This is a genomic window from Micromonospora sp. WMMD558, assembly GCF_049315255.1.
In the GTDB taxonomy this organism is placed as follows: domain Bacteria; phylum Actinomycetota; class Actinomycetes; order Mycobacteriales; family Micromonosporaceae; genus Micromonospora.
The window spans coordinates 2426409-2539366 of sequence record NZ_CP186061.1 but is presented as its reverse complement, the minus strand read 5'-3'; the positions used below and the strand labels follow the sequence as shown (position 1 = coordinate 2539366).

The following is a 112958-nucleotide window of genomic DNA, read 5'->3' as shown; positions in this document are numbered from 1 at the left end:
CCGGCGAGCCACTCCGGCGGCGGCGCAGCGAGCAGGCCCTCCGGCTGCGCGCTCGGCGCCAGCCAGGCGCCCCACCGCTCGCGCGGCAGCAGCAGCGGCATCCGGTCGTGCACCTCGGCCAGCTCGCCGAGGGCGGCCGTGGTCAGCACGCTGCACGTCAGCAGCGGACCGCCGGGCCCCTCCCACACCGACCAGATGCCCGCGAAGGCGAGCACCGAGCCGTCCCGGGGCGTCATGTAGAACGCCTGCTTCCCGCCCGGATGGCGGACCCACTCGTACCAGCCGTCGGCCGGGACGAGGCACCGCCGACGGGCGAAGGAGGCCGCGTACGCCCGGCTCGTGGCCACCGTCTCGGCCCGGGCGTTGATCATGCGGGCGGCGCCGGCGGGCGACCGGGACCAGGCCGGGACCAGGCCCCAGCGGCCGAGCGACAGCGCGCGGTCACCCTCTGGGGCGACCCGGACCAGCGGCACGGGATCGGTGGGAGCGACGTTGTGGTCCGGGCCGAGCCGGCCGTCCGTGTCGTCGTACGACTCGAACAGCGCGCTCAGGTCGCCCGCGGACCGGGTCGTCGCGTACCTCCCGCACATGTCGCACACGCTAACCCGCCGGACACCGCTCGGCTGTCCCGCTGACCGGGAGTACGGCCGGGCGGACGGCGTGGCCCGGCAGCGGAGACGGCAGAATGTAACCGTGGGGAATCTGACGGCGACCCGGCCGCTGCGACCGTGGACCGCTCCGACCGCGTCGGATCCGGTCTCGGCGACGCTGCGCCTGCCGGGCTCCAAGTCACTGACCGCGCGCGCCCTGGTCCTCAGCGGCCTGGCCAGCGGTCCGTCGACGCTGGCCGGCCCGCTGCGGGCGCGGGACACCGAGCTCATGGCCGGCGGGCTGCGGGCGATGGGCGCACACATGTCGATCAGCGACGACGCGCGCTGGCTGGTCCGCCCGCACCCGCTCGTCGGGCCGGCGCACGTCGACGTCGGTCTCGCCGGCACGGTGATGCGGTTCCTGCCCCCGGTCGCCGGTCTGGCCGACGGGCGGATCACGTTCGACGGCGACCCGGAGGCCCGGGTGCGTCCGCTCGGGCCGCTCATCGGCGCCCTGCGCGGCCTCGGGGTCCGGGTCGACACCCCGCCCACCGGGAGCCTGCCGCTGACCGTGCTCGGCACCGGCCGGGTCACCGGCGGGGAGGTCGTCATCGACGCCTCCGCGTCCAGCCAGCTCGTCTCCGGGCTGCTGCTCGCCGCGCCGCGCTTCGACCGGGGCGTCGTGGTCCGGCACGTCGGGCCGCCGGTACCGTCCGCGCCGCACCTGCGCATGACCGTGCAGATGCTGCGGGCCGCCGGCGCCGCCGTCGACGACACCACCCCCGACGTGTGGGCCGTCGAGCCCGGCCCGCTGGCCGGCCGGGGCTGGGAGATCGAGCCGGACCTGTCGGGAGCGGTGCCGTTCTTCGCCGCCGCCCTGGTCACCGGCGGCGAGGTCACCGTCCAGGGTTGGCCGCGCGGCAGCGCCCAGCCGGTCGAGCGGCTGCGTGCGCTGTTGCAGGCGATGGGCGGCGAGGTGACCCTGTCCACGGCCGGGCTGACCGTCCGTGGCACCGGCGCCGTGCACGGCCTGACCGCCGACCTCTCCGACGTCAGCGAACTCACCCCGGTACTCACCGCGCTGGCCATGCTCGCCGACTCACCGTCGCGGTTCACCGGCGTCGCCCACATCCGGGGCCACGAGACCGACCGGATCGCGGCGCTCGCCCGCGAGTTCGGCGCGTTGGGCGCCGACCTCACCGAGTCCCACGACGGGCTGGAGATCCGGCCCCGGCCGCTGCGCGGCGGGGTGTTCGAGACGTACCACGACCACCGCATGGCACACGCGGCGGCGGTCGCCGGGCTGGCCGTGCCGGGCATCGACCTGAGCGACGTGGCCTGCACCTCCAAGACGATGCCGGAATTTCCGGCACTATGGTCAGCGATGGTGACCGGCAAGAGCTGACGCGACGGGGGGCGGTCCTGGCGACCAGACGACGCGAGTACGACGAGGACGACGTCCGGGTCCGGCCCGGGAAGTCCTCGCGCCCGCGTACGCGGATGCGCCCCCGCCACGCCGACGCGGTGGACGGGTTCGTCACCGCCGTCGACCGGGGCCGGTACACGTGCGTGCTGCCCGGCGCCGGCCCCGACGCGCCGCCGGTGACCGCGATGCGCGCCCGCGAGCTGGGGCGCAAGTCCGTGGTGGTCGGCGACCGGGTGGGGCTGGTCGGTGACACGTCGGGGGCGGCCGGGGCGCTGGCCCGGATCGTCCGGATCGCCGAGCGCAGCTCGGTGCTGCGCCGCACCGCCGAGGACGACGCGACCACCGCCGAGGGCCGGCTGGAGCGGGTGGTGGTCGCCAACGCCGACCAGCTCGTCATCGTCAGCGCGCTCGCCGACCCGCCGCCCCGGACCGGGTTCATCGACCGGTGCCTCGTGGCGGCGTACGACGCCGACGTCGAGCCGCTGCTCTGCCTCACCAAGGCCGACCTCGCCGGCCCGGAGGCGGTGCTCGGGTACTACGCCGAGCTGGAGCTCCCGTACGTGCTGATCCGCCCGGGCTCGGAGCTGGACGCGCTGCGCAGCCTCCTCGCCGGGCGGATCTCCGTGCTGGTCGGGCACTCCGGGGTGGGCAAGTCGACGCTGGTCAACCGCCTCGTCCCGGACGCCGCCCGCGCGGTCGGCCAGGTCAGCGCGATCGGCCGGGGCCGGCACACGTCGACCAGCGCGGTGGCCCTGCGGCTGCCGCGGCTGACCGGCCGCGACGACGATCCCGGTTGGATCATCGACACCCCGGGCGTGCGCAGCTTCGGGCTCGCCCACGTCTCCGCCGACAGCCTGCTGCACGGGTTCCCCGACCTGGTGGAGGGCACCGTCGACTGCCCGGCGAACTGCCCGCACACCGCCGACGAGGAGGCCTGCGGCCTGGACGCCTGGGTGGCCGCCGGCAAGGCCGACCCGCGTCGGCTGGCGTCGTACCGTCGGCTCCTCGCCTCGCGCGCCGGGGAGAGCGACCCGCGCGGCGAGCCCGACCAGCGAAATCCCGGCGCCCCGCCGGCCGGTGCCTGACCCGGCCGCCGCTACCGTCTGCGACATGACCGGGTACGCCGACGACCTCGCCCTCGCCCACCGCCTCGCCGACGCCGCCGACGCGATCGCCACCGCGCGGTTCCGTGCGCTCGACCTGCGCGTCGACGCGAAGCCCGACCTCACCCCGGTCTCCGACGCGGACACCGCCGTGGAGCGGGCGATCCGTGCGCTGCTCGCCACCCACCGGCCCGGCGACGGCCTGCTGGGCGAGGAGTACGGCGAGCAGCCCGCGACCGGTCCGGACGGGCGGCGCTGGGTGGTCGACCCGATCGACGGCACCAAGAACTTCATCCGGGGCGTACCGGTGTGGGCCACGCTCATCGCGCTGCTCGAGGGGGACCGCCCGGTCGCCGGGCTGGTCTCCGCGCCGGCGCTGGGCCGCCGCTGGTGGGCGGCGCTCGGCGAGGGCGCGTACGCCGGCCGCGACCTGGCCGGCGGCACGCCGATCCGGGTGTCCGGCGTGACCGACCTCGCCGACGCGAGCTTCTGCTACTCCTCGCTGACCGGCTGGGAGGAGACCGGCCGGCTGCCGGCGGTCCTGCAGATCATGCGGGACTCGTGGCGCAGCCGGGCGTACGGAGACTTCTACGGTTACATGCTGCTCGCCGAGGGCGCACTGGACGTGATGGTGGAGCCGGAACTGTCGCTGTGGGACATCGCGGCGCTGGTGCCCATCGTCACCGAGGCGGGCGGCACGTTCACCGACCTGGCCGGCCGTCCCGCACCTGGTGACGCCGCGTCCGGCGAGATCAGCGCGATCGCCACGAACGGCCCGCTGCACGCCGACATCCTCGCCCGCCTCGGTCGGGCAACCGCGCGCTGACTTCCGTCAACCTCTATCCTCGCCAGGTGGTCTCCTCCGGCTGGTGTTTCCTCGCGTCGATGATCGTCGCGTACGGCATCGCCAACCTGCTCCAGTCGGTCGCGGCGGCCCGCACCACCGTGCACCACAGTTTCGATCCGGGCCTGCTGCTGCGGCTCGCCGGCCACCGCACGTACCTGGTGGGTCTGGGATGCCAGGTGGCCGGGTTCGTGCTGGCCTTCCTGGCCCGGCGGGACCTGCCCCTCTTCCTCGTCCAGGCGAGCGTCGCCGCCGGGCTCGGCGTGACCGCCGTACTCGGGGTGCTCCTGCTCAAGTGGCGGCTGCCCGCCGCCGAGGTCGCCCTGCTGGTGCTGCTCTTCGGCGGGATCGCCGCGCTGGTGCTGTCGGCCCGGCCCGCGCCGTCGCGGCAGCTCGGCACCGCCGGCCTGGTCGCCCTGGTGGCGGCCCTCGGTGTGATCGCCGTGCTCGGTTTCTTCGCGGTACGCCTGCACGGCTCGCCCGGCTCGGTGGCGCTCGGTTCGCTGGCCGGGTTGGCCTTCTCCGCCGCCGCCGTGGCGGCCCGGCCGTTGGCCTCCGCGGCCTCCGCGGAGGCGTTCCTCCGCGACCCGCTGCTCTACCTGCTCATCGTGCACTCGGTCGTCGGTCAGCTGCTGCTCGGGCTGGCCATGCAGCGCGGCTCGACCACGGCTGCCGTGGCGGCGATGGACGCCGCCGGGGCGGTGCCCGCGGCGATCGTCGGGCTGCTGCTGCTGAACGACAAGATCTGGCCGGGGCGGGAGTGGCTGGCCGCCGTCGGGTTCCTGGTCACCCTCGCCGCGGTGATCGGGCTGACCCGGTACGCGGAGCCGCAGCACCACCACCGGGTCGCCGGGGAACGGGAACCGGCGATGGTGGGGGCCGGCCGCGTGGGCTGAGCACCCGGCCGGTGGGCACGGCCCGTGGCGGGCGTCCCGGCCGCCCGGCGGCGTCAGGCCGCCTCGACCGGTTTCCGGCGGCCGATCACCCGCTCGTAGAGCCGTTCCAGCGCGCCGGCGGTCCGGTCCCAGGTGTAGCTGCACCGCACCCGGTCCACCGCCGCGTGGCCGTACGCGAACCGCCCGGCGTTGTCGGCGAGCAACCGGCGCAGCGTCACCCCGAGGGTCCGGACGTCGCCCGCCGGCACCAGCCGCCCGGTCACCTCGTCCACGACCGCGTCGGCGATCCCGCCCATCGCGTAGCCGACGACCGGTACGCCGCAGGCCATCGCCTCCAGCGACACCCGCCCGGCGGTCGAGTAGCGCGGGGTGCAGGCAACCACGTCGGCCGAGCGGTACCAGGTGGCCATCTGCTCGTGCGGCACCGCCCCCACCAGGGTCACCTGGTCGGCCACCCCGCTGCGCTCGGCCACCTCCCGAAGGTGGCGCGCCTCGGCGTGCCCGGCGAGCTGCTCGGCGGGCGGGCCGCCGGCGATCACCAGCTCGGCGTCCCCGACCAGCCGCATGGCGCGGATCAGGTCCTCCTGGCCGTGGCCGGGGTCCAGGGCGCCCACGGAGAGGATCCGGGCTCGCGCCTCGCGCGGCGCCGCCTCGCCGTCGGGATGGAACTGCCCGGTGTCGACGCCGGGGGGCACCAGCGCCACCGACGTGCGTTGCAGGCCCATCCGGGTCAGCTCGTCGACCTCGTCGTTGGACTGGGCCACGGCGATGTCGACCGCCCGGATGAGCGCGCGCTCCAACGGGATCCGCTCCTCCGGTGCGTCGTAGCGGGGACCGAGGTGGCGGAGCTGTTCCACGCCGAGCGAGTGGAAGGTCTGCACGACCGGGATGTCGGTCTCGCGGACCGCGTGCGCCGCGGCCAGCCCGCCCACCCAGTAGTGGCCGTGCACCACCTCGGGTGCCCACTCCCCCGCCCAGCGGTCGGCCAGCCAGCGGCCGAACTCGGCGACGTGCGGGACCAGCTCGGCGGTGGGCAGGCCCGCGGCGGGACCGACCGGGACGCGCTCGACGAGGTAACCGTCGACCGTCTCGGTCGCCGCCTGGTCGGGGGCGTCGCGGCGCTCGTACACCCGGACGTCGTGGCCCCGGACGGCCAGCTCGGCGGCCACCCGCGCGATGTGGTGGTGGGTCCCGACGGCCGGGCCGCCGGCACGCCGCGACGGGTCGGCGTGCGCGCAGACGAGGCCGACGCGCATGGGTCACCTCCAGGCGATCTTCTCCGCGTTGCTCCTCCCGGTCAGAGGGTCCCATTAACCCCGGGTCCGGGAGCCGAAACCTGGCAGATCGGAAAGAGGCTGACGGGTGCCGCGCATAATTGTCCCGCGGCAATGATCAAGGGCCTTGGATCCCGGCAAGGTTCTCCGCATGACCCCCACCCGGTGGGGTACGGGCGGAGAATGCCTCTCACCCGAAGACTCGCCGACGCCGTCGTGGTGATAACCGGGGCCTCCAGCGGGATCGGCACGGCCACCGCGTACGCGCTCGCCCGCCGGGGCGCCGCCGTCGTGCTGGCCGCCCGCAGCGACCCCGCCCTGCACCAGGTCGCGCAGCGCTGCCTCGAACTCGGCGGGCGCGCCGCCGCCGTCCCGACCGACGTGACCGACCCGGCGGCCGTGGAACAGCTCGCGGAGCGGGCGGTGGCGGAGTTCGGCCGGATCGACGGCTGGGTCAACAACGCCGCGGTCAGCGCCGTCGGGCTGTTCGACGAGATACCCGTCGAGGAGTTCCGCCGGGTGCTGGAGGTCAACCTGCTCGGCACCGCGTACGGCATCCGCGCCGCGCTGCCCCACCTCGGTGCGGGGGGCGGAGGCGTGATCGTGAACAACGCCTCGGTGCTCGCCGAGGTCGCCATGCCGTACCAGTCGGCGTACAACGCGACGAAACACGGGATCCGCGGGCTGGCCGACACGGTCCGTCAGGAACTGCGTGTCACGGGCCGGGGCGACATCTCGATCTGCACGGTGCTGCCCGCCACGATCGACACACCGTTCTTCCGGCACGCTGCCAACCACAGCGGCCGGGAGCTGGTGCCACCGCCACCCGTGTACCCGCCCGAGATGGTGGCGCAGACGATCGTCCGGATGCTGCGGCGGCCCCGCCGGGAGGCGTACGCGGGGGGCGCCGCCCGCCTCATCGGCCTCCAGTGGCGGGTCGCCCCGGCGCTCGCCGAACGGGCGCTCGGCTGGTACGCCCACCGCACCCAGTTCGGGCCGGCCGCCCGCCTCGACAGCACCGGGAACGTCTTCTCGCCCGACGCCGCCGCCGAGCGCCGCGGCGGCTGGCACGGCCGGCGCCGGCACCTGGTCCGGATGGGCGCCGCCTTCGGGCTCGCCGCCGCCGGCACGGCCGTCGGAACGGTCGCCGCGATGACCCGACGCGGCCGGGCGGATCGCTGATGGACCGCGTCGAACAGCCGGATGCGCGGCTCGGGACGGGCGGGCACAATAAGACGATCATGCCGACCGACGTGCGCTGCCTGGTGGAGACGGACGAGTCCTCCGGAGTGGTCCGGGTCAGCGGCGTGCTCGACGCGTCGAGCACCGGCACGGTCCGGGACGCGCTGCTCGGGCGGCTCAGCGACCGGCCCGGCCCGCTCGTGGTCGACGTGACCGGGCTGCGGGCGACCGATCCGGCGACGTGGGACGTCTTCGGCGAGATCCGTCGGGCGGTCCTCGACTGGCCCGCCGCCGACCTGTTGCTCTGCGACCCGTCCGGTGCGGCACGGAACGTGCCGGCCTGGCCGACGCTCGACGGCGCGTTGGCGTCCCTCGCGGCCACACCGCTCGCCGCCGTGCTCACCGCCGACCTCGAGCCGGTGGTGGCGGCCGCCCGGCAGGCCCGTCAACTGCTCGGCGAGGGCTGCGACCGCTGGGGCGTGCCCGAGCTGACCGAGCCGGGCACCATCGCCGTCACCGAGATGGTCAACAACGTGGTCGCCCACGCCCGGACCCCGATGACCGTCCGGCTGGCCCCCCGCGACAGCGCGCTGCACGTGGCGGTCCGCGACCACTCGTCCCGGCTGCCCGCCTTCACCGGGTTCGCGCCGCCGCACACCGCCGGCGGGCGGGGGCTGCTGCTGATCGACACGGTGTCCGAGCGGTGGGGCGCCACGCCCGTACCGGACGGCAAGGTCGTCTGGTGCGTTCTGCACCCCGAGCACCACCCCTGACCACCTCGGCGGGCGGTTACGGGGTGGTGGGCAGTGGGTAGAGCACTGGCATGCGCGACGACGAGTACCCGACCCCCGTGTCCGATCCCGAGGCGGAGGGCCTGCCCGACACCGCCGACGACGACTCGACCGCCAACGACGACGTCCTGACCGGGCGTGAGGCGGACGGCCCGGAGCCGGCCCAGCTGCCCGGCGACCGGACGCCGGTGGCGGTCGACCGGTTCGGGACCACCGCCGACGAGCAGCTCGACGGCGAGTCGCTGGACTACAAGCTCGGCCGGGAACAGTACGAGCGTCCCGCCGACGACCCGCTGGCCGGCCCGGTCGACCCGGACATCGCCGCCGAGGCGGACAGCGAGGAGCAGGCCGCCCAGGCCCAGCTCGACGCCGACGTGATCGATCCGGGGCCGACGTCCGACCCGAGGTCCCCGGTGTCGCTCTACGACCACGGCCAGCTCGGCAGCACCGCCGACGCGCAGGTGGGCCGGTTGGTGGAACCGGACGAGGGCGCCCACACCGACCAGGAGACCGACTCGATCGCGTACGACGCCGGGGCGGCCGGTGGCGGCGCGACCGCCGAGGAGCTGGCGATCCACGAGACGCGCCCGCCACACTCGGTCTGAACCAGACGCGCCTGCGGCGTCGTCTGGGGGAGGCGCGCGAGAGGCTGTCGGGACACCACGCTGTGGCGTTTCCCGACCGCCGCTCAGTCGTCGAGCCCCCGCTCGATCGCGTACCGGGTGAGCTCGACCCGGTTGTGCAGGTGGAGCTTGCCCAGCGTGTTCTGCACGTGGTTCTGCACGGTCCGGTGCGAGATCGCGAGCCGCTCGGCGATCTGCTTGTACGACATCCCCTTGGCCACCAGGCGCAGCACCTCGGTCTCCCGTTCGGTGAGCCGGGGTGTGCCCGCCGATTCCCGGTCGGGAGCGGACGGGCCGGCCGCCAGTCGGCGGTACTCGCCGAGCACCAGACCGGCCAGCCCGGGTGTGAACACCGGCTCCCCCGCCGCCGTCCGCCGCACCGCCTCCAGGAACTCCGCCGGGGCCGCGGACTTCACCAGGTAGCCGGTGGCGCCCGCCTTCACCGCGTCCAGCACGTCCTGCTGTTCGCCGCTGGCGGACAGCATCAGGACCCGGACCTCGGGCAGCGCGGCGCGCAGCCCGCGGATCACCTCCACTCCGGAGACGTCCGGCAGTTGCAGGTCGAGGACGACCACGTCGGGTCGCGCGGCGGGCGCCACCCGGACCGCCTGACGTCCCTCGCCCGCGGTCGCCACCACCTCGTGACCGGCCTCGGTCAGGTCGCGGGCCACACCTTCCCGCCACATCGGGTGGTCGTCGACCACCATCACCCGTGCCACGCCGCCTCCTTCCACCGTGCTGCGGCCCGGAGCGCTCCCCGGCTCGTCCTCGGGCCGCTCCCCGGGGTCGGCGCCCGGCCGTGGCGGGACGTCGAGCCGCGGCCCATGTGCCGCCTCACGTCCGCTGCCGGGGAACGGTCAACTCGACCTCGGTGCCCGCGCCCGGGGTGGAGGTGATCCGGACCGACCCGCCCAGCTCCTCGATGCGCCCCCGGATGGACCGGGCCACCCCCAGCCGCCCCTGCGCCGCCGCCTCGGCCAGCCGGCCGTCGGCGAAGCCCGGGCCGTCGTCGCGGACCGACACCGTGACCGTGTCCTCCTCGTCCTCGACGAGCACCCACGCCCGGCCGTCGGCGTGCCGGGCCACGTTGTCGAGGGCGGCGGCCGTCGCCGCGGCCAGTTCCCGGGCCACCGGGGCGGGCAGCGGTACCGGGCCCGCCGGCGCCGACAGCGAGACCGACGGCGACGCGTACCGCCCGAGCAGCCCGCGCACGTCCGCCGGCCCGTCGTCGGCCGGTGGTGCTGCGGCGCCGGCGATCAGGGCGCGCAGCGCCGCCTCCTGCTCGCCAGCGAGCCGGGCCAGCTCGGCGGCCTCACCGTCGAGGTGGGCGCCGCGGCGCTGCACGAGCGCGAGGACCTGGAGCACGGAGTCGTGGATGTCGCGGGCGAGCCGCTCCCGCTCCCGGGTGGCGGCCTCCAGCTCGACGGCCCGTTGCAGCCGCTCCTCGGCGGTCACCGCGAGCCGGGCCACGTGCCCGACCACCACGCCGGCGAGGAGCAGCAGGATCACGCCGGTGAGCGAGGACTCGCCGATCCGCTCCCGGGTGGCGAGGTCCCCCGCACCGACCACCAGCGCGGCCGCCGTGCCCCGGCGCCGGCCGCCGGACACCGCCCAGGCCAGCACCGGGCCGGCGAGCCAGGCCACGCCCAGGGTGGGGACACCGGCGGCGAGCGCCGCCCGTCCGACCACCCACGGGGTGGCCAGGACGACGCCGAGGACGACACCGAGGTCGGCCACGAGCAGCGGCCAGCCACGCCGGGACGGGCGCGCGTACGCGGCCGCGGTCAGCACCGTCCAGGCCGCCATCACCAGGACCACGGCGGCGGCGGCGAGGGGGTGGGCGTACCGGTCCGCGTGGCGTACGGCCACCACGCACACGTACGCCAGGGACGCCACCCGGAACACGGCGATGGCCCGCCAGAGCGGGACCTCGAAACCACCCGGGGACGTCGGCACGGTCGACACGATGCCACAGCGCGACGAGCAATCGGCGGGCCCGGCTGGTGCGCGTCGAGAAACGCTGACGTACGGTGGAAATGCCGCGAAAGACAACGAGATCCGCTGCGGGGACGGGGCCATGACAAACGCAGAACCGCACGCACCGCGTACGGTTGTGCCCATCGACTCTCCCCTCCTGATCGCCGAAGCCTTCGACCAGGCTCAGGTGACCGAGCTACGGCACTCGGTCACCTCCTGCGCGCACGCCTCCGGTCTGCGGGGGCAGCGGCTGGACGACTTCGTGCTGGCAGTCAACGAACTGATCACCAATGCGGTCCGGCACGGCGGCGGCCACGGCTGGCTGCGGCTGTGGCGGCAGCGGGGCGCCCTGCTCTGCGAGGTCGCCGACCACGGGCACGGGATCAGCACGCAGCAGCTCCACGACCGCAGCCGGCCGGCGGCGGACACGGCGGGCGGCTGGGGCCTGTGGCTGGCCCGCGAGCTGAGCGACTCGATGGAGATCGAGACCGGCGAGGCCGGCACGATCGTCCGCATCACCACGGCCCTGGCCCCGGCACCCCAACCCACCCGCGACTGACCTTCGGGTCGCCGTCACGTCACGCCGGTCCGGTGTGCCGGGGCCGGGAAGCGCGAGATCGCGGAGTGCGGGGCGGGTCAGCCGAACAGGGCGCTCACCGACTCGCCGTTGTGGATGCGGCGCATGGCCTCGGCCAGGGCCGGCGCGACCGAGAGGACCTGCAGCTTCGGCACCCGCTTGTCGGCCGGGATCGGGACCGTGTTCGTACAGACGATCTCCAGCACCCCCTCCTGGTCGCTGAGCCGTTGCAGCGCCCCGCTGGAGAAGAGACCGTGGGTGCAGGCCAGCCGGATCGAGCGGACGTTCAGCTTGCGCAGGTGCTCCATCAGCTCGACCACCGTGCTGCCCTTGGCGATCTCGTCGTCCAGCACGATCACGTCCCGGTCGGCGACGTCGCCGATGACCGCGCTGATCTGGACCCGGTCGTCGCTGAAGCGCTGCTTCGCACCGGCGGCGACCGGCGTGCCGAGCCGGCGGGCGAACGCGGCGGCCTCCTTGGCGTTGCCCAGGTCCGGGGAGACCACGACGGTGTTGCTCAGGTCGTGACCCTTGAAGTGCAGCGCCAGCTCGCGCAGCGCGTGCAGGTGGTCGACCGGGACGCTGAAGAAGCCGTGGACCTGCGGCGAGTGCAGGGTCATCGCGAGCACGCGGTCCGCGCCGGCCGAGGTGAGCAGATCCGCGACCAGCCGGCCGCCGATCGAGATGCGCGGCGCGTCCTTCTTGTCCGACCGGGCGTACGCGTAGTGCGGCAGCACCACGGTGATCCGGCCGGCCGACGCGCCCCGCGCCGCGTCGATCATGAGCAGCAGCTCGACCAGGTGCTCCTGCACCGGTGGCACCAGCGGCTGGATCAGGAAGACGTCCCGCCCCCGGCAGTTGGCCTGCAACTGCACTTCCAGGCAGTCGTTGGCGAACCGGGAGACCCGGACCGGGTACAGCGGGACGCCGAGGTGGGTGCAGATCTCGGCGGCGAGTTCGGGGTGGGCGGTTCCGCTGAAGACGGCGATGTCACGCACGTCCACACATCGTACGGGCGGCGGGCCGGGAGCGGACCGACGGCCGCCGCGCGCCGTCCCCGCAGCAGGGTGGTGCCGACAGCTCAGCCCGCGGACTTGACCAGCTCGACGAAGGAGTGCCACGCCGACGGCGCGAAGGTCAGGACGGCGCCGCCGCGGTCCGTGGAGTCGCGGACCAGCACCCGGTCGGGCAGGTTGTCGGCCACCTCGACGCAGGTATTGCCACCGTTGCCGGACCGGCTCGACACCCGCCACCGAGGGGTGGGGGCAGTGTTCACAGCTCGCTCACCAGCTTCCCGATCAGCTCGACGGACACGCTCGCGGGGAGAGCCTCGCTGAGCAGCGTGTCCCACATGACCCTGATGGTATCGACGGCGTCCGGCCGGTCGACAACCTGACCGTAGACTCCGTCCACGTAGGCCACCTCGTCCCCGTCCGGGAGCGTGGCCAGCACGAAGCCGCCGGCCAGCCCGGGGTGCGCGCCGGCTGCCGCCGGGACGACGTAGAGCCGGATGTGCGGCAACGCCGCCAGCTCGACCAGCCGCTCCAGCTGCGCCCGCTGGACCTCCCGGTCACCGACCACCCGGCGCAGGGCGCCCTCGTCCACGACCGCGGTGAACCGCTTCGGGTCCTCGCCGGTCAGCAGCGCCTGGCGGGCCATCCGGCCGGCGACGAGCTGGTTTACCTCGTCAGGAGTGTGCGTGCCCTGAGCGCTGAGCACCGCGTGGGCGTACGCCTCGGTCTGCGTCAGACCGGGCACCAGCGACGGCTCGGAGGTGCGGAGGGCGACCGCGTCGGCCTCGATCCCCCGCCACGGCGCGAACCAGGCCGGTGACTGCTGCCGGGCCGCCGCCGCCAGCAGCTCGGCGAGCAGGCCGCCGGTGCCCAGCGCCTCGTCTGCGCCGTGGCGAACTGGGGCGTCGGCCGACGCCGGCCCGTCTCGATCGCCGCGATGGTGGACGGACTCCACCTGATCAGTTCCGCGAGGGCCTCCTGGGAGACGCCCGCGCTGGCGCGGGCGGCCTTGAGCGCCCTGATCCACATGTCGCCGTTCATCCGACCGTCCCGAGAGCCGCACGAGCACCGAAGGTGACGAGAGCATCCTCGACGGTCACCGGCCGGTGGGTCCAGCCCGACCCGAAGAATCGGGGTATCGGGTCAGTCCCAGCGCTCTCCGGTGAGCTTCTCGTACACGTCGACGTAGCGGGCCCGGGTGGCCTCGACGACCTCCGCCGGCACCTCCGGCGCCGGGGCCCGCCGGTCCCAGCCGCTGTCGGTGGCCCAGTCCCGGACGTACTGCTTGTCGTACGAGAACTGGGCGCGCCCCGGCTGGTACGACTCCGCCGGCCAGAACCGGGACGAGTCCGAGGTCAGCAGCTCGTCGCCGACCATCAGCGTGCCGTCGGCCGCCCAGCCCAGCTCGATCTTGGTGTCGGCGACGAGGATCCCCCGGTCGGCGGCCAGCTCGGCGCCCCGCCGGTACAGGTCCAGGGTGATCCCGCGCAGCCGCTCGGCGGTCTCCGCACCGACCTTGTCCACCACCTCGGCGAAGGTCATCGGCTCGTCGTGCTCCCCCACCGGCGCCTTCGTGGAGGGGGTGAAGATCGGTTCCGGCAGGATCGACGCCTCGACCAGGCCGCGCGGCAGCTCGACGCCGGAGACCGCGCCCGTGCGCTGGTACTCGGCGAACCCACCGCCGGTGAGGAACCCCCGGGCGACGCACTCCACCGGCACCATGTCCAGCCGCCGGCACCGGATCGCGCGGCCGGCGAACTCGGCCGGTACGTCGGTCGCGGAGATCACGTGGTTCGGCACCAGGTCGGCGAGCTGCTCGAACCACCACAGCGAGAGCGCGGTCAGCAGCTTGCCCTTGTCCGGGATGGGCGTCGGCAGCACCACGTCGTAGATCGAGATGCGGTCGGAGGCGACCAGGATCAGGTCCTCGCCGTCGGCGTAGACGTCCCGGACCTTGCCCGAGTGCAGAAGTTCCACGCGGCCTAGTACACCACGTGGCCTGCGTACGGCCCGCGCCGGTGGCCCGGGGTGAGCGGGCTCGCCGGCCGGGCCGGCACCCGGCGGCCGCCTGGGTCAGCGGGGGCCGCCGCCGCGGCGGTTGCGCATCATGCGGAGGATCAGGAACACGATCACGGCCACCACGGCCAGGCAGCAGAGCAGCCCGAGGAACCCGAAGCCGCCACCACGGCGCCGCCGGACGGCCTCGACCGCCATCTCGCCCGGGCCGGTGGACGCCCAGGCGGCCACGGGGACGAACACCGACAGGACCACCGCACCGAGGACCGCGCCCAGCCGGCCCCACCACTTGCCGAAAGCAGACATGGCCCCATCCTCGCCGAGAAGCGCAACCGCGGCACGGCAGACGGCCCGGATGAGCGTGTCGACCCCCGGTCCGGCCCAGCGTGGACACGACGAAGGCCCCGGAGGAATCTCCGGGGCCTTCGGACGAGTAGCGGGGACAGGATTTGAACCTGCGACCTCTGGGTTATGAGCCCAGCGAGCTACCGAGCTGCTCCACCCCGCGTCGGCTTCACCACTGTACCCCATGGCGCTCCGCCATGATCCGCCACCCCCGGACGGGGTGGAAGCACCCGTGGCGGCGACCGGAATGACCGGACCGGCGCCCGGACACGACGAAGGCCCCGGAGGAATCTCCGGGGCCTTCGGACGAGTAGCGGGGACAGGATTTGAACCTGCGACCTCTGGGTTATGAGCCCAGCGAGCTACCGAGCTGCTCCACCCCGCGTCGGTCCGTCAACCGTATCGCACCACCCCGGCCCGCCGCAAAACGACCGGCCAGACGCCGGAAACGTGGAGGATTCCGGCGGGCCGGAATCCTCCACGTGTCGTCAGCGCCGGCCGAGCCAGGACTCGATCGCGGTCACCGCGCGGCGGCTGTCGGCGTCGACCTGCGCACGCTCGGCGGAGGTGCCCTCCCAGCCCTGCTCCCACAGGATCGTCACCACGTCGTCGACCTGGACCGCGCGGATCAGCCGCACCTCCTCGCCGCCGACCGGGTTGCCCTCGAGGTCGCGGGCGTCCGACCGGATCTCGAAGAGCACCGAGGCGTCGCCGTAGCCATGGTCGTCGAGCAGCCGCAGCCGGTACGTCGCCGGGTTGTCCCCGCCCGTACCCTGCTGCTCCGGGCAGGCCCGGACCGCCTCGCGCAGCTCGCGCAGCGCGTCGTCGGCCCCACCGGGCTTGTAGATCGTGATGCTGTGCACGTAACTGCCGTCGGGGACGTAGTCCGACGGTGTCTCGGCCATCTTGTAGGCGAGGTGCCGGCTCCGACGCTGCACGATCGCGTCGTCGCTGGGGAAGCGCGCCTTGCACAGCGACGGCAGCACCTCGGCGTCGACGAAACTCTCGACCCCCTTGTCGTTCGCCGCCGCGAGCCGGAAGAAGGCCCGATCCGGGATCGAGGTCGGGCCCGGCCGAGCCGGGGGCATCGAGTTCGACGCCGACGTCTGCGGCGTACCGCTGGGGCGCGCCGACGGAGTCGGGGACGACGAGGGCGCGGACGGCGGGGTCGACGCCGGGGCCGTCGGCCCGCCCGGCGGCGCCACCGGGGCCGGCTCGGCGGAGAACCCGATCCGGGTGCCGGTCGCCACTCCGGCGACCAGGACCGCCGCCGCGACAGCGGTGCCGGTCATCCGGATCCGGGCACGCCGGTCGGCGGCACGCCGCAGGGTCTCCGGAACGGGCAGGGCACGGGTGTCCGCCTCGTCGGCGAGCGACCGGTAGAAGTCGGACAGGTCACGCGACATCGTTCGCCTCCAGTCGCTCGTCGGTGAGGTCGGGCAGGAGAGCCGCCAGCCGGGCACGTCCCCGGGACAGCCAGGACTTCACGGTGCCGGTGGGCACGTCCGTCTCGCGGGCGATGTCCTCCACCGACATGTCGTAGAGGTAGTGCAGGGCGAGCGCCTGCCGCTGCGCGGCCGGGAGCTGCCGGAGCGCACCGACCAGCAGCACGCTGTCCTCGTTCGGGGGTGGAACCGGGTCGGGTGGGCCGGTGCGGCGGACCAGGGCGCGCCAGCCGGTCAGCCGACGCCAGCGGTCGGTGGCCAGCCGGGACACCACCAGCCGCAGCCACGCCTCGGGCGCCGGATGCGTTGTGAGCCGGCCCCACTGCCGCCAGGCCCGGGCGTACGCCTCCTGCACCAGGTCCTGCGCCTCGCTGTGGTCGCCGGTGACCGCGTAGCCGTAGCGGAGCATCCGGTGCGCGGTGCTCCGGTAGAACTCGTCGAAACGCTCCGCGTCCCTCATGTCGCCATCACGTGTCCCCAAGGTCCGTCACTGTCGTTGTCCTGAGAACGGGACGGCCGTCCCGCGGGTTGCACCTGCGGGTGTCGAAAAGACGACGGCGCCCCCGGATCCACTCGCGGGATCCGGGGGCGCCGCCGGTCGCGGTGCGCGTCAGCCGCCGGCCCTCGGCGAGGCGCTGCCGGTCGGCGCCGGTGTACCGCCCGGTGCCGGCGTCGGCCCGGCCGCCCCCTGTGCCTGCTGGAAGGCGGTGATCGCCTCGTCGAGCGCCTTCAGCGCCCGCCCGTACCGTTCGAAGTCGCCCGAGGCCTGCGCGGCGCGGACCTCCGTGATGGCGGTCTGGACGCGGTTCGCGGCCTCGGCCAGCTCACCGGTGAGCGGGGGCGGCGTGGCGCCCGGACTCGGCGTGGGCGGCGGGGTCTCGCCGGTCGGCGGCGGCGGGGTGGGCGTGGCGCCGGCCCGCTTGCCCTGCTCGACGAGCTGCTTGATGCCGTCGGTGAGGTTGTCGGCCAGGACGACGTACGAGCCGCCGTCGCCGTACGACAGGAGCACCTTCTGGAGCAGCGGGTACGCGTCCTGCTGGTTGCTCTTCACGTAGACCGGCTCGACGTAGAGCATGCCGTTGCCGAACGGCAGGGACAGCAGGTTGCCGTACTGGACCTGCGCCTGGTTCGACGAGAGCAGGTTGAGCTGCTGCCGGATCTGGGCGTTGTTGGTCATCTGCTGGTGCACCTGCACCGGACCGGAGATGCGGGTCTGGTCCGGCAGCTCCAGGACCTCCAGCCGTGGCTGCCCGTCCACGTACGAGCCGGAGATCAGCGCGGCCAGGTTCTGCCGGCCGTTCGGGGTGACCGCGGCGGTGAGCTGGAACCGCGGGGACTCCTGCCCCGGGAACTGGGTGAAGAGGTAGTACGGGGGCTGCTTCTGCCCGCTGTCCGGCGCGTCCGGCACGTTCGGCACCTGCCAGAAGTCCTGGCCGGAGTAGAAGTCGCCGGGGTTGGTCACGTGGAACCGGGTGAGCAGGTTGCGCTGCACCTTGAACAGGTCGGCCGGGTAGCGGAAGTGCGCGCTCAGGTCGGCCGGGATCTCCGCCTTCGGCTTGACCAGGTCACCGCCGAAGGCCTTGTTCCAGGCCTTGAGCACCGGGTCGCTGTCGTCGAACTCGTACAGCGTGACGGTGCCGTCGTACGCGTCGACGGTCGCCTTCACCGAGTTGCGGATGTAGTTGACGTTCTCCCGGGCCAGCTGGAAGGTGCCCCGGTTGGTCAGCTCGTCGGTGGTCTCGGTCTGGAGGTTGATCCGCTCGGCGTACGGGTAGGTGGCGGCGGTGGTGTAGCCGTCGATGATCCACTGAACCCGGCCACCGACGACCGCCGGGTACGGGTCGCCGTCCACGGTGAGGAACGGGGCGACCTTCTCCACCCGCTCGCGGGGGTTACGGACGTAGAGGAGCTTCGAGTTCTCGTTGACCGCCTCGGAGAGCAGGAAGTTCGACTCCTGCTCCTTGATGGCGTAGAGCAGCCGGCGGGGGAACGAGCCGATCTCGACGCCACCGGAGCCGGTGTACGTGTAGTACGACTCGGGCCCGTTGTCGCCGCCCTCGCCCACCGGCCGGTCGAACTCGGCCGGGTTCGCCTCGGGGTCGGACTTGCCGACGATGGCGTAGTCGCCCTCCTCCATCCGCTCCCCGTAGTAGATGCGCGGCTGGCTGGCCGGGATCTGCTCGGTCTGCGAGGCGCACGCCTCCTGCGACTTCTCACCGAGGAAACCGCTGACGAAGAACGGCTGGCCGCCGCAGACGACCTGGTTGGCCGGGGCGGCCACCAGGCCGTACCCGTGGGTGTAGACGGTGTGGCGGTTGATCCAGTTGCTCTGCTGAGCGGTCAGCTCGCTGTAGTTGATCTCGCGGACACCGACCACGTAGTCCTGGGTCTTGCCGCTGACCGTGTAGCGGTCGATGTCGAGCTTGGGACCGAAGTCGTAGAAGCCGCGAACCTGCTGGAGCTGCGTGTACGTCTCGCTGACCAGCTGCGGATCCAGCAGGCGGGCGTTCGGCACGACCGCGGTGTCCGTGGCCAGCGTCGCCGGCGGCGTCAGGTTGCTCGCCGCGTACGGCGTGGTCTCCGCGCCGGTCAGGCCGAACGCCGCCCGGGTCGCGTCGATGCTGCGCTGGATGTACGGCGCCTCCTTGTCCCGGGCGCTCGGCTTCACCTCGAACGTCTGCACCGCCCACGGGTAGATGCCGCCGATCGCGACCGCGGAGACGCCGAGCAGGGCCAGGGAAATGCCCGGCCAGACCAGGTTCCGCATCCAGGCGTTCGAGAAGATGATGATCGCGATCGCCACGACGACCGAGATGTAGGCCAGGATCTCCTTCGCCGGGAGCAGCGCGTTGACGTCGGCGTACCCGGCGCCGTACACGTTGGCGCCGTCGTTGTACTCCAGCAGCATGGCCCGCCGGTCCAGCACGTACGCGATGGCCTTGAGCAGCACGAAGACCGCGACCAGCGTGCTCAGGTGGGCGCGCGCGGCGTTGCTCATCCGGTCGCCGACGCCTTGGAGCCGGACGCCGCCGAAGATGTAGTGGACGGCGAGCGCGCCGATCAGCGCCAGCACCACGGCGGTGAAGCCGACCCCCAGCAGGTAGCGCCAGAACGGCAGGTCGAAGACGTAGAAGCCGATGTCGACCCCGAACTCCGGGTCCTTGACACCGAAGTTGCCACCGTTGCGGAAGAGCAGCCACTGGTTCCACCGGCTCTGCGCCGACAGCCCGGCGAAGAGGCCGACCACGGCGGCGACCAGCGCGATCCAGATGCCGAGCCGCGGGCTCAGCAGCATCCGGTAGCGCTCCAGGGTGGCCTGCTCCGGGGACTGCGGACGCAGCCGGGGCCGCAGCCGGTGGGCCAGCCAGAGGTTGCCGCCCACGACGACCGCCATGCCGAGCCCGACCGCGAGGAAGAGCAGCAGCCGGGTGGCGAGCACGCCCGTGAAGACCTGCTTGTAGTCGACCTCGCCGAACCACAGCCAGTCGGTCCACGCCTGTACACCCCAGCCGAGCAGGGTGAAGAGCACGAACACCCCGACCAGGACACCGATCGTGACGCGTCCGCGTCGGCTCATCCTCGGCAGGGGGGCGCTGCTACGCATGACCACTGTTGGCTCCGCACGCTCGATGTGATCGGCTCCGACCAGGCAACCAGAGTACGGGGTCTTCCTGAACGTGTCGGTCCACGGTCACGTCGGGTGGCGCGCCGTGGTCAGCAACGGGGTGCGTCACCGCCCGTACGCAGTGCCTCCAGGGCCGTCAGCGCGTCGTCGAGCGTGGCGACTCTGATCAGCGGCAGGTCGGGCTGCGGGTTGCGGACGGCCTCGGCGCAGTTGTCGGCCGGGACCAGGAACGCGGTGGCCCCCGCGTCCTTCGCGCCGACCAGCTTCTGCGCGATGCCGCCGATCGGGCCGACCCGTCCCTCGTCGTCGATCGTGCCGGTACCGGCGATGATCCGGCCGCCGGTCAGGTCCTCCGGACGCAGCTTGTCGATGATGCCGAGGGCGAACATGAGGCCGGCGCTCGGGCCGCCGATGTCCTCCAGGTCGATGGTCAGCGTGAACGGGTGCGGCTGCTGCTGGTCGATCTCGACCCCGATGCGGGGCCGGCCGTCCTGCTCCCGGCTGGTGATCCGGGCGGTCGCGGCGGCGCCGTTCCGGGTGTAGCCGATCTCCAGGGCGGTCCCCGCCGGCTTGGCGCGGATCAGCTCGGTGAGCCGGGCCGCCACCGTGACGGGCTGCCCGTCGACCGAGGTCACCACGTCGCCGGGCTTGAGGACGCCGTTCGACGGGCCGTCCGCGGCGACCGTCTTGACCACCACCTGCACCGGGTACCCCAGCTCGCGCAGCGCCGCCGTCTCGGCGCTGGTCTGGGAGACCTTGAAGTCCTCCGCGTTGCGTTCCTCGACCTCCTCCTGGCTCTCCCCCGGCGGGTACACCAGCTCGCGGGGCACCACCGCCTCGTCGTCGGAGAACCAGCCCTGGATGGCCGAGCGCAGCTTGACCGAGGGCTGCACCCCCACCGTGGTCAGCCGCAACTGCCCCGCCGACGTGGAGGTCTCCCGGCCGGTGATCTGGATGACCTCCTTGCCGTTCTCGGCGCCCAGCGTGTTGACGGTCGGGCCGGGGCCGAGCACCACGTACGGGATGGGCGCGGCCAGCACGCCGATGCTGAGCAGGGTGGTGAGCAGGGCACCGAGCAGGACGGTCACGCCGCGACGTCTCATGCGGCAGAGCGTACCGACCGGTCCGGTTCACCCCGCCGGACGAGCCGGGACTTCGCCCTGAGCGCAACGCCAGCAGGCGCGACCTGGGGCGCGGCGCGCGTACCGTAGACCTCGTGCCTGATATTCCGTTCGGTTTCGCGCTCCCGGGTGGGCAACCGCCAGACCCCAACGACCCTGCACAGATGCAGCAGTTCATGTCGCAGTTGCAGCACCTGCTGTCGGCGCCCGGCAGCGGCCCGGTGAACTGGGACCTGGCCCGCCAGGTGGCCGCGAGCCAGCTCGCCGCGTCGGGCGACCCGGCGGTCTCGCCGTACGAGCGCAACGCGGTGGAGGAGGCGCTCCGCCTGGCCGACCTGTGGCTGGAGCCGGCGTCGGCGCTGCCCTCGGGCATCCACAGCTCGGTGGCGTGGAACCGGAACGAGTGGATCTACAAGACGCTCGACGTCTGGCGCAAGCTGTGCGACCCGGTGGCCAGCCGGATGGTCGGCGCGATGGGCGACCTGGTGCCGCCGGAGGCGCGCGCCCAGCTCGGCCCGATGCAGTCGATGGTGGCCACCCTCGGTGGCGCGCTCTTCGGCGGCCAGCTCGGCCAGGCCCTCGGCTCGCTCGCCGCGGAGGTGCTCTCCGCCGGCGACATCGGGCTGCCGCTCGGCCCGGCCGGCACGGCCGCGCTGATCCCGGCCAACATCCGGGAGTACGGCGCCGGCCTGGAGCTGCCCGAGGACGAGGTCCGCCTCTACGTGGCGCTGCGCGAGGCCGCCCACCAGCGGCTCTTCGAGCACGTGCCGTGGCTGCGTGGGCACGTGCTGAGCGCGGTGGAGATGTACGCCTCGGGCATCCGGGTCAACCGGGAGGCGATCGAGGAGGCGATGGGCCGGGTCGACCCGACCGACCCGGAGTCGATGCAGGCGATCGCCCTGGAGGGCATCTTCACGCCGGAGGACAGCCCGGCGCAGAAGGCGTCGCTGGCCCGGCTGGAGACCGCGCTCGCCCTGGTCGAGGGCTGGGTGTGCCACGTGGTGGACAGCGCGGCCGGCGGCCGGCTGCCCAACGTCGTCCGGCTCGGCGAGGCGTTCCGGCGGCGCCGGGCCGCGGGCGGGCCGGCCGAGCAGACCTTCGCCGCCCTGGTCGGCCTGGAGCTGCGCCCGCGCCGGCTGCGGGAGGCGGCGGCGCTGTGGGCGGCGCTCACCGAGCACCGGGGCATCGCCGGCCGGGACGCCCTGTGGGGCCACCCCGACCTGCTGCCGTCCGACGACGACTTCGCCGACCCGGTGGCCTTCGCCCGGTCCCAGCTGGACCTCGGGGAGCTGGAGAGCTTCGACTTCAGCGCGCCGGGCGGGCCGGAGGAGAAGGCCCCGGGCGAGTCGGACGAGGGGCCCGGAGCGTCACCGGAGCGCTGACGAGCCTGATCGTCGCCGGTTGCGGCAGGTCGGGGTGTCCGGCCGCTGACCTGCCGCAACCGGGGACTGTGCGGCGCGGGGCGGTCAGCCTGGGCGGCCGGCGCCGGAGAGCAGGGCTCGGGTGGTGTCCCAGCCCTCCAGGGCCGGGTTCAGCCGGGCCAGGTCGCCCGGGCCGCGCAGGCGGTGCCACGCGGGCGTCACCGCGAGGTCGCCGGGGCGGGGCGCCGCCGCCCGCACGGCCGCGGGCCGCGCGCTGTCCAGGTCCAGCGTCGGCAACCACTTTGGTACGGGCAGCCGCGCCGCCACACCGAGCAGGCCCGGACCGTCGCCCTCGGTCGGCGCGACCGCGACCGGCCTGGTGGTGAGGGGCCGGAGCAGCTTGCCGATAATCAGCCCGGGTAGGTCCGGTGCGTCACCGGCGATCACGGCCACCTGGTCGTAGCGCCCGGAGGGCACCTCGCTGTCGGCGCCGGCCGGACGACCGGCCTCGGCCCACGCCGCCTGCTCGGGCGAAGCGGTGACCGGCCCGTCCCCGGCCTCCGGACCGGGCCCCGCCGTCGCGGGCCCGCCGGTCGGCCCCGGGTCACCGCCCGGCATCCGGGCCGACGGATCCCGGGCGAGGCCGGGTCCGGCAGGGCGGCCGGTCCCGCACACGTCGAGCACGGCGTTGACGGTGGGCTCCGGGATTTCGTACACCCTCGTGCCGGGCCAGACCACGGCGTCGGCCAACCACCGGTCGGCCGGGGTCACCGCGACCGCGGTCTCGACCTCGTTCAGGGTGGCGAGCAGGTCGACGACGTCCTCGGCGAGCGCGGTCCGCCACGCGACCGGGTCGACACCCGGCGGCGACCACGCGACCGGGCCGAGCAACGCCACCACCAACCGTCGGGCCACGGAACGACCCTACGCCGGGTCCCGTTCGAGATCGACTCCATGCCGCCGGCAGCGCTCGATCAGCCGGCCCCGGACACCGCCGTGCCGCCGTCATGATGTGGATCATCAGCAGGGGCCGGCGGCGCGGCGGGTGGCCCCGTCGTGGTGGATCGGCGGTCAGGAGGCGGAGACGGCGGCGACGCCCTCCAGGTAGCCGCGGGCGCGCTCGGTCTTCGGGTACCGACCGACCAGCTCCCAGAACCGGGCGTTGTGACTCGGGACGATGAGGTGGGCCAGCTCGTGGAGCAGGACGTAGTCGATGACCCAGTCCGGCATGTCCTGGACCCGGTGCGAGATACGGATCGTCCGGTCCGCCGGGGTGCAGGAGCCCCACCGGCCATTCTGGTTGGTCACCCAGCGGACGCTGCTGGGAACCGCCTCCGGGCCGTGGTCGGCCAGGTAGAGCGTGATCAGTCGGGTGGCCCGGGCGAGCAGCTCGGCGTCGGACCGGGCCAGCCGGCCCTCCCGGGCGGCGAGCCGGGCGAGCATCCGGTCGACCCACTCGCTCTCCTCGGCGCGGGAGAACTGGTCGGGAATCAGGACGACGACGCGCTCACCGTCCCGGTACGCGGACACCGTCCGTCGCCGGCGCTGGCTGCGCCGTACCTCGACGACCGGCTTACGCACCCCTGCCATCAGCGGGCCGCGCAGCCTCGGATTCCTGCCACGAGGGAAAGCTACTGCGTGGTGACCAGGGGTCCGCAAGAGTCAACACGACGACACGCGCCCGGAAAATGGGGATTGGTCGCCAGGAGTCCCGAAAATTTCTGTGACAGAGCGTCTCCGGCCACGGTCCGTAGCGGCCGGCGGCGTCCCTCGACCGCGCCCTCTCACCGTAAGTGATCATCCAGGCGTACGGCACGCGGGGGTGCCCTACGGGCTATTTGCGGGGCTCCGGTCGGCGTGTCCCCGCCAAACTCACTTATCAGACCTAATTCGCCATGCACACTCTCGACGTCAACTTGCTCACAGTGTCGATGCAGAGCTGACATGGAACTGCCCAGACCTGGGTAGGGTCCGCGGACCAGCGGTCACGACAGTGGCCGCGACGAAAGGCCCAGCGCCGGAGCCATCCCGTGGCCCGCCGCCGGGAACACCGCCGGATGAGGGTTCGCCGGCGGACGAGACGAGGAGGGCACCGTGGCCGACCAGGCCCAGACCTACAACGGTTACTGCGTCAAGTGCAAGGAGAAGCGGGACTTCGAGGGGCACGTCGAGGTCTCGAAGACCGGGATGAACATGGCCAAGGGCAAGTGTCCGGTGTGCGGCACAACAGTGAACCGCATCCTGGGCAAGGCGAAGGTCTGAACCGTCCGGGTCGCGCGGAAGGGGTGGCCGCCGGCCACCCCTTCCGCCGTTTCCGGCAACTGTCAGTTGCCGGACAGACACCCGGTGCGCCTGTGGAAAACCCGCCAGACCCTGTGGACAACGCTGGACAGGGTCGTGGGCACCTGTGGACAACGATCGACGGACAGCAGGGACTCGGTCACGATTCGTGGTCATGACCCGTGCCACGCTGCCCCGCCCCACCCTCCTGCCCGGCCTCACCCGCCTCTGGCGGGACCGACACACCCTGCAGCTCGGTGTCGACCCCGGCCGGGCCGTCCTGCTGGAGATCGCCAACCCCCGGGCGGCCCGGCTGCTCGACCTGCTGGACGGCACCCGCAGCGAGCGGCGCGTCCTGCAGCACGCGGCCACCATCGACGTCGGCCGGGACGAGGCCCGTACGCTGCTCGACACGCTGCGCGGCGCCGGTCTGGTGGTCGCCGCGCACACGCTGGTGCCACGCGACCTGGCCGGCCCGGCACGGGCCCGGTTGGCCACCGAGGCCGGGGCCCTCGCCCTGACCGCCGAGCGCCTACCCGGCACACCGGCCCAGGTGCTGCGCCGCCGACTGGCCGCGCGCGTGGTGCTCGCGGGCGCCGGTCGCCTCGGCGCCCCCGTCGCGCTCGCCCTGGCTCAGGCCGGGATCGGCCACGTCCGGCCGCAGCTGAGCGGCCCGGTCGGTCCGGCCGACCTGGTCGGCAGCGGGATCCCGGCCGCCGATCTCGGTCGCCCGCTCGACGACGCGGTCCGCGACGCGCTCGCCCGCACCGCTCCCGGGACCGCCACCGGTCCGCTCCGCCCCGGCCGGGCCGACCTCGTGGTCCAGTTCGGTACGGACCGGCCGGCCGCCCTGGTCGCCGCGGCCCACGCCCAGCGCCGCCAGGTGCACCTGCCGGTCGACCTCCGCGAGGGCGTGCCGGTGGTCGGTCCCCTGGTCCGGCCACCCGTCGGGCCCTGCCTGAACTGCCTCGACCTGCACCGCACCGACCGGGATGCCGACTGGCCGGCGCTCGCCGCCCAGCTCGCCGCCGGAGGGCCCGAAGCGATGTGCGCGACGCCGACCCTGCTGGCCGCGGCGGCGTACGCGACCGCGGAGGCACTGGCCCACCTCGACGGCAGCACGCCGGAGACCCTCGGTTGCGCCGTCGAGGTGACCGCCGCGGGTCGGCTGCGCCGCCGGCTCTGGGCTCCCCATCCGTCCTGCGCCTGCTCCCGGCGACGGCACACCGCGCGACCGGAGCGGCCCGCCGCCGGCACCGTGGCGGTGGACGGGAACGCCGGAAGGGCACCCCGGCCCACCGCCGCGGCGGACGCGTTCGCCGGACGGGCACCCCAGCCCCGCCGCACGGCAGCCGCGGGCCCGTCGAGTCGGTAACAATGACCGGGTGACCGACATCCCGCGCCGGGCCGTGTCCCGGACCGCCAAGCTCGCCGCTCTGCCGCTCGGCTTCGCCGGCCGGACCGTCCTCGGCATGGGTAAGCGCGTCACCGGGCTCGCCTCCGACGTGATCTCCGCGGAGATCCAGCAGCGCACCGCCGAGCAGCTCTTCAGCGTCCTCGGCCAGCTCAAGGGCGGCGCGATGAAGTTCGGCCAGGCGTTGTCGGTCTTCGAGGCGGCGCTGCCGGAGGAGATCGCCGCTCCCTACCGGCAGGCGCTGACGAAGCTCCAGGAGGCCGCGCCGCCGCTGCCGGCGGCGAGCGTGCACAAGGTGCTCGCCGAGCAGCTCGGCCCCGACTGGCGGGACCGGTTCGTCGAGTTCAACGACACCCCGGCGGCGGCCGCCAGCATCGGCCAGGTGCACCGTGCGCTCTGGCGGGACCCGGGCTACGGGCCGGCGGGCGCGCCGGCCACCCGCGACGTCGCCGTCAAGATCCAGTATCCGGGCGCGGGCGACGCTCTCCTCGCCGACCTCAAGCAGCTCTCCCGGCTGGGCGGGATGTTCCGTGCGATCCAGCCGGGGCTGGACGTCAAACCGCTCCTGGTCGAGCTGCGGGAACGGATCACCGAGGAGCTCGACTACGAGCTGGAGGCGGAGTCGCAACGCGCCTTCGCCGCCGCGTACGCGGACGACCCGGAGATCTACATCCCGGGGGTGGTCTCGGCGTCGCCCCGGGTCCTGGTCACGGAGTGGGTCGAGGGCACGCCGCTGGCCGACATCATCCGCGACGGCACCGAGGAGCAGCGGGACGAGGCAGGCCGGCTGATGGCCACCCTGCACCTCTCCGCGCCGCAGCGCGCCGGGCTGCTGCACGCCGACCCGCACCCGGGCAACTTCCGGCTGATGTCCGACGGACGGCTCGGCGTGATCGACTTCGGGGCGGTGGCCCGGATGCCCGAGGGCACGCCGGAACCGATCGGCCGGATCGCCGCGCTCGCCCTGCGTGACGACGCGGACGAGGTGGTGGCGGGCCTGCGGGCCGAGGGGTTCATCAGCGCCTCCGAGCCGATCGACGCCCAGGCGGTGCTCGACTTCCTCCGTCCGATGCTGGCCCCGATCGCCGGCGAGGAGTTCCGGTTCACCCGGGCCTGGCTGCGCGCCGAGGCGGCCCGGCTGGCCAACCCCCGCTCCCCCGCGCACCAGCTCGGCCGGCAGCTCAACCTGCCCCCGTCGTACCTGCTGATCCACCGGGTGACGCTCGGGTCGATCGGGGTGCTCTGCCAGTTGGAGGCCAAGGCGCCGTACCGGGGCATCCTGGAACGGTGGCTGCCCGGCTTCGCGCCGGTCGCCTGACGACAGGGCGGGCGCGCCCGGAAGGACCGGACGCGCCCGACGTGACGGGTACGAAAGAAGGGCCCCTCCGCCGGGAGGGGCCCTTCGTCCTTACAGAGCGCCCAGCTCGCGGGCCGACCGGCTGCGGGCGGCCATGGCGACGGTACGGGCGGAACGGGTTGCCTCAGTGCTCGTGGTGGTGCGACCGGCCTGAGGCCGGAGCATTCGAGCCCGGGACAACGCTTCGTTGAGTAGTTGCGTCTCGGTGGTGTTGAACAGATTCAGCATTCTCGTCAGCTTTCTCGCGGCCGGTGGATCACCGGCGGTGGGGTGGAACGGATCGGGTAGTTGTCAGGCCGCCAGCCGGACCGCGTCACGCGTGGACAGCCCACTGGCCGCCAGGCGCGCCTCGGCCTCGACCCGGAGCGCGGCGTCCCGGGCGACGTCCTCCTTGCGCGGACGGCCACGGGGCCGCTTGCGCGGAACGACCGCGCCACGCTCGAAGATCTCGCCACCCCAGACGCCCCAGGGCTCGGCCCGCTCCACCGCACCGGCCAGGCACTCGACGCGCAGCGGGCAGTCCCCGCAGAGCGACTTGGCCAGCTCGAGCTCGGTGGGCGAGTCGGAGAACCACAGGTCGGGGTCGAACTTCCGGCAGGGCAGGTTCGCCTCCAGCTCGACGCTGATGTCGAGCGGGGCCAACGCCAGACTCATCTCCCGGTCACCTCTCTCTCACTTCGATCTCGTGGATCGCACTTCCGACGTACGTACTTCGGCGGGGCAAAAAAACTGAGGCCGCGGATCCCGGTGTGCGGGTTCCGCGGCCTCGAGGTGAGCCGGTGGTCTGGTTCAGACCGGTCTACCTCGAGGTGGAACTCCGCGGACGTCCATGCGCCGCTTGGCGACATCGACACCCTTGCCCGTGAAGCCACTGGTCCCCTGGACCGCGTGCGGTGCCGGCGCGAGAATCAGCTCGGCCTGAGTCTCGACCTGGTGCACCTGCGGAACCGACGGTCGCGCAGCGGCGAGGGCCACCTGGACAGCCGACAGCGGAGCGACGGCAGCGGGCAGCGCCGCCAGACGCTCGTTCATGTAGAAGATCTCCATCGGTGCCACCTCCTCTGACGTTCCTCGTGCCGACTGGACCCACGCTCGTGAGCAGCCCGAATGCCGCCGCTCGCGAGGTGTGCCATGAGGCTATGACGCCTCCGGGGGCGAGGGCAAACGAATTTACGACGAGATTTCGAAAGTTTTCTCCGGGCAGATCTCGTCCACCGCCGCGCCGGCCACCAACGCCAGCACCGCCTCCCCGTAGAGCCCCAGCTTCCGGGGCCCGATGCCGGCGATCGCCGTCAGGTCCTGCGGCCGGCCCGGCCGCCGCTCGGCCAGCGCGACCAGGGTCGCGTCGGTGAAGACCACGTACGCCGGAACCCGCTGGCCCCCGGCCACCCGGCGCCGCCACTCGCGCAGCCGCTCGTGCAGCTCCTCGTCGATGTCCGACGGGCAGGTGGCGCAGCGGCCCACCTTGCGGTCCGGACCGGCGAGCAGCGTCGCGCCGCAGACACGGCAGGAGACGATCTGGGTACGCCGCCGGTCGGCGGCGCGCCGAACCCCGCCCGTCCCGGCCCGCTCGGCCCCGCCGGAGCGGTCCAGCTGGGGCAGGAAGCGGCAGGGCCGCCGGGGCCGCCCGCCCGGCGAGCGGGCCGACGCGTACGACAGCCAGAGCCACTCGCGGGCCCGGGTGATGCCCACGTACAGCAGCCGCCGCTCCTCCTCCACCTGCTCGGGGGTCTTCGCGTACGTGGTGGGGAGGGTGCCCTCGGAGAGCCCGACCAGGAACACGGCGTCCCACTCCAGGCCCTTCGCCGAGTGCAGGGAGGCCAGGGTCACGCCCTCGACGGTGGGCGCGTGCTGGGCGGCCGCGCGCCGGGCCAGCTCGTCGGTGAAGTCGGCCAGGGTGACCGGGCGCTCCACCGAGGCGGCCGGCCCGATCGGCAGGACCGGCGGGGTGGCGGCGTACTCCTCGGCGAGCTGGACCAGCGCGGCGAGCGCCTCCCACCGCTCGCGCGCCGCACCACCGGCCGGTGGGCGGTCGGGCGCCCAGCCCACCGCGCCGAGCGCCTCGACCACGGCGGCCGGCAGCGGGGTCTCCCCGGGGATCGAGCGGGTCGCGGCCCGCAGCGCGACCATCGCCTGCCGCACCTCGGCGCGCTCGAAGAACCGCTCCGCCCCCTGCACCTGGTACGGCACCTCGGCCTCGGTCAGCGCCTTCTCGTACGCCTCGGACTGCGCGTTGGTGCGGAACAGCACGGCGATCTCGCGGGCCGGTGTGCCGGCGTCGACCAGCGCGCGGCAGCGGGCGGCGACCGCGGCGGCCTCGGCCGGCTCGTCGGTGAAGATCCGCAGATCCGGCTCCGGGCCGGGTGGCCGCTGGCCGACCAGCTCCAGGCGCAGCCGGGCCTCGGTCCCCCGGGCCTGCGAGATCACCGCGTTGGCGAGGCCGACGACCTGGGGGGTGGAGCGGTAGTCGCGGACCAGCCGGACCACCGTCGCGGCGCGGTGGCGGCGCGGGAAGTCGACCAGGTACGACGAGGTGGCGCCGGTGAACGAGTAGATGGTCTGGCTGGCGTCGCCGACCACGGTCAGGTCGTCCCGCCCACCCAGCCACGCCTCCAGCAGCCGCTGCTGGAGGGGGTTGACGTCCTGGTACTCGTCGACGACGAAGTGCCGGTACTGGGCGCGGACCTGCTCGGCCACGTCCCGGTGCTCCTCGATGCCCCAGACCGCGGCGCGCAGCATGTCCTCGAAGTCGATCACGCCGCCGGACCGCTTGAGCTTCTCGTACGCGGCGAAGACGTCGGCGACCTTCGCCGGCTCGTACGGGGTGTCGCGCAGCGCCTTGGCCGCCGCGACCACGTACTCCCCGGGCTCGACCAGGGACGACTTGGCCCACTCGATCTCACCGGCGAGGTCCCGGGCGCCCGCCCGGTCAGCCCTGATCCCGACCTTCGCCGCCGCGAGGGTGACCAGCCGGACCTTGCTGTCCAGCAGCTCGGGCATCGCCCGCCCGTCGAGCAGCCGGGCCGCGAAGTACCGCACCTGGCGCAGGGCCGCCGCGTGGAACGTCCGCGCCTGCACGCCGGGGACGCCGAGGGCGGTGAGCCGGCTGCGCATCTCGGCGGCGGCGCGGGCGGTGAACGTGACGGCGAGCACGTGTCGCGGTGAGATCTCCCCGGTCAACGCCCGGTGGGCGATCCGCGAGGTGACCGCCCGGGTCTTCCCGGTGCCGGCGCCGGCCAGGATGCAGACGGGGCCGGCCGGGGCGGTCACCGCCGACCGCTGCTCCGGATCGAGCCCGGCGAGCACGCGCTCGGACGCTGAGTGAACCACCACAGCGAGGAATTGTCTCAGCTCCGCCCGGCGTTGCTCTGGTTAGCCTCAGCTTGATTCACGACTGCGACCCTGGAGGACCCGACGATGCTGACGATGTATTCCACTTCCTGGTGCGGCTACTGCCACCGTCTGAAGTCGCAGCTGGACCGGGAGGGCATCGGGTACGAGGTGGTCGACATCGAGCGGGACCCGCAGGCCGCGGAGTTCGTGATGAGCGTCAACGGGGGCAACCAGACGGTGCCGACGCTGCGCTTCGCCGACGGCAGCGCGCTCACCAACCCGTCGGTCAAGCAGGTCAAGGAGCACCTGGCCAAGCTGGCCGCCTGACCCGGTTCGGTACGACGAGCGGCCGACCCCGCCGGGGGTCGGCCGCTCGTCGCGTCCGGGGCCGGGTCAGGATGTGCGGCGTGGACGCGCCGCGCCGACCACCTCCTTCTCGACCGGACGGCGCGGGAGCGGAACCGGCGGTCGCGAGCGGGCCGGCGGTGGGGTCAGCGCCCGGCCGTGCCAGAGGTACCCGCCGGCCACCAGGGTCGCCAGCCCGACCGTCGCGAAGAGCAGGCGGTAGTCGAAGACGCCGACGAGCAGCGCGCCGGCGCCGATGGAGAACGCCTGGGGGCCGCTGACCACCGCCTCGGAGGCGGCGGCGACGCGGCCGATGAGCCCGGGCGGCGTACGCCGCTGGATCAGCGTGTGCAGCCCGACCATGGTCAGCGGCAGTGACACCCCGGCCAGCAGCACCGCGCCGAAGCCCAGCCACAGGCTCGGGTACGCCAGCGCCAGCGCGGCCGGCCCGAACAGCGCCACCCCGGCGGCGAGCGCGCCCACCTCGCCCACCCGCCGGACCACCCCCGGTGACAGGAGCCCGCCGACCAGTCCCCCGATCCCCTGCACGGTGACCAGCACGCCGACGAACGCGGCGTCACGGCGGAGCCCCTGGTCGACGTACGCGAAGATCAACGACTCGCTGAAGCCCATCACCAGCGAGCCCAGGCCGTAGCCGAGCAGCGCGCGGCGCAGCGCCGGCTCGCCGGCCAGGTGCCGGAGCCCGTCGCCCAGCCCGGCCGGCCAGCGTGGCTCGCGCGGCTCCCGGGGCGTCTCGGTGACCCGGAGCAGGCCGACCACCGCGCCGGCGGTCAGGAAACCCGCCATCGCGGCGCCGGTCAGCAGCCAGCCCCCGGCGGCGGCGTAGAGACCGGCCCCGGCCAGCGGGCCGACGAGGCGCAGCCCCTGGCGTACGGTCTGGAGCACGCCGTTCGCGTCGGCGAGCAGCTCGGCCGGCACCAGCTGCCTGATCAGACCGCTGAGCAGGGCGCTGAGCGTGACGTACGACAGCCCGTACAGCGCCGCGACCAGGTAGATGATCCACACGTCACCGCTGTCCCGGACCGCGAGCAGCGGGGTGAGCAGGATCGCGGTGACGAGGTTCGCGCCGACGAAGAAGGGCCGGCGGGGCACCCGGTCGACGAACCAGCCGACCAGCGGCGCCAGCGTCATCGGCGCGATGATCGCGAAGATGGTGGCCCCGGCCCGCCCGTCCGAGCCGGTCAGTTCCTTCACCCAGACGGCGAGTGCCAGCAGCAGGATCGACTCGGCCGCCATGCTGGCCAGCAGGCCGGCGAAGAGCAGCCGGAAGTCCGGGCGGCGCAGGACGGTGCGCATGTGTCCTCCGTCGAGGTGGTGCGCGGCGTGCCCGGTTTCCGACGAGACACGCCCTTCGCCGGAACCTCCGGCGCCGGTCACGCCGTCCATACTGACGGTGGGGGGCGAATTTCATACAGTTACCGTCGCGTCCGCGGCGGTCTACGGGAAAGAGGACATCGTGCCTCCAGCCTCACCCAGTCCCATCCTGCGACGGCGCAGGCTGGGCGTTGAGCTGCGCCGGCTGCGCGAGGCCGCTGGTCTCACCGGGGACCAGGTCATCGAGCGCGTCGGGTGGGCCTCCGCGTCCAAACTCTCGCGGCTGGAGAACGGCCGCAGCCGGCCGGACCCGCAGGACGTCCACGACCTGCTCGACCTCTACCGGGCCGACGGGCCGTTACGCGAGGAGTTGCTGGCCATCACCCGGGAGGCCGGCGACATCCGCGGGTGGCTGCGGAACTACCCCGTGATGACCCAGCAGCAGCGCGGCTTCGCCGAACTGGAGGCCGGCTGCGTCGAGATCTCCGAGTACAACCCGGCCCTGGTGCCGGGACTGCTCCAGACCCCCGGGTACGCGCGGTTCCGGATCGCCTCGGCGCGCGAGGTCGACGAGGCGGCCGGGGAGCCGGAGGTCGCCGAGGACATCGACACCGAGGTGCGGGCCCGCCTGGCCCGCCAGTCACTGCTCACCCGGGCGTCGGACGCTCCCCGCTACACCGCCGTGCTGGAGGAGGCCGCGCTCGGCGGCCGGGCCGGCCCGCCGGACGTCCTCCGGGAGCAGTTGATGCAGCTGTGCGAGCTGGCCATGCTGCCGAACGTCGCGCTCCACGTGCTGCCCAAGGAGACCCAGGTCGGCGACTGGTACCTGCCGCCGACCGCGTTCTCGCTCTACCGCTTCGCCGACCCCCAGGACCCGGAGACCGTGGCGATCGAGGGTGGATTTCTCAATGTCATGTCGACAGAGGTAAAAGCCCTAAATCGCTATAAAGTAGCGTTCGAGTGGTTGTGCACGGCGGCGCTCTCCGCATCGGACACTCTCTCCTGGCTGATCCAGGCCACGGGGCGGCTGCCCGACGCGGCGGCCCCGTCCACTGTGGCGTACGGGCCGGCAACGGCGCCGACCCAACGCCGCCGGCACCACGGGCGCCTGACGGAACGGTGAATCAGGGGCTCGCCTTCCGGATCTCGCCTGCCCCGAGACGAGGCCGGGCGGCGATCCGGGACCATGCCCTGAGGCCGGCACCCCACCGTCGGGTCGTGCGGCACCACTCGTTCCATCGGTCGGTTCACCACAGGAGTGAGACCATGCACGAGATCCGCAACACGCCGTCCGTCCTTCCCGAGCTTCCCGACGTGCCATGGCGCAAGAGCACGCGAAGCCAGACCTCCAACTGCGTCGAGGTCGCGCCGCTGCCGACCGGCCCGGCCGCGGTCGCCCTGCGGGACAGCAAGGACCGCGGTGGCCCGGTGCTGCTGTTCGACCGGGCCGGCTGGGTGGGCTTCCTGGCCGGGACGAAGAACGGCCAGTTCGACCGGGCCTGATCCCCGTACGCCTCGGGGCCGCCGGCATCGTGCCGGCGGCCCCGTCGCGTGTCCGGATCGGACCGACCTGCCTCGCCCGATCGGACGAGCCGCCCGGCCGATGGTCGCGTTTCACTTGCTGGGACCGCTACCCGGCGTAACATGACGCGTGAATGACGTGGAACTTCCACCCCGTTCCTCGATCGTCGCGGCACATCCGGAGACCGACATGCGGTTCCTGATCGTACGCACCGACGTCCGCGCGGCAGCCGACGTCGACATCGCCGCCGCCTGGGCCGACGGTGGCCGCCTGCGCGACGAGCCCACCTCCCCCGAGCCACGCCGCCAGGTCGTGCACGCCGACGACCGGGACGCCGCCCTGGTGCTGGCCCGGGCCCTCGCCTCGGTCGGCGCGGTACGCGCCGGCAGGCAGCGGGTGAAGGTGCTCCCGCTCGACGAGCCGACGGCAACCTGGCCGTGCTGGACGGACGACCGGGGCACCTGACCACGAGACGTCCGTCGTGACCGGACCGGCTCCCCCGCCGTGTTCCCTGCCCCAGCCGGCCACGACGGCCCGTGTTCCCGGCCCGTGACCGTCGCGGCAACGGCGGCCACGGGCCGGGACCGCGTCCACGCCCGCCGCCCCGGTGTCTCGCGGCGACGCGCAGCGAGGCCGGCCCGGCGGCCGGTCAGCAGTGGTCGCCGAGCCAGCGGCGGACCAGGAAGAGGGCGATCGACGACGGCGGCGGCAGGACCAGCCGGTCGCCGTCCACGTCGACCGTCCGCCCGGCCAGCGCCGCGCCGATCTCGCCGCGGGTGAACCAGCGGGCGTACGCGATCTCCGCCGGGTCGACGCGGACCGGGTGCGCCGGATCGGCCGTGGCCAGGAAGCCCAGCATCAGCGAGCCGGGAAACGGCCAGGACTGGCTGCCCGCGTACGCGATGTCGGCGACCGGGACGCCGACCTCCTCGCGGACCTCGCGGAGCACGGCCGCCTCGGCCGACTCGCCCGGCTCCACGTACCCGGCGAGGCAGGAGAACCGGCGCTCCCCCGGGACCCGAGGCCAGGTGGCGTTGTTGCCGAGCAGGCAGCGCCCGTCCGAGCCGGGCACCCCGTCGTGGACCAGCACGATCATCGCGGGGTCGGTACGCGGCCACATCCGCTCGCCGGCCGGGGCGACCCGGGACCAGCCGGCCTCGTCCATGGCCGTGGACTCCCCGGTCACCGGCGAGAAGAGGTGCCGCCGGTGCCAGTTCAGCAGGGCCAGACCGGCGGTGAACAGACCGGCGTCGCGGTCGGCCAGCAGGTGACCGATCTCGCGCAGGTGCGCCGGACGGGTGCCGGGCAGCTCCGGCAGCGGCGCGTCGACGAGGAACACCGGGACGCCGTCGGGCTCGACGCCGAGGAACATCGCTCGCGCGACGGCCCCCTCCGGCACGTCCTTCGGCCCGACGAGCACCAGCGCCGGCGGCGCCGCGTCGGCGCGCACCAGCGCACGCCCCTCGGAGCCGCCGTCGAGCACCAGCACCCGGGCCCCGGCCCACGCCTGGGCCAACCAGTCCGGGTCGGTCCGCCGGTGCGCCGCCCGATCCAGGGTGGAACGGGCCAGCGGTGGCGCCTCCTCGCCGCCGCTCACTGCCCGGCCGGTCCGGTGACGACCGGGGTGAGCGCCTCGAGCTGCGGGCCGACCCGCTCGGCGTCGCCCAGGACGACCGTGACCGCCCGGGCCGGCGCGAGGTACCGGGCCGCCGCCTCGGCGACGTCGGACACGGTCGCCTTCGCCAGCCGCGCCGCGTGCTCCGCCAGGAAGTCCAGGCGGAGGCCGTTCCCGGCGTACGCGCTGGTCAGCGACGCCAGCCCGGCCTGGGTGGACATGCCGAGCTGGAGGGTGCCGAGGGCGTACTGGCGGGCCTGCTCCAGCTCCTCCTCCTTGGGTGGGACGGAGGCCAGCCGGCCCAGCTCGTACGTGGTCTCCAGCAGCGCCGGGCCGGTCACCTCGGTGGCCACCTCGGCGGCGGCGACCAGCACCGACCCGGCCACCGAGTGCTCGACCAGCGAGTGCGGCCCGTACGTGTAGCCCTTGTCCTCGCGGATGTTCTCCACCCAGCGGGAGGAGAAGTAGCCGCCGAAGATCAGGTTGGCCAGCTGCAGGGCGGCGTGGTCCGGGTGGGTGCGCGGCACCGCCGGCAGCGCCACCCGCAGGGACGACTGCACCGACAGGGGACGGTCGACGAGCAGCAACGGCCCCGGCTCCAGCGGCGGCGTGGGCGGCAGCTCGGCGACGTGCCCGGCGCCGTTCCAGCCGGCGAGCGCCTTCTCGGCCGCGTCGAGCGCCCGGTCCGGCTGCACGTCCCCGACGAGCACGAGGACCGCGTCGGCCGGGTGCACCCGCTGGGCGTGCAGGGTCCGCAGCACGCCCGGCCGCACCGCCCGGACCTGCTCCGGATCGGGGGTCTGCACCGCGTACGGGTGCTTGCCGTAGATCCGCTTGAGCAGGGCGGTCCGGGCGAGGTGCGCCGGCTGGCTCTGCGCCACCTGGATCCGGTCGATCAGCCGGTCCCGCTCGGTGGCGACGTCGCCGGCCGGGTACGTCGCCCCGGTCAGCACGTCCGCCAGGATCTCCAACGTCCGGTCCAGGCCGGTGACCAGCCCCGCGCCGGAGAGCATCAACCGGTCCGGGTCGATCCCGGCGGACAGCCCGCCGCCGACCTTCTGCAACTCGGCGGCGATCTGCACGGCGCTCATCGTCTCCGTGCCGGAGAGCAGGGTCTGCGCGAGCATCGCGCCGCGGGCGAGCTGCACCCGCCCGAAAGGCATCCAGAGCCGCAGCTCGACCAGGGGCACGGCCGGGCGGCGTACGGCGATCACCGTGAGCCCGTTGCCCAGCGTGCGCTCGGCCTGCTTCGGCAGCTTGAGCCGGCGGGTGGGGCCGAGCGGCGGCAGCGTGCGCGGCGCGGCGGGGGCGGTCGCGCTCACCCGGCCCTTCTTCGTTCGCGATTGCGGGGCTCGCAGACCCGGCTCACTCCTCGCGCTCACCGGGCACCTCCGGCGACGACGTCGATGGCGGCGCGGCGCTCCGGACGCAGCGTCGCGGCGGCGGCGCGGACCGCCTCCTCGGTGACCTCGCCGACCAGGCGGGGCAACTCGTTGAGCAGCCCCGGTTCACCGCGCTGCTGCTCCAGGACGGCCATCCGCAGCGCCCGGCCGAGCACCGCATCGGTGTCGCGCAGCAGGTGGGTGGCCATCCGCGCCTGGGTGCGGGCCAGCTCGCCGTCGGTCAGCCCGTCGGTGGCCAGCCGGTCCAGTTCCTCGTCGATCGTCCGCAGCACCTTGTCGACGTCACCGCCGGGCGGCAGGTGCGCCTGGAGCAGAAGGGCCGTCGGGTCGCGGACGTCGAACGGGTCGCCCATGAAGCCCAGGTACCCGCCGACGCTGGTCACCGCCCGGTCCCGCTGGACCAGCCGCTCGACCAGCCGGGAGGCGTCGCCGTCGGTGAGCACCTCGGCGAGCACCACGTACGGCAGGTAGCCGGCGAAGTCGCCGACCGGGTCGGGCACCCGCCAGGCGGAGGCGACCGCGGGGAGCGGCGCCAGCCGGTCGGTGTACGACGACCGGCGCTCGGCGGTCAGGTCCGGCTCGTCGAAGCTCGGCCGCTTCGGGGCGGGACGGGCGGGCACGTCGCCGAAGTGCCGCTCGATCAGCTCGGCCGCCCCGGCGACGTCGACGTCCCCGCTGACCGCCAGCACCGCGTTGCCGCTGGCGTAGTAGCGCCGGAAGAAGTCGGCCGCGTCGGCCACCGTGGCCGACTCCAGGTCGTCGAAGGAGCCGTAGCCGTCGTGCGCGTTGGGGAACGTGTCGAACATGACCGGCGGGAGGGTCAGCCAGGGGAAGCCCCCGTACGGTCGGTTGAGCACGTTGACGCGGATCTCCTCCTTGACCACGTCGACCTGGTTGCGCAGGTTCTCCTCGGTCAGCCGGGGGCCGCGCATCCGGTCCGCCTCCAGGAACAGCGCCCGCTCCAGGGCGTTGCTCGGCAGCGTCTCGTAGTAGTCGGTGTAGTCGAGGTGGGTGGAGCCGTTGAAGGTGCCTCCCGCGCCCTGCACGTGCCGGAAGTGGGCCAGCTTCTCCAGGTTCTCCGAGCCCTGGAACATGAGGTGCTCGAAGAGGTGCGCGAAGCCCGTGCGCCCCTCGGGCTCCGAGCGGATGCCGACGTCGTAGACGACCGCCACCCCGATCACCGGGGCGCTGCGGTCGGGTGTCAGAACCACCCGCAGGCCGTTGTCGAGGGTGAACCGTTCGACGGGATACCTCGTCGCTGGGATCTTCGCTCTGCGCGTCGGCACGTGATCGACCCTAGCGTGTCGACACTCTCCGTACCGCCGACCTACCGCGCCGCTCGCCGGCACCTGACCGGCGGGCGGCTCTGGTCGGGACCATGCCCCGGGTCCCGACCAGAGCCCGTTCCGGGCGGCGGGCCCGGTCCGCTCAGCTCTCGGTCGGGACGGAAGCCCCGACCGGGCTGTGCAGCTCCACCGGCACCGCCGGGGTGGCACCGTCCGGCACGGCGTGCCACGGGGTGAAGACCGCGACCAGGGCCAGCAGCACCCCGGCGGCGGCGACCGCCACCACCAGCAGCAGTTCCCGCACCGCACCCGAGCCGGTGTCCCCCGTCATCGCGCCCTCCCCCACCGGGCTGTCGGCCCGGCTCTGTCCCCCGGGCCCACCCTCGCCCGGCAGGGCGTCGGGCACAGTCGCCGATCGGACCGGAGGGCGGCTGATTGCCGACTCATGTGGCCCGCCCGTCACGACGCGGCACCGGCACGTCCGCCCGGCCGGCGTCGGAGACGGGCTACGGGAGGGGCCGTCCGGACGGCGGCCGGCCGGTCAGCTGAACCGGGGACGGCGGGCACGCCGAGGGCGGCCCGAGGTGCGGTGCCCGGCCCGGCCTGCCGTACCGCCGGCGTGGCCCGTCGCGTCGCCGCCCGGTCCGCCGGCACCGCCTCGGCGCGGTGCGGGAACCGCCGGCGGCGGCGCGATCGTCACCGGGACACCCGACGGCTCCCGGGCGCCGGTCACCCGGACCAGCTCCGGATCACCGGGGCGTACGCGGGTCGACTCGGGGCGGATCCCCGCCGTCGCCATCAGGCGGGACACGTCGTGCCGCTGCTCGGGCAGGACCAGGGTGACCACCGTGCCCGACTCCCCCGCCCGGGCGGTCCGCCCGCCCCGGTGCAGGTAGTCCTTCGCGTCGGTCGGCGGGTCCACGTTGACCACCAGGTCGAGCCCGTCCACGTGGATCCCCCGGGCCGCGACGTCGGTGGCGACCAGCGCGGTCACCTGCCCGGTGCGGAACTGCTCCAGGATGCGGGTGCGCTGCGGCTGGGACTTGCCGCCGTGCAACGCGGCCGCGCGGACACCCTTGGCGAGCAACTGACGGGCGACCCGGTCGGCCCGGTGCTTGGTGCCCATGAACATGATGGTGCGGCCCTCCCGGGCCGCGATCCAGCTCAGCGCGGCCGGCTTGTCGACCGCCTCCACGTGCAGCACGTGGTGGGTCATCGCGGTGACGGTGGCCGTGCCCGGATCCACCGAGTGGGTCACCGGGTCGGTGAGGAAGCGCCGGACCAGCCGGTCGACGCCGCCGTCCAGGGTGGCCGAGAAGAGCATCCGCTGGCCGTCCGGGGCGACCTGTTCGAGCAGGCGGGTGACCTGCGGCAGGAATCCCATGTCGGCCATCTGGTCGGCCTCGTCCAGCACGGTGACGCCGACCTGGTCGAGCCGGACGTCGCCGCGGTTGATCAGGTCGTGCAGGCGTCCGGGCGTGGCCACCACCAGCTCGGCGCCCGCCCGCAGCGCCTCCGCCTGCCGGTTCAGCGACAGGCCACCCACCACGGTGGCGCAGCGCAGCCCGACCGCCCGGGCGTACGGGTCGAGTGCCGTGGTGACCTGCTGGGCCAGCTCACGGGTGGGTACCAGCACCAGCGCGAGCGGGCGTCGGGGCCGAGCGCGGCGGCCGGCGGTGCGGGAGAGGAGTGGGAGCCCGAAGGCCAGGGTCTTGCCGGACCCGGTGCGGCCGCGGCCGAGCACGTCCCGGCCGGCGAGCGAGTCCGGCAGGGTCGCCGCCTGGATCGGGAACGGCGCGGTGATGCCCTGCGCGGCCAGCTCGGCGAGCAGCGCCGGGGCGAGCCCGGTGTGGGCGAACGACGGAGCGACGGTGGTCATGGTGAGCCTTCCTCGACGCGGCACGTGTCGAGGGAGGGCGCCGGGCGGCGCTGTCGACCGGCGGATCCGTCCGCCGGGACTCACAAGCACGAACCGAAAGGTACGGGTCCGGCCCGCCCCCGCGTCGCCGCCTGGTGGCCAGGTCGACGTCGGGGCGGGCCGGTCCCGTCACCACGCCCGGAGGGCATGGTGGGTGTCACACGATCCGAAGATCAGAGCGGACGGATGTTCTCCGCCTGCGGGCCCTTCTGGCCCTGGGTCACCTCGAACTCGACCCGCTGGTTCTCGTCCAGGCTCCGGTAGCCGGAGGACTGGATGGCCGAGAAGTGGGCGAAGACGTCGGCGCCGCCGCCGTCCGGGGTGATGAAGCCGAAGCCCTTGTCAGCGTTGAACCACTTGACGGTGCCAATTGCCATGTTCGTCTCCTTGACGGAACGTCGAACCCGCACCTGTTGCGGGCTCGAGAGGAGCGGACCGCGCCGAATCGCGCGGCCTGCCTGTCGCTTCTGGTCGCCCCGCCCGGAGAACTCCGGACACAACAAAGAGCGCCTGGGGCCACAATCCGCCAGGCGCACACAGAGTCTCTGGGAACCATAACTGCAACGGCACCAACCTATCACGGATGGCCGGAACCGTCACCCGCTTCCGGACTTTCCGGCACCGAAGCGATCAGCGCGGTCAGGCCGGCGACGTCGAGCAGGTCCACCGGCCGGACCGTCACCCCGTCCCGGACGTAGTGGAACGCGGCGCCGACCCGGTCGACCGGCAGGCCCGCAAGCTCCGCCCAGGCCAGCCGGTACACGGCGAGCTGCACCGCCGCCGCCTCGGCCGCCGGCCCGGTCGGCTGCCGGCCGGTCTTCCAGTCGACGACGTCGAACCGCCCGCCCGGACGGGCGAAGACGGCGTCCATCCGGCCGCGGACCACGATGCCGGCGATCGCCGTCGCGAATGGAACCTCCACCTCCACCGGCGTCCGGTCGGCCCACTCACTGGCGAGGAAGCGCTCCTGCAGCTCGGCCAGCGCCTCGTCCGGCGCGGCGTCCGCGTCCGCCGCGCCGGGCAGCTCGTCGACGTCGAGCAGCCGGTCGGCCCCGAAGCGCTGCTCCAGCCAGGCGTGGAAGGCGGTGCCCCGCCGGGCGTACGGATTGGGCTCGCTGGGCAGCGGACGGCGCAATGTCCGGGCGAGGCCGGCCGGGTCCCGCCGCAGCGCCACCAGCTGGGTCACCGACAGCTGCCCGGGCAGCGCGACCTCGACCGGGCCGGACTGCCGGGTCAGCTCGGCCCGCTCGGCGAGGAGCAGGTCGGCCTCCCGCCGCCACCGGGTCACCTCGGGATCCCCGCCGACCCCGTCGGCGTCGGCGGCGGCGGCCGCGCCGTCGGCGTCGGCGGCGGCGGCGGCCGCGCCGTCGGCGAGGTACCGCCGGACCAGCGCGGCCGCCTCGGCGAGGGCCGGCCGGCGCGCCCCCAGCGGATCGGCCGGCCACTCGGCGTGCAGCACCACCTCGGTCGTCGGGTTGACCGCGTCCGGTGCGGGCTCGGGCGCCCACTCGTCGACCACGTGCCCCGCGCCGCCGTCCAGGCAGGCGTCGTGCACCTCGCGGAGCAGCACCGACGGGCCGCGCGGCCGCTTGGTGCCCTCACCCCACCAGTGGCCGGAGCACAGCAGGAGCCGGCGGGGGCGGGTCACGGCCACGTACGCCAGCCGCCGCTCCTCCCGCTCGTCGTGCGCGCGCCACGCGTCGGTGAAGTCCTCCAGCGCCCGCGCCACCGCGCGCTGGTCTCCCACGTCGGCCAGGGCCAGCGCGGGCAGCCCGTCGGCGTCACCGCGCAGCGGGAACGGCAGCACGCCCAGCCCGCCCAGCCAGTGGTCGGAGTTGCGCACCGGCCCCGGCCACACCCCGCGGCTGAGCCCGGCGACCGCCACCACGTCCCACTCCAGGCCCTTGGCGGCGTGCGCGGTGAGGATCTGCACGGCCCCCTCGACGACCTCCACCTCGCCGGGGGTGAGACCGCGCTCCTCGTCCTCGGCGGCGGCGAGATAGGCCAGGAACGCCGACAGGGTCGCCCCCGGCGTCTCCCCGCTGAACCGCGCCGCGACGTCACCGAGCGCGTCCAGGTGACCGCGGGCGAGGCCGGCGTCGCCCGCCCCGTCCCGGCCGGCCCGCACCGCGACCTCCACGTCGAGGCCGATGGTCCGCTCGACGTCCGCGATCAGGTCCGGTAGGGACTGGTCCAGCCGGTACCGCAGCAGGCCCAGCTCCCGGGCGTACGCGCGCAGCCGCGGGTAGCCCTCCGCCGAGTACGCCTGCGCCGGCCCCAGGTCGGCGAGGGCCTCCACCAGCGTCGCCTCGTCCAGCGCGTCCAGGACGATCTCCGGCTCGTCACCGGCGGCGAGCCGCCGGCGGGCGGACGCGATGGCCTTCGCCCGGCGGTGCAGGGACACCAGGTCGCGCGGCCCGATGCGCCACCGGGCGCCGGTCAGCAGGCGCAGCAGCGCCGCGCCGTCGGTCGGGTCGGCGAGCACCCGCAGGGTGCACACCACGTCCCGCACCTCCGGCGTGTCCAGCAGGCCGCCCAGCCCCACCACGTCGACCGGCAGGCCCCGCGCCCGCAGCGCCGACTCGATCGCCGGGATCTGGCTGCGCAGCCGCACCAGCACCGCCGTGGTGGGACGCGCCGCCACCGGGATGTGCTCGGGCAGCGCACCGGGTGCCCCCGCCGCCCCCTGCCAGGCGCGCAGCACGCTGTCGGCGATCCAGTCCGCCTCGTCGGCGTACGTCGGGAGGAGCGCGCAGTGGACGGTGCCGGCGGCGGTTCCCCGGGGCGTGCGATGCGGGATCGGGTCCTTGACGCTCAGCGCCGCGTGCAGCTCCGGCACCTGGGCTCCGGCGGCGCGCAGCGGCGTGGCCAGGGCGTTCGCCACGCCGAGGATCTCCGGACGGTTGCGCCAGCTGGTGGTGAGGCTGCGTACGGCGGCGGGCGTGCCGTCGGCGCGGGCGAACTCGGTGGGGAACCGGTCCAGGGTGCCGGCGCTGGCCCCGCGCCAGCCGTAGATCGACTGGCAGGGGTCGCCGACGGCGGTCACCGGATGGCCGCCGCCGAAGAGCGCGTTGAGCAGCACCACCTGGGCGTGGCTGGTGTCCTGGTACTCGTCGAGCAGCACCACCCGGTACCGGTCCCGCTCGACCTCGCCGACCGCCGGGTGGTCCCGGGCGACCCGGGCGGCCCGGGCCAACTGGTCGGCGAAGTCCATCGCCTCGAAGTCCTCCTTGCGCCGGGCGTACGCGCGCACCAGCGGAAGCAGCTTCAACCGGGTCTGCTGGACAGTGAGGGCCTTCTTGACGTCCGCGTAGACCCGACCGGGCCGGGACTGCACGTCGGCGAAGAAGCGGCCGGTCCAGGCGGCCAGGTCGTCCGGCTCGACCAGGTGCTCGTCCAGCTCACCGGCGAGGGCCAGCACCGCGTCGGTGATCGTGCTGGGCATCCGGTCCACGTCGGACATGTCGCCGTCGTAGTTGCGCACGATCAGGTCGACGAGCTGCCAGCGGGACGCCTCGGTGAGCAGCCGCGTGGACGGCTCGTACCCGGCCCGCAGGCCGTGCTCGGTGACGATGCGTCCGGCGTACGAGTGGTAGGTGGAGACGGTCGGCTCGCCGGACAGCGGATCGTCGAACGGGTCACGGCCCCGCCGGCCCAGCCGGCGGACGAGCTGGTCGAGCCGGGCCCGTACCCGGTGCGCCAGCTCCCCGGCCGCCTTGCGGGTGAACGTGAGGCCGAGGACCTGTTCGGGACGGACGTACGAGTTGGCCACCAGCCAGACCACCCGGGCGGCCATCGTCTCGGTCTTGCCGGAGCCGGCGCCGGCCACCACCAGCAGCGGCTCCACCGGCGCGGCGATGATCGCGGCCTGCTCCCGCGTCGGCGCCGGCAGCCGCAGCAGCTTGGCCAGCTCGACCGGCGTGTACCGGGGGCCGGCGTCCGCCACCCTCGGGGCCGGCGTCGCGGAGCTGAACAGGGTCGGCTGGCTCACGGTGTCGTCCGCGGCTGCGGGGCTGGCACGCTCACTCCTCGCCCTCACTCACCTGTTCTCGTTCCGGCGGCAGCGCTGGCACGCTCACTCCTCGCGCTCACGGGTCTCCGGCCGGGGGATGACGGTCGGCGGTTCGACGACCTGGCGCCCCTGCCCGGACACCGGGCAGCTCGTGCGTACCGGGCAGACCCGGCACTTCGAGTTGGCGACCGCGGCGAAGGTGGCGGCGGCCATCGTATCGGCGGTGCGCCGGACCAGGGCGGTCGCCCAGCCCGCCTCCGGCCCCTCGCCGGCTGGCGGCTGGGACTGCTCCTTCGCGTCCTTCGCGCCGGTGCCGAGCTGCACCAGGGCGGCGCCCCCGGACTCGTCCCCGTACTCGCCGAACGCCCCCGACTCGACCGCCGCCTGGTACGCGCCGAGCTGCGGGTGCTCCGCGAGGTCCGCCGCGGTGACCGCGGTCGACTTGCCGGTCTTCAGGTCGACGACCACGAGCCGGCCGTCCGCGTCGACCTCCAGCCGGTCCACCCGGCCGACCAGCTCGACCGGCCGACGCGGGTCGTCGAGCCGGACCGCGAACTCGTGCTCGATGGCGAGCAGCCGGCGCGGGTTGGCGGCCAGCCAGCGCAGCAGCTTGTCGACCATCGCCTCGGCGCGGGCCCGCTCCGGCCCGGCCATCCAGCGGGCGGCCAGCTCGATCGCGTCGAAGCGGGCGGCGACGTAGTCGAGCAGGGCGCCCCGGTCCGCACTGGCGTCCTCGGCGAGCATCGCCGCGGCGTGCACCAGGTTGCCGACACCCTGGGCGGTGCCGGCCGGCGCGCTGCCGCCGTGCCGTTCCAGCAGCCAGCGCAGGCTGCACCGCAGGGCGCTCTCCATCGCCGACGGGGTGACCCGGACCGGCTCGCCCTCGTCGACCAGCGGCCGGTCGTCGGAGAGGGGGCGCAGCCCCCACCAGTCGTCCGGGTGCGCGCCGGAGACCCCGGCGGCGGCCAGGCGGGCCAGCTCGGCAGCCGCCGCGTGCCGCCGGGCGGGCGGCGCGGCCGGGTCGGTGGCGGCGGTACGGAGTTCGGCCACCAGCGACGCCAGGGTCAGCGCCCGGGGCGGCCGGCTCACCGGCAGCGTGGTCACCCGGTGGGGTTCCGGGTCGCCGTCCCCGGCCGGCACCGCCGCATCGGCGTCCGGCTCGGGGTCGGACGGCGACGGGCCGGTGGGCGGGTCGCCACCGCCGCCGGTGGGCGGGTCGGTGGGGCCGAGCTCGTAGAGGAAGCGGCTGGGCTGCTCCTCGTGGTCGTCCCCGCCCACGGCCGCCGAGGCGACGGCGCTGACCAGCAGGGAACGCCGCGCCCGCGTCACCGCTACGTGGAACAGGCGCCGCTCCTCGTCCAGCAGTGCCGAGGTCTGGCCGATCACCGTGGCGAGCCGGCCGTCGCCGGCCGAGCGGCCGGCGAGCACGTCGACGAGGCGCTCGGAGCCGAGCAGGCTGCCCCGCAGCCGCAGGTCGGGCCAGACGCCCTCCTGCACGCCGGCGACGGCGACCAGGTCCCACTCCAGGCCCTTGGCGGCGTGCGCGGTGAGCAACCGGACCGCGTCACCGCGGTCGGCGGTCGGTGCGAGGGTGTCCGCCGGCAGGTCCTGCCCGAGCACGTGGTCGAGGAAGACCTCGGTCCGCGCGCCGGGCAGCCGGTCGGTGAAGCGGGCGGCGGCGTCGAACAGCACCATCACCGCGTCCAGGTCCCGGTCGGCCGCCTCGGCGCGCCGGCGGCGGGCGACGTCCCCCTCCCCCGCCGTCGCCGGGGTCCGGGCCAGTGCCGCCGACCACAGCTCGGCCAGCCCGCTGGCCCGCCAGACCGCCCACAGCACGTCCTCGGCGGTGGCGCCCGGCCGGGCGGCCGTCTCCCGGGCGACCGCCAGCAGGCCGGCGACGGTCTGCGCGGGCTCCGCCCACCGGCGGTCGATCCCGGCCAGCTCCGCCGGGTCGCGCAGCGCCTCGACGATCAGCTCCCCGGACGGGCGGCGGTCACCCGCGGCGAGCGCCATGACCCGGAGCCCCTGCCGCAGCCGGCGCTCGGCGAGCGGGTCGGCCCCGCCCAGCGGCGAGTGCAGCAGGGCGACGGCCGCCTCCTCGTCGAGCCGCTCCGGCTCCAGCGCGCACCGCAGCAGGAGCAGCAGCGGGGCGACCGCCGGTTGCAGGTGCAGCGGCAGGTCCTCGCCGTGGACCACGGTCGGCACGCCGGCGGCGTGCAGGGCGCGGCGCAGCGACGGCAGCTGCCGGGCGGTGGACCGCACCAGCACCGCCATCTCCGACCACGGCACTCCGCCGAGCAGGTGGGCCTCGCGCAGGGCGTGCGCCAGCCACGCCGCCTCGCTGGTGGCCGAGCGGAAGGTGCGGACCTCCATCGTGCCGGGGGCCGCGTCGGGCAGCGGGCGCAGCCGCCGGTGCGCCGCCGGACCCCGCAGCCGGCGGGCCAGCCGGGCGCTCGCCGCCAGCAGCCGGGGACCGGCGCGGTACGAGGTGGTCAGCACGACCTGGGCGGCGGGCGCCCCGGAGGCGGTGCGGAACCGGTGCGGGAAGGTGGTCACGCCGGTCGGGTCGGCGCCCCGGAAGGCGTACGTGGACGAGTCGGGGTCGGCGAAGGCGACGAGGGTCTTGCCGCCGCCGGCCACGGTCGCCAGCAGGTCCTGCTGGGCGGGGTCGGTGTCGGCGTACTCGTCGACGTAGACGTACGCCAGCCGGCGCCGCTCGGCCGCCAGCAGGTCGGGGTCGTCGAGCAGCATGCCGGTGGCGGCCCGGACCAGCTCGGCGGGGTCGTACGCGATCGAACCGCGGTTGCTCACGTCGCGCAGCGCGAGCACCGCCACGTACTCCCGGAGGAAGCGCGCGGCGGCCGGCCAGTCGGCGCGGCCGAACTTCTCGCCCAGCCGGGCCAGCTCGACCGGGCCGACGCCGCGCTCGCCGGCACGCATCAGCAGGTCCCGCAGCTGCGCGGCGAAGGCGCGGGTCCGCAGCGCCGGCCGCAGGTCCTCCGGCCAGCCCACCGGGTCGTCGCCCGGCTCCTCGCCGACCAGGTCGAGCAGCTCCCGGATGATCAGATCCTGCTCGGGGCCGGTGAGCAGGCGTGGCGACGGTTCGCCGCGCTCGGCGGCGGCGCGCCGCAGCAGCCCGAAGGCGTACGCGGGGAAGGTACGCACCAGCGGTTCCCGCAGCACCCGGTGCCCGTCGCCGGCGACGCGCGCCTCGATCCGCTGCCGTAGGGCGGTGGCCTGCCGGCGGCCGAACGTGAGGACGAGGACCTGCTCGGGATCGACCCCCTCGGCCACCCGGGCGGCGACCGCCTCGACGAGGGCGGCGGTCTTGCCGGTGCCCGGGCCACCGAGCACGAGCATCGGCCCGTCGGTGTGCCCGACCACCTCCGCCTGCCGCGGGTCCACGACCCGCGTGCCCCTCTCCGCCGGCCCGCCGGACCGGCGGACGGCCGCGTCGGCGGGCCGGCGCACCAGCCGGTACGCCTGCATTCCCTCATCCCACCAGACGCCTCCGACACGGCACGCGACCCCTGCCCCGCCACGCCGCCCGGGATCCGTCCCGCGTGCCCCGGCCTGAACGGGCAGCGGCGTCCGGCCGGCAGGGATCGCCCGGTCAGGCCGGCAGGCCGGGCGGTCCGGTGAGGCCGGCCTCGATGGCGTCGAGAGCGGCGGGGACGGTGTCGACCACGGTGAGCAGGGCCAGGCCCGCCGGCTTCAGGAAGGTCTGGTCGGCGAGGCCACCCAGCCAGTCGAGCAGGGGGCGGTAGAAGCCGTCGGTGTCGACCAGGACCATCGGCTTGGCGTGCAGGGCCAGCGTGGCCGTGGTCCAGACCTCGAACAGCTCGTCCAGCGTGCCGAGGCCGCCCGGCAGGGTGAGGAAGGCGTCCGACTTGTCGAGCATGAGCGTCTTGCGGTCGGCCATCGACTCGGTGACCAGCAGCTCGTCGGAGGCGAGGTCGGCGACCTCGAGGTCGACCAGGGCCTGCGGGATGATCCCCAGCGTCCGCCCGCCCGCGGCCCGCGCCCCGTCCGCCACGGAGCCCATCATCCCGACGCAGCCGCCGCCGCTCACCAGCGTGTGGCCCCGCCGGGCGATCTCCGCGCCGGTCTCCGCCGCCAGGTCGAGCCAGCGCCGGTCGAGGGTACGGGAGGACGCGCAGAACACACAGATGGCCGCCACGGTCAGTCCCGGCGGCCCTCGTCGGCGGCGATCCGTTGGTCCGCCGCGGTGCGGGCGACCGCCTCCTCGCGGACCGCGTCCTGCTCGGCGGAGAGCACGGCCTCCGCCTCCACGATGTGGCGGACCGCGTCGTTCACGTCGTCGGTGAGGCAGATCAGGTCGAGGTCGACCGGCCCGATCTTGCCTTCGGCGGCCATGGTGTCGCGCAGCCAGTCCATCAGCCCGCCCCAGTAGCGGGTGCCCATCAGCACCACCGGGAAGCGGGTCACCTTGCCGGTCTGCACCAGGGTGAGCGCCTCGAACAGCTCGTCCATGGTGCCGAAGCCACCGGGGAGGACCACGAACGCCTGGGCGTACTTGACGAACATGGTCTTGCGGGCGAAGAAGTAGCGGAAGTCGATGGCGAGGTCGACCCAGTCGTTGATGCCCTGCTCGAAGGGGAGTTCGATGCCGAGCCCGACGGAGAGCCCGCCGGCCTCGCTGGCGCCCCGGTTGGTGGCCTCCATCACGCCCGGGCCGCCGCCGGTGATGACCGCGTAGCCGGCCCGGGCCAGCTGGCCGCCCAGCGCCTCGGCCAGCCGGCACTCGGGGCTGTCCGGGAGGCTGCGGGCGGAGCCGAAGACGCTGACCGCCGGCGGCAGGTCGGAGAGGGTGTCGAACCCCTCGACGAACTCGGAGAGGATCCGCAGCGCCCGCCACGCGTCCCGCGTCTTCCAGTCGCTGCGCTGCCGCGAGTCGAGCAGCCGCTGGTCGGCGGTGCTGTCGGTGATCGCCGCGCGGCGCAGGGTGACGGCGCCCCGGTGCCGCTCCCGCCGCGGCTCGCCCTCCGCCGCCCGCCCGTTGCTCTCGCTCATGGGAGCAACCGTAGTGGAGTCCCACCCGTCGGACGTGCTGGCCCGAGCAGGCCGGAAATTCGTCGCGATCACGGGCAACTATTTCGGTCGCCCGTACGTCTTACTATTCACATACCGGGTATGCCCCGGCGCGCGCCTTCGGGGGAGGAGCCAGCGTGATCACCAACAACGAGAGGATGCGGATCCGCCGTCAGATGCAGCGGCGGATCCGGGACGTGGTGGCCGAGCGCCGCCGCGCCCGCCTGATGGAGCCACCGGCCACGGAGCCGGCCGGCGATCCGGCGGAGACCACGGCCGGCGGGTCCGCCCTGACCCGGACGGCCTGAGCCGCACGCACCGCCGCCGGCCGGGAGGGTCCCCGGGGGGTGGCTTCCCGGCCGGCGGGGCGCGGTGGATCAGGCGGCGGCGAGCCAGCGGTGCAGGGTGGCCGCGCCCTCGCGGATCTTGCCGACCTCGACGTGCTCGTCCTTGTGATGGGCCAGGTTCGGGTCGCCGGGGCCGAAGTTCAGCGCCGGGATGCCCATCGCGGCGAACCGGGCCACGTCCGTCCAGCCCAGCTTGCCGATCGGCGCGGCGCCCACCGCCGCCAGGAACTCCTGCGCCGGCGGTGCGTCCAGGCCCGGGAGCGCCCCCGCCGCCGCGTCGGTCACCTCGAGGTCGAAGCCGTGGAAGACCTCGCGCAGGTGCGCCTCGGCGGCCGCCGGGTCACGATCCGGCGCGTACCGGTAGTTGATCTCGATCTCGCAGTGGTCCGGGATGACGTTGCCGGCCACGCCACCCACGATCCGGACCGCGTTCAGCCCCTCCCGGTAGTCGCAGCCGTCGAGGGTCACCCGGCGCGCCTCGTACGCCGTCAGCCGGCGCAGCACCTCGCCCGCGCCGTGGATCGCGTTCACCCCGTGCCAGGACCGGGCCGCGTGGGCGCGCTCGCCGTGCGTGGTGACGATCGCCCGCGTGGTGCCCTGGCAGCCCGCCTCGACGATCCCGTACGTCGGCTCCAGCAGCAGCGCGAAGTCGGCCTGCAGCCACTCCGGGTGCGCCTCGGCGACGAGGAAGAGACCGTTGTACTTCGACTCGATCTCCTCCGCCTCGTAGAAGAAGTACGTCACGTCGTACCGCGGCTCGGCCAGCGTCACCGCCAGGTGCAGGGCGTACGCCACGCCGGACTTCATGTCGGAGGTGCCGCACCCGTACATCAGGTCGCCGCGCATCATGGACGGGAAGTTGTTGTTCAGGGGAACCGTGTCGAGGTGCCCGGCGAGCACCACCCGCTGGGCGCGGCCCAGGTCGGTGCGGGCCATGACCGTGTTGCCGTGCCGGTAGGTCGTCAGGTGCGGCACCCGGCGCAGCACCTCCTCGACGCAGTCGGCGATCGCCTTCTCGTTGAGGGAGACGGACTCTATGTCGACCAGTGCGCGGGTCAACGCCACCGGATCAGCCAGGACCTCGGGGGTCAGCGGGTTCTCCATGTTCCGCACGGTACCTTCAAGGTCGTGAGTAGCGCAGAGTCTGCCTGGGGCATCGGCCTGGCCACCGTGACCGCTGACGATCAGGTGCTCGACACCTGGTACCCGACCGGCAAGCTGGGGCTCGGTGAGCTGCCGCTGGTCCCCGGCGAGGACGAGGCGGACGTCCTCGACCTCCCCCCGGGCGCGATCGGCGACCGGGCGCTGCCGGGCCTGCGCACCGTCCAGGTGGTCACGGTGATCGGCTCGCTGGACGACCCGATCAAGGACGCCGCGGACGCGTACCTGCGGCTGCACCTGCTCTCCCACCGCCTGGTCCGGCCCAACGAGCTCAACCTCGACGGCGTCTTCGGCAAGCTCGCCAACGTGGCGTGGACCTCGGCCGGGCCCTGCCCGCCGGAGCGGGTCGACGAGCTGCGGGTGATCGAGCGGGCCGCCGGCCGCCACCTGGCGGTGTACGGGGTGGACAAGTTCCCCCGGATGACCGACTACGTCGTACCCTCCGGCGTGCGGATCGCGGACGCCGACCGGGTCCGGCTGGGCGCCCACCTCGCGCCCGGCACGACCGTGATGCACGAGGGCTTCGTGAACTTCAACGCGGGCACCCTCGGCACGTCGATGGTCGAGGGCCGGATCGTGCAGGGCGTGGTGGTCGGCGACGGCTCCGACATCGGCGGCGGCGCCTCGATCATGGGCACCCTCTCCGGCGGTGGCACCGAGAAGATCCGCATCGGCGAGCGCAGCCTGGTCGGCGCCAACGCGGGCGTCGGCATCACGCTCGGCGACGACTGCGTGGTGGAGGCCGGCTGCTACGTCACCGCCGCCTCCAAGATCAGCCTGCCGGACGGCCGGGTGGTCAAGGCCCGTGAGCTGTCCGGCGTGGACGGGCTGCTCTTCTGGCGCAACTCGGTCACCGGCGGCCTGGAGGCGAAGCCGCGCACCGGCAAAGGCATCGAGCTGAACGCCGCCCTGCACGCCAACGACTGAGCCGGTCGTCCGTGACCTCGATGAAGGACCGCATGCTCGCCGGCGAGCCGTACCTCGCCGACGAGCCGGAGATCCTCGCCGACCTGGACCGGGCCGCCCGGTTGATGGAACGGTTCAACAGCAGCCCGGCGAGCGACCCGGCGGGTCGGCTCGCCGCGCTGCGGGACCTGCTCGGCGGGCTCGGCGAGGACACCTGGGTCCGGCCACCGCTGTACGTCGACTACGGGACCCGCATCACCATCGGCCCGCGCAGCTTCGTCAACTTCAACGCGGTCCTCCTCGACGTCGCGCCGATCACCATCGGCGCCGACGTCCAGATCGGGCCGAACGTGCAGTTGCTCACCCCGACCCACCCGGTCGAACCGGAGCCCCGGCGCGCCAAGTGGGAGGCGGCGAAGCCCATCACCATCGGCGACAACGTGTGGCTCGGCGGCGGGGTGATCGTCCTCGCCGGAGTCACCATCGGGGAGAACACGGTGGTGGGTGCCGGTGCCGTGGTCACCAGGGACCTACCGCCGAACGTCGTCGCCCTCGGGAACCCGGCCCGGGTGGTGCGCGAACTCGCCTGACCGTGTGGCGGTCACGGGGGCGGCGGCTCGGTGAGGCGTACCACCAGGTCGGCCCGGTCCGCCGTCGCGGCCACCAGCGCGGCGTTGGCCTCGTCGCTGCCGTACGCCCAGACCCGGGCCTCCTCGGGCGACCGCCCGTACGCCTCGTGCCGGGCGGTGAGCCGGCGCAGCCGCAGCTCCGCGTCGAGGTCCAGGAACCACGCCTCGTGCAGCAGCGGCCGGATCTCCTCCCACGGCCACTCCGGCAGCAGCAGGTAGTTGCCCTCGGTGACCACCAGCCGGACCTCCGGCGGCACCTCGATCGCCCCGGCCACCGGCTCCTCCAGGTCCCGCCGGAAGACCGGCGCGTACACCGCGGTGGGTTCGAGCCGGCGCAGGCGGCGCAGCAGCGAGACGTACCCGTTGGCGTCGAAGGTGTCCACGGCGCCCTTGCGCGCGGTTCGGCCCAGCCGGACCAGCTCGGCCTGCGCCAAATGGAAGCCGTCCATCGGGACCAGCCGGGCGACCGGTCCCACCGCGGCGACGATCTGCTCGGCCAGGGTCGACTTGCCGGCACCGGGAGCGCCGGCGATGCCGAGCAACTGGCGCGGGCCGGCGTCGGCGAGCGCGTGGGCGCGCGCCACCAACTCGTCGAGGGGGACGACCCGCGCCGCCACCACCGGCCCGTTCACCATGCCCTCACCCTATCGGCGTCCCGCCGGGTGGCGAGATCAGTCGGCCCCACGCGGCCGCGCCGACGGATCCGGGACGTGGGCGGTGTAGCTGACCCGGTCGCCCCGGACGTGGCAGCCGCCCAGGTGGCCGCCGGCGGCGCCCAGCTCCCGCAGCCAGGCGACCTCGTCGACATGGTCACCGCCGGCGGGAAAGTCCCGGACCCGGGTGGCGTACCCGCGACCGGACAGCAGCTCGCGCGTGGCGCCCGCCTCGGCGTGCAGCACGGTCAGCCGCTCCGCGTCGCCGGACCGCAGCGCGTCGGCCAGCTCGTCCAGGTACGCGGTCACCCCGGCCAGCTCGCGCAGCACCCGCTCCCGGTTGCCGAGCAGCATGTTGGCGGTACGGGCGGCCGGGGTGCCGGCGACCCGGGTGCCGTCACGGAAGCTGCCGGCGGCCAGCGCGAGGACCGCGTCCCGCAGCGTCGCCCGGCGGACCGCACCGGCCAGCGCGCCGGCGAGCAGGTGCGGGACGTGCGAGGCGAGGGCGGCGGCGCTGTCGTGCGCGTCGGCGGCCATCGGCACCACCCGGGCCCGGAACACGTCCAGCAGCAGCCCGGTCAGCCAGCGGAACGGCCCGGCCGCCGGCCCCGGGCAGAGCACCCACGCGGCGCCGTCGAGCAGCGTCGGCGCGGCGGCGGTCAGCCCGGCCGACTCGGCGCCGGCCATCGGGTGGCCGGGCACGAACCGGTCGAGCAGACCGTGCCGGGCGGCCGCCTCGGCCACCTCGGCCTTGGTGCTGCCCACGTCGGTGAGGACGCAACCGGGCGGGCTCGCCCCGGCCACCAACGGCAGGGTGGCCGGCAGGGTCGGCAACGGCCCGCACAGGAACACGACGTCCCGGCCGGCGACCGCCTCCTCGACGGTCTCGGCGGCCGTCACCCCCTGCCGGCGCGCGTGCTCCCGCGTGGCCGGGTCCGGGTCCCACCCGGCGACGTCCAGCCCCGCGTCGCGGAGCCGCAGCAGGACGGACCCGCCGATCAGGCCGGTGCCGACGACGGCGGCGCGGACGCCCGCGTACCCCCCGCCGGCCCCCGGACGGCCCGGGCCGGTGGTCCCGTCGCCCGTCATCGCCCGCTCAGGCGGCCAGTCGGCCGGCGACCGCCGCGACGTGCTCGTCGGACTCGGTCAGCGCCACGCGCACATGCCGGGCACCGGCCGGACCGTAGAAGACGCCGGCCGCGACCAGGATGCCGCGCCGGGCCAGCCAGTCGACGGTCTCCCAGCAGTCCTCGTCCCGGGTCAGCCACAGGTAGAGGCCGGCCTCCGAGTGCTCGACGGTGAACCCGGCGCCGGTGAACGCGGCGTGCAGCGCCACGCGCCGGGCCCGGTAGCGTTCGCGCTGCTCCTCGGCGTGCCATTCGTCGTCCAAGGCGGCCACCATGGCGGCCTGCACCGGGGCGGGCACGATCATGCCGGCGTGCTTGCGCACCTTCAGCAGCTCGGCGACGAGCGCCGGGTCACCCGCCACGAAGCCGGCCCGGTAGCCGGCGAGGTTGGAACGCTTCGACAGCGAGTGCACGGCGAGCACGCCCTCGTACGAGCCACCACAGACCTCCGGCGACAGCACCGAGACCGGCTCGGCGTCCCAGCCGAGCGGCAGATAGCACTCGTCGCTGGCGACGACCGCGCCGCGCTCCCGGGCCCAGTCGACCACCTTGCGCAGGTGGGCCGCGGGCAGCACCCGGCCGGTCGGGTTGCCGGGCGAGTTCACCCAGACCAGGCGCACCCGCGGCGTCGGGCCGACCGCGGTCAGCGAGTCGGCGCGGACGACGGTGGCGCCGGCCAGCCGGGCGCCGTCCTCGTAGGTCGGGTACGCGACCGACGGCACCACGACGACGTCGTCCGGCCCGATCCCGAGCAGCGTCGGCAGCCAGGCGACCAGCTCCTTCGAACCGACCGTCGGCAGGACGCCGAGCCCGTTCACCCCGGCCCCACACGCCCGCGCGACCCAGGCGGCGATCGCGTCACGCAGCACCGGCGTGCCGGCGGTCAGCGGGTAGCCGGGGGCGTCCGACGCGTCGGCCAGCGCCTGCCGGATCACCGGCGGCACCGGGTCGACCGGCGTGCCCATCGAGAGGTTGATCAGGCCCTCCGGGTGCGCCGCGGCCAGCGCGGCCGCGGCGTCCAGGGTGTCCCAGGTGAACTCGGGCAGCCGAGCCGAGACCGGCGCGGGCCGGTTCAGTGGCCCTCTCCGCGCGGCGGCTGGGCGGCGACGAAGGTCGCGTCCTTCTCCACCTTGCCGATCTTCGAGGCACCACCGGGCGAGCCCAGGTCCTCGAAGAACTCGTAGTTGGCCGCAGTGTAGTCCTTCCACTGCTCGGGGACGTCGTCCTCGTAGAAGATCGCCTCGACCGGGCAGACGGGCTCACAGGCACCACAGTCGACGCACTCGTCGGGGTGGATGTAGAGCATCCGGTTGCCCTCGTAAATGCAGTCGACCGGGCACTCCTCGATGCATGCCTTGTCGAGCACATCCACGCACGGCTCGGCGATGATGTAGGTCACCGATCTTCTCCTCCGCAAGACGCGCCGCGATCACCCGCGACGGTAAGAGCCTAGTATCTCGGCGGGGAGGAGGTCGATCGTGCTCCGACAGCAGGACGTGGGACACCGCATCGTGGTCCGCCGCATTGTGGGGATTCGCGAAGGCAGACCCCTCTTCTCCGACGCGCTCGGCGAGCTGGTCGAACTGAGCGAGACCCATCTCACTATCGCCACCACCCAGGGCCGGATCGAGGTCCCGGTGGCCGAGGTGCACCGGGCGAAGCGGGTCCCGCCGGCCCGCCGGCCGACGGCCGCCGCGGTGGCCGCGCTGGAACTCGCCGCCGACGAGGCGTGGCCGGCGCCGACCCGGGCCCGCCTCGGTGACTGGCTGCTGCGCAGCGCCGACGGCTGGACCGGCCGGGCCAACTCGGCGCTGCCCGTCGGCGACCCGGACCGGCCGCTGCCCGCCGCGCTCGACGCGGTGGAACGCTGGTACGCCGGCCTCGGCCAGCCGGCGCTGGTCAACACGCCGCTCCCGCTCGCGGCGCCGGTCGGCGCCGAACTCGACGCGCGGGGCTGGACCAGCCGCCCGCCGGTGCTCGTGCAGACCGTGCCGCTGGCCGCCCTGCCCCCGGCCGCACCCGAGCCGGCCGGGTCACCGCCGGTCGAGCTGGCGACCGCGCCGTCCGAGGAGTGGCTGGCGATCGCCGCCGGCCGCAAGGGCGGCCTGCCGGACGCCGCCCGCCACGTGCTCACCGCCGTGGACCAGGTCCGCTTCGCCGAGGTGTACGCGGGCAACCGGCTGGTCGCCGTCGGCCGGGGCACCGTCACCGGTGCGGGTCGGTGGCTCGGTCTGAGCCTGATCGAGGTGCTGCCCGAGGCCCGCCGGCAGGGGCTGGCCCGGCGTATGATCCACGCCCTGGCCGGCTGGGGTGCGGCGGCCGGCGCCACCGACGCCTTCCTCCAGGTCGAGCAACGCAACACGGGGGCGGTCGCCCTCTACCGCACGTTGGGCTTCACCACCCACCACACCTACCTGACCCGGGTCGCCCCCGGCTGACGTCGGCCCGCGGCACCCCGGGGTGAGCACGGGGCGTGACAGTCCGGGACGCCGCGTGCCGGGTCGACGGCGCCCGTCAGCGGCGGACCGGCCTGCGGGGCTTCGCGGCCTTCGTCTCGGCGTACCGCTTGAGCGTCTGCGACCGGTGGTCGAGGCCGAGCGCGACGGCCAGCAGGTAGCCCAGGAGCACGCCGACGCCGGTCGCCGCCAGGTAGAGCCAGATCTGCGCGAAGAAGGTGCCCGCGCCGCCGCCGAACGGATTCTCACCGACCAGCAGGGGGCCCACCAGCACGGTCAGCGCCAGCGCGACGCCCACCGCGGCGGCCACGTCCGAGCCCCACCGGGCGGCCGGCCGGCGCCGGGCCCAGACGAAGGTGACCGCCGCCAGGACCAGCCCGATCACCACGAACATCCCGAGCGACATCCGGTCGGCGGCCGCGGTGTCGTCCGCGTCGAAGCCGAACCGGATGATCAGCCGGGCGACCACGTTGACCACGAACAGCGCACCCGCGAGTATCCCGACCGCGCGCCACCGCTGACTCATCGCACGCCTCCCGCCGTACCGCCCGCCGCCCTCCGGCGGGCCTTCCTGGCAGGAATGTCTACCACCGGAAGCTGTGCGCCGTCAGGCCCCGGGGCGGGTGGGCGGGACCGCGAGGACCTGCCGGAAGCCCAGCACGGCGAACGTCATCGCGCCGGCCACGACGAGCAGCAGGTCCACCCATGTCCCGGTGAGCAGCACGTCGCCCTCGGCGGTGCGGATACCGGCGACCGCGACGATGGCGAACCACGGCACCGCCGGCAGTGCCACCGCCCACCGGCGCGCCACCGTGGCGTGGGCGAACCAGCTCAGCGCCACGTTCGCGCCGATCGCCACCAGCACCGCCACGCCGATCAGGTACCCGCCGACCCGGACCGGGGCGAGCAGCAGCTCCAGCACCGCGCTCACCACCCCGCCGACCACGGAGAGCAGGCCGCCGGCGACCCGCAGGACGAAATCGACGGCCCGGCCGGAGCGCTCGGGCGGCGGTGGCACGCCCTCGTCGGGCACGACCGACATCGGCGCGGCGGGGAGGGTCACCGGGAACCGGCCGCGCCGACCGGTGACCGGTCCGGGCCGTCGACGACCGCGAGCCCGGCGAACAGGTCGTCCTCCCAGCCGTACCGGCCGGAGCCCGGGCCCTTCTCGCCGACCGCGAGGGTGTAGTACTCCACCCCCATGAACTCGCTGCCGAAGTTGCCGGCGATCGAGTACAGCCAGGAGTCGTCCGGGATCTGGGTGGCGTGCGCCCGCATCGCCGCCTCCTTGGCGGCGTGCTGGTCGGTCGCGTCGATCCGGGCGGCGATCTGCGCGTCGGGGGTGCAGAAGGGCAGCTCGGTGGCCTCCTCGATACCCACGAACGGGTTGTCCGACGAGCCGGCGAAGTGGGCCATCCCGGCCTCCAGCACGCTCTGCGGCATCGCCGTCCAGTAGATCTTCGCGGGGCCGAAGCCCTCGGCGCCGGCCAGCTCGGCGGCGCGCATCGCCACCCGGTGCGCCTGGATGTGGTCCGGGTGACCGTAGAAGCCGTTCCCGTCGTACGTGATCATCACCTGCGGCCGGATCTCGCGCATGATCTCGACCAGGTGCCCGGCGGCCTCGTCGAGGTCGGCCTGCCAGAAGGCGCGCGGGTGCTCGTTCGTGGCGAGGCCCATCATGCCGGAGTCCCGGTAGCGGCCGGCGCCACCGAGAAACCGGTGGTCGGTGACGCCGAGCGCGCGGCAGGCCGCCGCCAGCTCCCCGATCCGGTAGCCGCCGAGCTGGTCCGCCTCGGCCGCGGCGAGCTGCGCCAGCGCCGGCACGTGGATCTCGCCCTCCTCGCCGAGCGTGCAGGTCACCAGCGTGACGTGGGCGCCGGCGGCGGCGTAGTGCGCCATCGTCGAGCCGGTGCCGATGGCTTCGTCGTCGGGGTGCGCGTGGACCAGCAGGAGCCGGCGGTCGGGCAGCGTCGTCACGTCCGTCACTCTAACCGGCGGTTCTCCCCCGCCGGCCCGGACGCGTCCACGCAGGTCGGCCACATCACCTCCGGCGCCGTCCTACGATCCGACGTGTGGACTTTCCGGAACTGGCCGCACGTACCCGTCGGTTCCGCCACGGGGCACCACGCGCCGTCTCCGTGGCCGACGACGGCTCCCGGGTGGTCTTCCTCCGCTCGGCCGGCCCGGAGGACCCGGCCGACGCGCTCTGGCTGCTCGACGTCGCCAGCGGGGAGGAGCGGCTGGTCGCCGACCCGGCGGCGCTGCTCGGCGGCGACGCCGAGCAGCTCAGCCCCGGTGAGCGCGCGCTGCGCGAGCGCCTCCGCCTGAGCGCCTCCGGCATCGGGTCGTACGCGCTCGACTCGGCCGGCCGGGTGGCGGTCTTCGCTCTCGGTGGCCGGCTCTTCCGGGCCGACCTGGTGCACGGTGACGTGGTCGAGGTGGCCACCACCGGCCCGGTGCTCGACCCGCGGCCGGACCCGACCGGGCAACGGCTGGCGTACGTGACCGACGAGGCCGACGGGGTGCGGCGCGGCGAGCTGCGGGTGGTCGAACACGACGGCACCGACACCATGCTGGCCGGCGAGGACTCCGGGGTGACCTGGGGCCTGGCCGAGCACGTCGCGGCGGAGGAGTTCGACCGGTTCCGCGGCTACTGGTGGGCCCCGGACGGGCGGTCGGTGCTCGCCGCCCGGGTCGACGAGTCGCGGCTGGAGCGCTGGCACCTGCACGACCCGGCCGACCCGGCGAGCGCGCCGACGAGCGTCGCGTACCCCCGGGCCGGCGGCCCGAACGCGGAGGTGAGCCTGCACCTGCTCGACCTCGACGACGGTTGGGTGGACGTGCACTGGGACCGGGAGACCTACCCGTACCTGACGACGGTGCACTGGGCCGACGGCGGGCCGCTGATCACCGTGCTGCGCCGGTCGCAGCAGCACGGCCTGGTGCTGGCGGTCGACCCGCGCACCGGGGAGACGCAGGTGCACGCCGAGCTGGCCGACCCGCGCTGGGTCGACCCGATCCCGGGCACTCCCGCCCACCTGCCGGACGGCCGGGTGCTGGTCGGCGGGGAGCTGGCCCACGACGGGTACGACGCCCGCTGCCTCTTCGCCGACGGCACCCTGCTGACCCCGCCGTCGCTGTACGTCCGCCGGGTGGTGGGCCGGTTGCCGGCCGCCTCGGGCAGCGGGCCGGCCGACCTGGTCGTGGAGGCGAGCGAGGGCGAGCCCAGCGAGCAGCACCTGTTCCGGGTGCGCACCACCATCGGGGGCGGCGTCGACGCCCGACGGATCACCACCGACTCGGGCTGGCACGTGGCGGCCGTCGGCGGTGACGTCCTGGTGGTCGGCAGCGCCTCGCTGGACCACGCCGGCCTGCGCTGGACGGTGTGGCAGGGCGACCGGGAGGTGGCCGAGCTGCGGTCGTCCGCCGCGACCCCGCCGTACTCGCCGTTGCCCCTGCTGGAGCGGGTGACCGACCGCCGGCTGCCGGCTGCGGTGCTCTACCCGGACAACCACGTCACCGGCCGCCGGCTGCCGGTGCTGCTCGACGTGTACGGCGGCCCGGGCCACCAGGAGGTGCTCGCGGCCCGGTCGGCGTGGCTGGAGCGGCAGTGGTGGGCCGACGCCGGGTTCGCGGTGGTCGTGGTCGACAACCGGGGCACGCCGGGCGTCGCGCCGTCGTTCGAGAAGGCCATCCACCGGCGGATGGCGGACGTGGTCCTCACCGATCAGGTGGAGGCGCTCACCGCGCTCGCCGACAAGCACCCGGACCTGGACCTGGGCCGGGTGGCCGTGCGGGGCTGGTCGTTCGGGGGCTGGTTGGCGGGGCTGGCCGTGCTGCGGCACCCGGAGCTGTTCCGGTGCGGGATCGTCGGCGCGCCGGTGACCGACTGGGCCCTGTACGACACGGCGTACACCGAGCGGTACCTGGGCCTGCCGGACGACGGGATGGACGTGTACGCCCACCACTCGTTGGTGGAGTTGGCGGCCGAGCCGGTCACCGGCCCGGACCAGGCGCGCCCGCTGCTGCTGGTGCACGGGCTGGCCGACGACAACGTGGTGGCCGCGCACACCCTGCGGCTGTCGGCGGCGCTGCTGGCCACCGGGCGGCCGCACTCGGTGCTCCCGCTGACCGGCGCCACGCACATGGCTGCCGGCGGCACCGCCGAACGCCTCCTGAAGCTGGAACTCGACTTCCTCCGCACCCACCTGGCGTGAAAGGAAGGGCCCCTTTTTAACGCCTGCGGTAGAGGAAGGGCCCCTTCTTAACAACGCGGAAGGCCCCCGGCCGACGACGCTGTCGACCGGGGGCCCGCTTCCGCGGTGCGGGTTACGGCTTCACGTGCGCGTTCACGAAGGACGGGTACCCGAAGACGCTGGAGATGAAGACTCCGCCGGCCTTCGAGCCGTGCACGACGTACGCCACGTCGACGTAGAGCGGCACGACGGGCGCGTGCTCCTTCATGATCCGCTCGTCCAGCTTGCCCCACTCCGGGCCCTGCTCGGCCGGCGACAGGGCCAGGATCCGGTCCATCTCGGCGTTGATCGCCGGGTCGTTGAAGTACGACTGGTTGCTGTTGCCCTCGGCCTTGATGGTGCGGCCGTCGTAGAGCACCGGCAGGATCGAGGCGCCGCTCGGCCAGTCGGCCGCCCAGTTACCGATGTACAGGTCCCAGGGGTTGTCCTTCTTCTTGATCTCGTCCAGCTTCGCGTCGTCCGGGATGTTCCGTACGATGATCTTGAATCCGGCCCGCTCCAGGTTGCCCTTGAGCTGGGCTCCGATCTGCTGCTCGGTGGTGTTGTCGGCAACGCCGAGGACCAGCTCCGGGGTCTGGCCGCCGAGCAGTTCCTTGGCCTTCTCGACGTTGCCGGTCGCGCCGGCCGGGTACGCGTCGAACGCCTGGTAGCCGATCGTGGACGGCGGCATGAGCGTGGTCATCGGGGACGCGACGGTCTGCCCGCCCAGCGCCTTGACCAGGCCCTCGCGGTCGATGGCGTAGTTGAGTGCCTGCCGGACCTTCAGGTCCTTCACCCGCTGGTTGTTGATGACCAGCTGGTTGGCGCTCGGCGTCGGCGACAGGATGCTGCGGGACTTGAGCGCCTGGTCGCCCGCGACCCGGGCGACCAGCGAGGAGGGGACGAAGTTCCAGGCCAGGGCGCTCTGGTCGGCGCCGTTGTCGGCGATCACCCGGTTGTTGGCGGCGTCGGCGGTCGGGCCGAAGCTCCACACGAACCGGTCCGGGTACTGGTGCCGCACCGGGTCGGTGTTCGCGTCCCAGTGCTCGTTGCGCTCCAGCACGATCTCGGTGCCGGCGGTGTACTTCGTGATCTTGTACGGTCCGGACGAGAACGGCTGGTTGTCGAGGTTGACGCCGGTGTCCTTGTCGGCCGGCAGCGGCGCGGTTGTCGGCAGCGAGACCGCGAACGGCAGGTCGCAGCGCGGCTTGGTGAACTCGAAGCGCAGCGTCTTCGCGTCCGGCGTGGTCAGGCCCGGGGGCAGCGCGGTCTTGTTCGCCTTGAAGTCCCACGCCGTGTCGTACTGCGGGGAGTCGGCGAGCCACTCCTGGATGTAGGTGGGGCCGCCGGTGAGGTCCGGGTCGAAGGAGCGGGCGATGCCGTACGCGATCTCCTTGCTGGTGATCGGGCGGCCGTCCTCGAACTTGACCCCGTCCTTGATCTTGAATTCCCAGACCTTGCAGTCGTTGTTGACGTTGGTGCCCGGCGTCTCGGCCAGGTCGCCGACCAGGACCAGGCCGCCCTTGCCGTCGTCCTTCCAGGTGGTCAGGTAGCGGGCGAAGAGCGGGGACGCCATCAGGCCCGCGAACGAGTACGTCCGCTGCGGGTCCAGGTGGGAGATGGGGGTCTCCCGGATGATGGTGAAGGTGCCGCCCTTCTGGGCGCCGGGAACCTCGGCCGCCGGCCCCTTCGAGTCCTTCGGGTCGGTCGCGATGACCCCGGTCTGCTGCCGGTTGGTGTCCACCGTGGTGCCCTCGCCCGTGTTCTTCGAACACGCACCCAGGGCCACCACCAGTGCGATCGCGCCGCCTGCGGCGGCCGCCACGCGTGGTCGCATTCCTACCTCCTCCACCCCGGTCGCGCCGGTTGACCACCGGCGTCCCGAGGATCGTAAAGAAGAAAAACTACAAGTTGTGTAACAGTTGTCGATAAATTTCACCGCCGTCCGGCCGCCGGCCACCGCCTCGTGAGCGGCTGGGTCAGCCGAGCCGGACGCGCGGGTCGATGGCCGCGTACAGGAGGTCCACCAGGACGTTGGCCACCACCACGAAGACCGCCGCGATCAGCACGGTCGCCATGATGGTGGGCAGGTCACCGGCCCGGACCGCCTCCACGGCCGTACGCCCCAACCCCTGAAGGCCGAAGGTGGTCTCGGTGATGACCGTGCCGCCCAGGGCCGCGCCGACGTCGAGACCGGCGATGGTGACCACCGGCGTGATCGCCGCGCGCAGCGCGTGCCGCCCGTACACGGTCGGTTTGGCCAGGCCCTTCGCCCGCGCGGTACGCACGAAGTCCTCCGACAGCGTCTCCAGCATCTGCGCCCGCGACAGCCGGGCGTAGATCGCGGAGAAGAGGAAGGCCAGCGCGAGCCAGGCGAGCACCAGCCCGCTCGCCCATTTCAGCGGATCGTCGAGGATCGACGTGTAGCTCGGCACCGGCAGCAGCCGCAGGTTGTAGACGAAGACCAGCAGCAGAACCGCGCCGACGAAGTAGAGCTGGAGCGAGGCACCGGTCAGCGAGAAACCGATCGCCGCCCGGTCCAGCCAGGTGCCCCGGCGCAAGGCGGAGACCATGCCCAGCCCGACGCCCAGCAGCAGCCAGAGGATCGCGGCCGGGATGACGATGCTGAGCGTCACCGGCAGCACCCGGGTGATCGTGTCCAGCACGGCCTCGTTGTTCACGTACGACCAGCCGAGGCAGGGCGCGTCGCACCGGCCGCCCTGCGCGCTGCCCAGGTCCCGGCCGGTGAAGATGCCCTTCACGTAGCCGCCGTACTGGGTGAGCAGCGGGTCGCGCAGGCCCAACTCCTGACGCACGCGCTCCAGCCGCTCGGGGCTGCAGTTCTTCGGGCACATACCGCTGACCGGATCGCGCGGCAGGGCGAAGAACATGAGGAACGTCAGCACGCTCACCGCGAACAGGGTGAGCACGGCGGAGAGGATCCGCTTGATCAGGAAGCGCGCCATGTCTGCACCTACCTCGACGACTTCGGGTCGAGCGCGTCGCGCAGCGCGTCGCCGAAGAGGTTGAACGCGAACACGAGCGCGAAGATCGTGATGCCGGGGAAGAAGACGAACGCCGGGTCGGTCTGGAGGTAGTCCAGGCTCTGGTAGATCATCCGGCCGAAGCTCGGCGTCTCCTCGGTGAGGCCGACGCCGATGAAGGACAGGGCGGCCTCGCTGGTGATGAACTGCGGCACCGCGAGCGAGAACGCCACCAGGATCGGCGCCCAGATGTTCGGCAGCAGTTGCCGGAACAGCATGTGCCCGAGACCGGCCCCGCTGGCCCGCGCCGCCTCGACGAACTCCCGCTCCCGCAGCGCGATCACCTGACCCCGGACCAGCCGGGCGGTGCTGGTCCAGCCGAAGATCGCGAAGACGGCGATCAGCACGCCGACCCCGAAGGCCGGCGGCACCGCGTCCCGCTCGCCGTAGAAGCGCAGCGTGAGCGTGGGGGTCAGCGCCAGCGCGATGATGAGGAACGGCATGGCGAGGGTGAGGTCGGTGATCCAGTTGACCACCGCGTCCAGCCAGCCGCCCAGGTAACCGGCGAGCGCCCCGAGGACGATGCCGATCACCGTGGTGATAACCGCCGCCGCGAAGGCGATGAACAGCGAGGTCCGCAGCCCGTACACCAGCCGGACGAAGATGTCCCGGCCGAGACCCGGCTCCAGCCCGAAGAAGTGGTCGCCGGACACGCCGCCGGCGTAGCCGAGGGGCATGCCGAAGCCGTCGAGTTTGCTCTGGAACTGGTCGCGCGGGCCGACCCCGTACAGCGCCTCGATCAGCGGCGCGGCCAGCGCCACCAACACGAACAGGATCAGCAACGCGCCGCTGACCATGGCCGTACGGTCGCGGCGCAGCCGCAGCCAGGCGAGTTGGCCGGGTGAGCGGCCGACGAACCGCTTCTCCCGGGGTGTACCGGCGTCCCCGCCGGACTCGATCTCGGCCAGAGCCACGCCCTCCACCGGGGACAGGCTCATCGCGACACCTCCTCAACGTCGGGCTGTGACCCGTGGGTGAGGGGTCCGGTTTCGGGGAAGTGGCAGGCGGTGGCCTGCCGGCCGCCGTCGCGGGGGGTGAGGTCGGGTTCCTGGGTGGCGCAGATGTCGCGGGCTTTCCAGCAGCGGGTGCGGAAGCGGCAGCCCGACGGCGGGTCCAGGGGTGTGGGCACGTCGCCGGACAGGCGGATGCGTCCGGCCGGGCCGAGGCGGGTCACGTCCGGGATCGCCGACAGCAGGGCCCGCGTGTAGGGGTGCTGGGGGCGTTCGTAGATGTCGGTGCGGTCGCCGATCTCCACCACCCGACCCAGGTACATCACCGCGACCCGGTGGCAGAAGTGCCGCACCACGGCCAGGTCGTGGGCGATGAACACGAACGCCAGCCCCAGGTCACGTTGCAGGTCACGCAGCAGGTTGACCACCTGCGCCTGGATCGAGACGTCCAACGCCGACACCGGCTCGTCAGCCACGATCAGCCTCGGCTGCAACGCCAGCGCGCGGGCGATACCGATGCGCTGCCGCTGCCCGCCGGAGAACTCGTGCGGATACCGGTTGTAGTGCTCCGGGTTCAACCCCACCAGTTCCAGCAGCTCCCGCACCCGGGCCCTGGTCCCGCCGGGCGGGGTGATCCGGTTGACCTGCAACGGCATCGCCACGATCCGCCCCACCGTGTGCCGCGGGTTCAACGACGCGTACGGGTCCTGGAAGATGATCTGCAGCTGCTGCCGCAACGGCCGCAACCCACGCCGACCCAGATGCGTGATGTCCCGCCCCGCGAACTCGATCGACCCGGCGGTCGGCTCCAACAACCGCACCAACATCCGACCCGTCGTCGTCTTCCCACACCCGGACTCCCCGACCAGACCCAGCGTCTCCCCAGCCCGCACCTCGAAGTCCACCCCGTCGACCGCACGCACCAACCCCGCCGCCCGCAACCCCGTCCGCACCGGGAAATGCTTGGTCAACCCCCGCACCCGCAACAACGGCCCGGCAGCCGGCGGAACGTCGGGGCCGATGGTCGGGTCACCGGGTCGGGCCGGCGCGGTGTCGGCGCTCATCGGGCCACCCCCACCCGGGCGACGTCCTCGGCGTACCAGCGGGTGCGGTCGTCGGCGGAGAGGTGGCAGGCGACCAGGTGACCGGGCGCGCCGGCCGGGCGCAGCTCGGGCACCTCCGTGCGGGACCGGTCGCCGTTGCGGCCCGCGTAGCGGCAGCGGGGATGGAACGCGCACCCCGACGGCAGATTGATCAACGACGGCGGATTGCCCGGGATCGGCACCAGGTCCGCCGCCGCGTCACCGTGCAACGACGGCACACTCGACAACAACCCCCACGTGTACGGATGCTGCGGCCGCCGCAACACCTGCTCCACACCCCCGTGCTCCACCCCCCGACCGCCGTACATCACCAACACCTCATCCGCCACCTGGGACACCACCCCCAGGTCATGCGTGATCAAAACGATCGCCGACCGGAACTCCGCCTGCAGATCCGCGAGGAGATCCAGAATCTGCGCCTGCACCGTCACATCCAACGCCGTCGTCGGCTCATCCGCGATCACCAGATCCGGATCGTTCACCAACGCCATCGCGATCATCACCCGCTGCCGCATCCCACCCGAAAACTCATGCGGATACTGATCGAACCGGCGCCCCGGCTGCGGAATCCCCACCCGGCCCAGCATGTCCACCGCCCGCCGCCGCGCCTCCCGCCGCCCGGCATCCGGATGATGCACCCGGTACGCCTCAGCGATCTGCCGCCCCACGGAGTAGTACGGATGCAACGCCGACAACGGATCCTGGAAGACCATCGCCATGTCCCGGCCCCGCAACCGGCGCACCTCCTCTTCGGACATCCGCACGAGGTCGCGTCCGGCGAGCAGGATCCGCCCGGAGAGCCGGGTGCGGCGGGGGTCGTGCAGGCCCAGGATCGCCAGGGACGTCACGCTCTTGCCGGAGCCGGACTCGCCGACGATGCCCAGGGTGCGGCCCCGCTCCACCGCGAACGACACGCCGTCGACCGCACGCACCACGCCGTCGGTGGTGTCGAACCGCACCCGAAGGTCGCTGACCCGCAGGTAGGGTGCGTCGCCGGTGCGCGGCTCCGGCGCGCTGGGGCGGCTCGGCGCCGATTCCGGACTGCCCACGACCGCCTCCCTCGGATTGATGTAGGTAATCTACAGCAGAACCCAGAAGGTGAAAATAAGCTACAAGGCGGCGGGCTGTCAGCGGACCCCAGCGTAACGACTGCACAACGCCCCGGACAGCCCTGTTCAACCGGCGTGCGGCAGGTCGGCCCCTCCCGTCGACCGGACACCGCACCGTGCCGCATCCGGCGGCGGAACGGATCACGGATGTCGGTCGGCTCGCCTAGGGTCGGCCCATGACCGAGTTCGACGCGGCCTCCGCCGCCGTCCAGGCCGCCCTCGACGCGGGCGCCCGGTACGCCGACGCCCGGGTGATGCACCGGCGCTACGAGTCGATGTCGGCCCGCAACGGGGACGTCGAGGAGCTGACCCAGGACGAGAGCGTCGGGTTGGGCGTCCGGGCGCTGGTCGGGTCGAGTTGGGGCTTCCACGCCGTCCCCGACCTGTCCGACGCGGCCGCTCGCGACGCCGGCCGGCGCGCCGCGCGGACCGCCGCCGCGAGCGCCCGCGTGCCCGGGCCGCCCATCGACCTGGTGCCGGCCGAGCCGGTCACCGCGAGCTGGGCGTCGGCCTGCGAGGTGGATCCGCTCGGCGTGGCGCTCTCGACCAAGGGCGACCTGCTCGTCGAGGCGACCAAGCTGGTGGCCGAGCACGGCGCCGACGTAGCCGAGGGCCTCTACCAGATCTGGGACACGGCGAAGTGGTTCGTCTCCAGCGAGGGTCACCGGATCGACCAGCGCATCCGCGAGTGCGGTGGTGGCATCTCGGCCACCTCGATCGGGGACGGGGAGACCCAGCGCCGCTCGTACCCGAGCTACCGCGGCCAGTACGGCACGACCGGCTGGGAGCTGGTCGACTCGCTCGACCTGACCGCGCACGCCGCGCGGATCGCCGAGGAGTCCCGGGCGCTGCTCACCGCTCCACTCTGCCCGGCCGGCGAGACCGACCTGATCCTCGGCGGCGAGCAGCTCGCGCTCCAGATCCACGAGTCGGTCGGGCACGCCATCGAGCTGGACCGGATCCTCGGCTGGGAGGCCGCGTTCGCCGGCACCTCCTGGCTCGACCTGGCCCAGCTCGGGTCGCTGCGCTACGGCTCGGAGCTGATGACGATCACCATCGACCCGACGATCCCCGGCGCGCTGGGCAGCTTCGGGTACGACGACGAGGGCTCACCGGCCGTCAAACGGGACGCGGTCCGCGAGGGACGCTGGGTGGGTGTGCTCGCCGGCCGGGATTCGGCCGCGGTCGCCGGCCTGGACCACGGCGGCAGCGTCCGCGCGGACGGCTGGGCGCGGCTGCCGATGGTCCGGATGACGAACGTGGGCCTGGAGCCCGGCCCGCACACCCTGGAGGAGATCGTCGCGGCGACCGACGACGGTGTGCTGATGGACGTCAACCGCTCCTGGTCGATCGACGACAAGCGGCTCAACTTCCAGTTCGGCTGCGAGATCGGCTGGGAGATCAGGAAGGGGAGACGGGGGCGGATGCTGCGCAACCCGACGTACACCGGCATCGGCCCGATCTTCTGGCGCTCGATGGACATGCTGTCCGGCGAGACCGTCTCCTGGGGCACGCCCAACTGCGGCAAGGGCCAGCCCGGCCAGGTCGGGCACACCGGCCACCCGGCGGCACCGGCCCGCTTCCGCGACGTCCGGGTGGGGGTGCGCGCGTGAACGGGCCGCACGCCCGGTCCGAGCCGGACCTCGCCGGCCAGGTGATCGAGCTGGTCCGGCGGCTCGGCGGGCCGGCCACCCAGGCCGAGGTGGTGGTGACCCGGGCGGACGTGGCGTTGACCCGGTTCGCCAACTCGTTCATCCACCAGAACGTCGCCGAGTCCGGCGTCGGGGTCCGCCTGCGGGTGCACGCGGACGGGCGTACCGCCGCCGGCGGCGGCAGCGTGGTGACCGCCGACGGTCTGTCCGCGCTCGTCGAGCGCACCCTGGCCGCCGCACGGCTCTGCCCGCCCGACCCGGCCTGGCCCGGCCTCGCCCCGCCCGCACCGACCCCGTCCGGCGCGCCGGTGGACGAGGCCACCGCGTACGCGGAGCCGGACGAGCGGGCCGAGCGGGTCCGGGCGTTCGTGGCGGCGGCCGGCGGGCTGGATGCGGCCGGCTACTGCCGCACGGCACTTCGCTCGTCGGCGTTCGCCAACTCGGCCGGCCACTCGGCGCGGGGCCGCACGGCCGAGGCGGCGATGGACGGCATCGCCCGCACCGGCGGGGCGGACGGGGTGGCGCGACTGGCCGCCGACCGCCTCGCCGACCTCGACGGCGCGGTGCTGGGCGCCCGCGCGGCCGCGAAGGCCCGGGCGGCGGCCGACCCGGTCGAGCTGGTTCCCGGCCGCTACGAGGTGGTGCTGGAGCCGGCCGCGGTCGCCGACCTGCTGCAGAATCTCTCCTTCTACGGCTTCAACGGCAAGCGGTACGCCGAGCGGCAGTCCTTCGCCGAGCCGGGGGTCGCCCAGTTCGACCCGCTGGTCACCCTGGTCGACGATCCACTCGGCGGTTCCGGGCTGCCGTTCGACGTGGAGGGCACCCCGCGTGGCCCGGTGACCCTGGTCGACGCCGGCACCACCCGCGCCGTGACCCACGACCGGCGTACCGCGGCGGAGGTCGGCACGGTCTCGACCGGGCACGCCGTCGCCGGCGGCGCCACCTGGGGGCCGATGCCCCGCAACCTGCGCCTGTCCCCCGCAGCGGCCGCGCCGGCCGCCGCCGGTCCGCCGGCCGGCGAGTCCGAGTGGGTGGGCGGCGGGGACCTCTCCGGCGCGGTCGTCGATCCGGACACCGCCGCACTGGTCGCCGGGGTGCGGCGCGGCCTGCTGGTCAGCGACCTCTGGTACACGCGGGTGCTCGACCCGAAGAGCCTGGTCGTCACCGGCCTGACCCGCAACGGCGTGTGGCTGGTGGAGGACGGGGTGGTCGCCCGCGCGGTCCGCGACTTCCGCTTCACCGAGGCGTACCCGCGGGCCCTCGGCCCCGGCGCGGTGCTCGGCCTGGGGCGGCGACCGGTGCGCCAGCCCGACCGGGTCGACGGCGTCTGGTGGGAGGCGCCGGCGTTGCGGCTGGCCTCGTGGAACTTCACCGGCGGGGCTTCCGGCTGACCTGGAGTAGGGTGGGTTCCGGCGCGCTCGCGCGCCGGACCTCCTGACCAGGCGCCCACGCCGCCCGGCCGAGCGGAGGCGAAGGTGGCCCGTTGCCATCGCGAGTTCCGCGTGTCGTTCAGGTGATCCGCCGGACGGACGTGACGCTGGCGTGGGGTACGGCGGTCACGCTGTCCAGAAGGCGCAGATCATGACCGAACGCAGGAAGCTCAAGCAGCGGGTCCGGGCGCGGATGGCCGCCACCGGCGAGAGCTGGACCACCGCCCGCCGGCAGGTGCTCGCCGCCGCGCCGCCGCCCACCGGCACCGTCCTCCCGCCCGGGCTGGTGCCCGGGTACCGCACCTTCGGCGCGCGGCAGCACCGCGAGTCGGCGCTCGCCGCCCACGTCCTCGACGCCCACGGGGTCCGTGCGCCGCACACCGGGCAGCCGTACACCGAGGCGATGCTCGCCGGGCTCGGCGGCGGCATCGGCTTCATGTACGCGGTGTTCGAGTACCGCGACGTGCCGCCGCTGCTGACCGTCGTGGCCCAGCACCACCCCGAGCCGTGGGTGCCGGCCGTGCTGGACCGGCTCGGCATCGCGTACGCGGACGAGCGGAGCGGGCGGCCCGGCCCGGCGGTGGCGCGGCTGCGCGACCACCTCGGCGACGGCCAGCCGGTGGTCGCCACCGTCGATCGCAGCCGGCTGCCGTGGCACGGCCTCGACCCCGGTCCGGGCGCCGACCCGTACCCCGTGGTCGTGGCGGGCCTCGACGGCGACGTGCTGCTGGTGGACGACGAGGGGCCGCGACCCCACCCGCTGCCGGTCGAGGCGTTCACCGCCGCCTGGTCGGCGCACCGCAAGGGGCGGCACCGGAGCGTCACCGTCACCGACCCGCACCAGCGGACCGAACTGCCGGACGCGATCCGCGCGGCGGTCGCCACCACGGTGGCGCACCTGACCGGTCCGGTGCTCGGCAACAGCTTCGACGCCAACTTCGGCTTCCGCGGCATGGCCAAGCTCGCCGAGCAGCTCCGGGACGCGCGTACCCGGACGGGGTGGGCCCGCCGGTTCGGCGCTCCCGTGCCGTTCTTTCACGGCGTGCGCCGGCTCTACGAGTGCCTAGAGCTGGAGTACACGGCGCCGGGCGCCACGCGGCCGGTGTACGCCGACTTCCTGGACGAGGCGGCGCCCCTGGTCGACCCCCGGTACGCGGAGGCGGCCGCCCTGGTCCGCCGATCGGGTGAAAACTGGTCCCGGCTCGCGGCGCTCGCCCTGGAGACGGTCCAGGGGCTCGGCGCGTACACGGAGCTGGCCGAGGAGCGGATGCGCCTGGTCTTCACCCGGGGCCGCGACGCCGAGGCCGAGATCCGGGAGCTGACCGGGCGGCTGGCCGTGCTCGGTGCGGAGTACGCCGCGTCCGACGGGCTCGGTGACGCCGGGCGGGCGGACCTCTTCGCCGCCCTCGCCGACCTGGTGGGGTCCTGCCTGGACCTGGAACGGGACGCGGTCGGCGTCCTCGCCGCCACCAGCCGGTCCTGACGGGCGGGCATCGATTGTGACGGAAGGGGTTTCCAAGCGCCGGAACACACGGGACACTGCCTTGCGCGGACGGCTCGCGAAGATCGGCGTAACGTGTGTCACTTAGCTGCGCCGTATCGCCGACGCGGTCGTTGGTGTGCGCAAGACGTGGCAGTGGACGCGGTCTGGCCGGTCCGCTGACCGAAGGGAACGTGATCCGCCGCCCGTCAGGGCCCCGTCAGGGAGACGACTGGAAATGACATCAACGGCAACGAGGCCGGGAGGGCCGGGTGCACGGCCCCGCGCCGCCATCTCGGCCAGGACGTTGCGTACCGACCGCTGGTGGGTGCAGCCCGCCATCATCGCCGCGATCCTGCTCCTCTTCATCGTCTACTCGACGGTCCGCATCTTCATGGCGAAGTGGTACTACGTCGAGGACTTCCACTACCTCACGCCGCTGTACTCGCCGTGCGTGTCGAACGAGTGCGTGCCCGGCTCGGCCCACTTCGGCACCCCGTTCGGCGACTTCCCGTTCTTCGTTCCGCTCGGCATCATCGCGTTCCCGATCGTGGCCGGGTTCCGGGTGACCTGCTACTACTACCGCAAGGCGGGCTACCGCTCGCTGTGGGCGTCGCCCCCGGCCTGCGCCGTGACCGAGCCGCACAAGAAGTACACCGGTGAGACCCGGTTTCCGCTGTTCGTCATGAACTGGCACCGCTACTTCTTCTACCTCGCGGCAGTGATCCTGCTGGTCAACCTCTACGACGCGGTCCTCGCGTTCCGCGGGCCGGACGGCGGCTTCGGCATCGGCCTGGGCACCCTGATCATCCTGGTGAACGTCGTCGCCCTCGCCGGCTACACGCTCTCCTGCCACGCCTGCCGGCACGTGATGGGCGGGCGGCTCAAGCACTTCTCCAAGAACCCGCTGCGCTACCGCTTCTGGACGTTCGTGTCCAAGCTGAACGTCCGGCACGGCACGTTCGCCATGGTGTCGCTGTTCACGGTGCTCTTCACCGACTTCTACATCATGGCCGTCGCGGCAAAGTGGATCACCGACCTGCGGTTCATCAACTAGAGGGCCCCTGATATGACCACTACCACGCGAATCGAACGACACCACTACGACGTCGTCGTGATCGGGGCCGGCGGCGCCGGGCTGCGGGCGGCGATCGAGGCCCGGCTCGCCGGCAAGAAGACGGCGATCATCTCGAAGTCGCTCTTCGGCAAGGCCCACACGGTGATGGCCGAGGGCGGCGCCGCCGCCGCGATGGGCAACGTGAACAGCCGGGACACCTGGCAGGTGCACTTCCGCGACACGATGCGCGGCGGCAAGTTCCTCAACAACTTCCGGATGGCCGAGCTGCACGCGAAGGAGTCGCCGCAGCGGATCTGGGAGCTGGAGACGTACGGTGCGCTCTTCGACCGCACCAAGGACGGGAAGATCTCGCAGCGCAACTTCGGTGGCCACGAGTACCCGCGGCTGGCGCACGTCGGCGACCGCACCGGCCTGGAGTTGATCCGCACCCTCCAGCAGAAGGTCGTCTCCCTCCAGCAGGAGGACAAGCGCGAGCACGGCTCGTACGACGCCCGGCTCAAGGTCTTCGCCGAGACCACGATCACCGAGCTGCTGCTCGACGGGGATCGGATCGCCGGGGCGTTCGGCTACTACCGCGAGTCCGGCGAGTTCGTCCTCTTCGAGGCCCCCGCGGTGGTGCTGGCGACCGGTGGTGTCGGCCGCTCGTACAAGGTCACCTCGAACTCGTGGGAGTACACCGGGGACGGCCACGCGTTGGCGCTGCGCGCCGGGGCGACGCTGATCAACATGGAGTTCCTCCAGTTCCACCCGACCGGCATGGTCTGGCCGCCCTCGGTCAAGGGCATCCTGGTCACCGAGTCGGTCCGCGGTGACGGCGGCGTCCTCAAGAACTCCGACGGCAAGCGGTTCATGTTCGACTACGTGCCGGACGTGTTCCGCAAGCAGTACGCGGACAACGAGGCCGAGGCGGACCGCTGGTACGACGACCCGGACAACAACCGGCGCCCGCCGGAGCTGCTGCCCCGCGACGAGGTCGCCCGCGCCATCAACAGCGAGGTCAAGGCCGGCCGGGGCACGCCCGCCGGCGGCGTCTACCTGGACATCGCCTCCCGGCTGCCGGCCGAGGAGATCCGCCGCCGCCTGCCGTCGATGTACCACCAGTTCAAGGAGCTGGCCGACGTCGACATCACCAGGGAGCCGATGGAGGTCGGCCCGACCTGCCACTACGTGATGGGTGGCGTCGAGGTCGACCCGGATTCCGGCGCGGCGTTCGGGCAGGTGCGCGGGCTGTTCGCTGCCGGCGAGGTGTCCGGCGGCATGCACGGCTCCAACCGGCTCGGCGGCAACTCGCTGTCCGACCTGCTCGTCTTCGGCAAGCGCGCGGGCGGTCACGCCGCCTCGTACGCCGACGGTCTGGCCGCCCGGCCGCGGGTGCCGGTGACCGCGGTGGAGGCCGCGGTGGAGACGGCCCTGGCGCCGTTGCAGCGGGACACCGGCGAGAGCCCGTACACCCTGCAGCAGGACCTCCAGGCGGTGATGGGCGACCTGGTCGGCATCATCCGGCGGGAGGGCGAGCTGGTGGAGGCGCTGAGCCGGCTCGGCGAGCTGCGCGAGCGGGTGGCCAAGGTGAGCGCGGCCGGCGGCCGGCGCTACAACCCCGGCTGGCACCTGGCGCTGGACCTGCGCAACATGCTGGTCGTCTCGGAGTGCACCGCGAAGGCGGCGCTGGAGCGGCAGGAGTCGCGGGGCGGCCACACCCGGGAGGACTACCCGGCGATGGACCCGGCGTGGCGCCGGGTCAACCTGGTCTGCTCGCTGGAGGGCGACACCGTACGCCTGGACCGCAGGCCGCTGCCGAAGATGCGCCCGGAGCTGGTCGCGCTCTTCGACCGGGCGGAGCTGGCCAAGTACCTGACCGACGAGGAGCTGACGGAGTTCGACGCCCTCGCTGAGGAGGCGGGCAAGTAATGGGCACCGACAAGACCGAGGCGGCCGGCAAGCCGGCTACGAAGAGGCAGTTCCGCATCTGGCGGGGCGACGAGACCGGCGGCGACCTTCAGGACTACATGGTCGAGGTCAACGAGGGCGAGGTGGTCCTCGACATCATCCACCGGCTCCAGGCCACCGACGCGCCGGACCTGGCCTGCCGCTGGAACTGCAAGGCGGGCAAGTGCGGCTCCTGCTCGATGGAGATCAACGGCAAGCCGAAGCTCAGCTGCATGACCCGGATGTCGACGTTCGCCGAGGACGAGACGATCACCGTCACGCCGCTGCGGACCTTCCCCGTCGTCCGGGATCTGGTCACCGACGTCTCGTACAACTACGAGAAGGCCCGGGAGACGCCGGCGTTCGCTCCGCCGCCCGGCGTCGCGCCGGGCGACTACCGGATGCAGCAGGTCGACGTGGAGCGCTCGCAGGAGTTCCGCAAGTGCATCGAGTGCTTCCTGTGCCAGACGGTCTGCCACGTCGTCCGGGACCACGAGGAGAACAAGACGGCCTTCTCCGGGCCGCGGTACTTCATCCGCGCCGCCGAGCTGGACATGCACCCGCTGGACGCGCGGACCGACCGCAAGGAGTACGCGCAGGCCGAGCAGGGCCTGGGCTACTGCAACATCACCAAGTGCTGCACCGAGGTCTGCCCGGAGCACATCAAGATCACCGACAACGGGATCATCCCCATGAAGGAGCGGGTCGTCGACCGCAGGTACGATCCCCTCGTGTGGCTTGGTAGCAAGATCTTCCGGAGGGGTCAGGTGCCTCAGACCATCGTGACCGGTGAGCACTCCCCGGGTGCCGTCGGCGCCCACGCCGCGGCGGGCCCGGCCGGGGTCCACTCGCACGCGGGTGGCTCGCACGACCCGCAGTCGGAGACGCAGGCGCAGCAGGGCGTCAACTGGCACCGGGAGGTGCCCAAGCCCACCGCGCCGGCCGTCGACTCGTCGGGTCGGATGCCCCTGACCGAGCTCACCTTCGACCGCGCGGCCGCGCCGTCGCCGTTCGGCGACGACGTGACGTTCCCGCTGCCGCCGGAGCACCTCAATTTCGCCCACCCGGAGCAGGACAAGCACTGAGATCGGTCGAGACGATGACGGGGGCCGCGGCACACGCCGCCGGCCCCCGTCCGTTTTCGGCCCGGCCGTCCGGTCGGGGGAACGGTCAGTCGGCGGCCAGGAGGGGCCGGAGTGCGGCGACGATCGGGGCGTCGGCGGGAAGCCAGGTGACGGTGTCCAGTTCGGTGGCGGAGAGCCAGCGCAGCGCCGAGTGCTCCAGGGGCTGCGGCTGGTCACCGTGCAGCAGGCGGGCCGCGTACACCTTGAGCACCGAGCGGCCGTGGGCCATCCGTACGTTGCGGCCGACCCGGTCGCCGATCTCGACGCGGACGGCGAGTTCCTCAACGCACTCGCGGGCCAGGGCGGCGGTCTCGGTCTCCCCCGGCTCGACCTTGCCGCCCGGGAACTCCCACATGCCCGCCACCTCGGGGGGCGCGGAACGCGCGCAGGCGAGCACCCGCCCGTCCCGGATGATCGCCGCACCGACGATCACCTTCGGCTCCCGTCGCTCAACCTGCCCGCCGTCGTTGGCCCGTTCGGTCCGCACGGGCGTCCAGCGTGCCAGATCAATCGGCGGTTTGGGTACCGTGGCCGACCGTCAGGCCAAGAAGACACGGAAGTGTGGCCGTGGACACACTCACCGTGCGCCGACAGACTAGAGCCACCGGCAAGACACGGGACGGCGACGATTTGGCCACAAGCCGGCAACGGCGCCTGGGAGGTGTGGTGATGCGTGTGCTGTTCGGCGGGCGGGGGAAGCACGACTACCTCAGCGACGCGTTGACCCTTCTCCCCGGTTGGACCCGGGAGGGTGAGCAGATCCGACGCACCCTCGTCATCGACGACTCGCAGCACGCGGCGCTCACCGAGCGGGTCAAGGTCGTCGCCGACGCGCTGCACCTGCGCCCCGAGATCAGCCGGCGCGTCGACCACACGCTGATCCGGGTGGGGCACGGCAACGCGCCGCTCACCGAGGGCGAGGTCCTGCTGGCGGCCCGCATCGAGGACGCGTACCGCGCGGTCACCGAGTCCTGATCTCCCGCCTCTGGCGATCCGGCGTCTGGTCAGCCCGGCACGTCCCGCGGGTACCGCCGCGCGCCGCGGCGAGGCAGCAACTTCCCCGAACTTGTCGCCTCGCGCCGCGGCGAGGCAGCAACTTCCCCGAAGTTGCGGCCTCACCAGCCCCACCGCTAGTTGATCTTGGTGGTGGTCCGCCCGGCCTACGCTGAGGTCATGGCGAACGCGACGTACGACCGCAAGGAGCAGTTCCAGCAGATCCAGAGCGGCCTGCTCGAGGGTGAGCAGATCATCGCCGTCTACGACGCCGTCGGCACCGGCACCGGCTTCATCGGCCTGACCGACCGGCGCGTGATCATCCAGGACCGCTCGTTCATCGGCAAGCGGTACGCGATCACCAGCATCCCGTACTCGAAGATCACCAGCGTGAGCGTGGTCAGCAACAAGTCGTGGGGCGGCTCGTTCTTCTCCACCGGCGCCATCGCCATCCACGTCGGCACGCACACCTACGAGGTGGAGTTCCGCGGCGCCCAGAAGAGCCACCACGTCCACAACGTGATCCTGCACTACATCAGCTGACGCGCCCTTGCCGAGATCCTGGAGAGTTCCGGCCCCGGGAGGGGCCGCAGGCTTCCACGATCTGCCGCAGGTCAGGGGCGCAGCTCGGCCGCCCGGTCCAGCAGGGCGCGGCGTTCGGCCCCGGAGTGGGCGGCCGCCGCCTCGCGGAACAGCGCCGCCGCCCGCGCGGTGTCACCTCGCCGGGCGGTCAGGTCCGCCTCGGCGGCGATGGCAAGCGGATACCCGTCGAGCGCCCCGCCCGCCCGCGCCGCCGCCAGCAGGCTCAAACCCGCCTCCGGCCGGTACGCGTAGCCGTGGGCGACGGCCCGGTTCAGCTCGACCACCGGTGACGGCTGAAGGTCGGCCAGCCGGTCGTACGCCCGGGCGATCGCCGGCCAGTCGGTGGCCTCGGCGGACGCGGCGGTGGCGTGGCACGCCGCGATCCGGGCCTGGAGGGCGTACCGGCCGTGCCCGGCGCGGGCCAGGGCGGCGAGGCCCTCGGCGATCAGCGCCTGATCCCACCGGGACCGGTCCTGCCGGTCCAGGGTCAGCAGGTTCCCGTCGCCGTCCCGCCGCGCGTCGCGGCGGGAGTCGTGCAGCAGCACGAGCGCCAGCAGCCCGGCCACCTCGGGCTGCCCCGGCATCAGCCGGTCCAGCAGCCGCGCCAACCGGATCGCCTCGTCGGCGAAGGCGGGCTGACCGTCGGCGTCGTACCCGCGCGTGAAGAGCAGATACAGCACGGCCAGCACGCCGGGAAGCCGCTCGTCGAGGTTCCGCCCGGTCGGCACCCGGTACGGGATGCGCGCCGCCCGGATCTTCGCCTTGGCCCGGGTGAGCCGCCGGGTCATCGTCGCCTCGGAGACGAGGAACGCCCGTGCGATGTCCGTGGTGGCAACCCCGCAGACGGTACGCAGCGTCAGCGCGACCCGGGCCTCCAGTGCCAGGGCCGGGTGGCAGCAGGTGAACACGAGCCGCAGCCGGTCGTCCACGATCTCCCCCTCCCCCGGCGGGGCCTCGACGTCCGGCCCGGTCGACGCCAGCACCGCCAGATCCCGCAGCTTCCGGCGCTCGACGTGGGCCCGGCGCAGCACGTCGACCGCCCGGTTACGGGCCACGGTCATCAGCCAGCCGCCCGGGTTCCCCGGGACGCCCTCGACCGGCCACCGCTGCACCGCGCTCGCCAGCGCCTCCTGGGCGCAGTCCTCCGCGAGGGTCCAGTCCCCGGTGACCCGGATGAGGGCGGCGACGATCCGCGCGTACGCCTCCCGGCCGGCGGTGGCGACGGCCTCGGCCGCCGCCACCGCGCCGCCGCGCGTCGGCCCCGGTCCGTCAGTCATCCAGGTCCGCGAAGGGCCGCAGCTCGATGCGCCCGCCCCGGGCCATCGGATGGGTACGCGCCACCTCGATCGCCTCGTCCAGGTCGGCGCACTCCAGCAGGTCGAAGCCGACGATGACCTCCTTGGTCTCGGCGAACGGGCCGTCGGAGACCAGCAGTTGACCGTTGCGGACGCGGACCGTGGTCGCGGCCGACGGCTCGGCGAGGCGCTCGCCGGTCAGCCGCCGCCCCCGGCTGTCGTTCTCCGCCACCCAGACCTCGACATCGGGCCAGTCCGAGCGGTCGGTGTCCGGCTCGGTGTCGGTGCAGACGAACATCAGGTACTTCATCGTGTGCTCCTCTCGCGAATGCGTCATGAGGATGACGAACGGCCGCCCCCGATCCGGACCGTCGGGCGGTCAGAATCTCGGCGGGCGCACCGAGCACGGCCCGTCGTGGTCGTCGCGCCGCCCGCAGCGGCGGCCGCCGGGCAGCAGCGTGTCACAGAAGGCCCGGTGCCGCAGGTGCTGCGCGTCCTCGACGGACACCGTGGTCTCGCCGGGGTCGGTCTGCGGGAGCACGCTCGCCCACCGCGCGACGACCCGCGCCAGGCGTACGGCGGACGACAGGTCCCGGGTGACGACGGGCAGGTGGATGACGAACCGCCCCGGATCGGCCGCCATCAGCGGAAGGCTCCGACGTTGCGGCGGCGGGCCTGCTCCGACTGCCAGTGCCGCAGCGCGTCCTTGATCCGCGTCGTCTCCTGCCGGCTGACGCCGAGCGCGTCGTAGACCGTGGAGAGATCGTCGGCCACCCGGTTCAGGAACTCGTGGACGTCGTCCGGGTCGAGACCGCGCCGACCGAACCGGCTGGGCCTGAACCGACGCTCCCGCACCTGCCAGGGGCGCAGCGGATGGTACGAGACCGAACGGTAACCGGCCGGCCGGCTGGTCGCCGGGCTCCGCTCGTGCGCGCCCCCGCGCCGGAAGAAATTCACGCGTGTCACCTCCGTGATGTATCGGGCCGGTCACCCGCCGCCCTGGCCGAAGTGGCCCGGCCGCCCGCCGCGAACGAACGGCCACCGGCCCTGCGATCGCAGCCAGAGCCGGCGGCGCGGCAGCAGAGCTGCTGCTCGGAAGGGTGATTGCGAGATTTGCACCTAGCGACCACCCACCGTGACGACGACCCTATAGGAATCGCCCTATGGCCACAAGGCCATACGGGTAAGAGCACACGTATCCATGAGGTGTCAAGGCTTGACGCATGAGTATCGATCCGCGGTCGCACACGCCGGTCTACGTCCAGCTCGCCGACCTGCTCCGCGATCAGATCGAGTCCGGCGAACTCACCCCTGGCGCCCAGATCGGCAGCGAGGCGCGACTGAGTCAGGAGTACGGGATCGGTAGGGATGCCGTCCGAATGGCCATCTCGGTCTTGCGGTACGAGGGCCTGGTCAACACCAGCCGAGGCCACGGCACGACCGTTCGACCACAGCCGCAGCGCAGGCGCGTGGAGCTACCGCCGGGCGCGTCGGTGATCGCCCGAATGCCCACCAGCAACGAGCGCCGCCGGATGGACATGGACGAAGGCGTGCCGGTACTTGAGGTCCGCGACCAGAACCATCAGGTCCAGCTCCATCCGGGTGACGAGGTCGAGCTGACCCGTCCGGCCGACTGATCCACTCGACTTCCTGCCGGCTGATTATCACCGTCCACCGGGGCAGCCCTGATGGACGGTGAAAGCTACGCTGTGCCGCACTCGACGGGGAGACGGTGAGTTCGGTGGGTGGACGGGCGCTACGCGTGGTGATGGTTCTGCTCGGCGCGGTGTTGCTGGGCACGGCCGGGCTGAGCGCGGGAGCCTGGTATGGCGGCCGGGGCTCCACCCCGCCAAACCCGGAGCGGGCGACGTCCCTGGCGGAGGAACTGCTCCCCGGCTCCCTCCCATCGGGCTCGATGGTCGTGCGGGGCTGGCGTTACGGCGTCGGCCTTGCCGACGACGACTACGGCTCCGGGCGGACCGAGCTGCACTACGGGGAGAGCCCGGACTGCGCGCTCACCGGGCTCCTGCGGCGTACCGCGGAATCCCGGGGTTGGCGGGACGGCCGGGCCGTGCCGGGCAGTCCGTGCGACGGCTGGCGGGTCGAGCGGGACGGGCTGCTCGTCACGCTCGTGCAGCACCCGACCGGCACCCGCCTCGCCGTCACGGCGGCACCGCCCGCCGGCTTCGAGGTCGCCGTGGTCGGCGGCACCGTGCTCGGCGCGCTCGCCGGCGCGGGACTGTTCCTCCTGCTGGCTCGCACCCGCCGGCAGCCGCTCGCCGCCGCCCTGGTGACCGTCGGCCTGCTGCCGGGTGCGCAGTCCACCTGGTCCGATCTGCTCACCGACGGGCTGGCCGCGCCGACCTGGCCCGCGTGGCGGGCGTTGGCGCCCGTGCTGGTGCCATGGCTGGTGATCGCGCTGGTCACGGCGGCAGTCCTCGCCCGACCCGCCACCCGACCGGCCACCCCCGCACCTGCCGAAGCGACCTAGACGAGGCAGCCAGAAGCAGGTGCCAGCGCGACACCCGTCTAGCCGCTGAGGTCGTCCTCCAGCCAGTGCACGGAGATGGCGAGGAGCGGCTCGGGTCCGTCGTTGCGAACCTGGTGCGGCACCTGGCTCTCGAAGGCCACGACATCCCCGGCGCCGACAGCGGTCGTCTGGTCGGCCCACGTCAACGTGCCGGTGCCCGTCACGATGACCCACACCTCACGGGACCGGTGGACGTCGAGATCGTTGGACGTCCCGGGGGCCACCGACCACCGGGCGACCTCGAACGGGGCGGGCGCCGCCGACGGGAACGGCAGGCGGGCGCGGTGCACGGGACCGCCCTCGGCGAAGGTGTACCAGTGTGCGAAGGGCACGGGACCACTGGCTCGGCTGGTGCTCGGCATGCCGTCGAGGCTGCCGCCCCGACGCTGACCCGTCTGGCGGCAATCGGTCATCGTGGTCGCCGAGCGGCTGCCGACGTACCTTGCCGGAGACGCCGGACGTCCATCGGGCATGGTCCGCGATGAACGGCTACCTCCGCGTGCCGTGCGGAGAATCACCGCAGGGGTGCCACGGCGCCGCTTTCGGAGACGTACGCGACCAGGCGTTCAGCCACCTCGGAGGCCGACGGCATGGCGGCGATCTCGTCACTGAGACGCTGTGCCGCCACGGTGAACGCGGGCTCGGTGAGCAGCCGGGCCAGCGCGGCGGCGACGGCCGAAGGTTCCTGCTCCCCGATCGGCAGGGCCAGTCCGGCTCCGGCAGCCTCGACGCGCTTCGCCTGGCGCTCCTGCCCTTCCGTGCCGGGCACGACGACGGCGGGGAGGCCGCGCGCCGCCGTGCCGAAGGTCGTGCCCGAACCGCCGTGGTGGACCACGGCCGTGACGCCGTCCAGCAGCTCCGCCGCCGGCACGAAGGAGAACAGTTCCACCCGTCCCGGCTCCAGTCCGAACTCCTCAGCCGGGCGGCCGCCCGTCGCCGCCACCAGGTCGACGTCGAGGGCGCTCAACGACCGAAGCACCGGGCCGAGCGCGGACGGGGCCCCGGGAGCGGTACTGAGGCTGACCAGTACGCGGGGTCGGCCGGTACCCGGAACGCGGGCCGCACGCGGCGCGCCGTCGGGGGCCTGGTGCGGCTCCGGCCGCAGCGCGATGTGATCGAGCGGCGGCAGCGCACCGCCCCGTTGCAGGCTCGGTGGGCAGAGGTCGAGCAGCCAGCGGCCGGACGGCACGTGGTCCGGCGCGGCCAGACCGCGACTGAGGTACCGGGAGCGCGCCGCCACGGCAAGGGCGGCCAGGGATCCCGGCTCCAGCGCCGGGTCGATCGCCACCACCGCGGACGGCAGCTCGATCATGGCCGCGACGAGCGGACCCACGAAGTCGAGGTGCTCGGAGACGACCAGATCCGGCCGCCAGGCACGCGACCCGGCCAGAGCCTCGTCCACGGCCAGGTCGACGCGCACCCCGGCGAAGAACTCGCCGACGAGTTCCGGCGTCCTGCTGACCAGGATGTTGGTGCCGGTTCGACGCGCCAGCTCGTCGATCACCACGCCCGCTGTCGGACCGGCGGCGATCAGCTCGAAGCCTTCCGCCTCGACGGCAGCGGCCATGCCGGCGGCGCTGACGAAGGCAACGGAATGCCCCCGCTTGCGCAGGGCACGGGCCAACGGGAGTAGGGGCAGGAAATGGCCGTTGATCGGATTGTTGAAGAAGAGGACGCGCACTACGAGGAGCCTAGTCGGCGGGCGGGACCGCACGAGCCCTGGGTGCTGCCGGCAGCCGTACGGTGACGGTGATGGCCCGGCTGCGCCCGCCGGTCGCTTCAATGAGCCGGGCCGCACCTACGAGATCGGGCCTGAGACACTCGGCCCGTGGCCGTAACGCAGCAACTGGCACGACTTTCTGCGGACCAGGACTGATCATCACAAATTCGTCGCCGGGACGTGTCACCCACGTCCCGAGACTGATCTGTCACGCAGGTCCTGAGACCCGACAGCCCGTGTAACGCGGCCGCGGCCACAGATCCTCCTCGCCAACGTCGCCGCGTGGTACGAATGCTTCAAGCCCCCGACAAAAGCCGGCAGAACGGGCGGGATGATGACGGCGAGCGGTGCCAAGCTGCTGCGAGGACCCGAAGCGCCGTGGCGGGCAAACTTCCTGGAGCTGTTCTTCGACTTGGTGTTCGTCGTCGCGCTCGTCCAGCTCTCGCACGGGCTGATCCAGGATCTCACGTGGAGCGGCGCCTTCCAGACGCTGGTGCTGCTGTTGGCGATGTGGTGGGTCTGGTCCGTCACGGCGTGGATAACCGACTTCTACGACCCGCAGCAGCCGGCGCTACAGCTGCTGGTCACCGCGACCATGCTCGGCAGTTTGGTGATGGTGGTCGCGCTGCCCGACGCGTTCGGCGAGCGAGGTCTGGTCTTCGCAGGCACGTACGTCGCCATCCATGTCGGCCGCCAACTCTTCCTCGTCCTCGCTCTGCGTGGCCATGAATTGCAGAGCAGAAGCGTGCGGGTGTTGTTCTGGTTTGGTGTGTCGGCGGTGCCGTGGATCGCGGGGGCGCTCGCGCACGGTGCGGTGCGCGGGGCGCTGTGGACGCTGGCGGTGGCCCTGGACTACACGGCACGCGGATTGCGCTTCCCCACTCCGAGGTTGGGTCGCTCGCCCGAATCGGAGTTCCCGATCGCGGCCGAGCATCTGGCCGAGCGGTACCGGCAGCTCTTTATCATCGCGCTCGGCGAGTTGATCCTGGTCACCGCGTTGACCCTCAGTGGCAGCGGTTTCGCGGCTGATCGGACCGCGGCGTTCGTGGTGTCTTTCGTTGGCACGGCGCTGTTCTGGCGGATCTACATCTACCGCTCGGGAGAGTTGTTGCCGGCTGCCATCGCAGCGGCGATCCACCCAGACCGCATAGCCGTGTCGGCGCTAACCGCTCATCTGCTCATGATGGCCGGCATCGTCGCGACCGCGGTGGGCGACGAACTCGTCATCGCCCATCCACTCGGGGACACACGGCCGGCCTGGGTCGCCGTCATCCTCGGCGGGCCCGCGCTGTTCCTGGTCGGGCGTTCCTTCTTCGAGTACGCGGTGTTCAGCCGCGTGTCCCGGGACCGGGTGATCGGGCTGCTCGTGTTGGTCGCCCTGACACCGCCGATGCTCCTCCTGCCGCCGCTACTGGCCGCCATCGCGGCCATCGCGGTCCTTACCGGGATCGCCATCGCCGACGCAACCCGCGCCCGCGGACGTCCACCCGAGCCGCCGTCACCACCCGGCTAGCCGAAAAGTACCCTTTCCGCGGCTGTTGGCGAAGATGCGCCGCTGTTGGAGGCCGCCGCGATTCTCCGACGATGTCGGCTTCGAACGCGACCCTCGTCCTGTCGACGTACGGTCACCTGATGCCGGACTCGGAGGAGCGGACCCGCCGGGCGGTCGACGAGGCGTGGGGTTGTGCCCCCGGCGTGCCCCAGGGCGAGGCACCAACCTCCTGAGCTGCAGGAATGGGCCGGATTCAGACGTTGAAGCGGAACTCCACCACGTCGCCGTCCTGCATGACGTACTCCTTGCCCTCGATGCGGACCTTGCCCGCCGCCTTGGCCGCGGCCATGCTGCCGGCCGCGACCAGGTCGCCGTAGGAGACGACCTCGGCCTTGATGAAGCCGCGCTGGAAGTCGGAGTGGATGACCCCGGCGGCCTCCGGCGCGGTCGCGCCGATCGGGACGGTCCAGGCCCGCGCTTCCTTGGGGCCGGCGGTGAGGTACGTCTGGAGCCCGAGCGTCCGGAAGCCGACCCGGACGAGCTGGTCCAGCCCGGGCTCGGACTGCCCGATCGACTCCAGCAGCTCGCGGGCCTCCTCCTCGGGCAGGTCCACCAGCTCGGACTCGATCTTGGCGTCCATGAAGACGGCCTCGGCCGGGGCGACCAGGGCGCGCAGCTCGTCGAGGAACTCCGCGTTGGCCAGCTCGGCCTCGTCGACGTTGAAGACGTACAGGAACGGCTTGGTGGTGAGCAGGTGCAGCTCACGCAGGTGCTCCAGCTCGATCCCGGCGGCGGCCGCGCCCGCGTACAGGGTGGTACCACCGTCGAGCACGTCAACGGCGGCCTTGGCGGCGGCCAGGGCGGCGGCCCGGTCCTTGCGGAGCTTGGCCTCCTTCTCCAGCCGCGGCACGGCCTTCTCCAGCGTCTGGATGTCGGCGAGGATCAGCTCGGTGTTGATCGTCTCGATGTCGTCGGCCGGGGAGACCTTGCCGTCGACGTGCACCACGTTCGGGTCGGAGAAGGCGCGCACCACCTGGCAGATCGCGGAGGCGTCGCGGATGTTGGCGAGGAACGCGTTGCCCCGCCCCTGCCCCTTGGAGGCGCCGCGCACCAGGCCGGCGATGTCGACGAACGACACCGGCGCGGGGATCACCTTCTGCGAGGTGAAGATCTCGGCGAGCTTGTGCAGCCGCTCGTCCGGCAGACCGACGACACCGACGTTGGGCTCGATGGTGGCGAAGGGGTAGTTCGCCGCGAGCACGTCGTTCTTGGTCAGGGCGTTGAACAGCGTGCTCTTGCCGACGTTGGGTAGGCCGACGATGCCGATGGTGAGACTCACGACGAGCCAGCTTACGCCGGTGCCCACCGGCCGCCGGCACCTGGCTCGGCTTTCGGGCTCCACCGGCACGGGTCGTCGCCGGGGCGCTGCTGCGGGCGGTCGAGGGGCCCGGGGTCCGGGCCACCGTCTGCGCCGCCTTCGAGGACCGGGTCTGACGCGGGGCCCGGTCAGTCGAGCAGGCGCGGGCCGATCGGCGTTTCGCGTACGCTGCCGTCCGGGCCCCGGCTGACCTCGTACGCCGACACCCCCGGACGGTCCGCGACCGCCTCGACCAGCCGTTCACCCCGGTAGAGCAGGCCGGTGCCGTCGTCGGTGCAGTGCGCGGTCGGCAGCGTTCCGTCGCCGACCAGCCGGTGCATCAGCGGCCGGCGCTGCTCCTCGCTGTCGTAGTGCACGCCGTTGCCGTACGGCAGCCAGCCCAGCCCGCCGGTGAAGCCGCGCAGCGTGGGGCCGAAGCTGTCGGTGGCGCCACCGGTGTGCCAGCAGATGGAGCCGGCCGACACGCCGCCCAGCACGACGCCGGCCTCCCAGCACTCCCGCAGGATCTCGCCGAGGCCGTGCACCCCCCACACGGCCACCAGGTTCACCACGCTGCCACCGCCGACCCAGATCACGTCCTGCGCCCGCAGGTGCGCCCGGACGTCGTCGACGTTCGGCATCGGGAACAGCGCCAGGTGGGTCATGCGGAAGCGACTGCCGGCGAACGCCTCGTACACCCGGGTCAGCGTGGTGGGCTGGTCCCCCTCGGCCTGGTTGAGGAAGCAGATCCTGGGCTCGCGCCCGGCCTCGGCCAGGTCGGCGGCCAGGTGGAAGATCGGGTTGATCCGCCGGGCCGCACCGTCCTTGCGCGGCGCGTAGATGCCCATGCTGGTCGCGAGGATGGTCGGTTCGCTGGCGGCCACGGTCGTCCTTCCGTCGGGAGCGCCGCCCATCCTGCCGCAGCCCACGCGCACCCCGCTCACCGGCCACCGCCGCCGTCGGCTCGCCACCGACCGGGTCGATCAAGAGCAATCGGGCCGTGGAGAGCGTTTCCCGGCCCCGTCGGCGGCGCGGACGGGTCTGGCGTGCGCCGCGCGGCGCGGGTCAGCGCTCGGCGTCGGTCACCGCGCCGAGGAGGGTACGCAGCAGATCGCCGAGGCGCTCCTGGTCCTCCGGTGGCAGCACGTCGAGCAGCCGGCGCTGCACCGCGAGACCCGCCTCCGCCGCCTCCTCGACCAACTCCCGGCCGGCGTCGGTGAGGGTCACCTGGAGGCCCCGCCGGTCCGCCGGGTCGGGCGAGCGGCGCACCAGTCCGGCCCGTTCCAGCCGGTCGAGCCGGCCGGTCATGCCGCCCGAGGTGAGCATCATCGACGCGGCGAGCGCCTTCGGCGGCAGCGCGTACGGGGCACCGGCGCGGCGCAGCGCGGCGAGCACGTCGAACTCTCCCCGGCTGATCGACCATCGGGCGTACGTGCGCTCCTGCTCGTCGCCGACCAGGCGGGCCAGCCGGTAGATGCGGCCGAAGACGGCCATCGGCTCGGGTCGAATGCCCGGGCGTTCCCGCCGCCACTGTTCGACGATGCCGTCGACGTCGTCCCGTTGCGCCACATCCGGATTGTGCCGCACCTCGCACCCCTCACTTCACTCGACTCTAAGTGGCTTGGCGCTAAGCTACTTAGCGAAGAGCGTTCCGAGGAGGAGCCTATGGACCACCGCCGGCTCGACCCCCTGGTCACCGCTGCGGCGCCGATCGCCTGGGGAACCACGTACCTGGTCACCAGCGAACTACTGCCGCCGGACCGGCCGCTCTGGTCCGGCGCGTTCCGGGCCCTGCCCGCCGGGCTGCTGCTGCTCGCCGTCACCCGGCACCGGCCACGCGGCTCCTGGTGGTGGCGGAGCGCCGTGCTCGGCGCGCTGAACATCGGCGCGTTCTTCCCGCTGCTCTTCCTGGCCGCGTACCGGCTGCCCGGCGGGACGGCCGCCGTCCTCGGCGCCACCCAACCCCTGCTGGTCGCCGGCCTCACCGTGCTGGTGCTCCGCGAGCGTCCCCGCCGGTGGGCGCTCGCCGCGGCGGTGACGGCGCTGGTCGGGGTCACCCTGGTGGTGCTCCGCCCGGGCGCCGGGCTGGACGCCCTCGGCGTGGCGGCCGGGCTGACCGCCACCGCGGCGATGGGGACCGGGCTGGTGCTGACCCGGCGGTGGGGACGCCCACCGGGGGTCGGGACACCCACCGCCACCGGGTGGCAGCTCACCGCCGGCGGGCTGCTGGTGGTGCCCGTCGCGGTGCTGGTCGAGGGGGCGGTGCCGCGCCCCGACCCGCCCGCGCTGGCCGGGTACGCCTGGCTGACGCTGGTCGGCACGGCCCTGGCGTACGCCCTCTGGTTCCGCGGGGCCGCCCGGCTGCCCGTCACCCAGGTCTCCCTGCTCGGCGCGCTGAGCCCGCTGACCGCCGCCGTGCTCGGCTGGGCGGTGCTCGGCCAGGCGCTGACCGGGTGGCAGCTCGCCGGCTTCGCGCTGGCCGTCGGCGCCACCGTGGCCGGCCAGCTTCCCCCGCGCCGGCCGGCCGGCGAGCGTCAGTCGCGGGGACCGGGCTGGCGGGGGACGACGGGCTCGATCCGCAGCGTGCCGGGGGCCAGCTCGGCGGCGGCGGCGAGCGGCAGGGTGAACCGGGCGTCGGCGGCCGGGACGGTCGCGTACGACTCGCGGAGCATCCACCGGACCTCGTCGGCCGTCCAGCCCAGGCCGGGCCGGGCGGCGATCTCCCGCAGCAGGCGCAGCGCGGCCCGGGTGTCGTCGTCGTAGAACCGCATGCACCAGTGGTGCACCCACATGCCGAGGGCGCGCAGCCCGTCGTCGTCCAATGAACGGACGAGCCGGCCGCAGGCGGTGTCGCCGAAGGCGCGCCCCGGGTCACCGGCGCGGTCCCGGTCGAGGGCGCCGACCGCAGCGGGAGCGACGGCCCGCATGCGGAAGTAGAAGCCCTGCACCACCGCCCGCTCCAGCGGAGGGTGCCCGTCCCGCGTCGACGCCGCCTGCCGACCCGCCCCGCTCGCCATCGCCGCACCCCTTCTTGAGTTGATGGCGGGACGGTACCGGCCACAACCGACAGTTTCCCGCACGACCGGAGCGAACGCGCGGCTAGGCTCCGCAGGACGGGCCAGGTAGCCGGGGGGTGTCATGAAGCCCGACACGATCGTGCTCATCCACGGCTTCTGGGTGACCCCGCTGAGCTGGGAGGGGTGGAAGGCCCACTACGAGGCCCAGGGGTACCGGGTCCTCACGCCCGGCTATCCGGGCTTCGAGGTGGGCGTGGAGGCACTGAACTCCGACCCGACCCCGATCGAGCGACTGACCGTGCCGGACATCATCGCGTCCCTCGAGGCCGTGCTCCGCGAGCTGGACCGGCCGCCGATCATCATGGGCCACTCCGCGGGCGGCGCGTTCGCCCAGATCCTGCTCGACCACGGCTTCGGCGCGGCCGGCGTCGCCCTCAACTCGGCACCGACCGAGGGCGTCAAGGTGGCGCCCCCGGCGCAGCTCAAGGCGTCCTTCCCGGTGCTACGCCATCCGTTCGACCGCGAGCGGGCGACCGGACTCAGCCCCGAGCAGTGGCGGTACGCGTTCACCAACACGTTCCCGGAGGAGGAGTCGCTCGCCCTGTACCGGCGCTACCACGTCCCCGCCTCCGCGGCGATCTTCTGGGGCAGCCTGCTCGCCAACGTCCAGCCCGGCCGGCAGGACACCTGGGTCGACTACCGGAACGACGCCCGGGCGCCGCTGCTGTTCATCTCCGGCGGCGAGGACCACCTGATGCCGCCCGCGGTGCAGCGGTCGAACGTGGCGCACTACACGCCGAACGCGGTCACGGAGATCCGTGAGTACCCGGGCTACGCCCACCTGCTGCCGGCGCAGCAGGGCTCGGAGCGGATCGCGGACGAGGCGCTGGCCTGGGCGCTGGAGCACGCAAGCTAGCCGGTCCACGGCCACGTCCGATTCCCGCCAGCAGACGCGTCCGGCGCGGAGGCATCATCGGTGCGTGGACCTGGACTTCGAACGGTGCTACCGGGCCGTCGACAGCCGCGACCAGCGGTTCGACGGCTGGTTCTACACCGGCGTGACCTCTACCGGCATCTACTGCCGGCCGTCCTGCCCGGCGATCACCCCGAAGCGGCAGAACGTCCGGTGCTTCCCGTCGGCCGCCGCCGCACAGGGCGCCGGCCTGCGCGCCTGCCGCCGGTGCCGGCCGGACGCCGCGCCCGGGTCCCCGCAGTGGGACGTCCGGGCCGACGTGGTGGGTCGCGCCATGCGGCTGATCGCCGACGGTGTCGTCGACCGGGACGGGGTGCCGGGCCTCGCGGCGCGGCTCGGCTACACCGAGCGGCACCTGCACCGGATGCTCCGCGCCGAGTTGGGCGCCGGCCCGCTCGCCCTGGCCCGGGCGCAGCGCGCGCAGACCGCGCGGACCCTGATCGAGACCACCGCGCTCGGGATGGCGGACGTCGCGTTCGCGGCCGGGTTCGGCAGCGTCCGGCAGTTTAACGACACGGTCCGCGAGGTGTACGGGGTCGCGCCGACCGAGCTGCGGACCGCCCGGGGCCAGCGTCCGGCGCCGGCCGGGGCGGGCACGATCACCGTACGGCTCGCGTACCGGCCGCCGCTGCACGCCCGGGCCCTGCTGGACTTCCTCGCCCTCCGGGCGCTGCCGGCGGTCGACGAGGTGCGCGCCGGCACGTACCACCGGGGCCTGCGGCTGCCGCACGGCACCGGCGAGGCGGCCCTGACCCCGGCGGACGGGCACGTGGTGGCGACGCTGCGGCTGACCGACATGCGGGACCTGGCGCCGGCGGTGGCCCGCTGCCGCCGCCTGCTCGACCTCGACGCCGACCCGGTGGCGGTCGACCAGACGTTGGCCGCCGACCCCGCCCTCGCCCCGGCGGTCGCGGCGGAGCCCGGCATCCGCGTCCCCCGCGCCGCCGACGGCTTCGAGATGGCCGTCCGCGCGATCATCGGCCAGCAGGTCTCGGTGACGTCCGCCCGCACCACCCTGACCCGCCTCCTGACCCACCTCCCCGCCCCGACCGCCGCCGTCGATCATGAAGTTAGCGGGTACGAAGGAGATCAACTCACCCGTCAACTTCATGATCACGCCGAGGCGGGGCGGGGGTTGCGGGGGTTTCCGTCGGCTGGGGAGGTGCTGGGGGTGCCGGATTCGGGGTTTGGGATGCCGGGGGTGCGGCGGGAGACGATCCGGGGGCTGGCGCGGGCGGTGGTCGACGGGGTCCTGGACCTGGAGCCGGGCGGGGATCGGGAGGAGACCCGGCAGCGGCTGCTGGCACTGCCCGGCATCGGGGCGTGGACGGCGGACTACGTCGCGCTGCGCGCGCTCGGCGACCCGGACACGTTCCTCCCCACCGACCTCGCCGTACGCCGCGGCGCCGCCGCCCTCGGCCTGCCGGACGACCCGAAGACCCTCGACACGTACGCCGACCGCTGGCGCCCCTGGCGCTCGTACGCGGTCATCCGACTCTGGAGAGCAGCATGAGCACGATCGACAGCACCGTCATCGCCACCCCGGCCGGCCCGCTCAGCGTCGTCGCCGGACCCGACGGGGCGGTCCGGGCCGCCGGCTTCACCGCCGACCCGCAGACCCTGGTCCCCCTCATCCACCCGAGCCTGCGGGCGCCGCTACGGCCCCGGCCCGACCTCGGCCCGGTCACCGCCGCCGTCGCGTCCTACCTGGACGGCGAACTGACCGCGATCGACACCGTGCCGGTGGAGCAGCACACCGGTGGGGCGTTCATGGCGTACGCGTGGACGGTGCTGCGGGAGGTGAAGCCGGGCGAGCCGGTCACGTACACCGGGTTCGCCGGGCTGGCCGGACGCCCGGCGGCGGTCCGCGCCGCCGCGGCGGCCTGCGCCCGCAACGCCGCCGCGCTCTTCGTCCCCTGCCACCGGGTGCTGCGCACCGACGGGACGCTCGGCGGCTACCGCTGGGGGCTGGACGTGAAGAAGTGGCTTCTCGGTCATGAGCGGCGCTTGACAACAAGCTGACACCGGCACCGCTCCCAATTGCCGCTACCGTCGGGTAGTGCCTGCGGAAAGTGAAGGAGACTCGGTCCCCGCCACGGGCCGACATCCGCTGCACAACCTCTGGCGCCTGCGGCACTACCTGCGCCCGTACGCGGCGGAGTTCGCCTGGCTGCTCGTCGCCGGGCTGGCCGCCACCGCGGCGGGGATCGCGGTGCCCTTGGTGGCGCAGCGCGTCGTGGACGGCCCGGTCGCCCGGCAGGACCCGGGCGGGCTGGTCCGCCTCGCCGGCCTGGCGCTGCTGCTGGGTCTCGCCGAGGCACTGCTGATCTTCATCCGGCGCTGGGTGCAGTCGTCCTCCTCCGTCGGCATGGAGGCGGCCATCCGCGCCGACGTCTACGCCCACCTGCAACGGCTGCCGCCGAGCTTCCACGACCGGTGGCAGTCCGGTCAGCTGCTGTCCCGGATCACCACCGACCTGTCGGTGATCCGCCGGTTCCTCTCCTTCGGCCTGTTCTTCCTGATCCTCAACCTGGTCACCTACGTGGTCGTGGTGGTGCTGCTGATCCGGCTGCACCCCGTGCTGGGGCTGCTGGTGGCGGCGAGCGCGGTGCCGCTGTTCCTCATCGCCCGACGGTTCGCGCAGGCGTACCACACCGCCTCCCGACGCATGCAGGACCAGCAGGGCGACGTGGCGACCCTGGTCGAGGAGACGGCGCAGGGGCTGCGCACGATGAAGGCGTACGGGCGGGGGCCGCAACTCGCCGCACGGTTCGCCGAGGGGGCCCGGGCCCTGCACGACACCGGCGTCGGCAAGGGGCGGCTGCTCGCCGCGACATCGGCCCGGCTCGACCTGGTGCCGAACCTGACCCTGGGCGTCGTGCTGGTCGCCGGTGCGGCCGCCGCCGCGAGCGGCGCACTCACCATCGGGGAACTGGTGGCGTTCGTCAGCCTCCAGCTCATGCTGGTCTGGCCGGTGCAGGGCCTCGGCTGGATCATCGCCGGCGGGCAGGAGGCGGCGACCGCGGCCGACCGGGTCCGGGAGCTGCTGGACACCACGCCCGCCATCGTGGACCGTCCGCACGCGGTCGCGCTCGGCCGGGCCGCCGTACGCGGCCGGCTGGCGTTCGAAGGGGTCTCGTTCCGCTACCCGGGCGCCACGGCACCCGTCCTGCGGGCCCTCGACCTGACCGTCGAGCCGGGTGAGACGGTGGCGCTGGTGGGCGCGACCGGCTCGGGCAAGAGCACCCTGCTGTCCCTGGTGCCCCGGCTGCACGAGGCGGGCGACGGGCGGATCACGCTGGACGGGCACGACCTGCGGGACCTGCGCCTCGCCTCGCTGCGCCGGCTGGTCGGGGTGGCCTTCGAGGAGCCCACCCTGTTCTCGATGTCGGTGTGGGAGAACCTCACGCTGGGCCGGCCCGACGCCGGTGAGGAGGAGGTCCGGGCCGCACTGGCACTGGCGCAGGCCGACTTCGCGTACGACCTGCCGTGGGGGCTCGCCACCCGCGTCGGAGAGCAGGGCCTGTCGCTCTCCGGCGGGCAGCGGCAGCGGTTGGCGCTGGCCCGGGCCGTGCTCGGCCGGCCGGCGGTGCTCGTGCTCGACGATCCGCTGTCCGCCCTCGACGTGCACACCGAGGCGATGGTGGAGGCGGCGCTGCGCCGGGTGCTGCGCAACACCACCGCGCTGGTGGTCGCGCACCGACCGTCCACCATCACGCTCGCCGACCGGGTCGCCCTGCTCGAGGAGGGACGGATCACGGCGGTGGGCCGCCACTCGCACCTGCTCGGCGCCGTGCCCGCGTACCGTGCGCTGCTCTCGGCGGAACCGCCGACCCGCGCGCCCGGCCCCGCGGCGGGTGGCCCCGCACCCGACGGGCGGGGCCTGGTGCGGTCGTGACGGAGGCCGACGACGACACCGGTGGTCCGCCCGGACCGGTGCCGTCGCCACGACGGCCGCCCGACCCGCAACGACGGCCGCCCGACCTGGACAGTTGGCGCGGGATCGCCACCGACCCGGACGCCGACCGCAGCCACGCCGAGGACACCGACCCCGCGGCGGTGGCCCGCCTCCGCGCGCGCAGCCGGGTGCTGCTGCGGGACCTGCTGCGCCCGCACCGCTGGCGGCTCGCCGTCGCGGTCGCGTTGCTGCTCGGGCAGAACGCAGCCGGCATGGCCGGGCCGTACCTCGTGATGCTCGGCATCGACCGGGGGATCGCGCCGCTACGGGCCGGGAATCCCGGCCCGCTGGTCGGGATCGCCGCCGCGTTCGCCGTCGCCACCGCCATGGAGTACGCGGCACGCCGCGGCTTCCTCGTTCTCTCCGCACGGATCGGCCAGGCCGTCCTGCTCGACCTGCGACAGCGGGTGTACGGCCAGTTCCTGCGGCTGTCGGTGGGATTCCACGAGCGGTACACGTCGGGGCGGATGGTCTCCCGGCTCACCAGCGACCTCGACTCGATCGGCGAGTTGGCCGGCGGCGGCATCGACAGTCTCGTGCTCGCCGCCCTGTCCATCCTCTCGGTCGCCGCCATCCTGCTCTGGCTCGATCCGCCGCTGGCCGGCGTGACTTTGCTCGCGTTCCCGTTCCTGTACTGGCTGTCGCGCTGGTTCGCGCGCGCCTCGGCGGCGGCGTACCGGCGCACGCGGGAGACGATCGCGCTGGTCATCGTCCACGTCGTCGAGTCGATGCGGGGCATCCGGGCGGTGCAGGCGTACCGCCGCGAGCGCCGCAACCAGCGGATCTTCACGGCGGTCAGCGACGACTACCGGCGGGCCAGCCTGCACGCCTTCCGCCTGATCGCCACCTACTCCCCCGGGATCAAGGTGATCGGCAACGTCACCGTGGCGGTGGTGCTGTGCTACGGCGGCTGGCGGGTGCTCGACGGCCACACCGAGATCGGCGTCCTCGCCGCCTTCCTGCTCTACCTGCGGCGGTTCTTCGAGCCCATGCAGGAGCTGAGCCAGTTCTACAACTCGCTGCAGTCGGCCACGGCCGCGCTGGAGAAGCTCGCCGGGGTGCTCGACGAGCGGCCCGCGGTGCCCGAACCGGCCCGGCCGGTGCCGCTGCCGGCCGGGCCGGCCCGCGGCGCGGTCACCTTCCGGGCGGTCACCTTCGGGTACCGCCCGGACGCGCCGATCCTCACCGGCCTGGACCTCGACATCCCGGCCGGGCAGACCGTCGCGCTGATCGGCCCGACCGGCGCCGGCAAGTCGACCGTCGCCAAGCTGCTCGCGCGCTTCCACGACCCGGTGACCGGGGAGGTGCTGCTGGACGGCGTCGACCTGCGCGACGTCGCGGACGCCGACCTGCGCCGCGCGCTCGTGCTGGTCACCCAGGAGACCCACCTCTTCGGCGGCACGGTCGCGGAGAACATCCGGTTCGGCCGTCCCGACGCCGACGACGACGCCGTGGCGGCGGCAGCGCGGGCGATCGGCGCGCACGACTTCATCGCCGCGCTCCCCGAGGGGTACGCCACCCAGGTGCACCGCCGGGGCGGCCGGCTCTCCGCCGGCCAGCGGCAGCTCGTCGCCTTCGCCCGCGCGTTCCTGGCCGACCCGGCGGTGCTGATCCTCGACGAGGCGACCTCGTCACTGGACGTCCCGACCGAACGGGCGGTCCAGCACGCCCTCGGCACCATCCTGCGGGACCGCACCGCGCTGGTCATCGCGCACCGGCTGTCCACCGTGGAAATCGCCGACCGGGTGGTGGTGCTGGAATCGGGGCGGATCGTCGAGGACGGCCCGCCGGCCGAGCTGGTCGCCGCCGACGGCCGGTACGCCGCGCTGCACCGGCAGTGGCGCGACTCGCTCGTGTAGGACCACCCGTGCCCTACGTGGCGGACGCGGCCGGCTCGGCACTCCGGTCCGGAAGAGGACGGTCGACCGCGCGGGCGAACCCGAAGAGCACCACCAGCAGCACGGCGCCCACCGTGGTGAAGAGCGGAAGGGTGAAGGACGACTCCTGCCCCGTCACGTCGCCGGCCTGGGAGCGAACCATGACCGGCGCGAGCGCCGTCGCGCAGAGCATCAGCGTGGCCGGCCCGAGGACGAGCACACCCGCCCCGTCACCGTTCACCATGCCGGCCTCACGGGCGGGCGGCGGCCCCGCCGGACCGGTCACCAGGACGATGCCGGACCCGAGGGCCAGGCCGAGGCCGACGGCGACCAGCGCCGGCCCCACCGTGTCGGACGACGGGAGTTCCGCCCGGGGCGCCGGCCAGGTCAGGGCGGTCGCGGCGGCGGCCACCACCAGCCCGAGCGCGTCCCAGGGCAGCAGCCGCGCCGCGTACCGACCCGCCAGCGCACCCCCGGCCACCGCCCCCAGCCCGAGCAGCAGGACGAGCGCTGTCCGGGTCGCCGGCGACCGGCCGATGTGGGGGAACGTGAACACCACGATCGGTGCCGCCGCGGCGCCGAGCACCACCCAACGGGCGGCCCGCGCGCGGCCGAGCCGGTACGCGTAGGCCGCCAGCAGGAGCGCGGCGACGGCGGCGAGGACCACGGCGGACACCTGGGCGAACGACTCGGCAGCCCGATCCGGGCGGGCGATCTCGTCCGGACCGGGGCGGTACGCCCGGATCATTCCCATCCGCAGCGCCAAGCCCACGAGGAACAGCGCGGTGACGGCGATCACCGCCACGGGCGCGCCGGGCCGGAACCGGGCCGGGCCGACCATCCCTCTCCCGCTCCCCCGGACGTACGTGACGACGGCGGCGACCACGACCAGCCCGAGGGCGAGCCAGAGCATGAGGTCGCCGGGGCGGACGACACCCGGCTGCGCGCTCGGCACCGTCGTGCCGTCCGGAGGCGACACCGCGACGAACAGGTCGGTGCCGACCGGGTGCAGGACCAGCCCGGCGGCCAGGCCCGCACCGGTCCACCAGGAGGTGGTTGGCGACGCCTGGGCGACGGCGAGCAGCACGCCGCCGAGGGCGAGCCCGAGGCCGGCGGTGGCGGCGAGCGCGAGGGCGACCTCGCGTGTCGTGCCCACCTGGATGGGTAGCAGGGCCCTCATCATCAGGTCGGTGGTGGTCAGGCTGGCGGCGAGGTAGACCGCCAGGCCGGCCGCCGCCACCAGCCACCCGGGCAGCCGCGGCAGCAGCGCCGGCACGGCGATCGCCGCGGCGAGCACGGCCGTCGCGTACACGCCCGGTCCCATGGGTCCGCGGACCAGTATTTCGGTGAACACGGCGAAGACCGCCAGCGGGAACCCGTCGGCCGCGACGACCAGGCCGACCGCCGCGGCCGCGACGACGCCGACCACCTCGGGCCACACCGCGCGTGGCCGGAGATCCTCGTCCATGGTGGTCCTCCCCCGCGGCGCCGTACGGACGCGGTGATGCTGCCACAGAAGCCCGCGGGCGGGTGTCCCCTGAACGGGCCCGGCTCGGTCGCCACTCGCACAGCCGATCATGACTAGCGCGACGTCCGGCGCCAAGCCCAGCCTGATCAACTACTGGTGCGTGCCGGACAACCCGCGCTGCACCCGGAGCCGGGACGTCGCCGTCACCGGTCTGGTGCCGGCGAGCGCCGTGCAGGTCGGCTGGGTGGTCTGCGCGACCGGCTCCGCCTACACGCCGAAGCCCGGAGAAAAGTACGGATTCCGGCGCCGGGGCGGGCTACCTGCTCGGCACCCGGTGCGGCGAGGTCACCGGCAAGGCGAATGGCGGTATCGAGGTGCGGATCTGCGCCCGGCCGGGCGACAGCGGCGGCCCGCTGTTCACCGAGTCGGACGGCAGGGCGGTCGGCATCGTCTCGTACGGGGACCGGGCAGCGGCCCCTGCACCAACCCCGACGAGCGCAACGTCCACGCGCCGGTCTCCACCATCCTCGACCGGGCGAACGCCCGGACCGGTGGAACCCTCGGCCTCCAGCTGGCCACCCGTGGCCCGCTGTTGGTGCGGCACCCGTCGGTGCCCCGGTCGGCGACGGACCCCCGACGTGCGCCCCGCCGGGTAATCCGCTGCCCGGCGGGCGGTCGCTGCCTACCATCGACGGATGACTGATACGGCGAGGACGGCCCGCGCCGGCGTCCCCGAGCGTCCGACCCTGGACGGGCTCGAGGAGACCTGGGCGCGCCGCTGGCAGGAGGAGGGCACGTACGCGTTCGACCGCGGCAGAAAGCGTTCGGACGTGTACGCGATCGACACCCCGCCGCCGACCGTATCCGGCGAGCTCCACATGGGACACGTCTTCTCGTACACCCACACCGACCTGGTGGCCCGGTTCCAGCGGATGCGCGGTCGCACGGTGTTCTACCCGATGGGCTGGGACGACAACGGCCTGCCGACCGAGCGCCGGGTGCAGAACGTGTACGGGGTGCGCTGCGACCCGGACCTGCCGTACGACCCGGCCTGGGTGCCACCGGACGCGCCCGTGGACGACGCCGCGCGCAAGGACCCCACCCCGATCTCCCGGCGCAACTTCATCGAGCTCTGCGAGCGGCTCACCGTGGCCGACGAGCAGGTGTTCGAGGCGCTGTGGCGGCGCCTCGGCCTGTCCGTGGACTGGTCGCTGACGTACACGACGATCGGGCGGGTCGCGCGGGCGACCAGCCAACGGGCGTTCCTGCGCAACCTGGCGCGGGGCGAGGCGTACCAGGCGGAGGCACCGACGCTGTGGGACGTCGGTTTCGCCACCGCCGTCGCCCAGGCGGAACTGGAGGACCGGGAGCGGCCCGGCGCGTACCACCGGCTGCGCTTCCACGGGCCCGGCGGCCGGGAGGTGCTGATCGACACCACCCGACCGGAGCTGCTGCCGGCGTGCGTGGCGCTGGTCCACCACCCCGGTGACGAGCGGTACGCGGACCTGGTCGGCGCGGTCGTGCGTACCCCGGTCTTCGGGGTCGAGGTGCCGGTGCGCGCGCACCCGCTGGCGGACCCGGCCAAGGGCACCGGCATCGCGATGATCTGCACGTTCGGTGACCTGACCGACGTGACCTGGTGGCGCGAGCTCCACCTGGACACGCGGGTGGTGATCGGCCGGGACGGCCGGCTGCTGCCGGAGGCGCCGGCCGGCGTGCCGGCGGAGCCGTACGCGGCGCTCGCGGGGCAGACCGTCAACGGCGCCCGGCGAACGGTCGTGCAGCTGCTGGCCGACGCGAACGATCTGGTCGGCGAGCCGCGCCCGATCACCCACCCGGTCAAGTTCTACGAGCGGGGCGACCGGCCGCTGGAGATCGTGTCGACCCGGCAGTGGTACCTGCGCAACGGCGGCCGGGATCCGGAGCTGCGCGCGGAGCTGCTGGCCCGGGGGCGGGAGCTGCGCTGGGTGCCGGAGCACATGCGGCACCGCTACGACCACTGGGTGGGGGGCCTGACCGGTGACTGGCTGGTCAGCCGGCAGCGCTTCTTCGGGGTACCGGTGCCGGTGTGGTACCGGCTCGACAACGCTGGCGAGCCGGACTGGTCCCACCCTCTCACACCGGACGAGTCGGCGCTGCCGGTCGATCCGTCCACCGACGCGCCCGCCGGGTACGACGATTCGCAGCGCGGAACGCCGGGCGGCTTCGTCGGCGACCCGGACGTGCTGGACACCTGGGCCACCTCGTCGCTGACCCCGCAGATCGTCGGCGGCTGGGAGACCGACCCGGACCTGTTCCGCCGGGTGTTCCCGATGGACCTGCGCCCGCAGGGGCAGGAGATCATCCGCACCTGGTTGTTCGCCACGGTGGTCCGGTCCCATCTGGAGCACGGGGTGCTGCCGTGGCGGGACGCGGAGCTGTCCGGCTGGATCCTCGACCCGGACCGCAAGAAGATGTCCAAGTCCAAGGGGAACGTGGTCACCCCGATGGCGCTGCTGGAGGAGCACGGCGCCGACGCCGTCCGGTACTGGGCGGCGAACGGCCGGCCCGGCACCGACCTCGCCTTCGATCCGGCGCAGATCAAGGTGGGCCGGCGGCTGGCCACAAAGCTGCTGAACGCGTCGCGGTTCGCCCTCGGGCTGGGCGCCGCCGACGCGTTGCGCGCCGCGGCGACCGAGCCGCTCGACCGGTCGATGCTCGCCGACCTGTCCGGGGTGGTCGCCACGGCGACGGCCGCGTTCGAGGCGTACGACCACACGGCGGCGTTGCAGGCCGCGGAGGCGTTCTTCTGGCGGTTCTGCGACGACTACATCGAATTGGTGAAGGAACGCGCCTACGGCAGCGGGCCGGGGGCCGACTCCGCGCGGGCGGCGCTGGCCGGCGCGCTCTCGGTGCAGTTGCGGCTCTTCGCCCCGGTGCTGCCGTTCGCGACGGAGGAGGTGTGGTCCTGGTGGCGGTACGGCTCGGTGCACCGCGCGCCGTGGCCCACCACGTACGAGGTGGGGCGGGCGATCTCCGGCGAGGGTGACCCGGAGCTGCTGCGCCTCGCCGGGGACGCGCTCAGCCAGGTGCGCCGCGCCAAGTCGGAGCGGAAGCTGTCGATGAAGGCGGAGGTGCCGCTGGCCGAGGCGCTCGGCCCGGCCGCACTGCTCGACCAGCTCACCGTAGTCGCCGACGACCTGAAGGCGGCGGGCCGGATCGGCAAGCTCGACCTCCTCCCCGACCGCACCCCCGAGCTGGTCATCGCCTGCGCCTTCTGAGGTGTAAGGAAGGGCCCCCTTTTAACGCCTGGTGCATAGGAAGGGCCCCTTGTTAACAGGTGCCGCCGACGCGGCTGGTGCGAGTGTCAACAAGGGGCCCTTCCTCTACCGGTGGCGTTAAGAAGGGGCCCTTCCTTGCACGTCAGCTCGTTTCGCCGGCCACGCTGAACGAGCGCAGGCGGTCGATCGCCAGGGCGGTGAAGCCCACCGCGATGAGCGCGCTCATCACGGTCGCCACCGGCACCGACACGTCCGTGGCGAGCAGCTCGGTCGGGGCGAAGCGGTCGGCGAGCGCGATCACGTACTGCTGGATGGAGAGCACCTTCGTGCCGCTGACGAAGTTGCCGAGCAGCCCCTCCCAGATCAGCACGTAGACCAGGCCGAGCAGCACGGGCCGCCGGGTGACCAGGCTGAGCGCCACGAACAACGCGCAGTACGCCAGCGCCCCGACAGCCGCGGCGGCGGCGAGCGCGAGGCCGAGGCGTACCGAGTGGGCGAGCACGCCCGCGACGTAGAGCGGCACGGCGACGGTGACCGCGGTGACGCCGGCGGCGACCGCGAGCTTCGGCAGTACGATCTGCCAGCGCGGCAGCGGCTTGGTGAGGATGTGCACCACGGTGCCGTCGTCGATCTCGGCGCCGAGCACGCCGGTGCCGACGATCAGGGCGACCACCGGCAGCACCACGGCGAGCCCGAGGCCGACCAGCACCGGCGGGCCCCACTCGCCCGGGTCCACCCCGAGGGAGCGGGACAGCACGGCGAGCAGCACCAGCAACGCCGGCAGCGGGAGCAGCAGCAGGAAGCGGCGACGGCCGAACAGTCCACGCGCGGTGATCCAGGAAACGGTAGACATCAGGCCTCCACCAGGTAGGAGAAGACGCTCTCCAGGGACTCGTCCTCGGGCACGAGTTGCCGGACGCGGATGCCCCGGGCCAGGGCGATCTTCGGCAGCGCGCGGGTGAAGGCGCCGTAGTCGCCGGCCCGCACGGTCAGCCCGGTGCGGCCCAGCTCCACGCCGGTCACCGACGGCTCGGCCATCAGCGCCACCGCCAGGGCCCGGTCGTCGGTGGACCGGATCGCGAAGACGTGCGGCCGGTTGGTCATCAGGCGCCGGATGGTCCGGAAGTCGCCCGAGGCGGCGAGCCGGCCGGCGACCATCACCTGGACGGTGCCGGAGACCTGCTCGACCTCCTCCAGGATGTGCGAGCTGAACAGGATGGTCCGGCCGGCGGCGCCGAGGCGGTGCAGCAGGTCCATCATGTGCAACCGCTGGCGCGGGTCCATGCCGTTGAACGGCTCGTCGAGCAGCAGCACCTGCGGGTCGTGGACCAGCGCCGCGGCCACCCGGGCGCGCTGCCGCATGCCCTTCGAGTACGTGCCGATCCGGCGGGACTGCGCGTCCTCCAGCTCGACCAGTGCGATCGCCCGGCGGGCCGCACCCTCGGGATCGGGCAGCCGGTGCAGCTTGGCGCTGGCGAGCACGAACTCGTACGCGGTGAGGAAGGTGTGCACGGCCTCCCGCTCGCTGACCAGGCCCAGCCGCCGGTAGACCTCGGGGTTGCGCCAGGTCGGCGATCCGTCCAGCGTCACCGTGCCCCGCGACGGCGACAGGAAGCCGGCCATCATGTGCAGCAGGGTCGTCTTGCCGGCGCCGTTCGGGCCGAGCAGGCCGGTGACGCCCGCGCCGAGGGACATGCTGACGTCGTTGACGGCGACCACGTTGCCGTACCAGCGGGAGACGCCCGCCAGCTCCAGGGTGCTCGTCGTGCGGGTGGGGGCCGGTGTCCGCTCGGCACTGATCGCGCTCATCGGGCGGCCACCTTCCGGTACCGGGCCAGCAGCAGGGTGACGCAGGTGGCGACGAGGAGCACGGCGGCGAGGGCGTAGACCGGGCCGAAGTCACCGATCGGGATGTCGACGTCCTGACCCGCCGGCACCAGCAGGTCGCCCAGCGCCCAGGTGCCCACGCCGCCCACCAGGGTCGACGGCGAGGCGAGGAAGGCCAGCTCGTTGACCGCCCGCGAGGGCAGGATGGAGAGGATGCCGACGATCGGCGTGGTCATCAGGAAGACCGCCACGATCCCGCCGGCGGCGAACGCCCGCTTGCCGGTGAGCGACGCGACCAGCAGGCCGATCGAGGCGAAGACCACTGCCCAGAGGCCGGCGTAGAGCAGGCCCGGCAGCAGGTCGAGCAGCTCATTCCAGACGCCCCGCATCCCCTCCTTGGTGGTGAAGGCGGCACCGAGGAACATCACCAGCTGCGGCCCGCCGAGCAGCAGCCAGAGCGCGGTGACGAGGGCGAGCAGCTTGGCCAGCGGATAGTCCGACCGGGGCAGTGGCCGGGAGAAGTACAGCGGCAGGACGCCGCTGCGCAGGTCCCGGCTGACCAGCTCGGGGGCGGCCACCGCGACGAAGAAGATGACCAGCCAGCTCATGTTGTCGGCGAACTGCGCGTACGTCATCACGACCTCGCCGATCTGGCTGCGCACCGCGGTGGCGCCGGCGGCCACCAGCGTCACGATGCCCACCACCAGCCAGGGGAAGATCTTGGCCTTGGCGGTGCGGCCGAAGCCGAAGACCGTCCGCAGGCCGTGCAGGTACAGGGCTCCGAACACGGCACCGCGGCCCAGCCGGGGGCCGGTGTAACGCTGGTACCCGATGTCGTGGATGACACCGGCCGGCTCAGACATGGCTGGGCTCCCTCGTGGCGAACAGCTCGGCCACCCGGTGCCGGCGCTGGTCCAGCCGGTGCAGCGGCAGGTCCAGCTCGGCGACCGCGCCGAGGATCAGGTCGTAGGTGGCGTCGTCGGCGAGCGGGACCAGCAGCAGGCGCCCCTCCCGGCTCACCGGCAGGCGGTACGCGGCCAGCCGGGTGGCCAGCTCCTCCGCGCCCTCGCTGACCTCGACCGCGAGGATGTCGGTGGCGGTGGTCATCGCGGAGATGTGGTCGGCGCGCAGCAGCCGGCCGCCGTCGATGGCGACCAGCGTGTCGCAGATCCGTTCCACCTCGCCGAGCAGGTGCGAGCAGACGAGCACGGAGATGCCGAACTCGGTGCCGATCCGGTGGATCAGCGCGAGCATGGCGTCCCGGCCGGCCGGGTCGAGGCCGTTGGTGGGCTCGTCGAGCAGCAGCAGGTCGGGGTCGTGCACGAGCGCCTGGGCGAGCTTGACGCGCTGCTTCATGCCGGTCGAGTAGCCGCCCACCGGGCGGTACCGCTCCTCGTAGAGACCGACGTGCCGCAGAGCCTCGCTGGCGCGTTCCCGCGCGACGGTGCGGGGCAGGCCGCTCATCCGGCCGAGGTGGGTGACCAGCTCGGCGGCGCTGAGGTCCGGCGGGAGGGCGTCGTGCTCGGGCATGTAGCCGACCCGGGCGCGCACCTGGTCGGACTGGGTGGTCGGGTCCAGGTCGAGCACCCGCACCCGCCCGCTGGTGGGCGGGAGCAGGCCGAGCAGGATCTTGATCAGCGTCGACTTGCCGGCGCCGTTCGCGCCGACCAGGCCGATGATCCCGGGCTCGACCGCGACGGTCAGGTCGGCCAGCGCGGTGACCCCACCCCCGTACGTCTTGGTCAGCGACTCGGTCGCGATGAGTGTCACGCCGACAGCCTAGGCAGGTCACGCACCCCCGGGGCATCCGGCGCGCCCCTGATCCGCCCACTAGGGGTACCGGGGTAAGGCTCCGGTAATCCCTCGGGCGGTTCCGGTCCGGAAGAATGCGCGGCATGTTCCTCCGACTGCTGCGCGCCCCGTTCACCTGGGTCGCGGTCGCCGTGCTCGCCGCCGGTGCCGCGTTCGGTCTCTGGTGGTTTCAGCCTTGGAAGCTGGTCACCGACACCGAGGTGGACGACGATCTGGCCGTGGTGGCGACCGCGGCACCGCCGTCCGCTGCCGGCACCGGGCCGTCCGGCCCCACCATCACCGCCCCGGCGGGCCCGGTGATCGTCCGCAGTGGTGAGTTCGTCACCCACGAGCACGACACCACCGGCACCGCCCGGATCGTCCGCACCGCCGACGGCCGGCTGCGGCTGGAGCTGGTCGGGCTGGACACCTCCAACGGTCCGGACCTGCGGGTCTGGCTGACCGACCAGCCGGTCCGCGAGGGCACCGCCGGGTGGCGGGTGTTCGACGACGGCCGCTGGGTGGAGCTTGGCCGGCTCAAGGGCAACCGGGGCGACCAGGCGTACGACATCCCGGCCGACCTGGCCCTGGACGATCTGACCAGCGTGTCGATCTGGTGCAAGCGGTTCGCCGTGTCGTTCGGCGCGGCGCCGCTGACCCCGGCCTGACCGGTCACCGTCCCGCCACCGGGCCGTCACCCGGGATCCGTCGCGCCGGTCACCCGCGTCTCCCCCCGACACCGGGAGTGGCACTCGACCGATCCCGGTGTGGGCTGAGAAACTGTGTGCCGGTCAGGCGGGTTGGGGGATTCGATGAGCAACGGCTGGGTGCTGCCGGACGAGCTGCTCCGGGACGCGCCGGCGTACACGCCGCGCCCCGGTGAGCTGGCGGATCTGGAGCTGTTGCTGACCGGGGCGTACACGCCGCTGACCGGGTTCATGACCCGGGCCGACCTGGTGTCGGTGAGCCGGCGCAGCCGCCTCGCCGACGGCTCGCCCTGGCCCGTGCCGGTGACCCTTCAGGTGCCCGCGGCGCTCGCCCAGGGGCTGGACGTGCGCGACCCGGCGCGCCGCACGCTGGTGCTGACCGACGGCGAGGGCGCTCCGGTGGCCGCGCTGGAGGTGACCGACGCGTGGCCGGTCCGCGACGGGGTGGCAGGCGTCGGCGGGCCGGTGCGCCGGCTGGGCGACGGGGGCCACGGGCCGTTCCAGCGGCTGCGCCGCACCCCGGAGGAGGTCCGCGCGCTGCTGCCCCCGGGGCGGGTGCTCGGGGTGATCGCCGACCGCCCGCTGCACCGGCCGCAACTCGCGCAGATCGCGCACGCCGCCCGTACCCTCGGCGCCCACCTGCTCGTGCTGATCCCGGTCGGCGAGGACGGCGGCGGCGGGCTGCCGCCGGAGGCGCTCGTCCGCAGCGTCTTCGCCGCCCGGGACCGGATGCCCCCGGCGACGCTGGTCGCCGTGCCGCTGTCCCGCCGCCGGGAGGAGATCAGCGACGCGCTGCTGCGGGCCCGGGTGTCGGCGGCGTACGGGGTGACCCACCTGCTCTCCACCGGCGAGATGCTCTCCGGCGCCGGGCTGCGGGTGCTGGTGCCCCGTGAGCTGGCCTACGACAACCGGGACGGGCAGTGGCGCTGGCGGGAGGACATTCCGCCCCGCAACCGGCGGCTGGCACTGAGCCAGGCGGAGATCGACGACCTGCTGGACCGGGGCTTCCCGCTGCCCGAGTGGCACACGCCGCCGGCGGTGGCGAAGGAACTGGTCCGGGCCCGCCCGCCCCGGCGCTACCGGGGTCTGGTGATCTTCCTGACCGGCCTGTCCGGTTCCGGCAAGTCCACCATCGCCCGGGGTCTGGCCGACGCGCTGCGCGAGCAGGGCGAACGGACGGTCACCCTGCTCGACGGCGACGTCGTCCGCCGGGAGCTGTCGGCCGGCCTGGGCTTCAGCAAGGCCGACCGCGACGCGAACGTCCGCCGGATCGGCTGGGTGGCCGCCGAGATCGCCCGGCACCGGGGGGTGTCGATCTGCTGCCCGATCGCCCCGTACGCGCAGGCCCGGGCCACCGCCCGGGAGATGGCGCTGACCGCCGGGGCGGGCTTCCTGCTGATCCACGTCGCCACCCCGCTGGAGGTCTGCGAGCAGCGGGACCGCAAGGGTCTGTACGCGCGCGCCCGGGCCGGCCTGCTCAGCGGGATGACCGGCATCGACGACCCGTACGAGGAGCCGGCCGACGCCGACCTGGTGATCGACACGACCGATCTGTCGGTCGACGAGGCGGTGCAGTCGGTGCTGCACCACCTGACCGAGACGGGCTGGGTCGAGCCCCGCCACCCGACCGTGTAAGCACCCCCTTCCCTTTCGTGGGTAACTCCCGCGCGCTAGTGTTCATTCTTGTTCGAACACGTTCGACCGCGTGAGAGTGCGCGGTGACAGGCGCGGAGGTGCGGCGCATGCTGGCGCAGCAGCGACAGGCGGCCATCCTCGACCGGGTACGCACCGCCGGCGGGGTACGGGTGACCGAGCTGGCAGCCGAGTTCGGCGTGTCGGACATGACCATCCGACGCGACCTCGACCTCCTGCACGAGCGCGGGCTGCTGGCCAAGGTGCACGGCGGCGCGACGGTCGCCGGGCCCGGCTCCACGGACGAGCCGGGGTTCCGCGCCAAGTCGGTGCGCCAGCTCGCCGAGAAGGCCGCCATCGCCGGCCGGGCCGCGGACCTGGTCCGGCCCGGCGCCGCGATCGCCCTCTCCGCCGGCACCACCACCGCCGAACTGGCGCGCCGCCTGGTCGACGTGCCCGGCCTCACCGTGGTGACCAACTCCCTGCCGGTGGCCGAGATCCTGCACGCCGGGGGCCGTCCGGACCAGACGGTGGTGCTCACCGGCGGCGTCCGTACGCCCTCGGACGCGCTGGTCGGGCCGCTCGCCGTCGGCGCGATCCGCTCGCTGCACCTGGACCTGCTGTTCCTCGGCGTGCACGGGATCACCGAGCGGGCCGGGTTCACCACGCCCAACCTGATGGAGGCCGAGACCGACCGGGCCCTGGTGACCGCCTCCGACCGCCTCGTGGTGCTCGCCGACCACACGAAGTGGGGCACCGTCGGGCTCTCGTCGATCGTCGAGCTCTCGGCGGCCGACGTCCTGGTCACCGACGACCGGTTGCCGCCCGACGCCCGGCAGGCACTCGACGGGCAGGTGGGCGAGCTGGTGGTCGTCAGTGGCACGGGCCGGACCACGCCGACGAGTGGAGGGGAGGCGGAGTGAAGCGCACCGCGATCGAACTGGCCGACGGCCGGGAGCTGATCTACTTCGACGAGCGGGACGACGCCGTCCGCGACCAGCCCGACCGCCGGGAGCTGCCGCCGCCCCCGCCGGCGTCGCAACTGCGGTACGACCCGCTGACCGACGAGTGGGTGGCGGTCGCCGTGCACCGGCAGACCCGCACCTTCCTCCCCCCGGCCGACCAGTGCCCACTCTGCCCGTCCACCGCCGACCGGCTCAGCGAGATCCCGGCCCCCGACTACGACGTGGTGGTCTTCGAGAACCGCTTCCCGTCGCTGAGCGGCCGGATCGCCGAGGAACCGGCGGAGATCACGCCGTTCACCCCGGTCCGGCCCGGGCAGGGCCGGTGCGAGGTGGTCTGCTTCACGGACGACCACAACGCCTCGTTCGGCAACCTCACCCCACGCCGGGTGCGGACGGTGCTCGACGCGCTCGCCGACCGGACCGCGGCGCTGGGCGAACTGCCCGGCGTGGAGCAGATCTTCCCGTTCGAGAACCGGGGCGTCGAGATCGGCGTGACGCTGCACCACCCGCACGGGCAGGTATACGCGTACCCCTTCGTGACGCCGCGGACCCGGGCGATGCTGACCGCCGCCCGCCGGCACGCCGACCGCACCGGGGGCCGCAACCTGTACGCCGACGTACTCGCCGCCGAACGCGCCGCCGGGGACCGGGTGGTCGCCGGCAACGAGCACTGGACGGCGTACGTCCCGGCGGCCGCCCGGTGGCCGGTCGAGGTGCACGTGGCGCCGCACCGGCCGGTGCCGGACATCCCGGCGCTCACCGACGCGGAGCGGGACGCGTTCGGGCCGCTCTACCTGAACCTGCTGCGCCGCTTCGACGGGCTGTTCAACCTGCCGATGCCCTACATCGCGGCCTGGCACCAGGCTCCGGTCCGCCTCGACCGGGACCTGGGTCACCTGCACCTTCAGCTGTTCAGCATCCGGCGGGCGAGGGACAAGCTGAAGTACCTGGCCGGGTCGGAGTCGGGGATGGGCGTGTTCATCAACGACATCGCCCCCGAACGCGCCGCCGAACTCCTCCGCTCGGCGTGAAAGGAAGGGCCCCTTCTTAACGCCTCGGGTAGAGGAGGGGCCCCTTGTTAACACCTTGTTGGACGAGCGCCGGTCGCCGGACAGGGCGCGGGGGGCCCGGGACAGGGCGCGGGGGGCCCGGGACAGGGCCCCCCGCTGGGAAGGGACGGCTGGCTGCGCACGACAGCCGGGAAGGCTGGCTGATCGGCACGCATGTCGCGAGGCGACCGCGGTCAACCTTCCTGGACGTGACTGGCATCTCGTCCACCCAGGTCAACGAGGCGCGCCGGGCAAAGTGACGCAAAACGGCGTGTCGCCTGCCCGACACGCCGTCCACCCTGTTCGAGGGCGTTAAGAAGGGCCCCTTCCACAACGCCAGGCGTTAACAAGGGGCCCTTCCTTACACACGAGTCAGGCGAGCTTGCGGGCCAGGTTCTCGTCCAGCGCGTTCATGAACTCGTCGGTGGTCAGCCACGGGGCGTCCCGGGAGATGAGCAGCGCGAGGTCCTTGGTCATCTGGCCGCCCTCGACGGTCTCGACGATGACCTGCTCCAGGGTGTTGGCGAACTCGGTGACCGCCGGCGTGCCGTCCAGCTTGCCCCGGTGGGCCAGGCCACGGGTCCACGCGTAGATCGACGCGATCGGGTTGGTGGAGGTCTTCTCGCCCTTCTGCCACTGCCGGTAGTGCCGGGTGACGGTGCCGTGCGCGGCCTCCGCCTCGACGGTGCGGCCGTCCGGGGTCATCAGCACCGAGGTCATCAGGCCCAGCGAGCCGAAGCCCTGCGCCACCGTGTCGGACTGGACGTCACCGTCGTAGTTCTTGCAGGCCCAGACGAAGCCACCCTCCCACTTGAGCGCGGCGGCGACCATGTCGTCGATGAGCCGGTGCTCGTAGGTGATGCCGGCGGCGTCGAACTCGGCCTTGAACTCGTTCTCGAAGACCTCGGCGAAGATGTCCTTGAACCGGCCGTCGTACGCCTTGAGGATCGTGTTCTTGGTCGACAGGTAGACCGGGTAGCCACGGTCCAGGCCGTAGCGCATGGAGGCGCGGGCGAAGTCCCGGATCGACTCGTCGAAGTTGTACATGCCCATCGCGACGCCGCCGCCGGGGAAGTTGGCGACCTCCATCTCGACCGGGGCGGAACCGTCGGCCGGGGTGTAGGTGATGGTCACCGTGCCCGGGCCGGGGACGACGAAGTCGGTGGCCTTGTACTGGTCGCCGTGGGCGTGCCGGCCGATGATGATCGGCTTGGTCCAGCCCGGGACCAGCCGCGGCACGTTCGACATGATGATCGGCTCGCGGAACACCACGCCGCCGAGGATGTTGCGGATAGTGCCGTTCGGCGACCGCCACATCTTCTTGAGGCCGAACTCCTCCACCCGGGCCTCGTCCGGCGTGATGGTGGCGCACTTGACGCCGACGCCGTGCTCCTTGATGGCGTTGGCGGCGTCGACGGTGACCTGGTCGTCGGTCTCGTCACGGTGCTGGATCGACAGGTCGTAGTAGTGCAGGTCGACGTCGAGGTACGGCAGGATCAGCTGCTCCCGGATCTGCTTCCAGATGATCCGGGTCATCTCGTCGCCGTCGATTTCCACGACCGGGTTGTTTACCTTGATCTTCGCCATCGGCCGGCGCTCCTCTCGGGGGACACGTGCTCAAGCAGTACGAGCGTACTGGAAACTGGCCGGCGGCCCCCAGGCGGCCTCGCCCCCAGGTCGGGGCGGGCGGCGCGAAGGTCACTGGCAGGCGTCGCCGCGTGCCACTGAGCCGTACCCCTGGGTCTATCACGGCGGTCGCCCGGCGGCAGCGGCGAGGGCGGCATTGCGTACGGCGCAGGGAACGGCGGAGGGCCGCCGGCGTCGCCGGCGGCCCTCCACGGGATCGGTCAGCTCACATGTTGGCGACGTCGGCCTGCTTGGCGCGGACGGCCTCGGCGGCCTCCTTCAGGGCGGCCAGCTCGTCGGCGTCCAGGTCGGTCTCGACGACCCGCTTGACGCCCTCGGCGCCGATCTGGGCCTCCACGCCCAGGTAGACGCCGGAGATGCCGTACTGGCCGTCGACCCAGGCGCACACCGGCATGACCTCGCCGGAGTCCTCCGCCACGGCCTTCGCCATCCGGGCGGCGGCCGCCGACGGGGCGTAGTACGCGGAGCCGGTCTTCAGCAGCGCGACGACCTCGGCGCCACCGTTGCGGGTCTTGACGACCAGTTCCTCGATCTGCTCCGCCGGCATGGCGTCGCGCAGCGGCTTGCCGTCCACGGTGCTCTTCGACGGCACCGGCACCATGGTGTCGCCGTGCGAGCCCAGGGTCAGGGTCCGGACCGACTTCACCGGTACGCCCAGCGCCTCGGCCACGAAGTTGGTGAACCGGGCGGTGTCCAGCATGCCGGCCTGGCCGAGCACCCGGTTCTTCGGGAACTGCGTGGCGAGCTGGGCGAGCGCGGTCATCTCGTCCAGCGGGTTGGAGACGACGATGACCACGGCGTTCGGGGCGTACTTGGCGACGTTCTCGGAGACCTGGCGGACGATCTTGGCGTTCGTCTCCAGCAGGTCCATCCGGCTCATGCCCGGCTTCCGGGGCAGGCCGGCGGTGATCACGACCACGTCCGAGCCCTCGATGGCCTCGTAACCCTCACCGTTCGGGCCGGTGGTGACGCCGACGACCTTGGTCTCGAAGCCCTCGATCGCGCGCGACTGGTTGAGGTCCAGGGCGAGGCCGGCGGGCTTGCCCTCCACGATGTCGGTGATCACGACGGTGTCGAAGACGTCGTACTCGGCCAGGCGCTGTGCGGTGGTGGAGCCGTAGAAGCCGGCCCCGACGACAGTGACCTTCTTACCCATGGTCGTCCCACTCCCTGATACCAGTCGGTTTTCCGGACCGTATCAGCCATCCTGGCACCGATCCGGCCAGGGGCGGACGGTTTGCACCTGATGGGTGGGGACGCCTCAGTCGCGCTCGGCCCGCTCGACCACGTTGGTCAGCAGCATGGCGCGGGTCATCGGTCCGACGCCGCCGGGCATCGGGACCAGGGCGCCGGCCACCTCGGCCACCTCCGGGTCGACGTCGCCGGTGTAGCGGCCCTTGCCGTCGGGGCCGATCACCCGCGTGATCCCGACGTCGACCACGACGGCGCCGGGCGTGACCATGTCGGCGGTGAGCAGTCCGGGTACGCCGGCCGCGACGATCACGATGTCGGCGGCGCGGGTGTGCGAGGCGAGGTCGAGGGTGCCGGTGTGGCACAGGGTGACGGTGGCGTTCTCGCTGCGCCGGGTGAGCAGCAGCCCGAGGGGGCGGCCCACCGTGTTGCCCCGGCCGACCACGGCGACCTTGGCGCCGCGCAGCGCCACGTCGTGCCGGCGGAGCAGCTCGACGATGCCGCGCGGGGTGCAGGGCAGCGGGCCCGGGTAGCCGAGCACCAGCCGGCCCAGGTTCACCGGGTGCAGGCCGTCGGCGTCCTTGTCCGGGTCGATCAGCTCCAGCACCCGCTGCGTGTCCAGCTGGGCGGGGAGCGGCAGCTGGACGATGTAGCCGTGGCAGGCCGGGTCGGCGTTCAGCTCGGCGAGGACGGCGTCGACCTGCTCCTGGGTGGCGTCCGCCGGCAGCTCGCGCCGGATCGAGGCGATGCCCACCTCGGCGCAGTCCCGGTGCTTGCCGTTGACGTACGCCTGGGAGCCGGGGTCGGTGCCGACCAGGACGGTGCCGAGCCCGGGCGTGACGCCCCGCTCCGCCAGAGCCTTCACCCGGGCCCGCAGCTCGTCCTTGATCTCGGCCGCGGTCGCCTTGCCGTCCAGAAGCGTCGCCGTCACGCCCAGATCGTCTCACGCCCGGCCCCCCGCGGGCCGACGACCCGGCCAGCCGCCGCCGCACCGCCCACGCCAGTAAACGACGTGACGGTGTGTGACGTGGCCTTGGTCACCGTGTGTGACTTTTGATGGTCGCTCAACGGCCGTCAACCCGACGGCGGCGGCGCGGCGGGGAGGATCGGGACGACCGGGCGGACAGCTCGCAACGACACCGGACGGGTCCGGCACGCAACGCGGCCCGCCGACCGTTAACGCTGGTGCGACGCCCTGCAAGGCCTCGACGTTCTACCAGGACTACGGGTCGGACGCAAGCCCTGCCCCTACCCCCCGTTATCGGTTCGCAACGGCATCGTTGTCGATCGCGATTGTGCGACCTACCGTTGCCCATCGTTGCGCAGCGTAAACCCAGCGTCGGGCCTGACTGCGCAGTGTGAGGAGACGAGGAGACTTCATGCGCGTTCGTAGGCTCGCCGCCTGGACCGCTCTCCCGCTCGCGGTGACCCTGGGCCTGGTGGCCTGCGGCTCGGGCGGCGACGGCGGATCCGGCGGAACCAACCCCAACGCGGCCGTGCGGATCGAGATCGCCGAGCCGCAGCACCTGGTGCCGACCAACACCAACGAGACGAGTGGCTCGCAGGTGCTCGCCGCCCTGTTCAGCCCGCTGGTCGAGTACGACGAGGCCAACAAGGCGTACGAGGTGGCGGCCGAGTCGGTGACGTCCGAGGACAACACGACCTGGACGATCAAGCTGAAGGACGGCTACACCTTCCACAACGGCGAGAAGGTGACCGCCGACAACTACGTCGACGCGTGGAACTACGGCGCGTACGCCCCGAACGGCCAGAACTCGAGCTACTTCTTCGAGAAGATCGCCGGGTACGAGGACCTGCAGGGCGAGCAGCCGAAGGCCAGGACGATGTCCGGCCTGAAGAAGGTCGACGACCTGACCTTCACCGTCACGCTGTCGCAGCCGTACGCCGAGTTCAAGACCATGCTCGGCTACACCGCCTTCTACCCGCTGCCGAAGGCCGCCTTCTCGGCGCCGGGCGTGCTGGCCGAGGGCTACGAGCAGGCCCCGATCGGGCAGGGCCCGTTCAAGATGAAGGGCACCTGGCAGCACGACGCCAAGGTCGAGGTCGAGAAGTACGACGCCTTCCCCGGCGAGAAGCCGAAGGTGGCCGGCGTCGAGTTCCGGATCTACCAGCAGC

The 112958-nt window shown here is 73.5% G+C and carries 106 protein-coding genes, 2 tRNA genes and 2 pseudogenes (2 of these 110 cut by a window edge); 46 read left to right on the top strand and 64 right to left on the bottom strand.

Translation table 11 applies throughout. From position 1 onward, the window contains the following. Window positions 1-590, bottom strand: partial view of an SOS response-associated peptidase gene (locus ACN26Y_RS12415; RefSeq protein ID WP_155330433.1) — the 5' portion only. The gene continues 130 nt to the left of window position 1, outside the view; only the first 590 of its 720 coding nucleotides appear in the window; the start codon lies at window positions 588-590; its stop codon lies off the left edge, out of view. A 103-nt stretch (window positions 591-693) separates the two neighbouring features. Here ACN26Y_RS12415 and aroA point away from each other — a divergent pair, with 103 nt between their 5' ends. From aroA to ACN26Y_RS12395, 4 genes are all read left to right on the top strand, one after another. Next, a complete protein-coding gene (gene aroA, locus ACN26Y_RS12410; RefSeq protein WP_155330432.1) occupies window positions 694-1995 on the top strand; it encodes a 3-phosphoshikimate 1-carboxyvinyltransferase in 1302 nt (433 codons plus the stop codon). Window positions 1996-2090: 95 nt separating this feature from the next. Beyond that, entirely contained in the window at window positions 2091-3101 is a 1011-nt protein-coding gene (gene rsgA / locus ACN26Y_RS12405; protein WP_422734924.1) for a ribosome small subunit-dependent GTPase A, read from the top strand. A 25-nt stretch (window positions 3102-3126) separates the two neighbouring features. Next, entirely contained in the window at window positions 3127-3945 is an 819-nt protein-coding gene (gene hisN / locus ACN26Y_RS12400; RefSeq protein ID WP_155330430.1) for a histidinol-phosphatase, read from the top strand. 26 nt (window positions 3946-3971) lie between these two features. Then, a complete protein-coding gene (locus ACN26Y_RS12395) occupies window positions 3972-4859 on the top strand; it encodes a hypothetical protein (RefSeq protein WP_155330429.1) in 888 nt (295 codons plus the stop codon). A 53-nt stretch (window positions 4860-4912) separates the two neighbouring features. On the opposite strand, the gene ACN26Y_RS12390 is transcribed toward ACN26Y_RS12395, so the two are convergent. Next, a complete protein-coding gene (locus ACN26Y_RS12390; RefSeq protein WP_155330428.1) occupies window positions 4913-6115 on the bottom strand; it encodes a glycosyltransferase in 1203 nt (400 codons plus the stop codon). 201 nt (window positions 6116-6316) lie between these two features. Here ACN26Y_RS12390 and ACN26Y_RS12385 point away from each other — a divergent pair, with 201 nt between their 5' ends. From ACN26Y_RS12385 to ACN26Y_RS12375, 3 genes are read left to right on the top strand one after another with little or no spacing between them, the layout of a single operon-like run. Next, window positions 6317-7315, top strand: a complete 999-nt coding sequence (locus tag ACN26Y_RS12385; protein WP_155330427.1) for an SDR family oxidoreductase — start codon at window positions 6317-6319, stop codon at window positions 7313-7315. 59 nt (window positions 7316-7374) lie between these two features. Then, window positions 7375-8088 carry an ATP-binding protein gene (locus tag ACN26Y_RS12380; protein WP_422734740.1) on the top strand — a complete coding sequence of 238 codons (714 nt, stop codon included), beginning with the start codon at window positions 7375-7377 and terminating at the stop codon, window positions 8086-8088. Between the two features lie 50 nt (window positions 8089-8138). After that, window positions 8139-8711 carry a DUF5709 domain-containing protein gene (locus ACN26Y_RS12375; RefSeq protein WP_155330425.1) on the top strand — a complete coding sequence of 191 codons (573 nt, stop codon included), beginning with the start codon at window positions 8139-8141 and terminating at the stop codon, window positions 8709-8711. Window positions 8712-8794: 83 nt separating this feature from the next. Here ACN26Y_RS12375 and ACN26Y_RS12370 read toward each other — a convergent pair whose 3' ends face one another. Both ACN26Y_RS12370 and macS read right to left on the bottom strand, forming a co-directional pair. Beyond that, on the bottom strand, window positions 8795-9436 hold the full coding sequence (locus ACN26Y_RS12370) for a response regulator (protein WP_422734923.1): 642 nt from the start codon (window positions 9434-9436) through the stop codon (window positions 8795-8797). Window positions 9437-9563: 127 nt separating this feature from the next. Beyond that, entirely contained in the window at window positions 9564-10685 is a 1122-nt protein-coding gene (gene macS, locus ACN26Y_RS12365; RefSeq protein ID WP_422734739.1) for a MacS family sensor histidine kinase, read from the bottom strand. A gap of 121 nt (window positions 10686-10806) precedes the next feature. On the opposite strand from macS, the gene ACN26Y_RS12360 reads away from it, so the two are divergent. Then, a complete protein-coding gene (locus ACN26Y_RS12360; RefSeq protein WP_155330423.1) occupies window positions 10807-11265 on the top strand; it encodes an ATP-binding protein in 459 nt (152 codons plus the stop codon). A gap of 77 nt (window positions 11266-11342) precedes the next feature. Here ACN26Y_RS12360 and ACN26Y_RS12355 read toward each other — a convergent pair whose 3' ends face one another. The 12 genes from ACN26Y_RS12355 to ACN26Y_RS12300 all read right to left on the bottom strand — a co-directional run bounded on the left by ACN26Y_RS12355 (window position 11343) and on the right by ACN26Y_RS12300 (window position 20830). Further along, on the bottom strand, window positions 11343-12281 hold the full coding sequence (locus ACN26Y_RS12355) for a ribose-phosphate diphosphokinase (protein WP_155330422.1): 939 nt from the start codon (window positions 12279-12281) through the stop codon (window positions 11343-11345). A gap of 83 nt (window positions 12282-12364) precedes the next feature. Further along, window positions 12365-12529, bottom strand: a complete 165-nt coding sequence (locus tag ACN26Y_RS12350) for a DUF397 domain-containing protein (protein ID WP_230688972.1) — start codon at window positions 12527-12529, stop codon at window positions 12365-12367. 26 nt (window positions 12530-12555) lie between these two features. Continuing rightward, a complete protein-coding gene (locus tag ACN26Y_RS12345) occupies window positions 12556-13041 on the bottom strand; it encodes a DUF5753 domain-containing protein (RefSeq protein ID WP_230688971.1) in 486 nt (161 codons plus the stop codon). Further along, window positions 13029-13325: a helix-turn-helix transcriptional regulator gene (locus ACN26Y_RS12340; RefSeq protein WP_230689054.1), complete on the bottom strand. Its 297-nt coding sequence runs from the start codon at window positions 13323-13325 to the stop codon at window positions 13029-13031. The genes ACN26Y_RS12345 and ACN26Y_RS12340 overlap by 13 nt, the downstream gene beginning before the upstream one ends. Before the next feature lie 114 nt (window positions 13326-13439). Continuing rightward, complete coding sequence (locus ACN26Y_RS12335) at window positions 13440-14273, bottom strand: phosphoribosylaminoimidazolesuccinocarboxamide synthase (RefSeq protein ID WP_155330420.1); 834 nt, start codon at window positions 14271-14273, stop codon at window positions 13440-13442. A 96-nt stretch (window positions 14274-14369) separates the two neighbouring features. Further along, window positions 14370-14618: a hypothetical protein gene (locus tag ACN26Y_RS12330; protein WP_155330419.1), complete on the bottom strand. Its 249-nt coding sequence runs from the start codon at window positions 14616-14618 to the stop codon at window positions 14370-14372. A 128-nt stretch (window positions 14619-14746) separates the two neighbouring features. Then, a tRNA-Met gene (locus ACN26Y_RS12325) sits at window positions 14747-14820 on the bottom strand. A gap of 148 nt (window positions 14821-14968) precedes the next feature. Beyond that, window positions 14969-15042: transfer RNA gene (locus ACN26Y_RS12320), tRNA-Met, on the bottom strand. 103 nt (window positions 15043-15145) lie between these two features. Then, window positions 15146-16063, bottom strand: coding sequence for a hypothetical protein (locus ACN26Y_RS12315; RefSeq protein WP_155330418.1), 918 nt, complete (start codon window positions 16061-16063; stop codon window positions 15146-15148). Then, window positions 16053-16562: a SigE family RNA polymerase sigma factor gene (locus ACN26Y_RS12310; protein WP_155330417.1), complete on the bottom strand. Its 510-nt coding sequence runs from the start codon at window positions 16560-16562 to the stop codon at window positions 16053-16055. Before ACN26Y_RS12310 ends, ACN26Y_RS12315 begins: the two co-directional genes overlap by 11 nt. 150 nt (window positions 16563-16712) lie before the next feature. Beyond that, window positions 16713-19706, bottom strand: a complete 2994-nt coding sequence (locus tag ACN26Y_RS12305; protein ID WP_196255841.1) for a UPF0182 family protein — start codon at window positions 19704-19706, stop codon at window positions 16713-16715. Window positions 19707-19816: 110 nt separating this feature from the next. Further along, window positions 19817-20830 carry a YlbL family protein gene (locus tag ACN26Y_RS12300; RefSeq protein WP_155330415.1) on the bottom strand — a complete coding sequence of 338 codons (1014 nt, stop codon included), beginning with the start codon at window positions 20828-20830 and terminating at the stop codon, window positions 19817-19819. Between the two features lie 182 nt (window positions 20831-21012). Between ACN26Y_RS12300 and ACN26Y_RS12295 the strand changes: the two genes are divergently transcribed. Continuing rightward, complete coding sequence (locus ACN26Y_RS12295; protein ID WP_155330414.1) at window positions 21013-22230, top strand: zinc-dependent metalloprotease; 1218 nt, start codon at window positions 21013-21015, stop codon at window positions 22228-22230. Between the two features lie 84 nt (window positions 22231-22314). Here ACN26Y_RS12295 and ACN26Y_RS12290 read toward each other — a convergent pair whose 3' ends face one another. Next, the gene (locus ACN26Y_RS12290) at window positions 22315-23124 is read right to left on the bottom strand and encodes a hypothetical protein (protein WP_230688970.1); all 810 of its coding nucleotides are present in this window, start codon (window positions 23122-23124) and stop codon (window positions 22315-22317) included. 156 nt (window positions 23125-23280) lie between these two features. After that, on the bottom strand, window positions 23281-23799 hold the full coding sequence (locus tag ACN26Y_RS12285) for a M48 family metallopeptidase (protein WP_155330413.1): 519 nt from the start codon (window positions 23797-23799) through the stop codon (window positions 23281-23283). Window positions 23800-24303: 504 nt separating this feature from the next. Between ACN26Y_RS12285 and ACN26Y_RS12280 the strand changes: the two genes are divergently transcribed. From ACN26Y_RS12280 to ACN26Y_RS12270, 3 genes are all read left to right on the top strand, one after another. Next, a complete protein-coding gene (locus tag ACN26Y_RS12280; protein WP_007464795.1) occupies window positions 24304-24471 on the top strand; it encodes a DUF5679 domain-containing protein in 168 nt (55 codons plus the stop codon). Between the two features lie 193 nt (window positions 24472-24664). Beyond that, on the top strand, window positions 24665-25864 hold the full coding sequence (locus ACN26Y_RS12275) for a hypothetical protein (RefSeq protein ID WP_155330412.1): 1200 nt from the start codon (window positions 24665-24667) through the stop codon (window positions 25862-25864). Between the two features lie 10 nt (window positions 25865-25874). After that, complete coding sequence (locus ACN26Y_RS12270; protein ID WP_155330411.1) at window positions 25875-27221, top strand: ABC1 kinase family protein; 1347 nt, start codon at window positions 25875-25877, stop codon at window positions 27219-27221. 330 nt (window positions 27222-27551) lie between these two features. On the opposite strand, the gene ACN26Y_RS12265 is transcribed toward ACN26Y_RS12270, so the two are convergent. From ACN26Y_RS12265 to ACN26Y_RS12255, 3 genes are all read right to left on the bottom strand, one after another. Further along, window positions 27552-27914: a WhiB family transcriptional regulator gene (locus ACN26Y_RS12265; protein ID WP_155330410.1), complete on the bottom strand. Its 363-nt coding sequence runs from the start codon at window positions 27912-27914 to the stop codon at window positions 27552-27554. A gap of 135 nt (window positions 27915-28049) precedes the next feature. After that, window positions 28050-28307 (bottom strand): hypothetical protein, encoded by a 258-nt coding sequence (locus ACN26Y_RS12260; protein ID WP_422734738.1) that lies wholly within the window; start codon window positions 28305-28307, stop codon window positions 28050-28052. Between the two features lie 123 nt (window positions 28308-28430). Beyond that, window positions 28431-30593, bottom strand: coding sequence for an ATP-dependent DNA helicase UvrD2 (locus ACN26Y_RS12255; protein WP_155330408.1), 2163 nt, complete (start codon window positions 30591-30593; stop codon window positions 28431-28433). A gap of 84 nt (window positions 30594-30677) precedes the next feature. On the opposite strand from ACN26Y_RS12255, the gene ACN26Y_RS12250 reads away from it, so the two are divergent. After that, a complete protein-coding gene (locus tag ACN26Y_RS12250; protein WP_155330407.1) occupies window positions 30678-30920 on the top strand; it encodes a mycoredoxin in 243 nt (80 codons plus the stop codon). Window positions 30921-30986: 66 nt separating this feature from the next. Here the strand turns inward: ACN26Y_RS12250 and ACN26Y_RS12245 are convergent, their stop codons facing one another. Next, complete coding sequence (locus ACN26Y_RS12245; RefSeq protein WP_155330406.1) at window positions 30987-32255, bottom strand: MFS transporter; 1269 nt, start codon at window positions 32253-32255, stop codon at window positions 30987-30989. Window positions 32256-32415: 160 nt separating this feature from the next. Here ACN26Y_RS12245 and ACN26Y_RS12240 point away from each other — a divergent pair, with 160 nt between their 5' ends. The 3 genes from ACN26Y_RS12240 (at window position 32416) to ACN26Y_RS12230 (ending at window position 34260) form a co-directional block, all read left to right on the top strand. After that, window positions 32416-33396, top strand: a complete 981-nt coding sequence (locus tag ACN26Y_RS12240) for a helix-turn-helix domain-containing protein (protein WP_422734737.1) — start codon at window positions 32416-32418, stop codon at window positions 33394-33396. Window positions 33397-33539: 143 nt separating this feature from the next. Continuing rightward, the gene (locus tag ACN26Y_RS12235; protein WP_155330404.1) at window positions 33540-33776 is read left to right on the top strand and encodes a DUF397 domain-containing protein; all 237 of its coding nucleotides are present in this window, start codon (window positions 33540-33542) and stop codon (window positions 33774-33776) included. 208 nt (window positions 33777-33984) lie between these two features. Further along, window positions 33985-34260, top strand: a complete 276-nt coding sequence (locus tag ACN26Y_RS12230; protein ID WP_155330403.1) for a hypothetical protein — start codon at window positions 33985-33987, stop codon at window positions 34258-34260. 184 nt (window positions 34261-34444) lie between these two features. Here ACN26Y_RS12230 and nudC read toward each other — a convergent pair whose 3' ends face one another. The 10 genes from nudC to ACN26Y_RS12180 all read right to left on the bottom strand — a co-directional run bounded on the left by nudC (window position 34445) and on the right by ACN26Y_RS12180 (window position 49063). After that, the gene (gene nudC / locus ACN26Y_RS12225) at window positions 34445-35392 is read right to left on the bottom strand and encodes an NAD(+) diphosphatase (protein WP_155330402.1); all 948 of its coding nucleotides are present in this window, start codon (window positions 35390-35392) and stop codon (window positions 34445-34447) included. Beyond that, complete coding sequence (locus ACN26Y_RS12220; RefSeq protein ID WP_155330401.1) at window positions 35389-36732, bottom strand: M16 family metallopeptidase; 1344 nt, start codon at window positions 36730-36732, stop codon at window positions 35389-35391. The genes nudC and ACN26Y_RS12220 overlap by 4 nt, the downstream gene beginning before the upstream one ends. Window positions 36733-36788: 56 nt before the next feature. Continuing rightward, entirely contained in the window at window positions 36789-38099 is a 1311-nt protein-coding gene (locus tag ACN26Y_RS12215; protein ID WP_155330400.1) for a M16 family metallopeptidase, read from the bottom strand. 142 nt (window positions 38100-38241) lie between these two features. Further along, entirely contained in the window at window positions 38242-38430 is a 189-nt protein-coding gene (locus ACN26Y_RS12210; RefSeq protein WP_155330399.1) for a hypothetical protein, read from the bottom strand. A gap of 210 nt (window positions 38431-38640) precedes the next feature. Continuing rightward, entirely contained in the window at window positions 38641-39978 is a 1338-nt protein-coding gene (locus tag ACN26Y_RS12205; protein ID WP_155330398.1) for a DEAD/DEAH box helicase, read from the bottom strand. Window positions 39979-40190: 212 nt separating this feature from the next. Further along, window positions 40191-40394, bottom strand: coding sequence for a transcription antiterminator/RNA stability regulator CspE (gene cspE, locus ACN26Y_RS12200; protein WP_007464836.1), 204 nt, complete (start codon window positions 40392-40394; stop codon window positions 40191-40193). A 200-nt stretch (window positions 40395-40594) separates the two neighbouring features. Further along, window positions 40595-44008 carry an ATP-dependent helicase gene (locus ACN26Y_RS12195; protein WP_155330397.1) on the bottom strand — a complete coding sequence of 1138 codons (3414 nt, stop codon included), beginning with the start codon at window positions 44006-44008 and terminating at the stop codon, window positions 40595-40597. An 84-nt stretch (window positions 44009-44092) separates the two neighbouring features. Next, entirely contained in the window at window positions 44093-47518 is a 3426-nt protein-coding gene (locus ACN26Y_RS12190; RefSeq protein ID WP_155330396.1) for an ATP-dependent helicase, read from the bottom strand. Between the two features lie 124 nt (window positions 47519-47642). Continuing rightward, window positions 47643-48209: a TIGR00730 family Rossman fold protein gene (locus ACN26Y_RS12185; RefSeq protein WP_422734736.1), complete on the bottom strand. Its 567-nt coding sequence runs from the start codon at window positions 48207-48209 to the stop codon at window positions 47643-47645. 2 nt (window positions 48210-48211) lie between these two features. Then, on the bottom strand, window positions 48212-49063 hold the full coding sequence (locus ACN26Y_RS12180) for a TIGR00730 family Rossman fold protein (protein ID WP_155330394.1): 852 nt from the start codon (window positions 49061-49063) through the stop codon (window positions 48212-48214). 155 nt (window positions 49064-49218) lie between these two features. Between ACN26Y_RS12180 and ACN26Y_RS12175 the strand changes: the two genes are divergently transcribed. Continuing rightward, entirely contained in the window at window positions 49219-49389 is a 171-nt protein-coding gene (locus tag ACN26Y_RS12175; RefSeq protein WP_155330393.1) for a hypothetical protein, read from the top strand. 69 nt (window positions 49390-49458) lie between these two features. Here the strand turns inward: ACN26Y_RS12175 and dapE are convergent, their stop codons facing one another. Continuing rightward, on the bottom strand, window positions 49459-50532 hold the full coding sequence (dapE, locus tag ACN26Y_RS12170) for a succinyl-diaminopimelate desuccinylase (RefSeq protein WP_155330392.1): 1074 nt from the start codon (window positions 50530-50532) through the stop codon (window positions 49459-49461). Window positions 50533-50556: 24 nt separating this feature from the next. Between dapE and dapD the strand changes: the two genes are divergently transcribed. After that, a complete protein-coding gene (dapD, locus tag ACN26Y_RS12165) occupies window positions 50557-51516 on the top strand; it encodes a 2,3,4,5-tetrahydropyridine-2,6-dicarboxylate N-succinyltransferase (protein ID WP_155330391.1) in 960 nt (319 codons plus the stop codon). 11 nt (window positions 51517-51527) lie between these two features. Further along, complete coding sequence (locus ACN26Y_RS12160) at window positions 51528-52085, top strand: sugar O-acetyltransferase (protein WP_422734735.1); 558 nt, start codon at window positions 51528-51530, stop codon at window positions 52083-52085. Window positions 52086-52096: 11 nt separating this feature from the next. On the opposite strand, the gene ACN26Y_RS12155 is transcribed toward ACN26Y_RS12160, so the two are convergent. From ACN26Y_RS12155 to fdxA, 4 genes are read right to left on the bottom strand one after another with little or no spacing between them, the layout of a single operon-like run. Beyond that, window positions 52097-52759, bottom strand: coding sequence for a nucleoside/nucleotide kinase family protein (locus ACN26Y_RS12155; RefSeq protein ID WP_422734734.1), 663 nt, complete (start codon window positions 52757-52759; stop codon window positions 52097-52099). A 36-nt stretch (window positions 52760-52795) separates the two neighbouring features. Continuing rightward, complete coding sequence (locus tag ACN26Y_RS12150) at window positions 52796-53866, bottom strand: prephenate dehydrogenase (RefSeq protein WP_422734733.1); 1071 nt, start codon at window positions 53864-53866, stop codon at window positions 52796-52798. A 7-nt stretch (window positions 53867-53873) separates the two neighbouring features. After that, on the bottom strand, window positions 53874-54980 hold the full coding sequence (gene dapC / locus ACN26Y_RS12145) for a succinyldiaminopimelate transaminase (protein ID WP_422734922.1): 1107 nt from the start codon (window positions 54978-54980) through the stop codon (window positions 53874-53876). After that, window positions 54977-55303 (bottom strand): ferredoxin, encoded by a 327-nt coding sequence (gene fdxA, locus ACN26Y_RS12140; protein ID WP_088992046.1) that lies wholly within the window; start codon window positions 55301-55303, stop codon window positions 54977-54979. Before fdxA ends, dapC begins: the two co-directional genes overlap by 4 nt. Window positions 55304-55382: 79 nt before the next feature. Here fdxA and ACN26Y_RS12135 point away from each other — a divergent pair, with 79 nt between their 5' ends. After that, window positions 55383-56342 (top strand): GNAT family N-acetyltransferase, encoded by a 960-nt coding sequence (locus tag ACN26Y_RS12135; RefSeq protein ID WP_155330387.1) that lies wholly within the window; start codon window positions 55383-55385, stop codon window positions 56340-56342. Window positions 56343-56418: 76 nt separating this feature from the next. On the opposite strand, the gene ACN26Y_RS12130 is transcribed toward ACN26Y_RS12135, so the two are convergent. The 3 genes from ACN26Y_RS12130 to mshB all read right to left on the bottom strand — a co-directional run bounded on the left by ACN26Y_RS12130 (window position 56419) and on the right by mshB (window position 58346). Next, window positions 56419-56886 (bottom strand): hypothetical protein, encoded by a 468-nt coding sequence (locus ACN26Y_RS12130; protein ID WP_422734732.1) that lies wholly within the window; start codon window positions 56884-56886, stop codon window positions 56419-56421. 81 nt (window positions 56887-56967) lie between these two features. After that, on the bottom strand, window positions 56968-57402 hold the full coding sequence (locus ACN26Y_RS12125; protein ID WP_422734920.1) for a hypothetical protein: 435 nt from the start codon (window positions 57400-57402) through the stop codon (window positions 56968-56970). Window positions 57403-57419: 17 nt separating this feature from the next. Further along, window positions 57420-58346 carry an N-acetyl-1-D-myo-inositol-2-amino-2-deoxy-alpha-D-glucopyranoside deacetylase gene (mshB, locus tag ACN26Y_RS12120; protein ID WP_422734731.1) on the bottom strand — a complete coding sequence of 309 codons (927 nt, stop codon included), beginning with the start codon at window positions 58344-58346 and terminating at the stop codon, window positions 57420-57422. Window positions 58347-58432: 86 nt separating this feature from the next. On the opposite strand from mshB, the gene ACN26Y_RS12115 reads away from it, so the two are divergent. Then, entirely contained in the window at window positions 58433-60577 is a 2145-nt protein-coding gene (locus tag ACN26Y_RS12115; RefSeq protein ID WP_422734730.1) for a prolyl oligopeptidase family serine peptidase, read from the top strand. A 112-nt stretch (window positions 60578-60689) separates the two neighbouring features. Here ACN26Y_RS12115 and ACN26Y_RS12110 read toward each other — a convergent pair whose 3' ends face one another. The 5 genes from ACN26Y_RS12110 to ACN26Y_RS12090 form a co-directional block, all read right to left on the bottom strand. Then, window positions 60690-62432, bottom strand: coding sequence for an ABC transporter substrate-binding protein (locus ACN26Y_RS12110; protein WP_155330383.1), 1743 nt, complete (start codon window positions 62430-62432; stop codon window positions 60690-60692). Window positions 62433-62574: 142 nt separating this feature from the next. Further along, complete coding sequence (locus ACN26Y_RS12105; RefSeq protein WP_155330382.1) at window positions 62575-63561, bottom strand: ABC transporter permease; 987 nt, start codon at window positions 63559-63561, stop codon at window positions 62575-62577. Window positions 63562-63569: 8 nt separating this feature from the next. Then, window positions 63570-64577, bottom strand: coding sequence for an ABC transporter permease (locus tag ACN26Y_RS12100; protein WP_155330381.1), 1008 nt, complete (start codon window positions 64575-64577; stop codon window positions 63570-63572). After that, window positions 64574-65653 (bottom strand): ABC transporter ATP-binding protein, encoded by a 1080-nt coding sequence (locus ACN26Y_RS12095; RefSeq protein ID WP_422734729.1) that lies wholly within the window; start codon window positions 65651-65653, stop codon window positions 64574-64576. The genes ACN26Y_RS12100 and ACN26Y_RS12095 overlap by 4 nt, the downstream gene beginning before the upstream one ends. Next, window positions 65650-66741: an ABC transporter ATP-binding protein gene (locus ACN26Y_RS12090; RefSeq protein WP_422734728.1), complete on the bottom strand. Its 1092-nt coding sequence runs from the start codon at window positions 66739-66741 to the stop codon at window positions 65650-65652. The genes ACN26Y_RS12095 and ACN26Y_RS12090 overlap by 4 nt, the downstream gene beginning before the upstream one ends. Window positions 66742-66977: 236 nt before the next feature. Here ACN26Y_RS12090 and ACN26Y_RS12085 point away from each other — a divergent pair, with 236 nt between their 5' ends. The 6 genes from ACN26Y_RS12085 (at window position 66978) to ACN26Y_RS12060 (ending at window position 75452) form a co-directional block, all read left to right on the top strand. Continuing rightward, window positions 66978-68414 (top strand): TldD/PmbA family protein, encoded by a 1437-nt coding sequence (locus ACN26Y_RS12085; RefSeq protein WP_422734727.1) that lies wholly within the window; start codon window positions 66978-66980, stop codon window positions 68412-68414. Then, entirely contained in the window at window positions 68411-69844 is a 1434-nt protein-coding gene (locus ACN26Y_RS12080; protein WP_155330378.1) for a TldD/PmbA family protein, read from the top strand. The genes ACN26Y_RS12085 and ACN26Y_RS12080 overlap by 4 nt, the downstream gene beginning before the upstream one ends. 190 nt (window positions 69845-70034) lie before the next feature. Continuing rightward, complete coding sequence (locus tag ACN26Y_RS12075) at window positions 70035-71366, top strand: BtrH N-terminal domain-containing protein (RefSeq protein WP_155330377.1); 1332 nt, start codon at window positions 70035-70037, stop codon at window positions 71364-71366. Between the two features lie 235 nt (window positions 71367-71601). Next, complete coding sequence (locus ACN26Y_RS12070; protein ID WP_155330376.1) at window positions 71602-72420, top strand: hypothetical protein; 819 nt, start codon at window positions 71602-71604, stop codon at window positions 72418-72420. Window positions 72421-72432: 12 nt separating this feature from the next. Beyond that, window positions 72433-74349 carry a fumarate reductase/succinate dehydrogenase flavoprotein subunit gene (locus ACN26Y_RS12065; RefSeq protein ID WP_422734726.1) on the top strand — a complete coding sequence of 639 codons (1917 nt, stop codon included), beginning with the start codon at window positions 72433-72435 and terminating at the stop codon, window positions 74347-74349. After that, window positions 74349-75452 carry a succinate dehydrogenase/fumarate reductase iron-sulfur subunit gene (locus ACN26Y_RS12060; RefSeq protein ID WP_155330374.1) on the top strand — a complete coding sequence of 368 codons (1104 nt, stop codon included), beginning with the start codon at window positions 74349-74351 and terminating at the stop codon, window positions 75450-75452. The genes ACN26Y_RS12065 and ACN26Y_RS12060 overlap by 1 nt, the downstream gene beginning before the upstream one ends. A gap of 85 nt (window positions 75453-75537) precedes the next feature. Here ACN26Y_RS12060 and ACN26Y_RS12055 read toward each other — a convergent pair whose 3' ends face one another. Beyond that, window positions 75538-75978, bottom strand: a complete 441-nt coding sequence (locus ACN26Y_RS12055) for a (deoxy)nucleoside triphosphate pyrophosphohydrolase (protein ID WP_422734725.1) — start codon at window positions 75976-75978, stop codon at window positions 75538-75540. 182 nt (window positions 75979-76160) lie between these two features. Here ACN26Y_RS12055 and ACN26Y_RS12050 point away from each other — a divergent pair, with 182 nt between their 5' ends. Continuing rightward, window positions 76161-76466 (top strand): 4a-hydroxytetrahydrobiopterin dehydratase, encoded by a 306-nt coding sequence (locus tag ACN26Y_RS12050; RefSeq protein ID WP_155330372.1) that lies wholly within the window; start codon window positions 76161-76163, stop codon window positions 76464-76466. Between the two features lie 198 nt (window positions 76467-76664). Next, complete coding sequence (locus ACN26Y_RS12045; protein ID WP_130320299.1) at window positions 76665-77027, top strand: PH domain-containing protein; 363 nt, start codon at window positions 76665-76667, stop codon at window positions 77025-77027. A 71-nt stretch (window positions 77028-77098) separates the two neighbouring features. On the opposite strand, the gene ACN26Y_RS12040 is transcribed toward ACN26Y_RS12045, so the two are convergent. The 4 genes from ACN26Y_RS12040 to ACN26Y_RS12025 form a co-directional block, all read right to left on the bottom strand. Further along, a complete protein-coding gene (locus tag ACN26Y_RS12040; protein WP_422734724.1) occupies window positions 77099-78343 on the bottom strand; it encodes an RNA polymerase sigma factor in 1245 nt (414 codons plus the stop codon). Further along, window positions 78336-78671 (bottom strand): YciI family protein, encoded by a 336-nt coding sequence (locus ACN26Y_RS12035; RefSeq protein ID WP_155330370.1) that lies wholly within the window; start codon window positions 78669-78671, stop codon window positions 78336-78338. The genes ACN26Y_RS12040 and ACN26Y_RS12035 overlap by 8 nt, the downstream gene beginning before the upstream one ends. Window positions 78672-78740: 69 nt before the next feature. Continuing rightward, the gene (locus ACN26Y_RS12030) at window positions 78741-79004 is read right to left on the bottom strand and encodes a hypothetical protein (RefSeq protein WP_155330369.1); all 264 of its coding nucleotides are present in this window, start codon (window positions 79002-79004) and stop codon (window positions 78741-78743) included. After that, window positions 79004-79318: a DivIVA domain-containing protein gene (locus ACN26Y_RS12025; protein WP_422734723.1), complete on the bottom strand. Its 315-nt coding sequence runs from the start codon at window positions 79316-79318 to the stop codon at window positions 79004-79006. Before ACN26Y_RS12025 ends, ACN26Y_RS12030 begins: the two co-directional genes overlap by 1 nt. A gap of 266 nt (window positions 79319-79584) precedes the next feature. Here ACN26Y_RS12025 and ACN26Y_RS12020 point away from each other — a divergent pair, with 266 nt between their 5' ends. Together ACN26Y_RS12020 and ACN26Y_RS12015 are read left to right on the top strand one after the other, a co-directional pair. Next, entirely contained in the window at window positions 79585-79998 is a 414-nt protein-coding gene (locus tag ACN26Y_RS12020; protein WP_155330367.1) for a winged helix-turn-helix domain-containing protein, read from the top strand. A gap of 104 nt (window positions 79999-80102) precedes the next feature. Beyond that, window positions 80103-80852 carry a hypothetical protein gene (locus tag ACN26Y_RS12015; RefSeq protein WP_422734722.1) on the top strand — a complete coding sequence of 250 codons (750 nt, stop codon included), beginning with the start codon at window positions 80103-80105 and terminating at the stop codon, window positions 80850-80852. A 38-nt stretch (window positions 80853-80890) separates the two neighbouring features. Here ACN26Y_RS12015 and ACN26Y_RS12010 read toward each other — a convergent pair whose 3' ends face one another. Together ACN26Y_RS12010 and ACN26Y_RS12005 are read right to left on the bottom strand one after the other, a co-directional pair. Next, the gene (locus tag ACN26Y_RS12010) at window positions 80891-81253 is read right to left on the bottom strand and encodes a cupin domain-containing protein (protein ID WP_196255840.1); all 363 of its coding nucleotides are present in this window, start codon (window positions 81251-81253) and stop codon (window positions 80891-80893) included. 152 nt (window positions 81254-81405) lie between these two features. Further along, window positions 81406-82572: a glycosyltransferase gene (locus ACN26Y_RS12005; protein WP_422734721.1), complete on the bottom strand. Its 1167-nt coding sequence runs from the start codon at window positions 82570-82572 to the stop codon at window positions 81406-81408. 370 nt (window positions 82573-82942) lie between these two features. Between ACN26Y_RS12005 and ACN26Y_RS12000 the strand changes: the two genes are divergently transcribed. Together ACN26Y_RS12000 and ACN26Y_RS11995 are read left to right on the top strand one after the other, a co-directional pair. Next, window positions 82943-84124 carry a low temperature requirement protein A gene (locus ACN26Y_RS12000; RefSeq protein ID WP_230688965.1) on the top strand — a complete coding sequence of 394 codons (1182 nt, stop codon included), beginning with the start codon at window positions 82943-82945 and terminating at the stop codon, window positions 84122-84124. A gap of 71 nt (window positions 84125-84195) precedes the next feature. Beyond that, the gene (locus tag ACN26Y_RS11995) at window positions 84196-84336 is read left to right on the top strand and encodes a hypothetical protein (protein WP_230688964.1); all 141 of its coding nucleotides are present in this window, start codon (window positions 84196-84198) and stop codon (window positions 84334-84336) included. A gap of 20 nt (window positions 84337-84356) precedes the next feature. Here the strand turns inward: ACN26Y_RS11995 and ychF are convergent, their stop codons facing one another. The 3 genes from ychF to ACN26Y_RS11980 all read right to left on the bottom strand — a co-directional run bounded on the left by ychF (window position 84357) and on the right by ACN26Y_RS11980 (window position 87029). Beyond that, window positions 84357-85442: a redox-regulated ATPase YchF gene (gene ychF / locus ACN26Y_RS11990; RefSeq protein ID WP_155330364.1), complete on the bottom strand. Its 1086-nt coding sequence runs from the start codon at window positions 85440-85442 to the stop codon at window positions 84357-84359. Window positions 85443-85609: 167 nt separating this feature from the next. After that, window positions 85610-86374 (bottom strand): peptidase E, encoded by a 765-nt coding sequence (locus ACN26Y_RS11985; RefSeq protein WP_196255898.1) that lies wholly within the window; start codon window positions 86372-86374, stop codon window positions 85610-85612. Between the two features lie 151 nt (window positions 86375-86525). Further along, on the bottom strand, window positions 86526-87029 hold the full coding sequence (locus ACN26Y_RS11980) for a MarR family winged helix-turn-helix transcriptional regulator (RefSeq protein WP_422734720.1): 504 nt from the start codon (window positions 87027-87029) through the stop codon (window positions 86526-86528). A 96-nt stretch (window positions 87030-87125) separates the two neighbouring features. Here ACN26Y_RS11980 and ACN26Y_RS11975 point away from each other — a divergent pair. Further along, window positions 87126-87941 (top strand): annotated as a pseudogene (locus tag ACN26Y_RS11975) (EamA family transporter); the annotation flags it as partial. Between the two features lie 53 nt (window positions 87942-87994). Here ACN26Y_RS11975 and ACN26Y_RS11970 read toward each other — a convergent pair. Beyond that, window positions 87995-88477 (bottom strand): hypothetical protein, encoded by a 483-nt coding sequence (locus ACN26Y_RS11970; protein ID WP_230688962.1) that lies wholly within the window; start codon window positions 88475-88477, stop codon window positions 87995-87997. A gap of 121 nt (window positions 88478-88598) precedes the next feature. On the opposite strand from ACN26Y_RS11970, the gene ACN26Y_RS11965 reads away from it, so the two are divergent. From ACN26Y_RS11965 to ACN26Y_RS11945, 5 genes are all read left to right on the top strand, one after another. After that, entirely contained in the window at window positions 88599-89393 is a 795-nt protein-coding gene (locus ACN26Y_RS11965) for an alpha/beta hydrolase (RefSeq protein WP_155330361.1), read from the top strand. 64 nt (window positions 89394-89457) lie between these two features. Then, window positions 89458-90963: an AlkA N-terminal domain-containing protein gene (locus ACN26Y_RS11960; RefSeq protein ID WP_422734719.1), complete on the top strand. Its 1506-nt coding sequence runs from the start codon at window positions 89458-89460 to the stop codon at window positions 90961-90963. Next, window positions 90960-91472, top strand: a complete 513-nt coding sequence (locus tag ACN26Y_RS11955) for a methylated-DNA--[protein]-cysteine S-methyltransferase (RefSeq protein ID WP_155330359.1) — start codon at window positions 90960-90962, stop codon at window positions 91470-91472. The genes ACN26Y_RS11960 and ACN26Y_RS11955 overlap by 4 nt, the downstream gene beginning before the upstream one ends. Window positions 91473-91509: 37 nt before the next feature. Next, window positions 91510-93348, top strand: coding sequence for an ABC transporter ATP-binding protein (locus ACN26Y_RS11950; protein WP_155330358.1), 1839 nt, complete (start codon window positions 91510-91512; stop codon window positions 93346-93348). After that, window positions 93345-95267: an ABC transporter ATP-binding protein gene (locus ACN26Y_RS11945; protein WP_155330357.1), complete on the top strand. Its 1923-nt coding sequence runs from the start codon at window positions 93345-93347 to the stop codon at window positions 95265-95267. The genes ACN26Y_RS11950 and ACN26Y_RS11945 overlap by 4 nt, the downstream gene beginning before the upstream one ends. Window positions 95268-95280: 13 nt before the next feature. Here the strand turns inward: ACN26Y_RS11945 and ACN26Y_RS11940 are convergent, their stop codons facing one another. Next, complete coding sequence (locus tag ACN26Y_RS11940; RefSeq protein WP_155330356.1) at window positions 95281-96753, bottom strand: hypothetical protein; 1473 nt, start codon at window positions 96751-96753, stop codon at window positions 95281-95283. 374 nt (window positions 96754-97127) lie between these two features. Here ACN26Y_RS11940 and ACN26Y_RS11935 point away from each other — a divergent pair, with 374 nt between their 5' ends. Continuing rightward, complete coding sequence (locus ACN26Y_RS11935; RefSeq protein WP_422734718.1) at window positions 97128-97409, top strand: trypsin-like serine protease; 282 nt, start codon at window positions 97128-97130, stop codon at window positions 97407-97409. Window positions 97410-97448: 39 nt separating this feature from the next. Beyond that, complete coding sequence (valS, locus tag ACN26Y_RS11930) at window positions 97449-100013, top strand: valine--tRNA ligase (protein WP_155330355.1); 2565 nt, start codon at window positions 97449-97451, stop codon at window positions 100011-100013. A gap of 142 nt (window positions 100014-100155) precedes the next feature. Here the strand turns inward: valS and ACN26Y_RS11925 are convergent, their stop codons facing one another. The 4 genes and pseudogenes from ACN26Y_RS11925 to ACN26Y_RS11910 form a co-directional block, all read right to left on the bottom strand. Further along, entirely contained in the window at window positions 100156-100866 is a 711-nt protein-coding gene (locus ACN26Y_RS11925; RefSeq protein WP_155330354.1) for an ABC transporter permease subunit, read from the bottom strand. After that, window positions 100866-101822, bottom strand: a complete 957-nt coding sequence (locus tag ACN26Y_RS11920; RefSeq protein ID WP_422734717.1) for an ABC transporter ATP-binding protein — start codon at window positions 101820-101822, stop codon at window positions 100866-100868. Before ACN26Y_RS11920 ends, ACN26Y_RS11925 begins: the two co-directional genes overlap by 1 nt. Continuing rightward, window positions 101819-102703, bottom strand: coding sequence for an ABC transporter permease (locus tag ACN26Y_RS11915; RefSeq protein WP_155330352.1), 885 nt, complete (start codon window positions 102701-102703; stop codon window positions 101819-101821). Before ACN26Y_RS11915 ends, ACN26Y_RS11920 begins: the two co-directional genes overlap by 4 nt. Further along, window positions 102696-103517: pseudogene (locus ACN26Y_RS11910) on the bottom strand (ABC transporter ATP-binding protein); the annotation flags it as partial. The pseudogene ACN26Y_RS11910 and the gene ACN26Y_RS11915, both read right to left, overlap by 8 nt. Window positions 103518-103735: 218 nt before the next feature. On the opposite strand from ACN26Y_RS11910, the gene ACN26Y_RS11905 reads away from it, so the two are divergent. The 4 genes from ACN26Y_RS11905 to galT all read left to right on the top strand — a co-directional run bounded on the left by ACN26Y_RS11905 (window position 103736) and on the right by galT (window position 107966). Next, window positions 103736-104299 carry a DM13 domain-containing protein gene (locus ACN26Y_RS11905; RefSeq protein ID WP_155330350.1) on the top strand — a complete coding sequence of 188 codons (564 nt, stop codon included), beginning with the start codon at window positions 103736-103738 and terminating at the stop codon, window positions 104297-104299. Between the two features lie 144 nt (window positions 104300-104443). Further along, the gene (cysC, locus tag ACN26Y_RS11900; RefSeq protein ID WP_155330349.1) at window positions 104444-105973 is read left to right on the top strand and encodes an adenylyl-sulfate kinase; all 1530 of its coding nucleotides are present in this window, start codon (window positions 104444-104446) and stop codon (window positions 105971-105973) included. Window positions 105974-106080: 107 nt separating this feature from the next. Continuing rightward, window positions 106081-106893, top strand: coding sequence for a DeoR/GlpR family DNA-binding transcription regulator (locus tag ACN26Y_RS11895; RefSeq protein WP_422734716.1), 813 nt, complete (start codon window positions 106081-106083; stop codon window positions 106891-106893). Then, on the top strand, window positions 106890-107966 hold the full coding sequence (galT, locus tag ACN26Y_RS11890) for a galactose-1-phosphate uridylyltransferase (RefSeq protein ID WP_155330347.1): 1077 nt from the start codon (window positions 106890-106892) through the stop codon (window positions 107964-107966). Before ACN26Y_RS11895 ends, galT begins: the two co-directional genes overlap by 4 nt. A gap of 390 nt (window positions 107967-108356) precedes the next feature. Here the strand turns inward: galT and ACN26Y_RS11885 are convergent, their stop codons facing one another. From ACN26Y_RS11885 to ACN26Y_RS11875, 3 genes are all read right to left on the bottom strand, one after another. Then, complete coding sequence (locus ACN26Y_RS11885; RefSeq protein WP_155330346.1) at window positions 108357-109571, bottom strand: NADP-dependent isocitrate dehydrogenase; 1215 nt, start codon at window positions 109569-109571, stop codon at window positions 108357-108359. Between the two features lie 265 nt (window positions 109572-109836). Further along, window positions 109837-110787: a malate dehydrogenase gene (gene mdh / locus ACN26Y_RS11880; RefSeq protein WP_155330345.1), complete on the bottom strand. Its 951-nt coding sequence runs from the start codon at window positions 110785-110787 to the stop codon at window positions 109837-109839. A 105-nt stretch (window positions 110788-110892) separates the two neighbouring features. Next, window positions 110893-111753: a bifunctional methylenetetrahydrofolate dehydrogenase/methenyltetrahydrofolate cyclohydrolase gene (locus tag ACN26Y_RS11875; protein ID WP_366598621.1), complete on the bottom strand. Its 861-nt coding sequence runs from the start codon at window positions 111751-111753 to the stop codon at window positions 110893-110895. Window positions 111754-112201: 448 nt separating this feature from the next. On the opposite strand from ACN26Y_RS11875, the gene ACN26Y_RS11870 reads away from it, so the two are divergent. Then, on the top strand, window positions 112202-112958 hold the 5' end (the start) of the coding sequence (locus ACN26Y_RS11870) for a peptide ABC transporter substrate-binding protein (RefSeq protein WP_422734715.1). The gene runs 848 nt beyond the window's last position; 757 of the gene's 1605 nt are visible here — the first part of the coding sequence; its start codon is at window positions 112202-112204; its stop codon lies off the right edge, out of view.

Coding starts and splice junctions, on each gene's coding strand:
- ACN26Y_RS12265 (WP_155330410.1), bottom strand. CDS start 27,914: ATGAGTCTGGCGTTGGCCCCGCTCGACATCAGCGTCGAGCTGGAGGCG.
- ACN26Y_RS12380 (WP_422734740.1), top strand. CDS start 7,375: ATGCCGACCGACGTGCGCTGCCTGGTGGAGACGGACGAGTCCTCCGGA.
- ACN26Y_RS12190 (WP_155330396.1), bottom strand. CDS start 47,518: ATGCAGGCGTACCGGCTGGTGCGCCGGCCCGCCGACGCGGCCGTCCGC.
- ACN26Y_RS12235 (WP_155330404.1), top strand. CDS start 33,540: ATGCACGAGATCCGCAACACGCCGTCCGTCCTTCCCGAGCTTCCCGAC.
- ACN26Y_RS12030 (WP_155330369.1), bottom strand. CDS start 79,004: ATGGCGGCCGATCCGGGGCGGTTCGTCATCCACCTGCCCGTCGTCACC.
- ACN26Y_RS12105 (WP_155330382.1), bottom strand. CDS start 63,561: ATGGCGCGCTTCCTGATCAAGCGGATCCTCTCCGCCGTGCTCACCCTG.
- mdh (WP_155330345.1), bottom strand. CDS start 110,787: ATGGGTAAGAAGGTCACTGTCGTCGGGGCCGGCTTCTACGGCTCCACC.
- ACN26Y_RS12315 (WP_155330418.1), bottom strand. CDS start 16,063: ATGTCGCGTGACCTGTCCGACTTCTACCGGTCGCTCGCCGACGAGGCG.
- cspE (WP_007464836.1), bottom strand. CDS start 40,394: ATGGCAATTGGCACCGTCAAGTGGTTCAACGCTGACAAGGGCTTCGGC.
- rsgA (WP_422734924.1), top strand. CDS start 2,091: ATGCGCCCCCGCCACGCCGACGCGGTGGACGGGTTCGTCACCGCCGTC.
- ACN26Y_RS12300 (WP_155330415.1), bottom strand. CDS start 20,830: ATGAGACGTCGCGGCGTGACCGTCCTGCTCGGTGCCCTGCTCACCACC.
- ACN26Y_RS12245 (WP_155330406.1), bottom strand. CDS start 32,255: ATGCGCACCGTCCTGCGCCGCCCGGACTTCCGGCTGCTCTTCGCCGGC.
- ACN26Y_RS11915 (WP_155330352.1), bottom strand. CDS start 102,703: ATGTCTGAGCCGGCCGGTGTCATCCACGACATCGGGTACCAGCGTTAC.
- ACN26Y_RS12385 (WP_155330427.1), top strand. CDS start 6,317: ATGCCTCTCACCCGAAGACTCGCCGACGCCGTCGTGGTGATAACCGGG.
- ACN26Y_RS12065 (WP_422734726.1), top strand. CDS start 72,433: ATGACCACTACCACGCGAATCGAACGACACCACTACGACGTCGTCGTG.
- ACN26Y_RS12050 (WP_155330372.1), top strand. CDS start 76,161: ATGCGTGTGCTGTTCGGCGGGCGGGGGAAGCACGACTACCTCAGCGAC.
- ACN26Y_RS12285 (WP_155330413.1), bottom strand. CDS start 23,799: ATGGCAGGGGTGCGTAAGCCGGTCGTCGAGGTACGGCGCAGCCAGCGC.
- ACN26Y_RS12110 (WP_155330383.1), bottom strand. CDS start 62,432: ATGCGACCACGCGTGGCGGCCGCCGCAGGCGGCGCGATCGCACTGGTG.
- ACN26Y_RS12230 (WP_155330403.1), top strand. CDS start 33,985: ATGCGGTTCCTGATCGTACGCACCGACGTCCGCGCGGCAGCCGACGTC.
- ACN26Y_RS12130 (WP_422734732.1), bottom strand. CDS start 56,886: ATGAGTCAGCGGTGGCGCGCGGTCGGGATACTCGCGGGTGCGCTGTTC.
- ACN26Y_RS12150 (WP_422734733.1), bottom strand. CDS start 53,866: ATGACGGGCGACGGGACCACCGGCCCGGGCCGTCCGGGGGCCGGCGGG.
- ACN26Y_RS12360 (WP_155330423.1), top strand. CDS start 10,807: ATGACAAACGCAGAACCGCACGCACCGCGTACGGTTGTGCCCATCGAC.
- ACN26Y_RS11995 (WP_230688964.1), top strand. CDS start 84,196: ATGTCGGCTTCGAACGCGACCCTCGTCCTGTCGACGTACGGTCACCTG.
- ACN26Y_RS12295 (WP_155330414.1), top strand. CDS start 21,013: ATGCAGCAGTTCATGTCGCAGTTGCAGCACCTGCTGTCGGCGCCCGGC.
- hisN (WP_155330430.1), top strand. CDS start 3,127: ATGACCGGGTACGCCGACGACCTCGCCCTCGCCCACCGCCTCGCCGAC.
- ACN26Y_RS12205 (WP_155330398.1), bottom strand. CDS start 39,978: ATGACCACCGTCGCTCCGTCGTTCGCCCACACCGGGCTCGCCCCGGCG.
- ACN26Y_RS12250 (WP_155330407.1), top strand. CDS start 30,678: ATGCTGACGATGTATTCCACTTCCTGGTGCGGCTACTGCCACCGTCTG.
- ACN26Y_RS12330 (WP_155330419.1), bottom strand. CDS start 14,618: ATGTCTGCTTTCGGCAAGTGGTGGGGCCGGCTGGGCGCGGTCCTCGGT.
- ACN26Y_RS12040 (WP_422734724.1), bottom strand. CDS start 78,343: ATGACTGACGGACCGGGGCCGACGCGCGGCGGCGCGGTGGCGGCGGCC.
- ACN26Y_RS11965 (WP_155330361.1), top strand. CDS start 88,599: ATGAAGCCCGACACGATCGTGCTCATCCACGGCTTCTGGGTGACCCCG.
- ACN26Y_RS12010 (WP_196255840.1), bottom strand. CDS start 81,253: ATGCCGAGCACCAGCCGAGCCAGTGGTCCCGTGCCCTTCGCACACTGG.
- ACN26Y_RS12375 (WP_155330425.1), top strand. CDS start 8,139: ATGCGCGACGACGAGTACCCGACCCCCGTGTCCGATCCCGAGGCGGAG.
- dapE (WP_155330392.1), bottom strand. CDS start 50,532: ATGGAGAACCCGCTGACCCCCGAGGTCCTGGCTGATCCGGTGGCGTTG.
- ACN26Y_RS11955 (WP_155330359.1), top strand. CDS start 90,960: ATGAGCACGATCGACAGCACCGTCATCGCCACCCCGGCCGGCCCGCTC.
- ACN26Y_RS12125 (WP_422734920.1), bottom strand. CDS start 57,402: ATGTCGGTCGTGCCCGACGAGGGCGTGCCACCGCCGCCCGAGCGCTCC.
- cysC (WP_155330349.1), top strand. CDS start 104,444: ATGAGCAACGGCTGGGTGCTGCCGGACGAGCTGCTCCGGGACGCGCCG.
- ACN26Y_RS11940 (WP_155330356.1), bottom strand. CDS start 96,753: ATGGACGAGGATCTCCGGCCACGCGCGGTGTGGCCCGAGGTGGTCGGC.
- ACN26Y_RS12155 (WP_422734734.1), bottom strand. CDS start 52,759: ATGGTGAACGGGCCGGTGGTGGCGGCGCGGGTCGTCCCCCTCGACGAG.
- ACN26Y_RS12045 (WP_130320299.1), top strand. CDS start 76,665: ATGGCGAACGCGACGTACGACCGCAAGGAGCAGTTCCAGCAGATCCAG.
- ACN26Y_RS12085 (WP_422734727.1), top strand. CDS start 66,978: ATGACCGAGTTCGACGCGGCCTCCGCCGCCGTCCAGGCCGCCCTCGAC.
- ACN26Y_RS12035 (WP_155330370.1), bottom strand. CDS start 78,671: ATGAAGTACCTGATGTTCGTCTGCACCGACACCGAGCCGGACACCGAC.
- ACN26Y_RS11970 (WP_230688962.1), bottom strand. CDS start 88,477: ATGGCGAGCGGGGCGGGTCGGCAGGCGGCGTCGACGCGGGACGGGCAC.
- ACN26Y_RS12305 (WP_196255841.1), bottom strand. CDS start 19,706: ATGCGTAGCAGCGCCCCCCTGCCGAGGATGAGCCGACGCGGACGCGTC.
- ACN26Y_RS11920 (WP_422734717.1), bottom strand. CDS start 101,822: ATGAGCGCGATCAGTGCCGAGCGGACACCGGCCCCCACCCGCACGACG.
- ACN26Y_RS12180 (WP_155330394.1), bottom strand. CDS start 49,063: ATGAGCGAGAGCAACGGGCGGGCGGCGGAGGGCGAGCCGCGGCGGGAG.
- ACN26Y_RS12075 (WP_155330377.1), top strand. CDS start 70,035: ATGACCGAACGCAGGAAGCTCAAGCAGCGGGTCCGGGCGCGGATGGCC.
- ACN26Y_RS11885 (WP_155330346.1), bottom strand. CDS start 109,571: ATGGCGAAGATCAAGGTAAACAACCCGGTCGTGGAAATCGACGGCGAC.
- ACN26Y_RS12390 (WP_155330428.1), bottom strand. CDS start 6,115: ATGCGCGTCGGCCTCGTCTGCGCGCACGCCGACCCGTCGCGGCGTGCC.
- ACN26Y_RS12000 (WP_230688965.1), top strand. CDS start 82,943: ATGATGACGGCGAGCGGTGCCAAGCTGCTGCGAGGACCCGAAGCGCCG.
- ACN26Y_RS12100 (WP_155330381.1), bottom strand. CDS start 64,577: ATGAGCCTGTCCCCGGTGGAGGGCGTGGCTCTGGCCGAGATCGAGTCC.
- ACN26Y_RS11895 (WP_422734716.1), top strand. CDS start 106,081: ATGCTGGCGCAGCAGCGACAGGCGGCCATCCTCGACCGGGTACGCACC.
- ACN26Y_RS11925 (WP_155330354.1), bottom strand. CDS start 100,866: ATGTCTACCGTTTCCTGGATCACCGCGCGTGGACTGTTCGGCCGTCGC.
- ACN26Y_RS12340 (WP_230689054.1), bottom strand. CDS start 13,325: ATGTGGATCAGGGCGCTCAAGGCCGCCCGCGCCAGCGCGGGCGTCTCC.
- ACN26Y_RS12095 (WP_422734729.1), bottom strand. CDS start 65,653: ATGAGCGCCGACACCGCGCCGGCCCGACCCGGTGACCCGACCATCGGC.
- ACN26Y_RS12210 (WP_155330399.1), bottom strand. CDS start 38,430: ATGACGGGGGACACCGGCTCGGGTGCGGTGCGGGAACTGCTGCTGGTG.
- ACN26Y_RS12370 (WP_422734923.1), bottom strand. CDS start 9,436: ATGGTGGTCGACGACCACCCGATGTGGCGGGAAGGTGTGGCCCGCGAC.
- valS (WP_155330355.1), top strand. CDS start 97,449: ATGACTGATACGGCGAGGACGGCCCGCGCCGGCGTCCCCGAGCGTCCG.
- ACN26Y_RS12275 (WP_155330412.1), top strand. CDS start 24,665: ATGACCCGTGCCACGCTGCCCCGCCCCACCCTCCTGCCCGGCCTCACC.
- ACN26Y_RS12070 (WP_155330376.1), top strand. CDS start 71,602: ATGACATCAACGGCAACGAGGCCGGGAGGGCCGGGTGCACGGCCCCGC.
- ACN26Y_RS12260 (WP_422734738.1), bottom strand. CDS start 28,307: ATGGAGATCTTCTACATGAACGAGCGTCTGGCGGCGCTGCCCGCTGCC.
- ACN26Y_RS12310 (WP_155330417.1), bottom strand. CDS start 16,562: ATGAGGGACGCGGAGCGTTTCGACGAGTTCTACCGGAGCACCGCGCAC.
- ACN26Y_RS12020 (WP_155330367.1), top strand. CDS start 79,585: ATGAGTATCGATCCGCGGTCGCACACGCCGGTCTACGTCCAGCTCGCC.
- ACN26Y_RS11985 (WP_196255898.1), bottom strand. CDS start 86,374: ATGGGCGGCGCTCCCGACGGAAGGACGACCGTGGCCGCCAGCGAACCG.
- ACN26Y_RS11905 (WP_155330350.1), top strand. CDS start 103,736: ATGTTCCTCCGACTGCTGCGCGCCCCGTTCACCTGGGTCGCGGTCGCC.
- ACN26Y_RS12060 (WP_155330374.1), top strand. CDS start 74,349: ATGGGCACCGACAAGACCGAGGCGGCCGGCAAGCCGGCTACGAAGAGG.